This is a genomic window from Nonomuraea maheshkhaliensis (assembly GCF_039529435.1).
GTDB classification, from domain to species: Bacteria; Actinomycetota; Actinomycetes; order Streptosporangiales; family Streptosporangiaceae; genus Nonomuraea; species Nonomuraea maheshkhaliensis.
On record NZ_BAAAMU010000004.1, the window covers coordinates 56,227 to 167,865 of the forward strand.

Consider the following 111,639-nt stretch of genomic DNA (forward strand, 5'->3'; position numbering starts at 1 on the left):
GCGGCCAGCAGCACCGCCGTGCCGTACACGTTGGCCGAGGCGTAGTCGGGCAGGTCGGCCACGTCGACGCCGAGCCCGACCTTGGCCGCCTGGTGCACGACCGCGTCGGCGGCCGCCAGTGGCCGGGCGAGCGCGGCGGCGTCGCGTACGTCGTCGCCGTGCCGCAGGTCGAAGGCGGTCACCTCGTGGCCCCGCGCCTCCAGCGCCTCGACCACGTGGCTTCCGATGAACCCGGCCGCACCCGTCACCAGCACCCTCATCGCGGCACCCCCAGCCCGGCCAGCGCGGCGGCGTAGCGGGACCCGGGGACGAGCGCCGCCACCTCGACCGCGTCCGCCATGGTGTCCACGTCGGTCAGGGACTGCAGCGTGGCGACGCTCATCCCGGCCTCCTTCAGTCTGCGCGACAGGGTCTCTCCGGTGGACGGCGTCGACATCGGCACTCCGACCAGCAGTGCCGGGTCGGGATCGCGGAGCCCGAGCAGCCAGAAGCCGCCGTCGCTCGCGGGGCCGAACACCGCGTCGTGGCCGCCGAGCAACCCCAGGGCGTCGGCCAGCAGGGCGGCGGTGACCTGCGGGGTGTCCATGCCGATGAGCACCGTGGGCGCCGGCCGCAGCCGGTGAGTGTCCTCGAAGGCCGCGGCCAGCCGTTCGTCCAGACCGCCGCCTCGCTGCGCCACCACGGTGAAGCCTGGAGGAAGCCAGGGGCCGGGGGCGCCGTCGAGCGCGAGCACCCGGCCGGCGGCCGGCACCCGGGCGACGGTGCGCAGCGTGTCCTCCAGCGCGGCGCGGGCCAGCCCGGCGGCCTCTTCGGGGGTGAGCGGCGGCACGAGCCGCGTCTTCACCCTCCCTGGCAGGGGCTCCTTGGCGATCACGATGATCTGTCCGTGGACGACACCGTCTTCACGAGCCGCGTTCACGCGGTCCCGTTCTGGCGGAGCATGACGCGGCGCATGTCACCGACCGCCCGCAGCGTGCCGCGTACCGTACCGGTCACCTTGGATCGGCCCTGGCGGGGCAGGTAGTCGACGTCGGTCTCGCCGATGCGCCAGCCCGCCGCCCCGGCCCGCAGCAGCATCTCCAGCGGGTAGCCGAAGCGCCGGTCCACCAGCCCGAGCGCGAGCAGCGGCAGGCGCTCGCAGGCCCGCATCGGCCCCAGGTCGCGCAGCCGCACCCCGGTACGGCGGTGCAGCCCCCTGGCCAGTACGGCGTTGCCGAGCCGGGCGTGCACCGGCCACGACGCCCCCGGCTTCAGGACCCGGCGGCCCAGAATCAGATCGGCCTCCCCCGCCACCACGGGATCGCACACCCGGGGCAACTGCTCGGGATCGAGCGACGCGTCGGCGTCCATGAAGCACACGACGTCCGACATCGCGGCCGCGAGGCCCGCGTGGCAGGCGGCGCCGAACCCGGGCCGGGGCTCGCGCACCACCGTCGCGCCGAGCTCGGCCGCGATCCGCGCGGAGCCGTCGGTCGAGCCGTTGTCCACGACGATCGGATGGAAGCCGTCCGGCATCCGCCCGAGCACCCACGGCAGGGCGGCCGCCTCGTCGAGGCAGGGCAGCACCACGTCGATCTTCATGGCACCGACGTTATGGAGACATCCGCCCGCACACCCTGACGAACGGTGCCGTATTTCCGAGTGTTGACCTGCCCAGAAGGCATTCCTGGCCGTCGCTGAGGAGCCGGGCGGTACCCCTGGCTGTACCCCCGTTGGCCCGTACGCGGGAACGACCCGGAGTGTCCTCCGCTGATGTGCTGATCACTGTCAGTCAAGCGCTCCCCAAGGAGAGAGAGAAATGACAGTCGACAGCCGGCCGGAGGCCGAGCAGCATCCGGGGCAGGCCGGACTCGGGGGTTTCATCCGCCGGCGTCCGCTGGTCAGCTTCTTCGTCCTGGCCAACCTGCTGAGCTGGGTCGCCTGGGTGCCGTACGTCCTGTCCACGAACGGCCTCGGCGTGCTGAACTTCGGCTTCCCCGAGTTCCTCGGCACCTCGCAACTGCTCGGCGTGCTCCCCGGCGCCTACCTCGGCCCCATCTTCTCCGCCTACCTGGTGACCAGGGTCACGGAGGGCAAGGAGGGCGTGCGCCGGTGGATCGGGCGGATGACCCAGTGGCGGGTCGGCTGGGTCTGGTACCTGGTGACCGCGCTCGGCGTCCCCGCCGCCATCGTCGTCACCGGTCTCGCGCTCTCCGACGAGAAGATCAGCATGCCGTCCGTCGCCGTGCTGGTGGCGTACGTGCCTGGCCTGCTGCTCCAGATGGTCACCACAGGTCTGGCGGAGGAGCCGGGCTGGCGTGACTTCGCCCTGGCCCGCATGCAGCGCAAGTTCGGCCCGCTGGGCGCCACCGTCATCCTCGGCCCGCTGTGGGGCGTCTGGCACCTGCCGCTGTTCCTGAGCGAGTGGGGCGGATGGCCGGACGTCACCTGGCTGCGGATCGCCGAGTTCGTCGCCTTCGCCTGCGTCTTCAGCGTGGTCGTCACCTGGGTGTTCAACCGGACCGGCCAGAGCCTCCCCCTGATCATGCTGCTGCACGTCAGCGTCAACAACTTCATGTCGATCGCCTACTCGGAGGTGTTCCCGACGCTCGCCACGCCCGAGCAGGCGTCCCGCGTCACCCTGCTGGCCGGCACCGCGGCGGCGATCCTGGTGCTCGCCGCGACCCGTGGCCGCCTCGGCTACCGCCCGCCCGCGGAGCCGGCGCGTCAGAACTGAACGCGAGCGGGTGCGGGACCGAGATCGGTCCCGCACCCGCCACGCTCGTCCGGACGGTCAGGGAGAGACGACTTCCAGGTCACCCGAGTCGCTGGTCAGCTCGATCAGGCGGGGCGCCGAGTCGTCGACGGAGGCTCTGATGTTCTTGCCGCCCGAGTCGGTCGTGGCGACCACCTTGTACGGCCCCTCCGGCACGTGGACCGAGATCCGGGCCGAGTCCGTGGCGGTGGTGACCTTGTCGGGCGCACCGGTGAACTTGAGCCCGACCGCGCCGGAATCGGTCTTCGCGGCGACCTGCCTGGCGGACAGTCCTCCGGCCTCGATCGCCCCCGAGTCGGATCGGGCGTCCAGCTCGCCGGACAGGCCGGTCAGCGTCAGGGCGCCGGAGTCGGAGGTGACCTTGACCCGCAGCCCCTTGGGCACCTCGACCTTGTAGCTCACGTCGCAGGACGTGCCCGCGGCCCCCCACCCCCATGTGGAGGGGCAGTCGAAGCTCAGGGCGAGCGTGTCACCCCGCACCTGGTGGCTGGTCTCCGGCTTGTTCTTGCGCCAGCTCAGCACCTCGGTCACGTGGATGCCCTGCCGCTGCGACTCCACCACCTCGATCGAGCCGGAGTCGGTCTCCACCTGGAGAGCCGCCACCTTGTCGGCGACGTCGTACGCGACGGTGTCCCGCTCCGCCGGACCGCCGATCCCGCACCCCGTCAGCGCCACCGCCACGCCCAGCAGACCCGCGATCGTGGCCACACGCTTCATCCTCATGTCCCCCGATTCTGCGGCATCGCGGGCGGCGCGGGCGTCGGGGAGGTCCCTGAGAACGTCCCTGACCCGCCCCTGGGGGCACCGGGTCCGCATCGAACCCCCGCCCAGCACTGGACAACCCGGCGTTTACGTGATCTGACGGAAGAGGTAAAAGCACCGACGATCGCGAACAGGAGTACCGGAAATGAGTGACACACCACGACTGAACACCGCCGGTACCGCGCTGCTGGAGCGGGCCCGCGACCTGCGCGCGCTGATCGACCGGGAGGCCGGGCGGGCGGAGGCCCAGGGCAGGCTCACCGACCCCGTCGTGGACGCCCTGCACGAGGCCGGGATGTTCGGCATGTGGGTGCCGGCCCCGCTGGGCGGCGCCGAGCTCTCGCCCAGGGAACTGCTGGACGTGCTCGCGGAGCTCTCCTACGCCGACCCCTCGACCGGCTGGGTGGTCATGGCGGCCAGCCTGGCGAACGGCACGGGCGGCGCGTACCTGGGCGACGACGCCGTCGAACGGATGTACGCGGGCCCGCGGATGCCGCTCATCGCGGGCCAGGGCACCCGGCCGGGCGTCGCCGTCCGGGAGGACGGAGGCTTCCGCCTCAGCGGGCAGTGGGGCTTCGCCTCCGGCATGCTGCACGCCCAGTACTCCCACAGCCTGGGCGTCATCGAGGGCACCGACGAGGGACGGATCTTCATCACCCCCATCGACGAGGTCAAGCAGCTCGGCAACTGGGACGTCCTCGGCCTGCGCGCCACGGGCAGCATCGACTACGCCATCGACGGCGTCTTCGTACCGGAGGCGCGCAGCCACGTCTTCGACCTGAACGAGCCCCTGCGCGGCGGCGCGATCTACCGGCTCGGGCTGCTCGACCAGGCGCTGATCTGCCACTCCTCCTGGGCGCTCGGCGTCGGACGGAGGCTGCTCGACGAGCTGGCCAGGCACGTGGGGACCCGCGCGGGGCGGCCGGGCCAGATCGCGAGCAGTGACGCCTTCCACACCGACTTCGCCCGCGCGGAGGCGCGGTTCCGGGCGGCGAAGGCGCTGGTGCACGAGACGTGGGACGACGCCGAGCGCACGCTGGCCGCGGGCGGGCGGCTCGACGTGCGGCAGGAGACGATGGTGCGGCTCGCGCTCAACCACTTGACCTGGACGCTGGCCGAGGTGGCCGACTTCGTCTACGCCTCGGGCGGCACCTCGGCGCTGCGCGACGGGCTGATCCAGCGGCTGTTCAGGGACGTGCACGCGGGCACCCAGCACATCACCTCGGGCCCGCAGTCGCTGCGCGAGTGCGGGCGCGAGCTGGCAGGGCTGGCCCCGGGCGAGACGTGGCACCTCTTCGCCCTGCAAGCGTGACAGTGCCTGACGTCAGCGCCTGGGGTCAGCGCCTGAGGTCAGCGCCTGGGGTCAGCGCCTGAGGTCAGCGCCAGATCTCCGCGACGCGAGTCGCGGCGGCGCGGCCCTGGGCGTAGCCGGCTTCGGCGCTCGGCGTGCGGGACGACGGGTCCAGCGCGTCGGCGCCGAACGCGGCCAGCGCGGCCTCGTCCGGCTCGATCACCTCGACCGTGCCCGAGAGCCGCCCCCACGACGGCTCCTCCGGCTCGGGCATGGGAGCGAGCACCACGACGCGATCGAACCCGGCCGCCAGGTCGGCGTTGACCATCGTGCGGATGCCGCCGTCCATGTACCGGGCCCCGTCGATGGTGACGCACGGCCACACGCCGGGAACGGCGCAGCTTGCCGCCACCGCGTCCACCAGCTCGACCCCGGAGCCCGGGTCGAACAGCCGCGGCTCGCCGGTGACGGCGTCCACGGCCACGATCACCAGGTCCCGTTCGGGCCATTTGTGCACGGGCAGCCGCGCCTCGATCACCTCGCGCCGCGCGGACTCGGGGACCGTGGCGGCGGCCAGAGCCATCGCGCCGATCGCACGCCGCTGCTCCACGGCGTCGAGCGAGCTCTCGGAGATGCGCTCGAACGTGGCCCACAGCTCCTCCATCGGCACGCCGGCCCGGAGCTCGGCGTTCTGCAGACCGGGGTCGGTCTGGCGGGCGAGCAGCTCGGTCAGCGTCAGGCCGCTGGTGACCTGGGCGGCCACCGTGGAGCCGGCCGAGGTGCCGATGATCCGGTCGGCGTCCGTGACGTCGGCCCCGCCGTCCGCGAGCCCGGCCAGCACGCCGGTCTCCCACGCGATCCCGGCGAGTCCCCCGCCGCCCAGCACCAGTGCCCGCCTGATCCCACTCATCGGTCCTCCACACGTAACCGCTCGTCCGGGGCATCTACTCGCTCAGCGCAACACCGGCCACCCGCGATGCCATACCGCGCCGGGACCCGTCCCTCATGCGAGGCGCACGCGAACCGTCACGGAGGCGCCTTCCAGGTCGGCCAGGCGCCCGAACCTGAGCCCGCCCCCGGCCGCGACCGCGTCCCCTTCCAGCACGGCGGCGACCGGCCGGGGCAGCGTGACGGACAGTTCGCCCAGGTCGCGGCGGGGATCGGCGACGGTCACGATGGCGCTTGCGCCGGGTCGCTCGCGCAGCAGCACCGCGCACGGGGCCGAGACGGTCAGGCCGCCGGCGGTGCCCGCGTTCCAGAAGCAGGCCGCCGTCAGCCCCAGCGCTGGCACCTGCACGGCCTGCACCCGCGCGGTGTTGGCCGGCACGCGCACCCGTCCGGGGTCGGCGGCGCGTAATCGGGTCTCCCGCAGCGTCGCGCCGGGCAGCAGCGTGTAGGCGTAGCCGGCGTCGCGCGGATCGACGCCGTGATCCAGCCAGAGCGTCGTGTAGTCCCTGCTCACTCCCCCGCCCGCGCGGCGGTCCCGCAGCGTGCGCAGGACCTGCGGGCCCGGCACGAGGTAACCGCCGTGGCCCTCGACGTGCGCCCATCCCTCCCCCGTGGTGAGCGCGGCACTCGTCCTGCGGTTGTCCACGATCGTCTCGACGGCCACTCCGTCGCCGGCCGTGATGCCCGCGCCCAGGCAGACGACGGCGTCGTCGAGGAAGAACCACGACTTGAACGCCTCCATCGTGCTCTCCAGCCCGCTGAGGTGCTGGCCGACGGCCGCGTACGTGCCGTCGCTCGCCCCGCCCACCCACCGCCACGGCGTACGGGTGTCACCCCACCCCGCTCCGGCCCCGTCGGGCAGCCGCCGGGTGGAGACGGTCGTGCCCGGCAGCCGGTAGGGGTCCACGGTCGGCCAGAACGCGTCGGAGTACTGGTCGCCCGAGCCCTCGGCCCACCAGTAGAGCATCCCCGAACCGGTGTGCCAGCCGCGCGGGTTCTCGCCGTTGCCGTGCTCGTAGTGGCCGATCCGGTGCGAGGCCATGCTGAGCGCCGCGCACCAGCCCGGCGCCCTGTGCACGGCTCTGGCGCTCATGGGCAGCAGCCGGTGCCCGAGCGGCTCGGGCGCCGCGGGCACGGCGTCGTCGTCCATGATCGCCGTCAGGCGGGCGTGCAGCGCGGGGTCGGCGTGCCGCAGCATCGGCCGGTAGGTGCCGCGTACCGCCCAGCCCTTCACCATCGCCTGCCAGCGCGCCCGCACCTCGGCAGGCGCGCTCTCCCCCAGCGACAGGACCGCGGCAGCGATGGCCCGCCCGCTCTCGTGGTCGCCGAACGCCCTCCTGCCGACCGACCGACCGCGGACGAGGTCCATGCAGGCGCCGTCGCGGACGAAGGGGGCGAACGACCGCTCGACCGTGCCGAACACGTTCGTGTCGGTGAGCTCCCAGGGTGATCCGCGCAGCACCGCGTACAGCGCGGCCAGCCCCGACAGCAGCGTCACCCCGTAAGCGCCCTGGTAGGGCACGTAGGAGTGCTGGATGTAGGACCCGTCGCGGTAGAACCCGTCGCCGTCGGAGACCGTCCGGAACACCGGCGCCAGCGCGGCCACGGCCGCCCGCGCCCGCTCGTGGTCGTCGTCGAGCATGGCCCGCAGCAGCGTCACCAGGCACAGGTCCACCCGGTTGGCGGCGGTGCTGGTGCCGCTGTAGGAGGCGAGCCGGCTCAGCGGCACGAAGTGGTCGACCGCGTCCCGCAGCTCGGCGCTCGCCTGCCCCGTCAGCCCCGTCGACACGGCCGCGTCGAGCAGCGCCTTCGGCACGCCGATCTGCCAGTGCCACCAGTTGCCTGCGGGCTCGGCGCCGGCCGCGTAGACATGCCGGACATAGTGACTCATGCCCTCGGCGACCGCCCTGGCCAGTTCAGGGCGCTCGTCCAGCGCGTACGCCAGCGCCATGACCCGCAGCCGCCGCGGCGTGGCCGTGAACGAGGGGAACCGCTCGTCCGGCCAGAGCCAGGACGGCCCCGGCGCCATCGTGTCGCGGTAGCGGGCGGCGGCCCGCGCCAGTTCGCGGTACGGCCGCGCCCCGGGATCGCCCGGCGGCCCCGTCACCACCTCCCGCCAGCGGCGGGGCAGCAGCGTGAACGTGACGTCCGGCGTGTGCGCGGCCCGCGCGGGCGTCAGCGCCCCCAGCGTCCCCGCCGCGCCCACGCCGCCGAGCCGGAGGAACGATCGCCTGGATGGCAGCGGCACGCCTCGATTATCACGCGCCGCGCAGGCCGGTGAACCAGTCGAGGATCCGCGGCAGAGCGCGGAACGGCGAGGTCATGTGGTGGCTCGACTGGGCCGGCATGGCCACGTTCACGCTGGCGGCCGGCGGGCTCACGTACGGGCTGGGCGGGCTCACGTACGGGCTGATCGAGGGCGGCGAGCACGGCTGGACGGCGGCGCGGACGCTGGTGCCGCTCGGCGCGGCGGCGGCCGCGTTCGCCTGCCTGGCCTTCACCTCGCTCTGGCTGCAGCAGGACCTGCGGCTCGGCCCCGTGATGGCGGGGCTGGCGCTGTCGCCGATGGCTCTCGCCTCGCTGGTGACCTCCGTGGCCGCCTCCCGGCTGCTGCCGGCGCTGACGCCGCGCGCCGCGCTCGGCGGCGGGCTGCTGCTGATCGGCGCGGGCTCGTTCCTCCAGGGCCTGCTCGGCGCGGAGTCGGGCTGGCCGGCGCTGACGCCTGGCCTGATGACCGTGGGCGTCGGCGTCTGGCTGGCCGTGCCCCCGCTCAGCGCCGCCGCCATGGCCCACGCCCCGGCCGGACGCGCCGGCATGGCGGCCGGCACGGTGAACACGGTCAGGCAGCTCGGGTACGCGCTCGGCATCGCGGTGCTCGGCATCGTGTACCAGGGCGGCGGGCCGGCGTACGCCATGCTCGACGACGTCTACCGGGGCAGCGCGCTCACGGGTGTGCTGGCGGGCCTGCTGGTCCTGGTCACCGTCACGGGGGCGGCCACGCGCCGCGCTTGAGCCGGGCCCGCGCGGCCCTCAGACCCCGGCCCTGATCGGCACGACGTTGCCCGCCGTGCCCTGGCGGGGGAGCGCGAACCAGGTGGCCTTGCCGACGAGGTCGGGGCGGGTGACGTAACGCTGGGGGTGGCAGCCGTAGAAGCCGTCGGAGAGCCTGGCGATGATGCGCAGGCCGCGTCCGTGCTCGGCCGCGAGGTCGTGGGGGGCCTGGGCGGGCAGCAGCGGGCTGCTGTCCACGACCACGCACATGATCTCTCTGGCGTCCACGTGCAGCCCGAGTTCGTACGGTTCGGCGCCGTACATGAGGGCATTAGTGATCAATTCGCTCACCATGAGAACGGCGTCGTCCATGACCTCGGAAGAAAGGGAGAGTTGCGACAATTCCGTGCGAATGACAGCTCGTGCCCGCCCCACTGTCCTGACGTCGTCGTGCAGCGGCCACGCGTACTGCATCCGGCTCCGCCGAGTCGATCGCAGCCTGGTCATGGCATCTGTCTCCTGTGCCGATGGGCAACGGATGCGCGTTTCGCTTAACAAGAGGACCTGCCCGGGGGTTGTCGTACATCGCCGTCGAAACATGTACGTACGGGAAGCCGTTTTGGGTCGATTCTTCGGCGAGAAATCGCCATTGTTTTGCCGGTCGCTCGAAACGGCGGCGCCGGGCCGGGTACTGACTCCCGCATGAGCAGTCCTGACGAGCACAAGTCCAAGATCGACGGCAAACGCGAACACCACCGCCCCGCCGAGCCCGTGCCCGCCGGCCGCAAGGCCCTGGAGCAGGCGCTGTCGGAGTCGGGCATGGCCATCGAAGATCTCATCGGCCCTGGCGGCCCGGCATGACCCAGCACGACACGAGCCCTGAAGCGAGGTCGCCGCGCGACACGAGCCTCGCGGACGGAGAGCCGCACGGCACGAGCCCCGCGGCGAGGTCGCCGCGGCCCGGCGGTGTCAGGCTCGCAGCAGGGACCACACGACGGCCGGCGTCAGGGGGACGTCGGTGACCCGGTCGGCGATCTCCGAGAGCGCGGCGGCCACCGCGTTGGCGATGGCGGCCGGCGGCCCGATCGTGCCGGCCTCCCCGACGCCCTTCATCCCGCCAGGGGTGAGCGGCGACGGCGTCTCCAGCAGCACGACCTCGATGCCGGGCACCTCCCGCGTGGTCGGCGGCAGGTATTCGGCGATCGGCTGCCCGTCGTCGGTGTAGCCGATCTCCTCGGTCAGCGCCTGGCCGATGCCCTGGGCCACGCCGCCCGTGAGTTGCCCCTCCACCACGGTGGGGTTGACCAGCACACCGGCGTCGTTCACCACCCAGTAACGCTCCACCTCGACCGCGCCGGTCTCGGGATCGACGGCCACGGCCGCCGCGTGGGCCCCGTACGCGAACGTGTAGCCCTCCGGGTCGTAGCTGACCCGTTCCTCAAGGCCGGGCGCGAACCCCTCGGGCAAGTCCCAGCCGCGCCAGGCCGAGGTGGCCAGCTCGCGCAGCGTCAGCGACGCCCGCGGATCGCCCTGCACCCGTACCGCCCCGTCGGCGATCTCCAGGTCGCCGGCGTCGGCTTCCAGCCGGTGCGCGGCCAGAGCCAGCAGCCTGGCCCGCAACCGGCCGGCGGCCCGCGCGAGCGCGCCGCCGCCGACCACCAGCGTGCGGCTGGCGATGGCCCCGATCGACGAGTACGGCGTCGTCGCCGTGTCCCCCAGCACCACCCGCACCCGCTCGATGGGCACCCCCACCCGGTCGGCCGCGATCTGGGCCAGCGCCGTCTCGATCCCCTGCCCCATGGAGACCACCCCGGACGACACCACCACGGACCCGTCCTGCTCCATCCGCAGGATCGCCGTCTCGTAGCCGCCCGCCGCCGCGTTGATGGCCTTCATGTCCATCGACGGCCCCATGCCGGTGCTCTCCACGTGGCAGGAGTAGCCCACGCCGCGCCGGCGCCCGTCGTCCTTCCCCGCGTTCCTCTCGATGGACTTCTCGGCCGGACGGACGAGGTCGCGCAGCGTGCGCAGGGCGTGCGGGTAGTCGCCGGAGTCGTACGTCTGGAAGACGCGTGTCGTGTACGGCAACTCCTCCGGCCGCAGCATGTTGCGCAGCCGCAGCTCGACCGGGTCCAGGCCGAGCCTGCGGGCCGCCTCGTCGATCAGCCGCTCCCTGGTCAGAGCGGCTTCCGGCTGGCCGAAACCGCGGTAGGAGCCGGTCGGCGTGGTCGTGGTAACGACACCGCGCACCCGTACGGCGAAGCGGTCGAACCGGTACGGCCCCGGCAGCAGCGTGGCGGTGACCGCGAACGTCGAGCCGCCCACGTTCGACGGATGGGCGCCGAGGTCGCCGAGCACGTCCACGTCCATGGCCACGAAGCGCCCGTCGCCGTCGAGCGCGAGCCGTCCCCTGTGCACGCCCTGCCGGGCGGGCAGCGTGGCGAACAGCCGGTCGCCCGGCGGCTCCGACCAGCTCACCGGCCGGCCCAGCCGCATCGCGGCCAGGCAGGCGAGCGCCTCGTCCGGGTAGACGTGCTCCTTGCCACCGAACCCGCCGCCGGTGTCGCGGCTGATGACGCGGACCCGGTCGTGGGACAGCCCGAGCGCGTCGGCCAGGTGTTCGCGGGCGTGGTGCGGGGCCTGGGAGGACAGGTGGACGGTCAGCTCGCCGTCGGCGAAGGCGGCCACCACGCCGCGCGGCTCCAGCGGGTAGGGCGAGACCCGGCCCATCCTGAAGGTCATCTCGACGACGTGCTCGGCCCCCTCGACGGCGTCGGCGCAGTCGTCGTCGCCCATGGTGAAGTCGAAGAGCACGTTGCCACCGAGCTCGGGATGGAGCGTCGGCGCGTCGGCGGACAGCGCCCGCTCGGCGCCGACCACGGCCGGCAGCTCGTCGAGGTCGAGGTCGAGGAGGTCGCCGGCGTCCCTGGCGGCCTCCGGGGTCTCGGCGACGACGACGGCGAGCGGCTGGCCCACGTATCTGACGGCGTCGTCCAGCACCGGGTAGGACGTCATCGGCTGGCCCGGCATGACGGTCACGCAGGGCAGGCGGAGCCCGGCGGCGTCGGCGGGGAGTATGACGTCGAGCACGCCCTCGACGGCCCGCGCCGCCTTGACGTCGCAGCCGAGCAGCCGCCCGTGGGCGACGGGGCTGCGCACGACGTGCGCGTACGCCATGCCCGGCAGGCGTACGGACGCGACGTATCTGCTCTTTCCTGTCAGCAGTCTGGCGTCTTCTCTGCGTGGCGTCCGCGCGCCGACATACCCGTTGCCCATGGGTCCGATTCTGAGCGCTGCCCGGGCGGCGGTCTATACGATCCGCGAGAAAGAGCACGTCAGCGGGGGTAACGATGCAGACTTTCCTGCCATTTCCGGATTTCGCCGCCTCGGCTGCGGTGCTCGACCCGCTGCGGCTGGGCAAACAGCGCGTCGAGACGTTGCAGATCCTGCGCGCCCTCACCGTCCCCGGGTACGGCTGGCGGCACCACCCCGTCGTGAAGATGTGGGCCGGCTACGAGGAGGCGCTCGTACGCTACGGGCTGGAGATGTGCCGCCACTGGTGCTCGCTCGGCCGCGCCGACACCTGCGCGAACACCATGACGACCGAGCTCGCCCTGCTGCGCGGCACGCCCGTGGTCCGCGCGCAGGCCGAGCTGGCGGCGGCCGGGGAGCTGCCGCCCTGGCTCGGCGACGAGAAGCTGCACCTCAGCCACCGCTCGGCGCTCCTGCGCAAGGACCCCGGCTTCTACCGGCCGGTCTTCGGCGACGACGACCCCGACGACCTGGACTACGTCTGGCCCCGCTCCGACCGCCTGCCCGCCTGACCGTTCCCCGCCTATTCGCGGGCCATCACCCGGATGAGCTGGGCGACACCGCCGCCGAACAGCGCCACCCCGAGCGGCAGGTGCAGGACCGTCATGTGCGCCAGCCCCAGGAGCGCCGCCGCGACCGTGAGCACCAGCAGCGCCGCGGCCGGCCCGACGAACCTGGCGGACCCGCCGCCGGGCCGCCAGACCAGGATCGCGGCGACCAGATGAACGAGCCCGATGATGCCCAGGGCGATGCCCGAGTTCTCGTGCAGCGCCCGTCCGCCGGGCGAGGAGAGCAGCATGCCCGCCGTCACCGCCTGGAACAGCAGCGCGACGACGTGCAGGACGACCACCGCCTTGAGCGCCTGCACCGGCCAGGGGGCGGTGGCGGGCGGGGTGGCGAGGGTGTGGTGCGCGGTCATGATCGCTCTCCTTGAATGGTTTCTGCCTGTACGCCGCCCACCCCGCTCCGAACGGCCCTCTCACCCGCGCCCCCGCCACCGGCGTCCCCGGCGCCAGGGCGTCCGGCGGCTGTGATGCGGGCCTCCACGTGCGCGGTGGCCAGGATCGCGCCGAACGCGCACAGCCGTACCAGGTCCTCGTCCGTACGGGCGCCGCCGCGCCAGGCGGCCACGTCGGCGTCCGTCACCCGGTACGGCGCCAACGCCGTGAGCAGGACCAGCCGCGCCCCCGCGCGGTCATCGGCGGGCAGGCCGGCCAGCGGCTCGTCCAGCCAGGCGGTGCCCATCGGCGGATGCGCGCCGTCCCAGCCCGCGACCGCACGGGTCACGGCCGCCCGCGCCGGACCGCCGAGCAGGTCGCCACCGGCTTCCGCGACGGCCTTGAGCGTGGCGTACGCGGTCCCGGCAGGAGCCCCGTCCGCCCAACCGGGCTCGGCACGGGCGGGCAGCCCGGCGATCAGCGACAGCCCCGCCCCTGGAGCCGCCGCCCTGCGCACCGGGCCCGCCATCGCCCGCCCGCCCACACTCCTGACCAGGCGGAACCTCTGCAGATTGCCCGGCATGAGGTTCTCGGTGAGCAGCGCGGAGGCGATCCGGTTGATGAAGTGGAAGCTCAGCGCGGTCCCGACGTACTCGGGCGCGAGCGCGTTCGGATAGGGCCGCGCCGTCCCGGGCGACCTGGCCCAGGCCAGCAGCGCGGCGTGCCCGGGATCCGCGGGCACCTCGCCACGGGCGATGCTCTCGCCCAGCCGGTGGTCACCGGTGGCGTGCAGCAGCGTCGTGTGCGCGGCCACGCAGAACGTGCACTGGTTGGCCAGCGAGACGCCCAGCGCCACGACCTCCTTGCCGGTCCTGGGCGCCGCCCCGGCCAGCAGCGACTCGCGCAACGTGACCCAGGTCGCGGCCAGCACCTCCTCGGCGGGCGACAGGGTCAGGAACACCGCCATGCGCGCCATGCCGAAGTCCTCGGCGAGCTGGGCGTACACCTGCGCCGTCCGGCCGGTGGCGAGCCTGGCCGGTATGGGGGTGACGTAACGGAAGGAGCCGGCCATCATCGGCTTCCGCGCCGGATCGTGTCCATGGCCGAATCGTCCCGCGCCGGCCCGCCACCGGTCATCGCCCATGGGGAGACTTCCGCGGCTACCGCCGGCGGCCGGGAACCGGCACGCATACTTCGCCGGTAGTAGCGCGGAACCACTTCCCCGCGCCGATGAGCCCGCCCGGAACTCGTTCTACTCTGCAGGGATGAGCTCTGTGCACGCGTGGCGGCCGGTCGCCATGGACGGCGCGCTGGCCGTCGTGGTGGCCGTCCTGCAGTCGGTCACCGTGCTGGCCAACCCCGGCGCGGGCGCCCTCGACCTCGTCGCCGTGCTGGCCGCCTCGGCCGCCCTCGTCGCCTGGCGGCGGGCGCCCCTGGTTCCGCTGCTGGTCAGCACGCTCGGCATGCTCGTCTACGCGGCGCACGTGCAGCCGGGCCCGCCCGCCGCCTTCCCGGTGATGGTGGCGGTCTTCGGCGCGGTACGCGCGGGGCACCGGGTGCTGCCCGCGCTGGCCGGCACGCTCTTCCTGGGCGTCACGCTGGCGGCGAACCTGACCGGCGCGGCGTCCGGGCAGGACCCCCAGACGATCGTCCAGGGGACGGTGCTGCTGCTGGGCTGGTTCCTGGCCGCCGGGGTGGGGGGCACGGTGACCCGGCACCGGCAGGCGTACCTGGAGCAGGCCGAGCAGCGCGCCGCCGAGGCCGAGCGGACCCGCGAGGAGGTGGCGCGGCGGCGCGCGAGCGAGGAGCGGCTGCGCATCGCCAGGGAACTGCACGACACGCTCACCCACAGCATCTCCGTGATCAAGGTGCAGGCCGGGGTGGCGGTGCACCTGGCGCGCAAGCGCGGCGACGAGGTGCCCGCGGCGCTGCTCGCCATCCAGGAGGCCAGCGGCGACGCCATGCGCGAACTGCGCGCCACGCTGGAGGTGCTGCGCGACGATGACGCACGGGAGCGAGACCCGCACGACAGCCCGGACAGGGGCCCGCGTGAGGACGCGGAGTCGGTCAGACCTGAGCCGAGCGGGCTCGACCGGCTCGACGACCTGGTGGACCGGGCCCGCTCGACCGGCCTGCCCGCGACGGTGACCGTCTCGGGCGAGCGCAGACGGCTGCCCGTGGAGGTCGATCGGGCCGCGTACCGGATCGTCCAGGAGGCGCTCACCAACGTCTCCAGGCACGCGGGCGGCGCCGCCGCCTCGGTGCGCATCGACTACGGAGGGACGGAGCTGGTCGTGCAGGTGGAGGACGACGGAGCGGCCAGGAACGACGCGCCGCCCGTGCCGGGCGTGGGCCTGGTCGGCATGCGCGAGCGCGTCACTGCGCTCGGCGGCCGGCTGCGGGCCGAGCCCCGCGCCGAGGGCGGCTTCACCGTACGTGCGGAGCTGCCGCTGGGGGACCCGTCGTGATCCGTGTGCTCCTCGCGGACGACCAGGCGCTCATCCGGGGCGGTTTCCGCGCCCTGCTGGAGGCCGAGAACGACATCGAGGTGGTGGCCGAGGCCGCGAACGGCGAGCAGGCCGTCGCGCTCGCCCTCGCGCACCTGCCCGACGTGGCGCTCGTGGACGTGCAGATGCCGGTGATGGACGGCATCGAGGCGACCCGGCGCATCGCCGGCGACGAGCGGCTGAGCGGCGTGCACGTGGTGATCCTGACCAACTACGGCCTCGACGAGTACGTCTTCGACGCGCTCAGGGCGGGCGCGGGCGGCTTCCTGGTCAAGGACACCGAGCCGGTGGACCTGCTGCAGGGCGTCAGGGTGGCGGCCAGGGGCGACGCCCTGCTGTCGCCCTCGATCACCCGCCGCCTGATCGGCGAGTTCGTCGCCCGCCGCCCCGAGCCGGACCACCGGGGCCTGGACGTGCTGACCAACCGCGAGCGCGAGGTGACCGCCCTGGTGGCCCGCGGCCTGTCCAACGACGAGATCGCGGCGCACATGGTGATCAGCCCGACCACCGCCAAGACCCACGTCAGCCGGGCCATGACGAAGCTGCACGCCCGCGACCGGGCCCAGCTCGTGGTCTTCGCGTACGAGTCGGGACTGGTCGTTCCCCGGGCGGGTCGCTGAGCCCTTTGGCACGCCTCGTGGTGGAATGGGCTCAGGAGGCGACGTGGGCATCATTTCGCGCGGTTTTCAGGGCAGGCGCAGAGACGCGGGCGACCGGCTGCCACCCGGTCAATACCTGGTGGACGACTTCCCCGTGCTGTCGGCGGGGCCGACGCCACGGGTGCCGCTCGACCGGTGGGAGTTCGCCATCGACACCGAGGCGGGCGAGACCCACCGGTGGTCGTGGGAGGAGTTCCTGGCGCTGCCGCAGCAGACGCCCACGGCCGACATCCACTGCGTCACCAAATGGACGAAGCTCGACACCACCTGGCAGGGCGTCTCCCTGGACGTGCTCATGGAGGACGTGGAGAGCGCCGCCGAGTACGCGCTGATCTACTCCTACGGCGGCTACACCACGAACCTGCCGCTGGAGGACCTGCTCGACGGCCAGGCGTGGATCGTGCACCGCTTCGACGGCGAGGAGCTGGAGCCCCGCCACGGCGGCCCCGCCCGGCTGATCGTGCCGCACCTGTACTTCTGGAAGTCGGCCAAGTGGGTCCGCGGCATCCGTCTGCTGAACGAGGACTATCCGGGCTTCTGGGAGACGGCCGGCTACAACAACTACGGCGACCCGTGGCGCGAGCAGCGTTACGAGGGCGACTAGGGTGCGCCGCCTGGTCTGGCGGCCGGCCGAGCTGATCTCCGTCGTCGCCGAGACCGCGAGCGCGCGCACGCTGCGCTTCCGGGTGGCCGGCTGGCCGGGCCACCTGGCGGGCCAGCACGTGGACGTACGGCTGACCGCCGACGACGGCTACACGGCGCAGCGCAGCTACTCGGTGGCCAATCCGGCGGACGGCGACCTGGTCGAGCTGACCGTGGAGAACGTGCCCGACGGCGAGGTCTCCCCCTACCTGACCGAGGTGATGGAGCCCGGCGACCGGCTGGAGCTGCGCGGACCCGTGGGCGGCTGGTTCGTCTGGCGGCCGGAGAACACGGCGCCGGTGCTGCTGGTCGGCGGCGGTTCCGGCATCGTGCCGCTGATGGCGATGATCAGGGCCCGGCGGCTGGCGGGCGGCGGGGTGCCGTTCCGGCTGCTGTACTCGCTGCGCGACCCCGGCCGCCGCTACTACGCCGAGGAGCTGCGCCGCCCCGACCCCGGGGTCGACGTCACCTACCTCTACACCCGTTCGGCGCCGGAGGGGGTGTCCCGCCCGGCCCGCCGCCTCATGCTGGAGGACCTGGCCGAGGGCGGCTGGCCGGCCTCGTTCGAGGCCGACTGCTACGTGTGCGGGCCGACGGGCTTCGTGGAGGCGGCGGCCGACCTGCTGCTGGCGCTCGGGCACGCCCCCGAACGCATCAGAACCGAACGTTTCGGTCCCACCGGAGGCTGACGATGACCGCAGAACACCTGGACGGCAACGCCCTCGCGGGCCCGCTGGGCGAGATCTTCGCCGTGGACGTGACCTCCGCGACGGGCCGCTGCGCCCACTGCGGCCTGGCGGGCCCCGTCGCATCGCTGCTCGTCTACGGCCCGGAGCCCGGCTTCGTGGCCCGCTGCCCAGGCTGCGAGGAGGTCGTGCTGAGGGTGGTCCGCGGCCCCGGTGCGGCCTGGCTCGACCTGCGCGGCACGGTGTCCCTGCGGGTCAACCTGCCCGACTGAGGCCACGCGGGCACGCCCGACTGAGTACACTCAGGCACGTTCAACGGCCGAGATCTGTACGGCGTGGCTCTTGGCCAGGGGCGGCGGCCCTCGGCCCCGTCTCTGTGGGGAGTGACGTGAGCAGCGGGCTTGTCGACGCGCCTCCGTCCGGGCCGGACGCGCCGCCACGGCGGCGCCGCCCGTGGCTGCGCTGGGTGATCGCGGTCACGGTGACCGTGGTCCTCCTGATCGCCGGCGCCGCCGTCGGCGTCTACGCGCGGCTGACCGGAAACCTCAAGCAGCAGGACGTCACCGCCGACGACCTCGGCGCCACCCGTCCGCCCAAGGTGGCCGGCACGGCGATGAACATCCTGGTCGTCGGCTCCGACCAGCGCGACGGCAAGAACGCCAAGTACGGCAGGGTCGCGGGCGAGCGCACCGACACGATCATGCTGATGCACGTGTCGTCCAGGCGCGACAACGCGATGGTGATCAGCTTCCCGCGCGACTCGGTCGTCCAGTTGCCCGCCTGCCGCTCCACCCGCGGCCTGCCCGGCCAGCAGGCCCACGTCGGCATGATCAACGAGTCGTTCAACTCGGGCGGCATCGCCTGCACCTGGAAGACGATCGAGTCGCTCACCCACATCCGCATCGACCACTTCGTGAAGGTCGACTTCACCGGTTTCAAGGGCATCGTGAACGCGGTCGGCGGCGTCGAGGTCTGCCTGCCCGAGCCGGTCAACGACAAGAAGGCGCTGCTCCACCTGCCGGCCGGGCGGCAGACGCTCAACGGCGAGCAGGCGCTCGGCTACGTGCGCGCCCGCTACTCCCTCGGCGACGGCTCCGACATCGGGCGCATCCAGCGGCAGCAGATGTTCATCGCCTCGATGGTGAAGAAGGCGATGAGCGGCGAGACACTCACCGACCCGGCCAAGCTGCTGGCCCTGCTCGACGCCGGGACCAAGGCCATCACCACCGACAGCGGCCTGACCACCGGCGTGATGAAGGACCTCGCGACCAGCCTCCAAGGCCTCGACATCAGCAAGATCCGCTTCATCACCACCCCGTGGCACTACTCCCTCACCCAGCCGGGCCGGGTGGAGTGGGAGCGGACGCAGTCCCACCGGCTGTTCCAGATCGTGGCGAAGGACCAGAGCGTGGACGGCGTCAAGGGCGGCCAGACGAAGGTGGGCCGCTCGAAGATCCAGATCGAGCTGCGCAACGGCACCTGGCGCACCGGCCTGGCCACCGAGGCCGCGGCCTACCTGGAGCAGCGCGGCTACCACATCGCCAAGATCGGTGACACCGAGCGCAAGCCGCAGCCGAAGACCACGATCGTCTACAGCCCCAACGGCGAGACCCGGGTCCCCACGCTCACCAAGGACCTGCAGCGCGCCGCCCTGCGCCAGGTGCCCGGCGCGGTCACCAGCCGGCTGATCCTGGTGCTCGGGGACGACTGGAAGGGCCTCAAGCCGCTGCGCACGGACGACACCGAGGCCATCAAGGGCTTCGACGCCACCCACGACACCTGCGCCACCTGAGGTCCGACCACCGGATCAGCGGGCTTCTGACAGGCCGCCCGCGTCGATGGCGGTGAAGCCGGCGTCCTCGATGAGCGGCACCACGGCCTTCTTGGCCTCGTCGTCGTCCCCCCAGTAGGGCATGTCGGCCCGCGCCCCGCCCCGCTGCCCCGCGAGTCCGAGGTCCAGCAGCTCGTTCGGGTACTTGGTGTTGAACGTGCGCACCACGCGTACGCCCGCCCCCAGCACGTGCTGCTGGTACTGCGGGCTGGTCAGCCCGCAGGGGACGGCCACCATCACGGCCGCGCCGTCGCGCTCGCCGATCGGGTTGCTCGGATCGATGACGATCTTGCCCGCGAGCGCGGCGCCGAGTTCCGCCACCACCGTGGGGAACGCCTCCCAGCCGACCGCCAGGACGAGGACCTCGCCGAACGCCGCGGCCTCGACCGGCGGCCCGCTCCTGGCCCGGCCGTCGGCGCTCCCGGCGGGCACCCTGACCGCGGCACCGGCGGCGGCTTCGGCAAGAGCGAGGTCGGCGTCACTGAAGAGCACGTCGTGGCCCGCCGCGGCGAGCAGGCGGCCGAGCCGCGAGCCCAGCCTTCCGGACCCCACGATTCCTACGCGCATGTCTCGATCTCCTCGTCCTCCGTGGGTGTGCCCATCCCCACGGATGACATTCCTCCCGACCGACACCTTTTGCCGCCCGATAGCCCTTAGCCGACGGCCTTCAGGCCGGCCGTCAGCCCTCGAACGACAGCCGTCAGGCGACGAAGGCTCCCAGCGCGGCCAGGACGTCCAGGACCTGCCGGGCGTCCGGCGTGGCCTCGGGGTCGAGCAGCCACTGCAACATCAGGCCGTCGGAGATCGCGATCACGACCGACACCAGCGCCGCCGGCTCGACCGGCAGCTCCGTCTCCAGGCGCTCGGCGGCCCTGTGCAGCATGTCGGTCCCGGCGAGCCTGGCCCTGGCGTAGGCGTCGGCCAGCTTCGCCCGCAGCACGGGCTCGCGCACCGCCGCGGGGAAGCTCTCGACACAGAGCACGAGCTGCGGCCGCATCTCCCCGAACACGTCCACCAGCTGCTCCAGCGCGCGCTGGAGCAGCTCTCTGGGCGTGCCCAGCTCGCTCCCGAACAACGATCGCTCGACGCGCGCCGTCCACTGCTCGAAGAACTCCGCGATGGCCTCGTTGAGCAGCGCCTCCTTGCCGCCGAAGTGGTAGCCGATGGAGGCCAGGTTGGTGCCGGACGCGGCGACCAGGTCTCGTGCGGTCGTGCGGGCATAGCCCTTGTCCTGGAGGCAGCTCACCGCTCCAGCCAGCAGTCGTTCGCGGTATCCACCGGCCTCTGTGCTCGCCACGCGATCCATGCTACAGATATAAACAAGCGTCTATGACAGACGTACGTATACGACAAGGAGAGCGACGATGATCCCTCCAGGGCCGAGAGTGCCGTCGATCGTCCAGACCGCACGGTTCGCGACGGACACGGAGCGCATGTTCGAGAGCTACCACCGCAGGTACGGGCCGATCTTCACGCTCCGCTACGCCGGCTTCCCGCCGGAGGTCTACGTGACCACCGCCGAGCTGGCCGCGGAGGTCTACCGGACCGACCAGGGCGGCGGGCAGGCCGGCGCGGCCCGTAAGGACTTCCTTGAGCACCTGGTGGGCGCGCACTCGGTGCTGACGCTGGACGGCGAGCCGTGGTGGCGGCACCGCAAGACGCTGAACCCGCCGCTACGCGCCAAGCAGGTCGCCGGGTACCACGACGACATCGCCGCCATCGCGGCCGAGAAGATCGCGACGTGGCCGCTGGACCGGCCGTTCGCGCTGCGAAAGCGCATGCAGGACATCACGCTGGAGATCATCATCCGGCTGATCTTCGGCATCAGGGACGCCGGGCGCACCGGCCGGCTACGGGAGCTGCTGCCCGGCCTGCTCGCGACGGGCGGCTCCATGCAGGTGGCGCTGCTGCCGGAGCGGCTGCGCCCGATGGCCGCGCGGGTGCCGTTCCTGCCCTACGCGCGGTTCCTGCGGCTGCGCGCCGAGGTGGACACGATCCTGTTCGGCGAGATCCGCCGGCGCCGGGAAACCCCTGGGGGCACGGACGTGCTCGGGCGGCTGCTGGAGACCGAGCTGGACGACCAGGAGATCCGCGACGAGCTGATCACCATGCTCATCGCCGGCCACGAGACCACCGCGACCGGCCTGGCCTGGGCCTTCGAACGGTTCCTGCGCATGCCCGAGGTGCTGGAGCGGCTGCCGGACGACGAGCCCTATCTCGACGCGGCGGTCAAGGAGGTGCTGCGGGTCAGGCCGGTGGTCTACGAGGCGCCGAGACTGCTCGACGCGCCGCTGCGGCTGGGCGGGTACGAGATCCCCGCCGGATGGTACGCCGGACCGTACATCCCGCTCGTGCACCGTGACCCCGCCGCCTTCTCCGAGCCAGAACGATTCCGTCCTGAGCGATTCCTGGAGGAGCACCAGAGCAGAGCCTGGATGCCCTTCGGCGGCGGGCGGCGCTTCTGCGTAGGAGCGCAACTGGCGCTCCTGGAGATGCGCGTCATCATCCGCGAGGTGCTGCACCGCCTGGAGCTCACGGCGCCCGATCAGGCGCCGGAGGCCAGGCGGCTGCAGAATGTCACCCTGGCACCCGCGAAGCAGACCCGCGTCACCGCCCGCGCTCGGACTCCTGCTCGGACGGCGTAGGCGGGTAGTGATCCTCGCGTCGCGTGTCCGCGCCCAACTCCTCGCGGAGCCGGTCGTAGTCGATGTTGTGGTTGGTGTACTTCAGCTGGCGAGCGACCTTCGTCTGCTTCGCCTTGGCTCTTCCTCGGCCCATGGCAACTCCCTAGTCCCCGCTGTCATGCTATCCGACAACATAGCGACTTGAAGAATTATGCAACTGAACTGGATTACGCTAACCATATGCACGTGGAGGTCTACCAGGCCAAGGCCGACTTCTTCCGAACGCTCGGCCACCCCGCTCGCATCCGAGTGTTGGAGCTACTCCAGGAAGGGCCGCTCCCCGTCAGGGACCTGCTGGCCCAGATCGACATCGAGGCTTCGAGTCTGTCCCAGCAGCTCGCCGTCCTGCGACGGGCGGGCATCGTCAGCGCGATCCGCGAGGGCAGCACCGTGGTCTACACCCTGGCCACACCCGAGCTGGCCGATCTGCTCGGCGCCGCCCGGCGCATACTGACCGAGATGCTGGCCGACCAGGGGGAGCTGCTCGCGGAGCTGCGCGCCGAGGTCACCTAGCGAGCGCCCGCCGCCTCAGGTGCCCGGGGTACCACGCGGTGAAGGCGGCGGGTGCGGCGAACGAGAGCACCTTGATGGTGATCACCAGCGTGGTCGCGTGGAGCGAGACGGACAGGACGAGCGTCAGAGCGAGCGCGGCGACGGTGAAGGCGGCTGCCCAGACGCCGCTGATGATCACGTTGGCCCGGTGGAAGGCGGGGGTGCGCCACAGCTTCTCCGGCGTCGTGGCGCGGGCGATGCCCAGCGTGAACGGCCTGCGGATGGCCAGCGAGCCCCAGGCCGTGCCGGCCAGCCAGACGTCGACGAGCGCGGGCCCGTACGGCGTGAGCGGCGAGCCGGGATCGAGCAGGGACAGCGCGGTGATCAGGGCGAAGAACACCACCGCGCTGGTCTCGATCACCATCATGTCCCACGACCTGCCCGTCCTGCGGTCCACGGCCACGAGCACCAGGGCGAGGACGAGGCCCGTGATCGCGCCCCAGCGCCACTCGTCGCCGGTCGCGACGAAGCCGTAGACGATCCAGGGCAGAAAACCGAGCAGGCCGCGCATCAGGCATCCTCCGACATTCCTAGACAGACATGTCGAAGGTAGAACTTTCTCTGGAGACATGTCAACATAGGAATATGAGTCTTCGCCATGCCGTGCTCGGCCTGCTGTCAGAGGGGCCGGCGAGCGGTTACGACCTGCTGAAGCTGTTCGACGTCTCGCTCGCCAACGTGTGGCCCGCCACGCAGAGCCAGCTCTACACCGAGCTCGGCAAGCTGGCCGAGGCGGGGCTCGTGGATGTGACGGCGCAGGGCCCGCGCGGTCGCAAGGAATACACGATCACCGAGGCGGGCCTGGCCGAGCTGCGTCACTGGATCACCGACGTCGAGCCCACCCGGGTCGTGCGCAGCGACATGCTGCTGCGCGTGTTCTTCCTGGCCCAGGTCTCGCCCGAGCAGGCCAGGAGCTACCTGCGCCGCCAGGCCGAGCTGGCCGCCAAGCAGTTGGAGCACCTCGCGAGCATCCGCGCGTTCGTCGAGAGCGGCGAGGACAACCTGTCGGCGTACGGCCGGCTCGCCCTCGAATACGGCCGGCGCCTGGCCGAGAGCCAGGGCGAGTGGGCCGAGTGGGCGGAAGGGCGCATCGGTTAGGCTTCCGGCCATGGTCTCCGAACTGTTCGATCCCAAGGCGTGGCAGGCGGTCGAGGGATTCGATTTCACCGACATCACCTACCACCGTGCGGTCGACCAGGGCACCGTGCGCATCGCCTTCGACCGGCCCGAGGTCCGCAACGCCTTCAGGCCGCAGACGGTCGACGAGCTCTACCGCGCGTTCGACCACGCCCGGCAGAGCACCGACGTCGGGTGCGTGCTGCTGACTGGCAACGGCCCCTCGCCCAAGGACGGCGGGTGGGCCTTCTGCTCCGGAGGCGACCAGCGCATCAGGGGTAAAGACGGCTACCAGTACGCCGACGGCACCCCGTCCACCGGGCGGCTGCACATCCTGGAGGTGCAGCGGCTGATCCGCTTCATGCCGAAGGTCGTGATCTGCGTGGTGCCCGGCTGGGCCGCGGGCGGCGGCCACAGCCTGCACGTGGTGGCCGATCTCACCCTGGCCAGCGCCGAGCATGCCCGCTTCAAGCAGACCGACGCCGACGTGGCCAGCTTCGACGGCGGGTTCGGCTCGGCCTACCTGGCCCGGCAGGTGGGCCAGAAGTTCGCCCGCGAGATCTTCTTCCTGGGAGACACCTACAGCGCGGCCGACGCCCACCGCATGGGCATGGTCAACGCCGTGGTGCCGCACGAGGAGCTGGAGGCGACGGCCCTGGAGTGGGCGCGCAAGATCAACGGCAAGTCGCCGACCGCGCAGCGGATGCTCAAGTTCGCCTTCAACGCCGTGGACGACGGGCTGGTGGGGCAGCAGGTGTTCGCCGGTGAGGCGACGCGGCTGGCGTACATGACGGCCGAGGCGACCGAAGGCCGTGACTCGTTCCTGGAGAAGCGCGAGCCCGACTGGTCGCCCTTCCCCTGGCATTTCTGAGACCGTGCCCATCGAGATCCCCGGCGCGCTAGCCACCGCTCACCTGAAGTACGGCGGCGAGGCCGGCGCGGCGTGGACGGCCGCGCTGCCGGCCCTGGCCGGGCGCTATCTCGACGAGTGGGACCTGAGCCCGGACGGCGCGCCCCGGCACGGGATCATGGCGCTGGTCCTGCCGGTGGTGCGCGCCGACGGCACGAAGGCCGCGCTCAAGCTGCAACCCGTCACCCCCGAGACCGTCCACGAGGGCCTGGCCCTGCGCACGTGGGCGGGCGACGGCTCGGTGCGGCTGCTCGACGCCGACCCCGAGACCGGCGCCATGCTGCTCGAACGGCTCGACGGCGGCCGTTCCCTGGCCGCCGTGCCCGACGTCATGCAGGCCCTGGACGTCCTGTCCGGCCTGCTGCGCCGGCTGGTGGCCCGTCCCGCGCCCGAGGGGATGCGCCGGCTCGACGACGTCGCGCGGGCGCTGCTGGAGCGGGCGGAGAAGATCGCCGCGCGGCCGATCCCCGAGGAGGACCGGTACTGGGTCGGACTGTGCGCCTCGGCGGTCGCCGACCTGGTCTCCGACGCCGGGGAAGACACCGGGGAAGACACCGAGGCGGGCGAGCGGCTGCTGCACTGGGACCTGCACTACGACAACGTGCTGGCCGGCGAGCGGGAGCCGTGGCTGGCCATCGACCCCAAGCCGCTGGCCGGCGACCCGGCGTTCGAGCTGCTGCCCGCCCTGCACAACCGCTGGGACGAGGCGCTCGCCACCGGCCACGCGCCGCGCGAGGTGCTGCGGCGCTTCGACTTCATGGTGGACGCGCTCGGCCTCGACCGGCGGCGGGCCGCCGGGTGGACGCTCGGCCGGGTGCTGCAGAACCTGCTGTGGCGCCTGGAGGACGGCCACGGGCCGGACGGCGTCCAGGATCAGGTGGCGCTGGCCATGCGGGCTAGATGGTGAGGACGATCTTCCCCTGGCCGTGGCCGGTCTCGACCTCGCGGTGCGCGTCCGCGGCCTCCTCCAGCCGGTACGCCCTCCGTACCGGGAACGTGAATTCCCCCTGCGCGCACAGCCGGGCGTAACGCCCGAGCCGCTCGGCCGTGCGGTCGCCCCTGACCAGCCTGACCCCCAGCCCGGCCGCCTTGTCGTGCTCGACCAGGGTCACGATGCGCCCGCGGTCGGCGACCAGGTCGAGCGAGACCTCCAGCGCGTGCCCGCCGGCCCCGTCGAGAACCGCGTCGATCCCGCCCGGCGCGAGCGCGCGCACCCGGTCGGCCAGGCCCTGCCCGTACACGACGGGGACGGCCCCGAGCGCGCGCAGGTAGTCGTGGTTGACCTCGCGCGCGGTGCCGATGACGGTGGCCCCGCGCCTCCTCGCGATCTGCACGGCCGCCGTGCCCACGGCTCCCGCCGCGCCGTGCACGAGCAGCGTCTCGCCCTCGGCCAGCCCCAGCCCGTCGACGGCCAGCTCGGCCGTCTGCACGCCGGCGGTCAGCCCGCCGGCCACCTCCCACGGCACGGCCGGCGGCTTGGGCGTCACGTTGGCCGCCGGCACGACGACGTACTCGGCGTAGGCGTTCAGCGCGGTGAACCCGAGCACCTCGCCGCCCGCCGCCACCCCGGTCACGTCCTCGCCCACCTGGTCCACCACGCCGGCGAACTCGTTGCCCGGGATGCGCGGATAGCCGGGGTCCTCGATGTACGGCGGCAGCCAGCCCTGGCGTACGGCCGTGTCGAAGGGCTGCACGCCGGCCGCCCGCACGCGCACCCGCACCTGGCCTGGACCCGCCTGCGGGGCGGGCAGTTCCATCACTTTCAGCACCTCGGGGCCGCCCGGCTCGGTGAACGCCGCCGCCCGCATCAGTTCGGTCATGGCAGCGAGCCTGCATGCTCAACCATGGTTGAGGTCAAGTGCCTTCACCGTTTCGGGAACTTTCTTCTTTAGTTGCGCTTTATCTAGATATAGTCCGACAGGACGTACACAGGGGGATCAGGTATACCGAGGCGGGATGACCGACTTCTTCACCATCGCACTGGGCTTTCCGACTGTCATTTTCAGTTTTCTTCTCGTGGTCGTCGCCGCTTACTGGCTGACCGTCATCACCGGCCTGTTCGAGCTGGAGGACGACGCCACGTGGCTGGGACTCGGGGGAGTTCCCGCCGGGATCACGCTGTCGCTGCTCATCGCGTTCGCCTGGCTGCTCTGCCTGATCGGCAGCGTGGTGGTGGCGGGCGGTGGCCTGCTGATCGCCGTCCCCTTCGCCGCCGCGGCGGGCGCCTGGTTCGCCGTCCGCGGCCTCGTGGTGCCGTTACGCAGGCTGTTCCCCGAAGGGGACCGGCACTCGCGCGGCGACTTCGTCGGCCAGATGTGCGTGATCCGCACGGGCACGGCCACCCCTGACTTCGGCCAGGCCGAGGTCACCGCCGCCGACGGCTCGTCCGCGGTCGTGCAGGTGCGCACGACCGGTCAGGACCGCCTCGCCCGCGGCCAGAACGCACTCATCTTCGACTACGACAAAGACGGCGAATTCTTCTGGGTCATGCCGTACGAAAGTGAGCATTGATGGACGTCATCTCCACCGGGTTCGGCGTATTCCTCGCCGTCATCCTGATCATCGTGATCGGTCTCCTCCTCGTCGTCGGGCGATTGTTCCGCAAGGTCGAGCAGGGCAAGGCGCTCATCGTCTCGAAGGTCAACAAGGTCGACGTCACGTTCACCGGCGCCGTGGTCCTGCCCGTGGTGCATAAAGCCGAGATCATGGATATCTCGGTCAAGACCATCGAGATCGAACGGACCGGCCGCGAGGGCCTGATCTGCCGGGACAACATCAGGGCCGACATCAAGATCACGTTCTTCGTCCGCGTGAACAAGACCGCCGAGGACGTCATCAAGGTCGCCCAGGCCATCGGCACCGCCCGCGCCAGCGACGAGACGACGCTGCAGGAGTTGTTCAACGCCAAGTTCTCCGAGGCGCTCAAGACCGCGGGCAAGCACCTCGACTTCGTCGACCTCTACACCAAGCGCGACGAGTTCCGCGACGAGATCGTCCGGATCATCGGCACCGACCTCAACGGCTACAGCCTTGAGGACGCCGCCATCGACTACCTGGAGCAGACCGCGCTCGGCCAGCTCGACAAGAGCAACATCCTCGACGCGCAGGGCATCCGCAAGATCACCGAGCTGACGGCGATCGAGCACGTGCGGACGAACGAGTTCCAGCGCAACGAGGAGAAGGAGATCACCCGGCAGAACGTGGACGCCCGCGAGGCGATCCTGGAGCTGGAGCGCCGCCAGGCCGACGCCGAGCTCAAGCAGCGGCGCGAGATCGAGACGGTCAAGGCCCGCGAGGAGGCCGAGATCGCCCGCGTGCAGGCTGAGGAGCGGCTGCGCGCCCAGGCCGCGCACATGAAGACCGACGAGCAGCTCGGCGTGCAGAACGAGAACCGGGCCCGCGAGATCGCCGTCGCCGAGAAGAACCGCGAGCGCGTGATCGCCATCGAGTCCGAGCGCATCGAGAAGGACCGCCTGCTGGAGGTCATCTCCCGCGAGCGGGAGACCGAGCTGTCGCGCATCGCCAAGGACAAGGAGGTCGAGTCCGAGAAGCGCTCGATCGCCGAGGTCATCCGCGAGCGCATCGCGGTCGACAAGACCGTGGCCGAGCAGGAGGAGTCCATCAAGCGGCTGCGTGTGGTCGAGGAGGCCGAGCGCACCCGCCAGCAGGTGATCATCGCCGCCGAGGCCGAGGCCCAGGAGAACCTGGTCAAGGACATCAAGGCGGCCGAGGCCGCGGAGGCCGCCTCCAAGTTCAAGGCCCGCGAGGAACTGGTGCTGGCCGAGGCCAGGCAGCAGGCCGCCGAGCTGGACGCCAGGGCCAAGATCCGGCTCGCCGAGGGCATCCAGGCCGAGACGGCCGCCGGCGGGCTGGCGCAGGTCCAGGTCAGGGAGCGCGACGCCGAGGCCATCGAGAAGGTCGGCCGCGCCGAGGCCGTGGCGCTGAAGGAGAAGCTCGCCGCCGAGGCCGACGGCGCCAGGGCCATGGCGCTGGTCGAGGGCGACCGGCTCAAGGCGCAGGCCGAGGGCGAGCAGGCCATGGCGCTGGCCGGGGCCGCCGCGGTGGGCGAGAAGCTCAAGGCCGAGGCCGAGGGTCTCACCGAGAAGGCGGCCGCGCTGGCGGCGCTGGACGAGGCCAGCAGGGCCCACGAGGAGTACCGCCTGCGGCTGGAGGCCGACAAGGAGATCCGGCTCAAGCACATCGACGTCAGCCGCCAGGTGGCCGAGTCGCAGGCCAGTGTGCTGGCCGCCGGGCTGGCCAAGGCCAACATCGACATCGTCGGCGGCGACACGATGTTCTTCGACAAGGTGGTCGGCTCGATCACCGCGGGCAAGGTGGTCGACGGCTTCGTCGGCCACTCGGAGATCGCGGGCGCCGTCGCCGCCCCGTACGTCAACGGCACCGCCAGCCTGGCCGGCGACCTGGCGAGCGTCATCAGCGGCGTGAGCACCACGGACCTGAAGAACCTGACCGTGTCCGCCCTGCTCATGCGGCTCATCCAGGACGGCGGCCCGCAGTCGTCGGCCCTCGGTGAGCTGCTGGACACCGCCCGCAGGCTCGGCGTCGCGGACTCGCCGGTGGCGGCGCTGGCCGGGGCCAAATGAGCACGATCGAGGCGGGGCTGGAGGCGGGGACGTACGAGGTTCTCAGGAACCGCCTCCAGGCCCAGGCCAAGGCCCTCGCGGCGGCGGCCGAGGGGGTCAACCAGGAGCGGCTGCGCGTCTTCGGCGGCGCCGAGCTGCGCCTGCTGGGGACCGAGCGGATCCGGACCGAGAACAACTGCGTCCCCAGGGACATCGTCTCCCTGGGCGACGTGATGCTGTTCGGCTACAACGTCTTCATCGGGCTCAAGCCGGAGACGACCGTGGCCGACGTGTTCGCGGTGCACCGCTTCTCCAGGGACGGCGACGCCTTCAGGTTCGACGCGGACAAGCTGGAGACGCTGGCCGACCCGGCGTTCAAGAAGGACTTCGCCGAGCTGTACCGGTACTACAAGGAGACCAGGCTGCAGCAGTTGCGGCGGGTGGACGGCAAGCTGCTGGCCGTCTTCCGTACGGGTCCCGCCGACATCCGGGTGCTGCGCTGGGCAGTCAGCAATGGCGGGATCACGAAATATGTGGACAACCGGGGTGAGCGCGATCACACGTTCCCCCCGTCCCACGACTTCGAGTGGACGGTCACCACCCGCGACGACCACGTGCTCGGCCGCCATCCGCACGTCTCCATCGAGGGCGAGGTGTTCGTCGAGACCCTCGGCGGCGACCTGACCATCAAGGTCGAGAACAACACCGAGACCGGGGCCGGCATCTACGCCGAGCCGGTGGCCGAGCCGCTGCAGAGCCTGGCCGACGCCGACATCGAGTACGCCCGCGTCGGGCCGCTCATCCTCATGCGGATCAGACCGTACAAGGAGGAGGACTGGCGGCACCTGGTCTTCAACACCCGCACCAAGGCCGTGGTCCGGCTCGACGGCATCGGCCAGGCATGCCAGCGGCTGCCCGAGGACCAGGGGCTCATCTTCCCCGGCGGCTACTACCTGACCACGGGGGTCAGCAAGACGTTCGACACCGACGTCAGCGACCTGGAGTTCGAGCGGGTGGTGCGCTCGCCCAACGGCGAGGACGTCCTGTACGTCTTCCACACGCGGGGTGACGGGCGCTCGCTGCTGCTGCCGTACAACGTGATCAGGAAGGAGGTGGCCACCCCCATCGTCTGCCACGGGTACTCGCTGTTCGACGACGGCACGATGGTGGTCTTCCGCGCCACCTCCGAGGAGCCCACCCGGGTGCATCCGATGCAGGTGTGGCAGACGCCGTACGTGTCGGACACCTACGCCGCCGCCCAGCCGGCCGGGACCGGGCCGCTGGAGCGCATCGGCAACGCCGAGCTCGTCCGCGGCATCTCCGACTGCCTGTCCGTGTCGCGGATGGTCGAGGAGATGGCGCCGTCGGCCGGCACGTTCGAGGGCCTGATCGCCGCCTGCACCCGTACCTTCGACTCCTACCACTGGCTCGGCGAGCACGGCCTGCTCGGCCCGCTCACCGACGTGCGCGCCACCGCCGAGCAGGTCCTCGACGAGTACGAGAACGTCGAGCAGCTCACCCGCCACGCCGCGCAGACGCTGGCCGCGGCCACGGAGGAGACCACCCAGCTGGTCCGCCGGGCCAGGGCCGACACCCCCGCCACCGCCGACGCCTGGGTCACCCTGCTGGCCACGCTGCGCCGCGCCCAGGGCCGCCTGGTGACGCTGCGCGAGGTCCGCTACATCGACCTGGCCGCCATGGACGAGCTGTCGGCCTCCCTGGCCGAGGAACTGGACTCGGCCGGGCGGCGCGCCGTGGACTTCCTGTCCGGGCAGGACGCCTTCACCGCCTACCACGCCGCCGTCGAGACCCTGGCCGCCGACGCCGCCGCCATCGCCACGGTGGCCGAGGCCGCGCCCGTCGCCGACCGGCTGGAGGAGCAGAGCGAGGGCCTGGAGGTGGTCACGGAGGTCGTCGGGTCGCTCGACATCGCCGACGCCACCGTGCGCACCTCGATCCTGGGCCGCATCGCCGAGGTGCTCAGCGGCGTGAACCGGGCCAGGGCCGTGCTCGACGGACGCCGGCGCGACCTGCTCGGCGCGGAGGGCCGCGCCGCGTTCGCCGCCGAGTTCGCCCTGCTCGGGCAGGCCATCACCGGCGCGCTGGCGATGGCGGACACGCCGGACAAGTGCGACGAGCAGCTCGGCCGGCTGATGCTCCAGGTCGAGAACCTGGAATCCCGCTTCGGCGAGTCCGACGACTTCGCCGCGCAGCTGGCCGCCAAGCGGGAGGACGTCTACGAGGCGTTCTCGGCCCGCAAGCAGACCCAGCTCGACGACCTGGCCCGGCGCGCCGACCGCCTCTTCGCCTCAGCCGAGCGCGTCCTGGGCAGCATCACCAGGCGGCTGGCCTCGCTGTCGTCGCCGGACGAGGTCAACACGTACTTCGCGACCGACCCGATGGTGGCCAAGGTGCGCTCGGTGGCCGGGGAGCTGCGCGCGCTCGGGGACGCCGTACGGGCCGAGGAGCTGGACGGGCGGGTCAAGTCGGCCCAGCAGGAGGCGGGACGCGCGCTGCGCGACCGGCTCGACCTGTTCTCCGACGGGGGCGAGACGCTGCGGCTGGGCCGCCACCGCTTCGCCGTCAACACCCAGCCGATCGATCTGACGCTGGTGCCGCACGACGGGTCCATGCACTTCGCGATCACCGGCACCGACTACCGCGCGCCCGTGCCCGGCTCGTTCGCCGACACGCGGCCCTTCTGGGATCAGCTGCTGGTCTCGGAGACGCCCGAGGTCTATCGGGGCGAGTACCTGGCCGCCTCGCTCCTCGACTCGGCCACCCCCGCGGACGAGCTCGGCGAGCTGGTGCGGCGGGCCGCCGAGACTCGGTACGACGAGGGATATGAGCGCGGGGTGCACGACCACGACGCGGCGGCCGTGCTCGATACGTTGGTGCGGTTGCGGGAGGGGGCCGGGCTGCTGCGGTATCCGGCCGAGGTCCGGGCGGCGGCGCAGGTGTTCTGGGCGTTCGGGGTGGACGAGGTTTCACGTAAAACATTCACCACCCGGGCCGTGTCGCTGGTGCGGGCGCGGACGGTGTTCGGGCTGTCGCCGGCGCTGAGCGACCTGGGGCGCGAGCTCGGCGACCTGATCGCCGCCTTCCTCTCCGAGGCTGGGGATGAGGTGGCGGCCGGCGGGGCGGCGCGGGTCGCCGGTGAGTACCTGGTCGAGGAGCTGGGCTCCACTCCCGCCGGCTTCATCACCGCCAAACAGGCCCGCGACCTGCTCGACGGCTTCCGGCAGACGCTCGGCCCGGCGAGGACGCGCGAGTTCGAGGACGACCTCAAGGCCCTGCCCCTGCCGGAACGCCTCCAGCTCGCCCGCGCCTGGCTGACCGCCTACCACCAGGGTCCCGAGGTCGCGGAGGCCATCGCCGTCCTGCTGTGCGACCTGCCCCGCCACGATTCCAGCGCCGCGACCACGGCGACGGTGGAGGGCCTGCTCGGCGCCCACCCCCGCATCAAGGACCGCAAGCTGGAGATCCGCCTGGACGAGATCCTGACCAGAACGCGCACGTTCGCCCAGGAACGGGTCCCCGCCTACCGCGCCTACCAGCGCCGCAGGAGCGAGCTGATCGAATCGGAACGCCGCCGCCTGCGCCTGGACGAATACCGGCCCAAGGTCATGAGCGCGTTCGTCCGCAACCGTCTCCTCGACGAGGTGTACCTGCCGCTGATCGGCGACAACCTGGCCAAGCAGCTCGGCGCGGCCGGCGCCGGCAAGCGTACCGACCAGATGGGCCTGCTCCTGCTCATCTCCCCGCCCGGCTACGGCAAGACCACCCTGATGGAGTACGTGGCCAGCCGCCTCGGCCTCGTCTTCGTCAAGGTGAACGGCCCCGCCCTGGGCCACGAGGTGACCTCGCTCGACCCGGCGGACGCCCCCGACGCGACGGCCAGGCAGGAGGTGGAGAAGATCTCGTTCGCGCTGGAGACGGGCAACAACACCCTGCTCTACCTCGACGACATCCAGCACACCTCGCCGGAGCTGCTGCAGAAGTTCATCTCCCTCTGTGACGCCCAGCGCCGCATCGAGGGCGTCTGGAACGGCCGCACCAGGACCTACGACCTGCGCGGCAAACGGTTCGCGGTGTGCATGGCGGGCAACCCGTACACCGAGTCGGGCCGGCGCTTCCGCATCCCCGACATGCTGGCCAACCGGGCCGACGTGTGGAACCTGGGCGACGTGCTCTCCGGCAAGGAGGAGCTGTTCGCGCTGAGCTACGTGGACAACGCTCTCACCTCCAACCCCGTGCTCGCTCCCCTGTCCGGGGGCGACCGGGCGGACGTGGAGCTGCTGGTACGCCTGGCCAAGGGCGACCCGACGGTCCGGCCCGACCAGCTCAAGCACCCGTACACGAAGCCGGAGCTGGACCAGATGCTCAGCGTGCTGGCCAAGCTCGTCCGGGTGCAGGAGGTGGTCCTGGCCAACAACCAGGCCTACATCGCCTCGGCCGCCCAGTCCGACGCCGCCCGTACGGAGCCGCCGTACCGGCTGCAGGGCTCGTACCGGAACATGAACAAGCTGGCCGAGCGGATCGTCCCCGCCATGAACGACGCGGAGCTGGAGGCGGTGATCGACGACCACTACCTCGGCGAAGCGCAGACGCTCACCAGCGACGCGGAGGCGAACCTGCTCAAGCTGGCCGAGCTGCGCGGCCGGCTGACCCCGGCCCAGGCGCAGCGCTGGGCGGAGGTCAAGGCCGCCTACGTCAAGGCGCGGGCGCTGGGCGGGGCGGAGGACGACCCGATGGTGCGCGCGGTGGGCGCGCTCGGCCTGCTGGCCGACCGGGTGAGCGAGGTCGGCACCGCCATCAAGGACTCGACCCGCTGACCCGGCCGGGCTCGCTCAGACGCCACCACGACGGCCACCGGGCCCGCTGAGACGCCGCCACCACGGCAACCCAGCCCGCTGAGACGCCGCCACCACGACGGCCACCCAGGACCGGAGGAGCGTACCTACTCCTCCATCAACCCCTGGGTGGCCTCGCGCTGGAGGGCCGCCGAACGGTTGAGCCAGTCGAGGATCAACTCCAGCTCCTCATCGCTGTACCGCTCGTACAGCTGCGACAACGCCACCACGAACGGCTCGAACAGCTCCGAGAACCCGGCCACCCGCTCGTAGTTGATCTCGACGATGACCCGCCGCCGGTCCTTGGTGTCGCGGACGCGCCGCACCAGCCACTTGCCCTCCAGCCGGTCGATCAGCCCGCTGACCGTGGCCGGCGCCAGGCCCGTGTGCTGGGCGATCTCCCCAGCCGTCAACGGCCCCAGGCGTTGCAGCAGGTCGAGCGTCTTCTCCTCGGTCATCCCCAGGCCGAGCCGCCCGCCCATGGCGCTGTGGTACATCACGGCGGCGTTGCTGTGCTCGCGTCCCGCGACGGTGAGAGCCTCCAGCAATTTAGTTCGTCGATCCGAAATACCCCTCGACACCGCCCACCGCCTCTGCCTAATATTTCGTTCGGCCGAACGAAAGGATATCACCATGAAGGCTCTGATCATAGGCTGCGGCATCGGCGGCCCCGTCACCGCGATGGCGCTCCGCGAGGTGGGCGTCGAGGCGGAGATCTTCGAGGCGTACGAGCAGGGCGCGGACGACGTCGGCACCTTCCTGAACGTCGCCTCCAACGGCCTGGCCGCCCTGAGCGCGCTCGGCGCGCACCGCGAGGTCCTGGCCACGGCCATCCCCACCCCGCGCATGGTCATGTGGAGCGGCTCGGGCAAACGCCTCGGCGAGGTGGCCAACGGCCTGCGGCTCGACGACGGCACCGTGAGCCACACGGTCCTGCGCTCCGAGCTCTACCGGGCCGTCCGCGACGAGGCCGGGCGGCGCGGCATCCGCGTCTCCCACGGCAAGCGCGTGATCGCGTACGAGGACACGGGACAGCAGGTGACGGCCACGTTCGCGGACGGCACCCAGGCCACCGGCGACCTGCTCATCGCCTGCGACGGCGTGCACTCGCGCACCCGGACCCTGCTCGACCCGCGGGCCCCGGCGCCGCGCTACAGCGGCCTGTACAGCTTCGGCGGCATCGTCGAGGACGCCGGGGTGTCCGGCGAGCCCGGCGTGTACAACATGGTCTTCGGCAAGCGCGCGTTCTTCGGCTACACGGTGGCCGAGTCGGGCGAGACCTGGTGGTTCGCGAACCTGCCCCGGCGGCTCGGCGACGTGCCGCCCGACTGGACACCGGTGCTGGCCGAGGCGTTCGAGGACGACGCGAACTTCTCGGCCGGCCTCATCCGCCGCGGCGGCGTCGAGTCGGCGCTCCCGGTGTACGACCTGCCCCCGGTGCCCGTCTGGCACCGCGGCCGGGTGCTGCTGACCGGCGACGCCGCCCACGCCACCTCGCCCAGCTCCGGCCAGGGCGCCTCGCTCGCCATCGAGGACGCGATCGTGCTGGCCCGGTGCCTGCGCGACAGCGGCGGGCACGAGGAGGCGTTCCGGCGCTTCGAGGCCGAGCGGCGCCCGCGCGTGGAACGGGTCGTCGCCTACTCAAGGACGATCAGCAACAGCAAGGCCGCGGGCCCGGTCGCCCGGGTGTTCCGCGACCTGATGCTGCCGTTCTTCCTCAAGCGTGGCGCGAGCCAGGAGTCACTCGCCTGGATGTACCGCTACCAGGCGAGCCTGTGACACCGACTCCGCGCCGGCCGGCACGAGCGGCAGGCGCACGTCCGGGGTCGGGATCAGGCCCTGGGCGTGCAGCACACCCTTGATCACCGTCGGGTTCGGCTCGGCGAACAGCGCCGCCGACAGCCGGGCCAGCCGGTGCCCCAGCCGCCGCGCCCGTACGGCGTCCCCGTCGTGCCACGCGGCGACCAGGTCGGCGAAGCGCCTGGTCTCCAGGTGCGCGGAGGCGAGGATGCCGCCCGCCGCCCCGAGCGCGAGCAGCGGCGAGATGAACGCGTCATCCCCGCCCAGCACCTCGAACCCGTCGGGCAGGTCACCCAGCAGGCTCACCGCGTCCTGGTCGATCCCGCCGGCCGCGTACTTCACCCCCGCGATTCGCGGATGCTCACCGAGCCGGCGCAGCGTGGCGGCGCTGACGCTCTGCCCGGTCCGATAGGGAATGTGGTAGATCACCAGCGGCACCGGCGTCTCCTCCGCCAGCGCCTCGAAGTGCGCGACGACGCCGCGTTCGCCGGGACGCAGGAAGTACGGCACGATCACCAGCGCCGCCCCCACCCCAGAAGGCAGCTCGCGCAGCGCCCGCGCGGTCGAACGCGTGTCGTTGCCGGTCACCCCCACCGTCAGCAGCGCTCCCCGCTCGGCGCAGACCCGTGCGCACACCTCGATCACCCGCGCCCGCTCCCCGGGGTCGAGCGTGGCCACCTCTCCGGTGGTGCCCAGCGCCACCAGCCCCTTCGCGCCCTGGTCGAGCACCTGGTGGGCGAGCTTCTCTATCGCGTCCAGGGCCACCTCGCCCGACGTGTCGAACGGCGTGACCAGCGGTACGTGGATTCCTCTCAACATGCTTCGAGCCTCACCCCTGCCGACCCGTTAGGTCCAGCACGGATTTCTTCGTTCGAGATTAAGCTCATCTTATGCTCGACCCGCGCAAGCTCCACCTGCTCCGCGAACTCGCCCGGCGCGGCACGATCGCGGCCGTGGCCGAGGCGGTCACGTTCACGCCCTCGGCCGTCTCCCAGCAGCTCAGCGCGCTGGAGCGGGAGGCGGGCGTGCGCCTGCTCGAACGCACGGGCCGCACGGTGACGCTGACGCCCGCCGGGCACCTGCTCGTGGAGCACGCGCAGGCCGTGCTCGAACAGCTCGAACGCGCCTCGGCCGCCCTCGCCGCCGTCCGTGGCGGTCCCTCGGGCCCGCTCCGGATCGGCGCGTTCCCCACGGCCGCCCGCGTCCTCCTCCCGCCCGCCCTCGCCGGCCTGGCCGGCGCGCACCCCGGCCTGGAACCCATGGTGTCGGAGATCGACCCGGCCGACGTCTCGGCGGCGCTGCGGGCGGGCGAGCTGGATCTGGCCCTCGTCCACGAGTACGACTTCGTCCCGCCCGTCACCGACGCGTCCACCGAGACCGAGCCCCTGTTCACCGAGCCGATGTACCTCACCGACCGCCCCTCCGTGGCCGCCGCCCGCGCCGACGCCTGGATCATGAACAAGCCCGGCACGCTCTGCCACACCATGGCGATCAGAGCCTGCCAGGCGGCCGGCTTCGAACCGCTCGTCCGTCACCACATCGACGACTTCGACACCGTCCTCGCCTTCGCCGCCGCAGGTCAGGGGGTCGCGCTCGTCCCCCGTCTGGCGGCCGCCGACCCACCGCGCGGTGTACGGCTCACCCGGCTACCGCTGAGCCGGCGCACGCTGGCAGCGTTCAGAAGGGGCAACGGCGAGCACCCGGCGATCAGAGCCGCCATCACCGCCTTCCACACCGCTCTCCCCCACCTCCCCCTCTGACGCCACCAGGACGCCTGGGGGACCGCGGCCGACTCTGAGCGGTGATCACCGATCGAGGACGGCATCGAGCACCGCACCCGCACTGGCCTGAGCCTGGTCATACTCCCCGGCCGTCACCGCCACCACCAGCCCCTCCTCCGGAACCACGAGCAACCGCTGCCCGCCGTTCCCGATGCCCTCGGCCCAGCGGCGCTCGCCGGTGCTCAGGTACCACTGGTAGCCGTACTCGAACCCGTCCGCGATCACCACCCGGGGCCGCAACATCTCCTGGATCCAGCCGCCGGGCACGACGTCCCGCCCGCCGTCGAGCACGAGCTGCCCGATGGCGGCCAGGTCCACGGGCCGCAGCCGCAGCCCGGCGGCGGCCGCCGCCACGCCGTCGCTCCCCTTGGCCCAGGCGTACCGGGTGATGCCGAGCGGCTTGAACAGCCGTTCCGCCGCGTACTCCTCGACCGGCCGCCCGGTCCCCCGCGTGATGATCGCGCCGATCAGCGCCGACGCCCCGCCGCAGTAGTTCCACCGCTCACCCGCCGCCTCGACGAGCGGCCGCCCCAGCACGTAGCGGTACCGGTCGGGCGCCAGCTCCATCGCGATCTCCCCGTTGGCCGGATCGGTGTAGGGCAGGGACTCGTCCCACTCCAGCCCGAGGGTCATGGTCAGCGCATGCTCGACCGTGAGCCGCGCCCGCCTAGGATCAGCCCCCAAATCCCGATATTCCGGAAACTGCCGCATCAACGACTCCCCCGGCCCCGGCACCAGCCCCTCACCCAACGCGATCCCGTACACCAGCGCCACCACACTCTTGGACACGGACCGCAGATCGTGCAGCGTGTCCCGCTCGAACACGACCTCCCCCAGATCCTCACCGAGATGATGATCGCGCCCGGCACCGTACCGCTCGACCTCGACCCGCCCGCCGCGCATCACCACCAGCCCATGCAACTGCGGCGCCCGACCCGCCCGCACCACCTCGTCAACCCGCTCAGCCACTCCCACGACGCACTCTCCTTCGTTCGCCATCGACCCACCCAGATCTACAACCACACACGGTGTCCGCCGCAACCCGTTTCCCTGAGACCAGCGACTCTACGGAACCGCTAATTCGGATGGCTTCACTGCCGTATCCGGAGATCCATTATTCGCCTCTCTCATCTCGCTGCAGACCGACACGTGCAGGTCGCCGATCCGCGGGTACTGTGCAAATGTCGTCGAATTCGGGGGACGATTGTTCAGCATCACGGATGTGACAGGGGCGGACGAGAGGGCGGACGCCTCCATTGGAACGTTCGAAAACGAAGATGTGTCACCCCTGTCAGTCGATGAGAGCGATTCGGTACGACGGATTCACACATTGACCACTGCCCCCAAGGACGACCATGGACGACAACAAAGGTCGCATCATCACCTTTTACTCATACAAAGGCGGTACCGGCCGGACCATGGCGCTGGCCAACGTGGCCTGGATCATGGCGAGCAGGGGCATGCGGGTGCTGGCGATCGACTGGGACCTCGAAACTCCTGGGCTGCACAAGTTCTTCCGCCCGTTCCTCGGCCCGACGAACAGCCACGGGATCTCGGGCATGATTCGCGACTACGCGCATGCCGCCGTCACGTCCGGCGAGCGGCGGACAAACGACTGGCTGCAGGAATACGCGCGCATCGAACCGCATGTCTCCGCTGTCCAGTGGACCTTTCCGGACGGCGGTTCGCTGGACTTCCTGCCCGCGGGCAGCTTCAATCGCGATTTCGCGGCGTCCCCGGTCCCCGACTGGGACAATTTCTATCAGTTGCGCGGTGGCAAGTTCCTCGACGCGCTGCGCGAAGACGCGAAGCGCCAATACGGCTACACGCTGATCGACAGCCGGACCGGGCTGTGCGACATCGGCGACATCTGCACGGCCCAGATGTGCGACGTCCTGGTGGACTGCTTCACGCTGAGCGAGCAGAGCATCGAGGGAGCCGCCAACAAGGCGGCGGACGTCGTCGACCGGTACAAACGGACGGTCCTTCCCGTGCCGATGCGCATCGAGGAGGCCGAGCAGGAGGGGCTGGAGCTCGGCCGGAGAGAGGCACGCAAGCACTTCGACCGGTTCCTCGGCAGGAACGCCGAGCAGAAGGCCGCGTATTGGGGCGCGGTCGAGGTGCCCTACCGCTCGTTCTATGCCTACGAAGAGGTCCTCGCCGTCTTCGGAGACCCGCCCCACCGCCCGGGGTCGCTGCTGAGCGCGTACGAGAGACTCACCGCCGAGATCACGCACGGCGAGGTCACGGCGCTGGCTCCGATGGCGGACGAGCTCCGGCAACGGAGTCTGGCCCAGTTCCTTCGGCACCGGCCGGCGCCTCCCACGCGCATCGCGCTCGGCTACGTGCCGGAGGACCGGATGTGGGCCGAGTGGATGGACTCGGTGCTCAGCCGTGCCGGTTGTGAGGTCACGCGTCACAACGTGCTGGCCGCCACGGACCTGGCGGCCGTCGCCGACCAGGTCAAGGACGCCGACAGAGTCCTGACGGTCATGTCGCCGGCGTTCGCGGCGGCCCCGGAGGCACGCCGGTTCGTCCAGACCGCCGCCAACGGCGATCCCTCCGGCAACCGCCGCATCGTGGGCACGATCAGGATCGCCGACGTATCGCCTCCCCCGACCTGGGCCAAGTCGATCGTCGACCTGGCCCGCATGAACGAGACGGAGGCGGCAGGCGCGCTGCTGGACTCGGTGGACCGCGCCGCCGAGCACGCCGGGCTCGCCTTGAGCGAGGAGCCCGCTCGCACCCCGTTCCCCGGCAGGACGCCGGAGATCTGGTACGTCCCACCGCGCAACCCCGGCTTCACCGGCAGAGGCGACATCCTCGAAGCGCTCCGCGATCAGATGCTGCGCGGCGGGACCACCGCCGTTCTGCCCCAGGCTCTGCACGGTCTGGGCGGCGTGGGCAAGAGCGAGGTGGCCCTTGAATACGTGCACAGGTTCATGGCCGATTACGATCTTGTGCTCTGGCTGCCGGCCGCGCAACCGCAGGAGATCAACCCGAAACTCGCCAGACTCGCCCCCCGTCTCGGCGTCTACGAGGGCGACAACGTCTTCGAGGCCGCTGAGGCCGTCCTGGAATCCCTGCGTACCGGCGCCAAATACGCCCGATATCTGCTCGTCTTCGACAACGCGCACGCCCCGGAGGACATCGCGCAGTTCCTCCCGGGCGGATCGGGCCACGTTCTCGTCACCACGCGCCATCAGGCCTGGGCCGAGCACGCCCAGCCGTTGGAGGTGGATGTCTACTCACGCGAGGAGAGCGTTCTCCACCTCACTCATCGGGTGCCGGGTCTGGAGGTTCCGGAGGCGAGGACGCTGGCCGACCACCTGGGGGATCTGCCGCTGGCGATCGAGCATGCGGCGGCGATGCTGCAGACCAGCGTGATCCCCATCGGCGCCTACATCGAACGGCTGCAGACACAACCGGTGCAGGCCCTGACCATGGGTCTTCCCGAAGACTTCCCCGTCACCGTGGCATCGACGTGGAACGTCTCCTTCGAAGAGGTGACGCGGCGCTCACCCGCTGCCGCGCATTTACTCAAACTTCTCTCCTTCTTCGCGCCCGAGAGCATCTCCACGGCTCTCCTCCACAGCACCCACATGGCCCAGATCCTGTTGCCGTACGACGAAACCCTGCGCGACAGCCTGCTCATGGCCCGAGTCGTCCAGGAGCTCAGCCGGCTCGCCCTCATCAAGCCCGATGCCCGTAACCGGTCCATCGGAGTGCACCGGCTCGTCCAGGCGGTGGTACGCAACCAGATGGACGAGAAGGAACGCGACGGGATCCGGCATCAGGTGCACGACCTTCTGGTCGCCTACAAGCCGCAGCGCGGCGACGTCGACGACCCGGAAAACTGGCCCCAGTACGCGCAGATCTGGCCGCACCTCACTCCTTCCCAAGCTGTCGAGTGCAGATCCGACGACACCCGCGTCCTCTGCATCGACCGCATCCGCTACCTCTGGCGGCGCGGCGAGTACGGGTCGGCGCTGAAGCGCGGCGAAGCGCTGGCCCAGCGGTGGATGAAGGAGTTCGGTCCCGACGATCGCCTCACCATGTTGCTGCGCTTCAACGTGGCCAACATCCACCGCTCACGCGGAAGGCATCGGACGGCGCTGGAGATCGACCAGGACAACCATCAGCGGCAGACAAGGGTGCTGGGGCCTGATCATCCCCATACCTTGATGACCGCGGGCAGCAACATCGCCGATCTGTGCACGCTCGGCCGTTATCACGAGGCGCGAGAGCTGGCGACCCGCACGTACGAGAGTTTCAAGCGGATCTTCGGGGAGAATCACGGGCGCAGTCTTTCCGCGGCCAACAACCTCGCCATGACGCTGCGGCTGGTGGGTGACGTTCACGGGGCGCAGCAGCTCGACAAGGACACGTTGCGACGCAGGACGGAAGTGCTGGGGGCGGAACACCCGTACACCCTGTTCTCCACCGTCTCCCTGGCCATCGACCTGCGCGGAATGGGGCAGCTCGAAGAATCGGTCAGGATGCTGCGCGATCTGTACGCCCGCTATCTCGATGCCGGCGACGCGGACAAGCACGAGGCGCTGCTCCCGGCACGCAACCTGGCGGTGTCACTCCGGGAGTGGGGTGAGATCGAGGAAGCCCTGGAGCTGAACGAAACGACATTGAGCCGCCACACACGCCTCTACGGCTCGGAGTCGCCGGTGACACTGGCCTGTGCTCTGCATCACGCCGCCGACGTGGCCGCCAACGGCCAGCCGCACACCGCCGCCACTCTCGGCAGGGAACTGATCGGGACATTCGAGAAGGTCTTCGGTCCCGGCCATCCCAACACGGCGGCGGCCATCAACAATGTCGCCACCTACCAGCGCTACAGCGGTGGCGCGGCGTCGGCCGCCGCCACGCTGAGCACGACCGCACAGCAATTGAGCGACACCCTCGGCAGCGGACATCCGATGGTGCTCGCCTGCCGGGTCAACCTGGCCAACTGCTACACCGACCTCGGTGAACGCGACACCTTGCAGCAGTACAAGGAGCTGCTGCAACGCCTCCGCGCCGTGCGCGGAGACGACCACCTGCACACCCTCATCTGCGCCGCGAACCTCGCCATCGTCGAGAATCGGCAGCACCATGGCGAGGAGGCCGCGGAAAGGAAGCAAGCCGCGCTGCAGTCCTTCGGCACCGTGCTCTGTGCCGGACATCCGGCCCGGACGCGACTGATCGACGATCAGCTGATCGATCTGGATCTGGAGGCGGCCGTGATCTGAAGGGACTCACCACCGTCTGCCGGTGGCGGCCCAGACCATCAGCTTCGGCATCTCGGTGATCGCGGTGAAGTGGGCCGCATCCGGCATGAAGACGAGTTCGGCGCCCGGAATGCGGCTGGCCAGCCATTCGGAGTGGCTCGGCGGTGAGAACACGTCCGCCGTGCCGTGCCAGATCATGGTCGGCACCTTGATGGCCGACAGATCGAACTCCCACGGCGTGCAGAACGCATGACGATCGTCGATCCAGCCCTGGGCGGACTTGTCCAGGGCCTTGCGGTAATTGTCGAGCAGCATCCCGCGGATACCGGAATCGGCGATGACCTCCCGGTCCTGGTCGCGCAGGTCTTCCTCAAGGTCTACGAGCATTTGGCCCGGGCTGCGCCTGATGGCGTCCGCCGCCCGTTCCGTACGCAGTCGCACGATGGGGCTGGCGCCGTTATGGGTAGGCCGGCTGAAGGAATACTCCCTCCGGTTGTACTCCGTCATACCGTGGTACCAGTCGAAACCGTCGACACCGTCGTCCTCGATCGGCGCCAGGCTGACCTGTACGGCGACGCGCGTGACCCGGTCCGGCAGCAGGGCCGCGCAGGCCAGGGCGTGAGGGCCGCCTCCCGACCTGCCCAGCACTCCGAAATGTTCAATGTCGAGCTTGTCGGCGATGACCCGCACGTCGTGGGCCGCATCGGCCACCGTGCGCCCCGGCTGCGGGTCGGAGTCACCGTAACCTGGGCGATCGTAGACGATGACCCGCAGACCAAGCCGGTAGAGGACGGACGCACGCGGGCAAGGGGAGAACCTGCTGCCGGGAGTGCCGTGCAGCAGAAAAACAGGCTGCCCATCCGGCTCGCCCCAGTCCTCGAACGCCAGTTGGCGTTGCTTTTCACTTGCCACGTCCACAGTGAGCATCAGGTGTCGCCTCCCGGCAACCGCCGTGGTTCCATCATTGCGCCTTTTCCTGTGATAGCGAAGGTCACCTCGGCCCCGATGCAAGCTTGGCAAAGATATCGGTTAACCCTCGGTGATGTTGGTAGTGTCCGTTAATTCGCCTGCGAGATATTTGCGGCCGGCTATCAGCTACCTACAGCAACCTTCAGTCCCGATATGTGCGACACCGCGATAGTGAACGAACCTGGGGCGCGACATTACCCATGCCATTCGTCCTGCGCTGTCACCCGGGTGACTGCCCCGCGAATCAGGCCGCCGGTCGAATCAGGCTAGGCCGGATTCGGCGCCGTCCGCTCCGGGATTCTCCTCAGTTCGGCTGAGTGGTCGTCCCTTGTTCCCGCTGCCGAGAAGGGGCGAGACCGAGTTCCTGCACGGCTTCGTCCCAGGGGTAGGGGTCGGTGTGGCCGGGGTTCGGGACGATGCGTACGCCGTCCGCCCTCAAATCCTCCAGGCTGCGTCGGTACGGTGTGCGTGCGGCGAGGGCGCTGTTGACGAACGGCAGGACGACGACCGGGATGCCCAGGCCCGGGGCCTCCGCCAGGACGCCGAGGGCGTAGGTGTCGGTGATGCCCTGGGCGAACTTGTTGATCGTGTTGTACGTGGCCGGTGCCACGATCATGGCGTCGGCCCGGGGCGGTTTGGGTTCGTGGGGCTTGCGGTAGCGGCTGCGTACGGGGCGGCCGGTCTGCTCTTCCAGGGCGGCCACGTCGATGAAGTCCAGGGCGGACGGTGTGGCCACGATCTGCACGATCCAGCCCGCGTCCTGCGCCAGGGTGACCAGCCTGCCGACGTCGCGGGCCGCGCCGGCCGCGCAGACGACGAGGTAGAGGACCTCGCCCGATGATTCGCTCACGCGGTGCACTCACTCTCCAGGGAGGCGACAGGGTTCACTCCCTTCCAGGATCCTCCGCGGGGCGCCTGCTGAGAGGGTCCTCAGTGTGTCTCAGGTGCTCCACAGCGGCCGGGGCGCAGGCTGGGCGGCATGGAGCAACTGCTGCGCAGCCCGGGCGTCGTCGCGGGGCTGGTCAAGGTCGAGGCCAGGATCCGGCGGCTGAGCGGGTCGTCCGTGCTGCCGGACATCAACGCGGGCGCGGAGCGGGTCGTGTCCGCGGGCGGCAAGCGGCTGCGGCCGGCACTGACGCTGGCCGCCTCGATCGCGCTCGGCAAGGCGCCCGATCGCCGGGTGATCACGGCGGCGGCGTGCGTGGAACTCATCCACACGGGCTCGCTCGTGCACGACGACCTCATGGACCGGGCCGACCGGCGGCGCGGGCAGCGGACGCTCAACGCCGAGCTGGGGGACGGCAAGGCTCTGGTCATCGGGGACTTCATGCTGGCCAGGGCCGCGCTGGCGGCGATCGTGAACGTGTCGCGGCCGGTGGCCGAGGTGCTGGCGGCCACGGTGGTGGAGCTGGCGGAGGGCCAGTATCTGGAGACGGCCGATCTGTTCGACACCGGCCGTACGCGAGAAAGCGCGGTGCGGTCGATCACCGGCAAGACTGCGGCCCTGTTCCGGGCGGGCTGCCTGGCGGCGGCGTTGTGCGCGCACGCCCCGGCCGAGGACAGGGCGCGGATGGCGGCGTACGGGGAGCGGTTCGGGCTGATCTTCCAGGTGCTCGACGACCTGCTCGACCTGACCGCGTCGGACGAGCAGCTCGGCAAGCCGGCCGGGAACGACCTGCGCCAGGGCGTCTACAGCCTGCCCCTGCTCATGTCCGGGATCGACCTGGCCGGCGACGGCCTGGTGGGGCGGGACATGAGCGAGGAGCAGGTGGCTCGCGCGCTGCGGGTGCTGCGGGCGAGCCCGATGGCGGGCAACACGATCCGGTACTGCCGGGGCCTGGCCGCCGAGGCGCTGGCCGCCCTGCCGGTGCTCCAGGATGAGGAGATGGGGGTGGTGTTGCGTCGCCTGCCTTCCGCCTACATCGACGATGTCGAACGCCAGGTGCTTCTCACTTCCGTCTCCGGTCGCTAGCGAGGGTGAGTCCCTCTGCGGTTCGGGGGAGAGTTCTGGAGTCGTGGTGCCGGGCACAACGTTCTGGAGGTGGGGGTGCCGGGCACAACGTTCTGGAGGTGGGGGTGCCGGGCTTCCGTCGAAGGTGCCGGCGACAAGCGGTCACGTGGCCGGTTCGGGCTCCGCCTTCGAGAGCGGGGCCGCGATCTCCTCCAGCCCCTTCCGTTCGGCCTTCACCCCCAGGAACAGCTCCACCAGCCCACCGGTGATCATCACCACCGCCCCGATGCAGAACGCCAGCGCCGTGTCCCCCGGCACCCCGCTCTCGACCAGCGAGGCGAAGACGAGCGGGCCGGCGATGCCGCCCGCGGCCGTGCCGATCGCGAAGAAGAACGCGATGGCCATGGCCCTGGTCTCCATGGGGAAGATCTCGCTGACGGTCAGGTACGCCGAGCTCGCCCCCGCCGAGGCCATGAAGAGCACCGCGCACCAGCACGCCGTCAGCGTGACCGCCGTGAGCACCCCCTGGTTGAACAGCCAGGCCGTGCCCAGCAGGAGCACCCCGGAGCCGAGGTACGTGGCCGAGATCATCGGCACCCGGCCGACGGTGTCGAAGAGGTGGCCGAGCAGCAGCGGGCCGAGGAAGTTGCCGACGGCGATGACGGCGAAGTAGTAGCCCGTGTGCGTGTCGATGCCGTAGAAGGTGGACAGGATCTGCGCGTACCCGAAGGTGATGGCGTTGTAGAGGAACGCCTGCCCGATGAAGAGCGACAGCCCCAGCACCGTCCGCTTCGGATAGAGCGCCACCATCGTGTGCGCGATCCGGACGAACCCGATCGACTTGCGCGTGTGAATGGTCATCGACTGCTGCGGCTCCGGCAGCTTGTCCTCGCCGATGTCCTGCTCGATGTCGCCGACGACCTTCTCGGCCTCCTCGCCCCTGCCGTGGATGAACAGCCAGCGCGGGCTCTCCGGTACGTTGCGCCGTACGAGAAGAATGGCCAGGCCGAGCACCACGCCGAGGCCGAAGGCGACCCGCCAGCCGATGTTGACCGGCAGGTCGTTCAGCAGCGGCACGGTCAGCAGCGCGCCTCCGGCGGCGCCGAGCCAGTAGCTGCCGTTGATGATGATGTCGATGCGCCCGCGGTGCCGGCTCGGGATGAGCTCGTCGATGGCGGAGTTGATGGCCGCGTACTCGCCGCCGATGCCGAAGCCGGTCAGGAACCTGAACAGGAAGAACCACCACGCGCTGAAGGAGAACGCGGTCATCAGCGTGGCCAGCAGGTAGACGACCAGCGTGATGATGAACAGCTTCTTGCGGCCGAACTTGTCGGTCAGCCAGCCGAAGAACAGCGCTCCTGAGCAGGCGCCCGCCACGTAGAGCGCGGCGGCGGCGCCCGCGACCTGGGCCTGGGTGATCTCCAGGCCGCTGCCCGGTTTGGCGAGCTGCGCGGAGAGGTTGCCGACGATGGTGACTTCGAGCCCGTCGAGGATCCAAACGGTGCCGAGTCCTATGACGATCATCCAGTGCCAGCGTGACCACGGCAGCCGGTCCAGCCGTGCGGGCACTTTCGTGGTGATGGTGCCGGTTTCCACGTCGCTCATAGGATCTTCTCGATACCCGGGAAGCGGCGCGCAAACGTCGTGTCAAGCGGCCGGTTTCCTGGCCTCCACGATGCCGGTGGCGAACCACGGGCCGCCGTACCAGAACCGCCAGCCCGCGTTCCGCCTGCGTACGTCGATGACGCCCAGCTCGCGCAGGGTGTCCTCGTAGGCGGGCGTGTGCTGGAAGTCAGCGATGAGCAGCAGCCCGCCGGGCCGCAGCACGCGCAGCGCCTCACGGACGGCCTGGGCCCGTCCTTCGGCGTCGGGGACGTTGTGCACGGACTGGCTGGCGACCACCACGTCGTAGGAGTCGTCGCCGAAGGGCAGGTCGCGCAGGTCGGCGGTGACCAGTTCCACCCGGTCGGAGACGCCTTCCAGCTCGGCGTTGCGCCTGGTGACCGGCGCGCGGTTGCCCGACTGGTCCTTGGTGCGCCACCGGTCGACGCCGGTCGCGCCGCCCCGCTCCAGCCGTCCGGCCGCGAGCAGCAGCACCGCTCCCCTGCCGCAGCCCAGGTCGAGCAGCCGTTCGTCGCCGCGCAGCCGCCGCAGCTCCCTGTCCCAGACGACGAACTTGCCGCGCCTGGTCGTGTAGAGATAGCTGACCGCGCTGGCGAGCGTGTAGAGCCCGCCGAAGAGGAAGGCGACGCCAGCGGGGAGGACGTCGAGGGCGAACGAGATCCCGGCCAGGCCCAGCAGCACGACCGCTCCCAGGAGCAGCCCTGCCGGCGCCCAGGGTGCGTCGAACCCATAGCTACCGTGACGCTTGCTCATGCTCACGTTATATCTCAATGTGTACTTGACGGTGATTTGACCGAACCCTTGCCCTTAGCAACGCCTGACACGCACCGCGCATTACTAACGTGCTGGGGATGGGCGCACATTGGGGGTTTGACCAGGCATGACGGGAGAGGACCGGCGATTCGGACCGGGCGCGAGCATCGCACTGACGCTGGCCTCGACCCTGCTGTGGGGCGTGGCACATCTGGCCGCCGAGCGTCGTAAGACCGGCCTGGCCCTGATGGCGGCGTACGTGCTGATGCTGGCCGGCGTGCTGACCGTGTTCACCGCGTTCAGCGCGAACCTGCTGTCGCTGGCCGTGCAGCCCCGCTGGCTCACCTGGCTCACCGTCGCGCTGGTGGCCGTCGCGCTCGCCTGGACCGGGGTGATCATCTGGTCGTTCCTGCTGGTACGCCCCGCCCGCTCCGACACCGTCGGCCGCTTCCTGACCACCACGCTCACGGTCGCCCTGTGCGCGCTCGTGCTGGCTCCGACCGCGTACGCCACCCGGCTGGCCTACCTGTCGCGCGACGTCGTGAACACCCTGTTCCCGCGCGGCACCACCGCCACCACCCCCGTCATGGCCCAGGACCCGTGGAACGGTGCGGAACGGGTGAACTTCCTGCTGCTCGGCGGCGACTCCGCGCCCAGCAGGCCCGGGGTGCGGACCGACAGCATGACCGTGGCCAGCGTGGACGTGGCCACCGGCGCGACCGTCCTGTTCGGCCTGCCGCGCAACCTGCAGCAGGTCCAGTTGCCCGCGGGTCCCGCCAGGGACCGCTTCCCCTACGGCTTCACCGGCGCGGGCCCCGACACCCCTGGCCTGCTCAACGAGGTCTTCCAGTACGCCGAGGACCATCCCGAAGTGGTGCCGGGCGTGCAGAAGGGGCAGCGCGGCCCTGCTCTCATCAAGAAAACCATCGCCGACATCCTCGGTATCCCCGTGGACTACTACGCGATGGTGGACATGAAGGGCTTCGCCGAGATGGTCGACGCCATGGGCGGCGTCCAGGTCACGATCAAGGACCCCATCGTGTACGGCCGTTACCGCGAGGGCCTGCTGCCCGCCGGCACCCGCAAGCTGTCCGGCCAGGAGGCCCTCTGGTACGGCCGCTCCCGCACCGACAGCGACGACTACGTCCGCATGGGACGCCAGAAGTGCCTGCTCAACGCGGTCGCCAAGCAGGCCGACCCGATGACCGTGCTGAACAGCTTCGAACGCCTCGCCGCGGCCACCAAGCGGGCCATCTCCACCGATCTGCCTCAGGACCTCCTTCCCGCGGTGGTCGACCTGGCGCAGAAGGTCAAGGGCGCCAAGATCCGCAGCCTGAACTTCGTGCCGCCGCTGGTCAACACCGCCGACCCGGACTGGTACGCGATCCGGCGCGAGGTGGACGACGCCCTGGAGGAGCGCTCAGCCTCGACCAAGACCTCGGGCCCGCACTCGCCGTCCCCGACGCCGACCGACGCCCCGGTCAACCTCGACGCCACCTGCGCCTGAGCCCAGGGTCCCACCGAGGCCCAGTCCTGTCCGCGTCCCCCGCGCGTTCCGAGAATGAATCTCATTTCGGCATGCCCGCCGTTTCCCGTGTCTCCGCGCGACGCCTGTGGCATGATGGTGATCGTCCCCAACGGAAATGATTTTCATCCTCACCTGGAGTAACAGTGAGAGTGGCGTTCGTCGGAAAGGGCGGCAGCGGCAAGACGACGATGTCGGCCTTGTTCGCGAGACACGTGGCGAGCCAGGGCGGCCCGGTGGTGGCCATGGACGCCGACATCAACCAGCACCTGGCCCTCGTGCTCGGCCTCGACGAGCAGCCCGAGCCGCTCGGGGCCCACCTCACCGAGATCAAGGACCGGCTGCGCGGCGACAACCCGCGCATCCCGTCCGCCGAGGTCATGCTCAAGACCACCCCGCCCGGCCGCGGCTCCCGGCTGCTCCGCTTCGACGACCTGGCCGCCGACCCCTACGGCCTGACCACCCCCGACGGCCTGCGCCTGCTGGCCACGGGCCCGTTCAGCGAGGACGACCTCGGCGTGGCCTGCTACCACTCGAAGGTCGGCGCGGTGGAGCTGCTGCTCAACCACCTGATCGACGGCCCGGGCGAATACGTCGTGGTCGACATGACCGCGGGCGCCGACTCCTTCGCCTCCGGCCTGTTCACCCGCTTCGACCTGACATTCCTCGTCGCCGAGCCGACCAGGCAGGGCGTGAGCGTCTACCGGCAGTACCGCGAGTACGCCGCCAAGTACGACGTCGCCCTCGCCGTCGTGGGCAACAAGGTGCACGGCCCGTCCGACGTCGACTTCCTGCGCGAGCACGTGGGTGACGACCTGCTCACCTGGATGGAGCACTCCGCCGCGGTCCGCGCCATGGAGCAGGGCCGCCACTTCACCCTCGACGACCTGGAGCCGGCCAACGCCGACGCCCTCGCCGTGCTCCGCAAGACCCTCGACGAGCAGGAGAAGGACTGGGCCCGTTTCGGCCGCCAGACCGTGGAGTTCCACCTGCGCAACGCGAAGGCGTGGGGCAACGAGCGGACGGGCGCCGACCTCGCCGAACAGATCGACCCCGGCTTCGTCTACGGCCCGTGAACGTACGGCCCCGCTCCGGCGAACGCGGGCCAAGGCTTCGCTGAACGCGGGGCCGAGATCACGCGACTGTTCCCGTCGGGAATCTGGAGCCCTTCCCTTTTCCGACCTAGCGTCAGATTCAATCCCCTTCGAGAGGAGACAGCATGTCGCTGACCGTTCCGAACGATCTGCTCGACCAGGCCAAAGCCGGTGAGGTCGACGACGCGGCCTTCCTCGCCTGCGTCCGCGACTCACTGCCCTACGCGTGGTCGCTGATCAGCGAGCTGGTCAAGCAGCGTGAGCACAGCGGGGCCGAGTTCGCCGACAACGAGGTGCCGCCGCCGTCAGAGGAGGCGCGCGGCCAGCTCCTTCGCTGCCTGGCGAGCGACTCGATGCGTGGCGCGCTGGAGCGTCACTACGGCGTGCGCCTGGCCTTCCAGAACTGCCACCGGGTCGCCGTCTTCGACCCGACGGCCACGAAGGCCCTGGCCGACTTCGTCACCCCGCGCGCTCAGATCCTCAACCAGAAACCGGAGCTCGTCGACTGCTGAGCCCCTGCCCGGCGGGCCGGTCCAGGGCCGGCCCGCCGGATCAGCCGGATCAGCCGCATCAGCCGTCCTCACCGGCCTCGCCAAAGCAGTCGAATCAGCCGGATCAGCGCAGCAGCCGGATCAGCGCAGCAGCGGCAGCACCTCGGCGCCCAACCTGGCGATGTTCTCCAGCGTCCGCCGATGCTCGCCCAGCCCCTCCACAAGCAGGATGAAGTGCTCGATCCCGGTGCTCTCCGCCGTGCGCAGCAGCGTCTCGGCGCAGTGCTCGGCGGACCCCACCGGATGGATCCCGGTCAGCAGGTCCACGTAGGCACCGGCGTCCCGAGCCGTGCGCGGCCGATCGTCCACGGGCACATACCCCGCCAGACCGGGCCCCAGCCAGGACGGCATCCGCTCCTTGAGCTCACGCACCGCCTCGGCCGTGGAGTCACCTACCAAGGCCACCCCGGCCGCGACATGTCCCCCGGGCGGCCCCCCGTGCTCGCGGTACCGCCGTACCAGCGCCGCCTTGTCCGCGTCCCCGATGTGCATGCCCAGCAGCATCGGCAGCCCGCGCGAGGCCGCCAGGTCGACGGTGCCGGGTGAGGTGCAGGCGACGACCGGCCGCAGCCGCGCCCCCGGCACCATCGGCACCTCGCGAAAGCGGAAGAACTCCCCGTCGGCCGCCACCGGCGCGCCCGACAGCGCCGACACCAGCAGGTCGAGCGACTCGGCGAACCCCCGCTCGTACCGATCGAGCCCGGTCCCGAACACCTCCAGATCCACCCACGGCCCGCCCCTGCCCACCCCCAGCGTGAACCGCCCGCCCGACAGGTGGTGCAGCACGGCGGCCTGCTCGGCCAGCGCCACGGGATGCTGGGTGGACAGCACGCTGACGGCCGTGCCGAGCCCGATGCGCGTGGTCCTGCCGATCGCGACCGCGGCAAGGGTGAGCGGGGAGGGGCAGACGCCGTACGACATGAAGTGATGTTCGGCGATCCACGCGTCGTCGAACCCCGCCTCCTCGGCCGCGACGATCCACTCCACGGCGTCGGCAAGCGTCGGCCCGGCCTGCCGGCCGGGGAACAGGCCCGCGACCACGAAAATGCCGATGCGCATCCACCGAATGATGACCGATCAGCGCGGCTACGCGAAGAGGCTGGCCTGCCCCTCGCCCGCCAGCGGGTCACGATGGTGCTTCAAGTGCCGCCATCGGGGCAGCTCGTCTAGGTATGACCAGGAGAGCCGATGGTGCGGGGTGGGCCCGAGACGGGCGAGCGCTTCCTGATGCACAGGTGAGGGGTAGCCCGCGTTCTCCGCGAACCCGTACTCGTCGCAGCCGATCGTCCCCATGTACGCATCGCGCCGCACCTTGGCCAGCACCGAGGCCGCGGCGACGGAGATGCTCGCGCCGTCACCCTTGACCTCGAGCCGCACCGGCCAGGGCGCGCCGATGTAGTCGTGCTTGCCGTCGAGGATCACCGCGTCGGGACGGACCGGCAGCGACTCCAGCGCCCGGCGCGCGGCCCTGCGCAGGGCCTCCGTCATGCCGAGCGTGTCGATCTCCTCGTGCGTGGCCTCGCCGAAACCGACTCCCGCCGCCCAGACCGCCAGTTCGGCGGCCAGCGGACCGCGTTTGGCCACGGAGACCTGCTTGGAGTCGGTCAGGCCGGCCGGCGGCTCGGACAGGTCGGTGACGACCGCGCAGACCGTGACCGGCCCCGCCCACGCGCCCCGGCCCACTTCGTCCACGCCCGCGACCGTACGGACGCTGGGCTGGGAGAGCAGCAACTGCTCGATCTCGTACGTCGGCGCCATGACCGCAGACGCTATCGCCTCACAGGACCATGACCGCACAGACCGAAGAAGAAGCAGCAGCAGACCCATACCAACCGTCACTCACCGAACGACCTCCCGACGACAGAGCCCGCCGACCGCACCGCGCCGCCCTCCCACCCGCTGCCGGAGTCGGAGTCGGCGGGACGGTCCTCCCGCGACCGCTCGGCCAGCCGTACCGGCTCCAGGTCGGCCGCGATGTAACGGGCGGCGACGTGGATGGCGCGCAGCGTCACGTGCACCGACGGCCGGTGCACGCTGGACCCGCGCGCGACCGCGTGCACGTCACGCGCCACCGGATCGCCGGGGAACTGCCGCACGGCCAGCCCGCGCACACCGGCGGCCAGGGCCAGCGCGGGGACGGCGGCGATGCCGATGCCCTTGGCGACCAGCGACAGGATCGTTCCCAGCCCTTCGAACTCCCACGGCGTCGGCCGGGTGCCGCCCACATCCACGAGCAGCCGGTCCACCGCCAGCCGCGAGGGCTCGCCGTCGGGGGTGGCCATCCACGGCTCGTCGCGCAGCTCCCGCAGGTCGAGGGGCACGTCGGGGTCGGCCAGGCGGTGCTTGCGCGGGACGACCAGCACCATGGGGTCGCGCAGCAGGGGGAAGGCGCGCAGGCTCTCGCTGTCGCGGACGCGGCCGTACCAGTCGTCGACGAGCGCGATGTCCACCTCGCCCGACTGCACCTCACGCATGCCCCGCCCCGACCTGCTCTGTCCCAGCCGCAGCGTGAGCTCGGTGTGGCGGCGCAGCGAGCGCGCCAGCGCGGGCGCGAACGCCACCGCCGCCGTCGGGAAGGCGCTCACCACGACCCGCCCGGACGGTGTGCCGGCGTGCGCGGAGAGGTCGGACTCGGCCTCCTCCACCATCGACAGGATGCGCTCGGCGTGCAGGACGAGCCTTCGGCCCGCATCGGTCAGCTCGGCGCTGCGCGCCGTCCTGTCGATGAGCGCCGTGCCGGTCTCGCGTTCGAGCGCCACCAGCTGTTGAGAGACGGCCGACGGACTGTAGCCGAGCGCTTCTGCCGTCGCCGCGATACTTCCCTTCCTTGCGAACTCGCAGATCAGGACCAATCGCCGCAATTCGAGCATCAGACTTCCTTATGCCTACCCACAAAAAGCTCCGCTTGTGCTGATGCCTTCATCCAACCACTCTGGGAACGTGACAAACATGACCGTAACTCTGTCCGCCACCCTGGCGGCGAATGAGGACATCGAGCGAAGACGACGCGCCGGGGAGCGCGTGCTGCACCTGGCCTTCGGTGAGGCCGGTCTGCCCGTCCACCCGGCGCTGCGCGACAGGCTGGCCGCCGCCTCCGAACGCAACGGCTACGGGCCGGTCGCGGGGGCGCCCGGCCTGCGGGCCGCGGCGGCGGGCTACTGGACACGACGGGGGCTCACCACCGACCCCGACCTGGTCGTCTGCGGTCCCGGCAGCAAGTCACTGCTGTACGGCCTGCTGCTGGCGATCGGCGGAGACATCGTCCTGCCCATGCCCAGCTGGGTCAGCTACGCCGCGCAGGCCGACCTGGTCGGCTCACGTCCCCTCCTGGTGCCCGCACCGCCAGGAGAGGGCGGAGTGCCCGATCCCGACCTGGTGGCCGCCGAGGTGCGCCTGGCCAGGTCGCAGGGCAGGACCGTCAGCTCCGTGCTGGTGACCCTGCCCGACAACCCGACGGGACGCCTGGCCACGCCCGAGACCATCGCCCGCCTGGTCCGGGTCGCCCGCGAGTTCGACCTGACCATCATCTCCGACGAGATCTACCGCGACCTGCTGCACGACCCCGACCTGCCCTACACCTCACCGGCCGATCTGGCGCCCGAGCGCACGATCATCACCACGGGGCTGAGCAAAAGCCTGGCTCTCGGCGGCTGGCGGATCGGCGTGGCCCGGCTGCCCGAGAACGGTCACGAGCTGCGCAGGCAGCTGCTCGCGGTGGCCAGCGAGATCTGGTCGGCGCCGGCGGCTCCCGTACAGGAGGCCGCTGCCTACGCCTTCGGCGACCCCGAAGAGCTGACCGAGCGCATCGCCCGCAGCCGCCGGTTGCACGGCGTGGTCGCCCGCGCGGTCCACGACAGGTTCACCGAGATCGGCGCCTGCGTGCCCGTGCCGCAGGGCGGCTTCTACCTCTATCCCGACCTCAGCCACCTGCGGCTCGGCGGCTCCGCCGAGATCACCAAGCTGCTGCTCGAAGAGCACGGCATCGGCGTCCTGCCGGGACACGCCTTCGGCGACACGCCGACGGCCGCCCGGGTCAGGGTCGCGGTGAGCCTGCTCTACGGCGACTCCGCCGAGGAGCGCAGTGCCGCCCTGAACAGCCCCGATCCGCTCCAGTTGCCGTGGATCGCCGCCAATCTGGACTTCCTGTCGGCCGGGCTGAGCAGGCTGTCGCCGGTACGCCACGGCGTGGTGGGCGAACGGCCCGCCGCCCTCGTGCCGACGGCATGTCACGGTTAGGCGAATCTTTCCCCAAGAGCGGGTTTACCCTCCCCCAAAAGGGGGCTCTGACCTGCGGAAACACCACGTCCGCAAATCGGCGGGGAAGATGGCTGTGACTGCCTGGTGACGCGCACGCTCCGTAGCCCTCATCATGTGCTCATGCCCGCTCTTGTCACCCTGTCCGGGCGCCTCGTGCGCCTGGAACCTCTCAGCCTGGCGGCGGTCGAGGACCTCGTCGCCGCTGCGAGTGAAGACCGCTCCACCTACGCCTTCACTCGCGTCCCGCATGGCCGGGACGAGGTCGTCTCCTACGTGGAGGCGGCCATGGCTGAGCAGGCGGAGGGCCGCTCATTGCCCTTCGCCATCCGGTGGCTGAACACCGACCGCGTGGTCGGTGCCACCCGTCTCATGCACCTGGAGTACTGGCAGGGCCCCATGCCCTGGCCGCCGGGTACACGAGGTGCGGTGGGCGACACCCCGTCCGTGGCGGACATCGGTTACACCTGGCTGGGCGCCTGCGCCCAGGGCACCGGGGTCAACCGGGAGAGCAAATACCTCCTGCTCTCGCACGCCTTCGAGACGTGGCACGTCCACCGCATCACCCTGAAAGCAGATGTACGCAACACCAGATCCCGGGCCGCCATCGAGGCTCTCGGCGCACACTTCGACGGGGTGCGACGAGCGGATAGCCGAGGCGCCGACAACACGGTCCGAGATACCGCGTTCTACTCGATCCTGAACTCCGAATGGCCGCTCGTCCGCGAGCGCCTGGCCATGAGGCTCGGTCTGGTCGAGGCAGCCTGAGAACCCGTCCGCAATAACCCCGCCCGATTCGATCGGGCGGGGTCGTATTTTTTCCGGCCTGCATTCCCTCTACATGACACACGCCCCCGCGATGCGTGTCACGCCTCACAGACCACCATCGGGGGCGCCGCTCAACACCCAATCAAAGGCGGATCAACGCTTCGGTGACCGATCAACCTGGATCTAGGTGACGAGAAGGTATGGATCTATCATTTGGTAACAAATCGTTCCATTGGCTTGGAGACATACGGCATGGCTGGTCAACGCGCTGAAGACGGACTGCGCTTCGCCGTGCTCGGTCCTGTCCGCGCGTGGCGAGACGGCCGGGAACTCGACCTGGGCACGCCCTTGCAGCGTTCCATCCTCGGCATGCTGCTGCTCCGGCAGGGCCACGCGGTCACGCCCAACGAGATGATCGACGCGGTATGGGGCGAGGAGGCGCCGCCGCGCGCCCTGGGGGCGCTGCGCACGTACGTCTCCAGGCTGCGTACGGTGCTGGAGCCCGACCGCCCCGCCCGCTCGCGCCCCGAGCTGCTCACCTCCATCGGCCGCGGCTACGCGCTGCGCCTGCCGGACGACGCGCTCGACCTGGCCAGGTTCGAACGCGGGATCGGCCAGGCCGAGGCCGCGCGCAAGTTCGGCCGGCCGGCCGAGGCCGCCAGGGAGCTGCGTTCGGCGCTGGCGCTGTTCGAGGGCGAGCCGCTGGCCGGCACCGTCGGCCCCTACTCCGAGCACCAGCGCGACCGGCTCATCGAGCGGCGCATCAGCGTCACGGAGACGCTCATGGACGTGGACCTGGAGCTGGGCAACCACGCGGAGGTCGTCTCCGAGCTCATCGCCCTGACCGCCGACCACCCGCTGCGCGAGCGGCTGCGCGCCCAGCTCATGCTCGCCCTCTACCGCTGCGGCCGGCAGGGCGACGCGCTGAACGTCTTCACCGAGACCCGCGAGGCCCTGATCGACGAGCTGGGCATCGAGCCAGGCCCCGAGCTGAGCGCCCTGCACCAACGCATCCTGGCCGCCGACCCCGCTCTGGCGCTGGAGACCTCTGACATCCCGCAAGCGGACGAGCCCGCGCCCGAGCAGGAGGAGCAGCCGCCCGCTCCCGAGCTGCCCAGGCCCGCGCAACTCCCCGCCGCCGCCGGCGACTTCACCGGCCGCAAGGAGATCGTGGTACGGCTGCGCACGCTCCTGTCGGCCCACTCCCCGGCCCCGCTGTCCACCGCCAGGTCGGCGCCGGAAGGCGTGCCGGTGGCGGCCATCTCCGGCATCGGCGGCGTCGGCAAGACCGCGCTCGCCGTCCATGTCGCCCACCTGCTCGACGACGCCTTCCCCGACGGCCAGCTCTACGCCGACCTGCGCGGCTACAGCGACGAGGCCACCGCGCCCGCGTCGGCGCTCGGCGGCTTCCTGCGCGCGCTCGGCATCCCGCCCGACGTCATCCCCGACGGTGAGGCCGAACGTTCGGCGCTCTACCGCTCGCTGCTGGCAGAGCGGCGCATCCTCGTGCTGCTCGACAACGCCCGCGACGCCGAGCAGGTCAGCCCGCTGCTGCCGGGCGCTCCCGGCTGCGCCGCCATCGTCACCAGCCGCGGCAAGCTGGCCGACCTGCCCTCCGCCAAGCTCATCGACCTCGACGTGATGGAGCCGGACGAGGCGTTGCAGCTGTTCGCCGCGGTGGCCGGCGCCGAGCGGGTCTCGGCCGAGCACGGCGCGGCCATGGACGCGGTGGCCGCGTGCGGGTTCCTGCCGCTGGCGGTGCGCATCCTGGCCGCCCGGCTGGCCGCCCGCCCGTCCTGGACGGTCGCCTCGCTGGTGTCGCGCCTGGCCGACGAGCAGCGCCGCCTCGACGAGCTGCGCGTCGGCAACCTGGCCGTCGAGGCCACGTTCGCGCTCGGGTACGGGCAGCTCACCCCTGCCCAGGCCCGCGCCTTCCGGCTGCTGTCGCTGCCCAACGGCCCCGACGTCTCCACGGGCGCGGCGGCGGCCGTGCTGGCGACGAGCGTCCTGGAGGCCGAGGAGGTGCTCGAATCGCTGGTGGACGCCAGCCTGCTGGAGGCCCCCGCGCCCGGCCGCTACCGTTTCCACGATCTGCTCAAGCTCTTCGCCAGGCGGACGCTGGACAAGGCCGAGCGGCCCCAGACCCGTACGACGGCGCTGCGCCGGCTGCTCGACTTCTACCTGGCCTCGGCGCGGTCAGCGCACACGCTGGCCTACGAGGGCAGCATGATCCCGGCCAACCTCGCCGTGGCCGGCACCGGGCTCGACTTCACCTCGGTCGACGAGGCCGTGGCCTGGCTGATCGCCGAGGGCGACTCGTTGTTCGCGGCCATCTATCAGGCCGCCGCGTCGGCCCGCGCGCCCGGGCAGCTGCTGCCCGCCGGCGACCTGCTGGTGGCGATGGAGCCGCTGCTGGAGTCGGGCACCCACACCCGCGAGTTCGACCAGAGCACCCGTGCCGTGCTGGCCGCCGCGCGAAACATCGGCGACGAGGGCGGCGAGCTGCGCGCCCGCTACGTGCTGGGCCGGGTGCTGTTCGCCGGCAACCGGCTCAAGCAGGCCGAGGAGCAGTTCAGGGTGGTGGACGAGCTGTCGCGCGCCCGCGGGGAGAAGGTCGTCACCGGCGAGGTGCTCAACGCCCTGGCCGTCGTGGTCGGCAGGCAGCGGCGGCACACCGAGGCGCTGGCCCTGTTCGACGCGGCGTCGCGCTTCTACCGCGAGAACGGCGTGCCGGCCGGCGAGGCGCTGGTGCTCAGCTACTCGGCCCGCGACCACCTGGGCCTGGGCCGGCCCGAGGACGCCATCGCCGCGGCGGAGAAGGGCCTGGCCATCTTCACCGAGATCGGCAGCGGCGCCGGCACCGCCAGGGCCCGCTATCACCTCGGCATCGTGCTCAGCCGCGTCGGCCGGATCACCGAGGCCGTCCACCACCACGCCGAGTGCCTGGCCTTCTTCCGGGCCAGCAAACAGCGGGTGTGGGAGCAGCGGGTCTGCTCCCGGCTGGCCGAGACGTTCATCGCCGCAGAACGGTACGCCGAGGCGGTGCGCCATGCCGAGGAGGCCCTGGTGGTCGCCCGCGACATCGGCCATCCCTACGGCGAGGCGCTCTCGCTCACCGTGCTCGGCAAGGCGCTGCACGGCCTCGGCAGCAGGACGAGGAGCATCGACTGCCTACGGAGGGCGTTCGAGATCTTCGCCAGGCTCGGCGCGCCCGAGGCCGGCGATCTCAAGGCCCTGCTCGACGGCGCCTCCGCCGGTGAGTCCGTCAGCGGTCCCGTCGGCGGGTCCATGGGCGCCCCCGTCGGTGGGCCCGTGAATAAGCCCGCCGATTCCGTCGTCGAGTCCTGAGTACAGCTCGTCGTCCAGACGTGTCATCCACACATGGTTGATCAAGGCTGTCCTTAGGGAGTCACGAACACCTCGTGATCGGTTGTGTTCAGCCCGGCCGGCCATCTCATAGGCCACCACGCGTCGCTAGGGGGCCCGGTTGTCCGGATGCTCCGCGTAGTGACCAGCCGCCTCACTTAAGACGGCCGGCCGGACCCGACACGGCCCTCGAACCCCCCAGGTCCGTGTCCTGGCTCAGAGCCTCCACCCTGGAAGTTGACATCCAATCAACGGCGGATAAACCCTCGGATCAGAGCAGGAAGTAGCCCTCGGCGATGAGCGGCCTGATCGCGTCGGAGTTGGCGATCTCTCCGTCGCCGACCAGCTCGGCGATCACGTTGAGCAGGGGTCCGAGCGCCAGCTCGCCGTCGCACACGCCGGCCAGCGCGGCCTCCACCGTGCCGACCTCCCTGCTGCGGCGCAGCCCCTGGGTCTGGCGCAGCACGATGCGGATCGGGTCCTCGGCGCCCGGCAGCCCGACCCGCTCGTCGAGCAGCCCTTCGGCGGTACGCAGCAGCGCGCCGTCGAGGTCGTCGGCCCGGTGCGCGGCGGCGATGGAGTCGATGACGGAGTCGACGTAGTCTCCGACCGGGAGCGCGACCTGGTGGGAGAGGTGCTCCACCCGGACGACCGGGTCGAGCGTGCCGGAGTTGCGCATGGTGATCCAGCCGAACCCGACGCCCTCCACCCCGCGCTCCTCGAACCAGGCCAGCCACCGGTCGTAGTGCTCCGCGTAGCGCCTGGTGCCCTGCTCGGCCGCGTCCTTGAGCCACAGCTCGACGTATTCGGCCGGGTCCTGAACATCGCGCTCGACCACCCAGGCGTCGCACCCGCTCTCGCTCAGCCAGCCGCCGACGCGGTCGCGCCAGTCTTCTCCCTCCACGTGCAGCCAGTTGGCCAGGAAATGGGCCTGACCGCCCGGGTTGAGGTGGCGGGGCGTCTCGCGGACGAGGTCGCGGCAGAAGTCGTCGCCGTCGCCGCCCGACTCGCGGTAGGTCAGCCTGCCCTCGCGAGCCGGGGCGATGACGAACGGAGGATTGCTCACGACCAGGTCGAACAGCTCGCCCTCGACCGGCTCGAACCGCGACCCGGCCCGCGTCTCGACGCCCTCGACCCCGGACAGCTCCCAGCTCAGCCGGGCCAGCTCCAGGGCCCGCGGGTTGAGGTCGGTGGCCACGACGTGCTCGGCCCGGCCGGCCAGGTGCAGCACCTGCACGCCGCAGCCGGTGCCGAGGTCGAGCGCGCGGCCCACGGGGCGGCGGGTGACCAACTGGGCCAGGTTGGCCGAGGCCCCGCCCGCCCCCACCACGTGGTCGGGCCGCAGCGCGGGGTCGCCTGGGCGTACTTTCCTGTCGGAGACGAGGTAGCCGCCGGTCTCCCAGGGCTGCAGGTGGACGGTGGCGACGACCTGGTCACCGTCGGCCGTGACCAGGCCCGAATCCAGCACCTCCGGCGGCACGCTCTTGGCCGGCACGGGCACGCCGAGCCACCAGAGCCGGATCAGGGTGGCCAGCGGGTCGCCGGCCGCGGTCGCGCGCAGGGCCGGGGTCAGCTCCTCCCTGGCCAGGGCTGAGGCGGCCATGGCGCCCAGGCGCTCGCGTACGCCGTCGATCGAGTAGCCGGTTTCGAGGAGGTGATGGCGCAGTCGTTCCACAAGGCCATCCTTTCACCGTGAAATCTTCCGCATGATCCGATACCGACAGTGCCCATACTGTTACTTAAGGACCCAAGCGTTCTGCAAGCGGGGGACAAGCCGCGCGCGATATCACTGTCGGTGTCAGCACGTCACCCCGAGGAGCGCGCCCCATGCTGATCCCGTGCCTGGCCTGCGAGTCCCGCTTCGGTCCTGACGAATACTTCAACGCCTGCTCCGACTACAACCGGGGCATGGACCTCGTCTCCTGGACGTGCCCGCGCTGCGGCAACCGCGACGACCTTCGGGTGCTGCCCGGCGAGCTGGGCTTCGGCTATCCGCATCGGGGCAGGTTCGACGTGCACGACCGGCTCCGCGTCCCCGGCCTGCGCAGGCAGCGGGGCGATCTGCGGCTGGACATCTCCCTCGACCGGGCGAGCTGGCACGTGGCCACACGCCTGCGCCAGCCCGCCTGACCCGCCATCTCCCGGCCGCCCTTTCGCGGCGGCCCGACGCTCTGAGGGCCCTACGCGGTCGCCGGCGCGTACGCGTGCGCGGGCTCCTCCCCGCGCAGCAGCCGGGCGATGTCCTCCACCAGGGTCCCGGCCAGCTCCTCCCGGCTCTCGCCCGTGGCGTCGCCCAGCCGGGGCGTCAGCACCACGTTCGGCAGCCGGGTCAGCGGATGGGCCCGGTCGAGCCACTCCCCTTCGAAGTGGTCGAGCCCGGCACCGCCCACCCGGCCCCAGCGCAGCGCGTCGACCAGCGCCTTCAGGTCGTGCAGCGCCCCGCGTGAGGTGTTGAGGTAGACCGCGCCCTGTCGCATCGCGCCGAACTCGGGGTAGCCGAAGAAGCCCCTCGTCTCGGCCGTGAGCGGCACGTGCAGCGACACCACGTCGGCCTCCTCCAGCAGCGCCGGCAGCGAGTGGGTGGCCTCGGGCACGAACGGGTCGCAGACGATCACCCGCATGCCCAGCCCCTCACAGCGCCAGCTCAGGGCCCGGCCGACGCGGCCGAGGCCCACGATGCCGATGGTCCTGCCGCTCAGCCGGCGGCCCCTGTGGCGCTGCGCGGGCGGGACCCGGCCCTGGTAGACCCGGCCGCGCCGCACCTCCCTGTCGGCCATGACGATGTTCCTGCTGACGGCGAACAACAGGGCCAGCGTCAGCTCGGCCACCGCCTCGGGATCGCGGGCGGGCGCGTGCAGGACGGTCACGCCGCGCTCGGCGGCCAGGTCCAGATCCACGCTCGCGGGCGGCCCCATGGTGGCCACGACGTCCAGGTGCAGCCCGAGCACCGACGTGCGCACCTGGTCGCCGTCGGTGATGAGCACGGTGGCTCCGGTCTCGATGACCAGATCGGCCAGCTGCTCGTCGGTGTAACCGAGGTTCGGTCGTGCGGGAGCCTCGGTCAGGTCGGCGATCTCGCCCAGTCGGGCGAGCGCGCTCTCCGGCAAGGTGGGCAGTACCAGCGCCCGAGGTCGTCTCACATTTGGACAATAACACCACAGACGGTGCTCAGATCATTGCTCCCCGCGCTGGCGCAGGCTCTGCCAGGCGGCCTCGCCCAGGCCCTTGATCTCCTCGTCGGTGGGGGTGTGGGCGCCGGCGAACCACAGGCGGCACATCTCCTGCGAGGGGCCCAGCCACAGCACGTAGCACATGGTCGCGTGGACGGGCTGGAGATGGCCGTTCTTCATGTGCGGCCGCCACCAGTCGGAGACCTGGCGGAAGAACGCGCGCCGCGCCTCGGCCACCTCGGCGCCGCCCGGCTCCTGCTTGCGCGGCGGGCGCTCGCTGATCAGCAGCCGGGCCCGCTCGGGGTGCTCGCCCGCCCAGCGCATGTGGAAGGCGACGATGGCCTCGATGCCGGCGCGGGCGTCGTCGTGGCGGACCAGCTCGGCGAGGAACTCGCGCTGGTAGGCGTCGAGGATCTCGGCGTAGAGAACCCCGAAGACGTGCTCTTTGCTGGCGAAGTGGTGGTAGAAGCTGCCGACGCTGACGCCGCTTTCCTCACGGAGACTGGCCAGGGTGGTGGCGGAGACGCCGTCCTGACTGAAACGGCGGAGTGCGCCCTCGATGATGCGCGTACGGCCGTCGCGTCCGTTCTTGACACTCTTCACACTGTCAATGGTGTGCTACCAGAACCTTGTTCCGCAAATAGGCCCGCCTCATCGATCATAGCGGTCACTTCCACCGAACCCGAACTCACCTTCATCGTGGCCCGCGGCCACAGTCTGCGGATGAGCCTGAGCACGCGCCGGTTCTCGCCCAGCACGTCCATGCCCACGGTCTTCGCGCCCTTCACCGAGGCGCGCAGCAGCAGCGCGGCGATCAGCTCGGGGCCGAGCCCGCGCCCCTGCCACGCGTCGGTCACCACCACGGCGATCTCCACGTCGGCGCAGCCACCCTGGTAGCTCATGGCATGGCCGACGATCTCCCCCTCGCCGGTGGTCGCGACCAGCGCGTCGCGGCGGTCGTCCACCGCCAGCAGCGCCCGCACCAGCGGGGCGGCGGGGACGGCGACGCCGGTGAAGAACCGGAGCGTCTGCGTGTGCAGCGACAGCCCCGCCAGGAAGCGCCTGATCCGCTCCTCGTCGTCGGGGCGGGCCGGGCGGATCTGGGTTCCACACATAGACCCAGCCTGCCCGGCGAAGCTGAGTCTGTCAATCGAACTCAGGTATACTGCGGTGATGAACGTGCCGATCCCTATGGGTCTCCGGGCGGACAACTGCTCGATAGAGCGCACTCTGGACGTCGTCGGAGAGAAGTGGACGTTCCTGGTGCTGCGCGAGGCGTTCAACGGCGTGCGACGATTCGCCGACATGCAGTCACTCACCGGCGCCCCCCCCCAGGTGCTCAGCGCGCGCCTGGCCCGGCTGGTCGACGAGGGCCTGCTGCGCAAGGAGCCCTACCGCGAGCCCGGTCAGCGCAAGCGCGACGAATACCGGCTCACCCAGAAGGGCCGTGACCTCTATCCCCTGCTGGTCGCGCTCATGCACTGGGGTGACAAATACCTCGCGGGCGACGAGGGGCCGCCGGTGCTGCTCACCCACCGCGACTGCGGCGCGCCGATCGAGCTGCGCTTCCGCTGCGCCGACGGCCACGAGGTGAGCGGACCGCGCGAGGTGACGCCGGTGCTCGGCGAGGGTTCCGGCCGCAGGAGCGCCTGAGCAGGTCGCGTTCGGGACCACCGGTCCCGGTGCCTAACCTTGGAGGCGTGTACCGGTTCCTGCTGACGCCCAGATGGCTCGCGCTCCACGTGGTGGTGCTGCTGGTCATCCCGGCCTTCGTGTTCCTCGGGCGCTGGCAGTTCGGGCGCTTCGAGGAGCGCTCGGCCAACAGCGAGCGGGTCACCGCCAACATCGAGGCCGCGCCCGTGCCGCTGGAGCGGCTGGCGGCGCTCGGGCGGCCGGTCAAGGAGGACGACCGGTTCAGGAAGGTCACGGTCGCGGGCACGTACGACCAGGGCCACGCTCTCGTCGTCCGCCGACGCCCCCAGGAGGGCCGCAACGGCTACTACGTGCTGACCCCGCTCGTCACCGGCCCGGGCACGGCCGTGATCGTGAACCGAGGCTGGGTGCCGGCCGGCGCCACCGCCGACGCCGCGCCCGAGGTGCCGGCTCCGCCGGCCGGGCAGGTAACTGTAACCGGACGGCTACGGCCGAGCGAGACCGAGGAGTCCAGCGGCATCAGGGAGCGGCCCGGGCTGCCGCCCGGCCAGGTGCTGCTGATCAACGCCGGGAAGATCGGCCAAGGGCTCCCGTACCGGCTCGTGGACGGCTACGTCGAGCTCACCGAGCAGCAGCCCGAGGCGGGGGCGGCGCCCGCGCCGGTGCCCGCGCCCGACGTCGGGTCGGGCGGCGGGCTCAACCTCGCCTACGGCCTGCAGTGGTGGCTGTTCATCGGGATCGCGGTGGGGGGCTGGATCCTGCTCATCCGGCGCGAGGTGGCCGAACGGAAGGCGAAGGAGGGGCAGGAGGCACCTGTCGCCTCGAACGCGCCCACGGCCGCCAATTAATGTGGGGAGGGTGATCCGCCACATTGAGTTCACCAATCTCTGCAACTTCCGCGACATAGGTGGATATGCCACCCAAGACGGGCGCACCGTCAGGTGGCAGCGGCTCTACCGGGCCGACTCGCTCGGCTGGCTGGACGGAGACGACCTGACGACCTTCCGGGCGCTGCGCGTACGCAGCGTCATCGACCTGCGACACGCGTACGAGGTCGAGAAGGCCGGACGGGTCCCCGAGAGCGAGGGACAGCACTACCAGAACCTGCCGATCGAGGGCCGCCGCTGGCAGAAGGACCTGTTCGACGAGGAGCTCGGCGTCGCCCGCTACCTCGCCGACCGCTACCTGGAGATCAGCGAGGACGGCGTACAGAACCTCAGGATCGCGCTGGAGACGATCGCGCGCTCCGACAACGCCCCCGTGGTCATCCACTGCGCCGCCGGGAAGGACCGCACCGGCGTGCTGGCCGCGCTGGTGCTGTCGCTGGCGGGGGTGAGCGAGAGCGACATCGTGGCGGACTACGCGCTCACCGGGCTGGCCACCGAGCGCTTCGTGGCCGACTGGACCAGACGGCATCCGGGCGCGCCGCTGTGGCCCGGTTTCGGGCTCGCGCCGGCGGAGGCGATGCGGCATTTCCTCACCGATCTCACCGCGCGGCACGGCTCGATCGAGCGGTACGTACGCCAGGAGCTCCAGCTATCCTCCGCCACGATAGCCGAACTTCGCGCCCATCTGCTGACTGATCAGGCGAAGGAGGGGTAGTGGCCCACCGGGTCCGTCCTGCGCGATCGGGCCTTCCCACTCCCGGGATCGCCAGCCATCCCCCTCCCGGCGGTCCCGGGTCAACCCTCTCGGAGACCCAACGGATACGTCGCAGCTTGTTCGACGTTATCCGGCCGTCGTACGGTTACGTGCGTGACTACGCCGCTGCTCCCCGACCCTGACCCCAGGCGGCGCGACTATGTGATCATCTCAGCTGACGATCACCTGATCGAGCCGCCCGACCTGTTCGAAGGCCGGCTGCCCGAGAAATACGCCGAGGCCGCGCCCAAGGTCGTGGAGACGGAGGCGGGTCACCAGGTCTGGCGCTACGGCGGCGCCACCTACCCGTGCGCCGGCATCGACGTGGGCGCCGGGCTCCCCCGCGAGCAGTGGACCCTCGACCCCGTGCGGTTCGAGCACATGCGTCCCGGATGCCACGACATCGAGGCCCGCATCCAGGACATGGAGACCGCGGGCATCTGGGCCGCGCTCTGCTTCCCCGGCATGCTGGCCGGGCAGTCCGGCATGCCGTTCGCCAGGACCCGCGACCAGGAGCTCGGCCTGGCCCTGGTCAAGGCGTGGAACGACTGGCACATCGAGGTCTGGGCGGGCACCTACCCCGAACGGATCATCGGGCTGCAGCTCCCGTGGCTGCCCGACCCCGACGTGGCCGCCAAGGAGATCAGGGCCAACGCCGCCAGGGGCTTCAAGGCCGTGGTCTTCCCCGAGTTCCCCACGCGGCTGCGGCTGCCCTCGATCCACTCGGGCCACTGGGACCCGTTCTTCGCCGCCTGCGAGGAGACCGGCACCGTGGTGTGCCTGCACACCGGCGACGCGTCGTGGTCGCCCGTGCCCTCGCCCGACACGCCCATCGAGGCCATCACCACGCTGATGCCGACCAGCGCCATGTTCGCCTGCGCCGACTGGCTGTGGTCGGGGCTGCCGCTGCGCTTCCCGTCGCTGCGCATCCTCATCGTCGAGGGCGGCGTGGGCTGGCTGCCGATGCTGGCCGAGCGCGCCGACTACGCCCTCGACCACCCGGTCGCCGGCGAGGCGCAGTGGGAGGGCGGGCTCAAGCCCAGCGAGGTGCTGCGCCGCAACTTCTTCTTCGGCACGCTCGACGACCACGCGCTGTCGGGCGTCCGGCTCGCCGTCGGCCTCGACCACGTGCTGCAGGAGAGCGGCTATCCCCACTCCGACTCCACCTGGCCCGACACGCAGCAGTCGGTCGCCCGCAACCTCGGCGCGCTGCCGCCCGCCGACATCGCCAGGGTCGCCTACGGCAACGCCGCCCGCCTGTTCGGGCATCCGCTGCCGTCACGCGCCTGGCTGCGGATGGAGGAGATCTAGCTTCCCTCCACCTGTCCCTTTACCGGGGCCTGGACGACCGTGTGCTCATGGTGCACATAACGCCCGCTCTCACCGAGCAGCGAGGCCATGAGCCACAGGAACACGCCGAAGTCGTCGGCCACCCCGATCAGCATGAGGAAGTCGGGGATCACGTCGATCGGTGAGACGAGGTAGACCACGCCCATGCCCATCAGGGCGAGCTTGCCCTTGCCCATGCCGGTGTACTGGCCGCGCATCACCGCGCCGACCATCCGCGGGATGGCCCGGACCCTGGTCATCAGTTTGGGCGACCCGGGCTTGGTCACCTCGCGGTAGGTCTTCCACGCCGCCGCCGCCCGTGCTGCCTTCGCCATCATGTGCTTCCCCCTACCCCCGGCTCTTCACGACATAACGCGTCGAAAGGGCCAGGGGTTCCTGCCCCGGGAAAGTGGCGCAGGCCCGATCAGCCCGGCCTGTCCACGTACTCGAAAAGCCCGGCCTGTCTAGGGAAGGGCCGCGTGCTCGAACGGTCTGGCCTGCTCGATCTGCGCCGCCACCCGTACCAGCAGGTCCTCCCGGCCGGCGGCGGCCACGAACTGCACCCCCACCGGCAGCCCCGCGCCGGTCCTGTGCAGCGGCAGCGACACCGACGGCTGGCCCGTCGCGTTGAACGGCGAGGTGTAGGCCACCGCCCGCGTGGTCCGGCCGAAGGCGGTGCTGAGGTCGTCGCGCGGGATCCAGCCCAGCGGGAACGGCGCCACGCCCAGCGACGGCACCACCAGCAGGTCGTGCCCCTCGCTCCACCAGGCGGCCGTGCGGCGGCGGAAGCCGTCCAGCCACTGCAGCGACAGGATGTGGTCGGCGCCGGCGCGCTCGCGTCCCGCCTGCGCCATGGCGGCGTTGCGCACCTCCAGCTCCTCCGGCCGCACCGGCTTGCCGCGCAGCTCGCCCAGACCGGCCACGTGGGCGGCCAGGTTGCCGGCCACGACCGCGCCGACGTGGCGGGGGAAGGCGGGCTCACCGAGCGCCTCAGGGCCGCCGGGGGCCACGTCGTGGCCGAGCGACTCCAGCAGCGCGGCGGTCGCGGTGACGGCCTCGGTCAGCTCGGGCACCGGCGGCACGTCGCCCCTGGGGTGCGTGGTGAGGAACCCGATCCGCAGCCGTCCCGGCTCGCGGCCCACCTCGTCGGCGAGCCTTCCGGGCAGGGCGGGAGCGGCGTACGGGTCGCCCGGCTGGAAGCCGGAGATCAGGTCGAGCGCCGCCGCGGCGTCCCTGACGGTCCTGGTGACGAAGCCGGGGGTGGAGAACCCGCTCCAGCCCTCCCCCAGGGCCGGCCCCAGGCTGACGCGGCCCCGCGCCGGCTTGAGCCCCACCAGGCCGCACATGGAGGCGGGGATGCGGATCGACCCGCCGCCGTCGCTCGCCGTGGCCAGCGCGACCATCCCGGCCGCCACCGCCGCGGCCGAGCCGCCGCTGGAGCCGCCCGCCGAGTACGCCGGATCGTACGGGTTCCGCGTCGCCCCGAACGCCACGGGCTCCGTGGTGATCGTGCTGCCGAACTCCGGGGTGTTGGTCCGCCCGAGCAGCACGAAGCCGGCCTCGCGCAGCCGTACGACGCCGTGGTCGTCACCGGCGTCCTCGACGCCGTCGCGCACCGCCGAGCCCGCGCTGTACGGCTCGCCCGCCTCCCGCCAGCCCAGGTCCTTGAGCAGGATCGGCACCCCGCGGAACGGCGCCCCGGCGGGGATGGCGTCGATCTCGGCCAGCGCGCGTTCGAAGCGGCGGTGGACGACCGCGTTCAGCTCGCCGTCGGCGGCCTCGATGCGCGCGATGGCGGCCTCCGTCAGCTCACGCGCCGACACCTCGCCCCGCCTGACGGCCTCGGCCTGCCCGATCGCGTCAAGTCTGAGCAGCTCTTCCATGCTCACCTCTCTGGTGCCAGGTCGCGCACCGCCTGGTCGATGGGCACGTCGCCGCCCGGGATGGGGGCGAGCACGGGGGTGTCGAGGCCGTTCGCCATGTATTCCCTGATCCTGGCCCGGCAGGTGGCGGCGTCGCCGTGGACGACGAGGGAGTCGACCACCTCGTCGGGGATGGCCTTGAGCGCCGCCTGCCGGTCTCCCGCCGCCCACGCCTCGTGCATCGGGCGCAGCACCTCGCCCCGGCCGAGCCAGTCGTGGAAGGCGGCGTACACCGGGACGGTCAGGTAACTGGCCAGCATCCATCTGGCGGTCGCGCGCACGCGTTCGGTGTCCTCGTCCACGCAGACGAACAGGCGCGCGATCAGCTCGGTGCCGGGGCCGATCTCCGCGCGCACCTTGCGCACGTCGGCGGGCGAGAGCCAGTTCGTGATGGCGCCGTCGGCCTCCTCGGCGGCCAGGCGCAACATCCTGGGCCGCAGCGCCGCCAGCACGATCTTCGGCGGCGTCTTCGGCGCCCGTTCCAGCTTGAAGCCCCTGATCTCGAACGTCTCGTACTTCTCCGAGACCTTCTCCCCGGCCAGGGCCCGCTTGAGGAAGCGCAGCGTGTCACGGGTGCGCGCGTAGGGCTTGGCGAACGTGCCGGCGTTCCAGCGCTCGACGATCGCCGGCGAGGAGGCGCCGATGCCGAGCGTGAACCGTCCCGGCGCCAGATCGGCCAGCGTCGCCGCCGACATGGCGAGCAGGCCGGGACCGCGCGTCGAGACCGGCACGATGGCGCTGCCCAGCCGCAGGCCCGGCGCCCACTGCGCGGCCAGGGCCAGCGGCACGAAGCCGTCGACGCCGCTGACCTCGGCCGACCACGCGTCGGTGTAGCCGAGTTGCGGCAACTGGGCGATCAGATCCTGCGAATTGCTCAGCGAACGGTCGTAGAAGGGGATCGTCATGCCCCAGCTCTGCGTCATGCCCGGCCTCCAGATCGTCGGAGACCAAACCTACCAACCGACCGGTATGCACTCCAGGCGCACGACCCGCTCCAGGCGCGGCCCGCTCTAGGCGCGCAGCTCGTGAACCGCCGCGATGAAGTCCTTCGTGATCCCGCGCAGGCCCGGCAGGTGCGACAGCCCGACCAGCCGGTCCACCAGCGGCACCGTCACGTCGATCAGGCGGTAGGTGCGCTCGCACCCCGGCGAGGTGTCGTGCACCCAGAACAGCACCATGCCCATCGACAGCAGCCAGAGCAGCTCGGGCAGCTCCTCGCGCAGCTCGGCGTTCATCCGGTCGCGCGAGCCCTCGACGACCTGCCGGTAGATGGCGATGGACGCCTCACGCGCCGGCGAGGAGTGCTTGCTGAACGGGCTGAGCGGGTTGGTCGGCTCGGCCGCGTGCTTGAAGAACTTCACCGCGAACTCGTGGTACGGCTCCGAGACACGCACCCACTCGCGCAACACCCCGCTCAACCTGGCCGCGAACGCCTGCTCCGTGGCCAGGAAGTCCCGGCAGGCCGCCTCGTGCTCGGCCTGGGCGCGATCGTAGTACGCCTGGATCAACGCTTCCTTGCTGTCGAAGTAGTAGTAGGCGTTACCCACGGAAACCCCCGCCTCGGCGGCGATGGCACGCATCGTGGTCGCGTCGAAGCCGCGCTCCCTGAACAGTCGCAACGCCGTCTCGACGATGACCTCTCGGGTGCTCTCCGCTCCGCGGTTTCGGGCTTCGGACACGTCCGTCACTTTACGTCGTCGAGCGAGGTTAGGTCATGCAGCCGCACGGTGATCACCGCCACAAGGCAAAGTTGCCCTCGCGGGATGAGTTATCTCCTGTGAAAGGTGGGATTGTCGTTTCAGGCGGAAGGGCTATTTCCGCGAAAAGGCATCGACATGTGGATACGTGGAACTGTGCGGCTGATCGTGGTCGCGTTCCTGGGCATTGAGATCACCATAATCGCGCTGGCCTCGGCCGCCTCCGCCGCCACCCACCCCGAAGGGTCACCGGTCCAGGGCAGCTTGTACGAGGCCGGGCAGCACACATGGGAGGACGCCCCTGCGGTGGCCGCCGTCTTCGCCGACCCGTACGAGGTGGGGCCGCACCAGGCCGACGCCTGGGTCCTCGATCGGTTCGCACTCGGCCGGGACAAGCTCGATGCCAGGCGTGGCTGGCCCAGGCTCGGCGCCCGCCGGCCCACGGCCCGTACGCACTCTCTCCTGGAGGGATCCCGTACGGACGTGCCGCGTCTGAACAGGCATCGTACGGACTCGCCATTCATGGACTCTCGTACGGACCCGCCACTCCTGGACGGGCCCCGTACCGACCAGGCACATGTGGACCGGACGGACGACTGGACGGACGCTGACGGCGCGCACGCGGGCTGGGACGACCTGGACCTGGCCCTCCCGGACCGGTCATGGGCGGCGTTCGAGCACCGGCCGGCCGCCGACGCGCTGGTTCGCCCGCGCAAGGACGTGGCCCGCGCCGAGAAGGCCAGGACGCGGTCCTCGGCCACGAAGGCGGCCAAGCGCCACGTACGCACCGGAGTGGCCAAGATGCCCCGTACGCGGTCCCACGTCGCCCACAGGCGCGCTCAGGTCGATCTGACGCGGGTCCTGCCGCGTACGGCCGCCGTGCACATGTCGCACGCGACCGCCAAGGGCTGGCTGGACAGCGCCGGGCTGCGGACGCGGTCGACCGGCAACTGCACCAGCAAGCACAGGCACCACTGCACGTCGCTCGACCGGGTGCGGACCGGGACCATCGCCAAGGTGATCCAGCTGAAGCGCGAGAGCGGCTGCCCGATCATGGTGACCGGCGGCACCGAGCGGGGCCACGCCTCAGGCCACTTCAGCCACGGGAACGGCTACAAGCTCGACATCTCCCACAACGCCTGCATCGACCGGCACATCACGAAAAATCATGAAAAGGCCGGGGTGCGGAGCGACGGCGCCCGGATCTACAAGTCAGACTCCGGCACCACGTTCTACGACGAGAGCGACCACTGGGACATCCTCTTCCGGTGACAGAGCCCGCCGTCGTGCCCCGCACACAAGTGTGGCGCCGCACGGACCGCACGGCGCCACAGCTCGGACATTCTCTAGAACTCGGCCGCCACCAGCTCGGCGATCTCCGCCGCGTTGAGCGCCGCGCCCTTGCGCAGGTTGTCACCGCAGACGAACAGGTCGAGCGTGTTGGGGAAGTCGATCGCCTGCCGGACACGGCCCACGTAGGTCGGGTCGGTGCCGACCACGTCGATCGGCGTCGGGTAGACCCCGTTGGCCGGGTCGTCCATGAGCACCACCGTCGGCGCCGCCTCCAGCACGCGGTGCGCCTCGGCGACCGTGATCTCGCGCTCGAACCGCGCGTGCACGGCCAGCGAGTGCGTGGTGATCACCGGCACGCGGACGCAGGTCGCGGAGACCTTCAGCTCCGGGATGCCGAGGATCTTGCGGGACTCGTTGCGCAGCTTGAGCTCCTCGGAGGCCCACCCGTCGGCCTTGGCGGAACCCGCCCACGGCACCACGTTGAACGCGATGGGCGCGGGGAACGGCGACTCCTCCGGCAGCTTGTTGGCCAGCACCTTGCGTACGTCACCGACGCTCTGCCCGATCGTGCGGTCGCCCGCCAGCGCCTCGATCTCGTCGTAGAGCCGCGCGGAACCCGCCACCCCGGCCCCTGACACCGCCTGGTAGGAGGCGACGACCAGCTCGGTGAGGGTGAACTCGGCGTGCAGCGCGCCCATGGCCGCCATCATCGACAGCGTGGTGCAGTTGGGGGTCGAGATGATGTTGCGCGGCCTGTTGCGCGCGTCGAGGGGGTTGACCTCGGGCACGACCAGCGGCACGTCGGGCTCCATGCGGAACGTGCCCGACTTGTCGATGGCGATCGCGCCGCGCTCGGCCGCGATCGGCACCCAGACGGCCGACACCTCGTCGGGCACGTCGAAGATGGCCACGTCGATGCCGTCGAACACCTCGGGCGCCAGCGCCCGCACCACGACGTCCTCGCCGCGTACGCGCAGCACCTTGCCCGCCGAACGCGGCGAGGCGACGAGACGGATCTCGCCCCAGATGTCCGCCCGCGTCGACACGATGTCGCGCATGACGGTGCCCACGGCGCCGGTCGCGCCGATCAGAGCCAGACTCGGCCTCTTGCTCATCGTCCTGAACCTCCGTACACCACGGCTTCGACCTGGTCGGCGTCGAGATTGAAGGCCCGGTGGGCGGCCGCCACGGCCGCGTCGACACCGTCCTGCTCGACGACCACTGAGATGCGGATCTCCGAGGTGGAGATCATCTCGATGTTGACCCCCGCGTCGGCGAGGGCCGCGAAGAACGTCGCGGTGACGCCGGGGTGCGAGCGCATGCCCGCGCCGATCAGCGACACCTTCCCGATCTGGTCGTCGAACAGCAGCGACTCGAAACCGATCGTGGGCTGGATCTTCTTCAGCGATGTCAGGGCCGTCTGGCTGTCGGCCGTGGGCAGCGTGAAGGAGATGTCGGTGCGGCCCGTGGCCGCGGCCGAGACGTTCTGCACGATCATGTCAATGTTGATCTCGGCGTCGGCCAGCGTTTTGAAGATCGAGGCAGCCTCGCCGACCTTGTCGGGGACCCCGACAACAGTGATCTTGGCCTCGCTCCGGTCGTGCGCGACGCCGGAGATGATCGGCTGCTCCATCTCGGTTCCTTCGGTGTAAGGGTCGGAGACGACCCACGTGCCTTCCTTCATGCTGAAAGAGCTGCGTACGTGAATCGGCAGGTTGAAACGGCGAGCGTATTCGACGCAGCGCAGGTGCAGAATCTTCGCGCCGCAGGCCGCCATCTCCATCATCTCGTCGTAAGAGATCTTGGGGATCTGGCGGGCCGCGGGCACGATGCGCGGATCGGCGGTGAAGATGCCGTCGACGTCGGTGAAGATCTCGCACACATCGGCGTCGAGCGCCGCCGCCAGCGCCACGGCCGTGGTGTCGGAGCCACCCCGGCCGAGCGTGGTGATGTCTTTGGTGTCCTGCGAGACGCCCTGGAAGCCGGCCACGATCGCGATGTGGCCCTGGTCGATCGCCTCCCGGATGCGGCTCGGCGTCACGTCGATGATGCGCGCCTTGCCGTGGGTGGAGTCGGTGATCACTCCGGCCTGCGAGCCGGTGAACGAGCGCGCCTCGTGGCCGAGGTTGGCGATCGCCATCGCCAGCAGGGCCATGGAGATGCGCTCGCCCGAGGTCAGCAGCATGTCGAGCTCGCGGCCCGGAGGCAGCGGCGACACCTGCTCGGCCAGGTCGAGCAGCTCGTCCGTCGTGTCACCCATCGCGGAGACGATCACGACCACGTCGTTGCCGGCTTTTTTCGTCGCGACGATCCGCTGCGCGACCCGCTTGATGCAGGACGCGTCGGCGACGGACGAACCACCGTACTTTTGCACAACGAGTGCCACGAGAGTCTCCCGGTCTGGACTGTGAGCTGCCAGTCTACTTGGGGCCTCTCATGCGCCCGATGGCTCGTACCACTATGTGGGATCGAACGTGGGATCGGACCGGGGCGCGCGATCAGACGGTGGTCGCTTCCTCCGCCACGTCGAGCCGCGAGTGCGCGGCCAGGGCCTGCAGCGCGCGCATCGCGGCGCCCGCGTGGTTGCCCCAGGTGTTGAAGTAGGAGTACTGCCACCACCACAGCGCCTCGTGCGGCCGGCCGGCGTGGTAGTGGCGCAGCCCGTGGATGAGGTCGGCCGCGACCGCGGTCAGGTCGTCGGACAGCCGGTACGCCGTGACGCCGGTGTCCTTGTACGGGTCGAACACCTCGGCGTAGTCGTCGACCGCCTCCAGCCGCTCGGCCAGCGCCGTGCGCACCCCGTCGATGTCGGGATCCTCGCTCATCGGCGGCTCGTAGTTGCCGGCCAGGATGACGTCCTGGTTGGCGCCGAGTTTGGCCCCCGCCAGGCTCACCTGCGCGACCTCCACCAGCAGGATCGACCAGATGGCGTCGCCGCCCTCGCCGCCCGCCATGCGGGTCAGGCCGTCCACGTAGTTCTGTGCGTGCGCGGCGATCTCTTCCGCCAGCGTGCTCCACTGGTCAGACATCCAGCAGCCTCCGTCCTTCGAACGCGCGGCCCAAGGTCACCTCGTCGGCGTATTCGAGGTCACCGCCCACAGGCAGACCGCTGGCCAGTCGTGTCACTTTGATGCCCATCGGCTTGACCAGACGGGCGAGGTAGGTAGCCGTCGCCTCGCCTTCGAGATTAGGGTCTGTGGCGAGGATGAGCTCGGTGACACGGCCGTCGGCGAGGCGTGTCATGAGCTCGCGGATGCGCAGGTCATCGGGGCCGACGCCGTCGATCGGGCTGATCGCGCCGCCGAGCACGTGATAAGTGCCCCTGAACTCGCGCGTCTTCTCGATCGCGACGACGTCCTTCGACTCCTCGACCACGCAGATGACGTGGGTGTCGCGGCGGGTGTCGCGGCAGATGCGGCACTCCTCCTCGGCGGCCACGTTGCCGCAGACCCGGCAGAAGCGGACCTTCTCCTTGACCTCCAGCAACGCGTGCGCCAGCCGCTTGACGTCGGCGGGATCGGCCGCGAGGAGGTGGAACGCGATCCGCTGCGCGCTCTTGGGACCGACGCCGGGCAGCAGCCCCAGCTCGTCGATCAGGTTCTGGACGACCCCTTCGTACATGCCTAGAACCCTGGCAACTGTCCGAGGCCGCCGCCACCCAGCCCCTGGGCCAGCGGGCCGAGCTTCTCCTGCTGCAGGTCGGCGGCCGCGCGCACCGCGTCGCGGACCGCGGCGATCACCAGGTCGGCGATCGTGTCCGCGGTGTCCTGCGGGTCGCCGGAGTCGATCACGCTCGGGTCGATCTTGAGTTCGAGCAGCTCGCCGGAGCCGTTGACGACGGCCGTGACCAGGCCACCGCCCGATGAGCCCTCGATCTGCGCATCGTTGAGCTCCTGCTGGGCGCTCACAAGCTGCTGCTGCATGAGCTGGGCCTGCTCCAGCAGCTGCTGCAGGTTGACATCCCCTGGGTTCACCGTCGTGCGCTCCTCGTGGCTCCGCGTTTTTGACTGCCACGAGCCTACGGTGTTTGGGCGGCGTCATGTACTGGGGTGTCCCCCTGTTTCCTGCCCGAGCCTCGCCCGGGGTGGTCTCCCCGCCTCCGTGGGCCGTCCCGGACGGGGGATTCCCGCCGCCCGGCACGGCTTCTCGCGTCCGCGGTCCGACCCGCGTCGGCGTGTTCTTCCGGCTCGCGTCGGTGTGTGCTGGCGTGCCCCGGCGGCGCCACCGGGGCGCGGTTCTGGCCGGATCTCGGCCCCCCTCCAGCGTCCGAGACCCGGCCATCACGCCGGCGGAGCGGCCGCACCACGCCGACGCGTTGGTAAAGGACGCTAGCCGGATGAACGTTGCACACACGTTGCGCTCATTCAATCACCCTCTGCAATCCCCCTGAACGGGTTGCGCGAAGGGCGCGCAAGACGGATCCTCTAGTTGACTACTTGGAGTGACCGATGAGTTACGCCCATCTCGACGCGTACTCCCGCCTTCTGCGCGGAGCGCATGAAGCCGCGGTGACCGGTCTGCCCTGGCCGGAACCGCCACGTCACCTGATCAAGGCGTCCTGGCGCCGTTCGCTTGACGCCGGAGTCGATCCGGAGGGCCGCGGCGCCCCGCTCGTGTGCGATCCCGCCCGCATCAGGGACATGCGCGAGTCCCATCCGCTGCAGGACCTCCTGCCGCTGCTCGCCCACACCCTGTCCGGGCTGGCCGGCGAGACCGGCCACATCATGATCGTCACCGACGGCGACGGCCGCGTCCTGTGGCGCGACGGCACCCCCACCACCCTGCGCCGCGCCGACCAGGTCGGCCTGTCCGACGGGCACCAATGGACCGAGGGCGACGTCGGCACCAACGGCATGGGCACGGCCCTGGCGACAGGCGAGCCCGTTCACGTCTATTCGGAAGAGCACCTGATGCGCGTCCTGCACGTCTGGTCGTGCAGCGCTGCCCCCATCACCGACCCCGACTCCGGCCTGGTCATCGGCTGCGTCGACGTCAGCGGCACCGCCCGCAGCCTCCACCCCGCCACGCTCGCCCTCGTCGCCGCCACGGCCAAGCTCGCCGAGACACAACTCGCCCTGCGCATGCACGAACGCGACGAGCGCCTGCGCCGCCGCTTCGAGTCGCTCCACGGCCGTCCCGGCATCCTGCTCTCCCCCACCGGCCGCGTCATCTCCGGCGACCCCGCAGGCGGGCTCGGCGAACGCGTCCACCTCGGCGAGCAGGGCGCCCGCAGCCCCGGCCGGCGCATGATCCTCAGAGACGGCACCGTCGCCCAGCTCGAACCCTTCTCCGACGGCTTCCTCCTGCGCGCCACGCCGTCCGCCGCCCCGCAGCCCCTGACCCTCACCTTCCTCGGGGCCGGCGTCCCGTCGGCCGCCTTCTGCGACCGCGAACGCCCCCTGTCACTGCGCCACGCCGAGATCCTCACCCTCCTCGCCCTCCACCCCCACGGCCTGACGGCCGAACAACTCTCCTTCCACCTGTACGGCGACGCCGGCAATCCCGTCACGATCCGGGCCGAGATCCACCGGCTGCGCGCCCAGCTCGGGGAGGCCATCGCGGCGAAGCCGTACCGGCTGACCTGTCCGGTGGAGGCCGACTTCCTGACCCTGCGCCGCCTGCTGACCGCCTCCGACCCCCGCGCCCTGGCCCGTTCCTACCCCGGCCCGCTGCTGCCCCGCTCGGAGTCGCCGGAGATCCGCCGCGAACGCGACGAGCTGGAGGCGCAGGTGCGGGCTTGCCTGCTGCGGGAGGGGTCGCCTGAGGATCTGTGGGCGTACGCGCAGACGTGCAACGGGCGCGACGACTACGAGGTCCTGGAACGCCTCGCCGCCCTCCCCTCCACCGACCCCCGCTCGGCCGCCGCCCGCTCCCGCCTCCTGTCCTGACCCGCCCGGCCCCCCGCCCACGACCCCTCACCCGCTGGGGCACAGCGCCCCGGGCCGGCTTCATCCACCCGATGCTCCCCGCCACCGCTGCCCCGAACACGACACCCCGGCCATCCTCGGGCCAGGACACACCTCTGCGGCATCACCGTTCGGCGCCGTCACCCACCACCATCACGCCCACCGGCGCGTAGACCCGGCAGCCATGAGAGCACCCGCCACCACGGCCGTCAGCCGAGGGCGTCGCCCACCTCAGCTGTGATCGATTTCGCCGATCACCTGGGCACCGAGCTCCCTCTCCAGCAGGGCCATGCCCGAGACGGCGTCCACATCCGCGTCCGCGTCGTTGAGCGGGTCCACCTCGTCGGAATCGGGGCTCTTGTCACGCCCTGGGACCTTGTCGGGCCAGGCGGCGGCACTGCCACGAGCCATCGGGACGCGCGGACCCGCCTGCGCGGCGGCCTTGGCGGCCGATCGGGCGGCGGCCAAGCCGGATCCCGCGGCCACGCTCGAACCCGCTGCGGCGGGCTGGACCGCGGGGACGGTGCGGGTGGGGTCGGGGTTGGGCGGGGCGCCGGGGCCGAAGTCGTCGGGGGCGTCGGGCCAGGACTCGTCGGTGGCCAGGGGCCCTGCCGGGGCGGCAGGAGGCTGGCCGGGGTCCTGCCCGCCCTTGTCCTCGGCGGAGTCTCCGTGGGACGCCGTACGCCCCTGGGGACCCGTCGTACCCTGACCCCCCTGAGGGCCGGGCGCCGTCTGACCCCCCACCACCTGCGGGCCGCTGGGCCCTGAAGACTGACCGGGCCCGGCCGCGTTCGGCCCTCCCGGCGCGGAACCGTGACCGCCCTGGGCCGGACCGTGCGACGGGGCGTGGGACGGGGAACGGGCGGGCCCGCGCGCGGCCTGCGGAGCCGGCGAGCCGCCGACGACCGCCTCGACGCGCCACGTACCGCCCAGCACATCGCCCAGCGCGGCCGCCACCACGGCGTCCTTGCCGCCACCGGTGAAGTTCTTCATCGCGCCGACCTGGGCGAACCCCAGCGTGACCAGGTTGCCCTCAACCCCCACGACCTGGGCGTTGGTGCTCACGTTCGCCCAGACGACGATGCTGCGCTGCTTGAGTGCGGCCAGCACCGCGGCCCACTGCGCCTGCATGGCACCGGCCCCACCCGGCGTCGGCCCACTGGGGCCGCCCGGGGCAGCCTGCTGAGCCCCGCTCCCCGCCACCGACGCCGAGCCACCTGCGGAGGCCGGCCCCGCAGCGGGAGCGGACGCACCGGGACGCACCGCCTCGGGCCAGTCGTCACCACCACGAGCGGGCGCAGGGGACGACTCGGCCGCGCCCACGGGAGCCGCGGACCCACCGGCGGAAGCAGATGCGCTCGGGGCACCCTGCGCCCCCGCAGTCGTACCGCCGACAGCAGGTGGGGAAACAGCGGACGGTTGGGCAGGAGCAGCAGTGGGAGCAGCCGCCCTGGCTGCCATCTGAGCGACCGCACCCCCACGTTCGAGCCGTTCCAGCCGCGCCAGCAACGCACCCTCACCCTGCGCCGCCCCCGGAAGCAGCACCCGCGCACACATGAGTTCGAGCAGCAGGCGCGGCGAGGTGGCACCGCGCATCTCGGTGAGCCCGGCGTTGAAGATCTCGGCGGCGCGGGTCAGCTCGGCCGGCCCCATCGAGGCCGCCTGCTGAACCAGCCGTTCCAGCTCATCAGCCGGCCGGTCGAGCAGCCCGCTGGAGGCCGCCTCGGGAACGTTGGCCAGGATCACCAGGTCGCGGAAGCGTTCGAGCAGGTCGGAGGCGAAGCGGCGCGGGTCGTGACCGCCCTCGATCACCCGGTTGACCGTGTGGAAGACCTGGGCGCCGTCGCGCGCCGCGAACGCGCCGACGACCTCGTCGAGCAGGTCGCCGTCGGTGTAGCCGAGCAGGGAGACGGCCTTGGCGTAGGTGATGCCGTCCTCCTCCGCCCCGGCGAGGAGCTGGTCGAGGATCGACAGCGAGTCACGGGCCGACCCGGCGCCCGCGCGCACGACCAGAGGCAGCGCGTTGGGCTCGAACGGCACACTCTCGGAGGTGAGGATCTCCTCCAGCAGCGCCCGGAGCGTCGCGGGCGGCATCAGCCGGAACGGGTAGTGATGCGTACGCGACTTGATGGTGCCGATGACCTTTTCCGGCTCCGTCGTCGCGAAGATGAACTTCAGATGCGGCGGGGGCTCCTCGACGAGCTTGAGCAGCGCGTTGAAACCCTCGCGGGTCACCATGTGCGCCTCGTCGATGATGTAGATCTTGTAGCGCGCGGACACGGGCGCGAAGAAGGCCCGCTCACGCAGGTCGCGCGCGTCGTCCACACCACCGTGGGAGGCGGCGTCGATCTCGATGACGTCGAGGTGACCAGGCCCGGTCGGGCCCAGCGCGACACACGACTCGCACTCGCCGCACGGATCGGGGGTCGGACCCTTCTCGCAGTTGAGGGAACGCGCCAGGATGCGGGCACTGGACGTCTTGCCACATCCACGGGGGCCGCTGAACAGGTAGGCGTGGTTGATGCGGCCCGTGCGCAACGCCTGTCGCAGCGGGTCAGTGACGTGTTCCTGACCCTTGACCTCGGCGAAGGTCCCGGGTCGGTACTTGCGGTAAAGCGCAAGGCTCATACGACCATCCCGCCTGCGAGGGGGCTCCCAACGAAGAGACCCCCCGCACACCCGCCAGAGCCCGCTTATCCTTGCTGCCTTCCGGCCCTGGGGAGGTTCACAGGATGACGCCGCGCGAGGGGTCCCTGGACAGTCTAGCCGGATGCCGCAGTGCTCGCTCCACCCCGAGCCATCCCACCGAAAACGTGGTCCGCACCGCTCGCGAAGTCCGGTAAGCTCGTCGGCGGAGGATTCGCCTAGTGGCCGAGGGCGCACGCTTGGAAAGCGTGTATAGGGCAACCTATCAGGGGTTCAAATCCCCTATCCTCCGCCAGCTCAGAGGGGTCACGCCGAGATCATCGGCGTGACCCCTCTGGCGTTCCGTCTTATTTTCCGTCTCAGTTGCCCCCCTCTGTGGCTAGGCTCCCGTCTCGGATGTTGACTGATTCCCGCCCTACCTGAGGGGGTTCGAGAGGATGTCTGACACTTCCTCTGGCTCATAACGTGGAGCGCGGCACGGGTCGCGACGGCGTCGCCCTGCGCTCCTTGCACATCCGTGGTGGACGGGCATCGGTGCGCTTGCCGGCGTGCAAGACCGCCCGGCGTGGGAAATGGCCGGCACCCCTCCGTGTCCTCCGGCCGAAGGGCGAGGAGACCGTCCATCTGGATCGCTCCATCGCTGGAACGCGAGATACGTCGCTCCAAGGATTCGTCAAGCGAGCCTGTAGTTCGAGATAGGTCCGACCCGCCTCACCGTACGGTGAGAACCAGCTTGCCCGTGGTGTGACCCGTCTCCCCCAGGGCGTGGGCGCGGGCGCCTTCGGCGAGGGGGAAGGTGGCGGAGACGTGGGCGCGGAGGCTGCCCCGGTCGGCGAGGTCGGCGATGGCGCGCATCCCGGCCTGGTCGTGCTCGACGATCAGGGTGACCGCGCGGACCTGTGCCTTCTCGGCCGCCGCTGGGGTGTCCTCGGCTCCCGGCACCAGGGAGACGAGGACTCCCCCGGGGCGGAGCACGCTCACGGAACGGGTGGCGGTCTCCCCGCCGAGGGCGTCGAGGACGACGTCGTAGCGTTCCTCGATGTCGGTGAAGTCCTCGGAGCGGTGGTCGACGCAGGCGTCCGCGCCGAGTTCGCGCAGGAAGGCGTGCTTGGGGGCGCTCGCCGTCCCCGTGACGTGGGCCCCGCGTTCCTTGGCGATCTGTACGGCGAGGTGACCGACACCGCCGGCCGCGGCGTGGATCAGCACCCGCTGCCCGGCCCGCAGGCCCGCGGTCTCGACGAGGGCCTGCCAGGCGGTGAGCGCGGCCAGCGGCAGAGCGGCCGCCTGGATGTGGTCGATCCCGGTGGGTTTGGGGACGAAGGCGCGGGTGGGGCCGGTCACGTACTCGGCGTGGGAGCCGGCCCCGTGGGGGTAGGGCAGCATGCCGAACACCTCGTCGCCGGGCTGGAAGAGGGTGACGCCGGGGCCGGTCTCCGCCACGGTGCCGGAGACGTCCCAGCCGAGGGTCAGCGGCGGGGGTGGCAGGAAGATGCTCAGGGCGCGGTGCTTGTAGTCCGTGGGGTTGAGTCCGGCCGCGTGCACGGCGACGAGGATCTGCCCGGGGCCGGGCGCGGGCCGGGGAAGCTCGGTCAATCGCAGCACTTCAGGGCCGCCGAGGGTCGTCTGGTGCAGGGCGAGCATCACGGGGGCAGCGGAGTTCGGGGAGCCGAGATCGTCAGGGGTCATGCCTCGATCGTGGCCCTGCGGTCCCGCCCTGGGCGATGGCAAGAAGGTCACCCTCCGATACATTCCTGCCATGTCCATCGACCCTGCCTCCCACCGCGCGCCGGCGAGGGCCCGTGACCTCGCTGAACGCGCGGCCGCACTGGTCCAGGCCCCGCGGCCCGGCGCGCACAAGGTCGTCGTCCTCGCCCTCGACGGCGTCTACCCCTTCGAGCTCGGCATCCCCCACCGGGTCCTGGGATCCGCCGACGGCCGCTACGAGGTGCTGTCCGCGAGCGTGGACGGGCAGCCCGTACGTACCGACGCGGACCTGATCGTCACCCCCGGGCACGGTCCCGAGGTGCTGGCCGAGGCGGACACCGTGATCATTCCTCCGTACGGGATCTCGCCGGCCACGGCCGCCGACCCGGACCCGCGGGCCCTGGCCGCCCTGTCCCTCGTCCGTCCGGGCACCCGCCTGGTGTCCATCTGCACCGGCGCGTTCCTGCTGGCCGCCGCCGGTCTCCTGGACGGACGCCGGGCCACCACCCACTGGGAGCTCACCGGCATCTTCGAGGAGCTGTTCCCCCAGGTGGAGCTGGACGCCGGCGTGCTCTTCGTCGACCACGGTGACGTGCTGACCTCCGCGGGGGCGGCCAGCGGTGTCGACATCTGCCTGCACCTGGTGCGCCAGGACCACGGCAGCGAGGTGGCCAACCAGGTCGCCCGCCGCTGCGTCGTGCCGCCGTACCGGGACGGAGGGCAGGCGCAGTTCATCGAACGGCCGCTGCCGCCGGCGAGCGAAACCGGCACGGGACCGACCCGCGACTGGGCCCTGGAGCGGCTGGACCTGCCGCTGTCGCTGGAGGAGCTGGCCGCGCACGCGGCGATGAGCACCCGCACCTTCGCCCGGCGCTTCCGTCAGGAGACCGGTCTGAGCCCCGGCCGCTGGCTGACCCAGCAGCGGCTGCGGCGGGCGCGGCACCTGCTGGAGTCCAGCGACCTGCCGGTGGAACGGGTCGCGCACGAGGTCGGCTTCGCCACCGCCACCTCGCTGCGGCGGCACCTGGCGGCGGAGACGGGGGTCGCCCCGTCGGTGTACCGGCGCACCTTCCGCGTCACGGCCCCGGCCACGGGCGACGTCGGGGAAGCGTCAGGGCCCGGGCGCTGAGGGGAGCCGGCGGCGGGCGGGCAGCGTCTGCAACGTGTGGAACCCATCCATTGGATCGGCGTCGTCGTGGCCGCGGTCCTGCTTCTCGTCGCGGTCGTCCTGGTGCCCGGCACCGCCGGCGCGCCCGTGCCGGCTTCGTGTCCGCGGCGATGGGACAGCGACAGGATCGGTCGCTGGGTGCCGGCTGCCGCCGACCTCGACGGGGTCGCCGACTCGCTCGTGCCCGGCAAGCCGGCCGCCGCGTTGATCTGCGCCTATCCCGGGCACAACGCGAAACCGGCCCGGCAACTCGCCGGATCACGGACCTTGACCGACCAGGCCACGTCGATGGCCCACGACCTCGGATACCTTCCGGTCACCACCGATCCCCCGGAAATGGTGTGCACGTTGATGGGCGGGCAGGTGACCAACTACCTCATCCGGTTCGCCTACCCCGACGGCCAGGCGCTGTGGGTGGGCAGCGCCGAAGAGGTCAACTCCTGTGTCATGACCACCAACGGCACAGTCGTCAGCAACGCCTACATCGGGCCCAGCATCACCGCCGCCTACCGCACGGGGACCTGGACGCTCCTCCCGCCCAAGAACCCGTGCGACCCGGCGACCGGACGGCGGGGACAGGATGAGCAGGTGGTGCCCGATGGGGCGATCAAGGTGCTGATCTGCCGGCAGGTACCGAGGAACTCCACGCCGAGCCCGTCTCCCGGGCGGGAGTGCGGGGAACGGCAGGCAACTGGCGACGGAGCCGAACTCGCCGGACGCCGAGACGTGATCGACAGCTACGATGACGGGCCGTGGGGACGGATTGGGTGCCTGCGGTCGTGCGTGACGTCGCCCGGAGTGATCCCGGTGAGCTCGTACGGCTGACCCGCGCCCACGCTCGCCTGGCCCACGCGCTGCGTACGGACCCTCCTGAAGAGACCGGCCACGACCTCGCGCGGTGGCGGGATCTCGACGAGCGGTTGTGCTCGTTGCTGGTGCTCGATTCTGGCCGTTCGCATCGGGTCAACGTCATCGGCGCCAATCCCATCTTTCCCCCCGAATGGCGGGAGGCGGCCTGGGCGACGCTCCTTCCCGATGAGCTGGCGGAGTGGGCGGTCAGGTGGCGGCGCTGGTACGACGAGACCAGCGCCGGTGGGTTCCGCCACTACCGCGAGCGGCTGCGTACGTGGGACACGAGTCGTCTGCTCGCCGAGACCCAGGAAGATCTGCTCGCCACGGCGCGGGCCACCCTGGACCGTACGAACGCCTGGACCCGTAAACCCGCCTTCGTCGAAGCCCGCCACGGCGTGTTCGCCCTGCCGAACCCGCCCACTGCGCCCGCCCCGGGCCCGCCGCCACGGACGGTCAATGACGACAGGGTGGTGCCTGGGCAGCGGGAGCAGCATGAGGTGGTGATGCGGCACGGCGTGCTGCTGGAGCAGGCCGCCCGCGGGTTCAGCCGCGTGGTGCCGGGCGCGTTCAAACGCCATCCGCCCGCGTTCGAACGCCGTCCGCCCGCGTTGCCGGGCGAGCCCGTGCGGGATCCGTGGGTGGAGGGGTTCTTCGACTGGCTGGATCCGGTCGTACGGGCCGGTCAGGGTCTCTACCTCTGGACCTGAGTACGTCCCCCTGACCAGGACGGACGCGGTTTGTCGGCCGCGGGTGCGATCATGCCGCTCAGGCGATCAAGGAGTGACCATGACGGCGACCCCCGGAGACCTTCCCTGCTTCCCCGGTTACGAGACGTTGGGTGAGATCTACTGCGTGTCCTTCGTCCGCGACCTGTCCCCGGAGGAGGCGCTCCGCCGGTTCGGCGTGGAGGAGGAGACCATGGAAGAGGTGACATTCGAGGAACTGGACTATCTCTCGGCGGAGAGCATGAGGGACGACGCGGCCGGTTACATCGGCGCCGCCCGGGTCGGCGACTGGACCGTGGTCATCGAACCGGGGGGATGGATGATGGCCGTCGCCACCGAGATCTACAACCCGGTCTCGCGGGGAACCGAGGTCGTGGCGGTCTGCGGCCACGAGTACGCCCAGGACACCTTTGCCTACATCGTCGACGGCGCGCCGGTCGTCTGGTTCGACCCGATGTACCCGGAGGAGCGATCGGGCAGTGATCCGGACCGCCTGGTCACGAAGATGCGCGCGGTCGGGCTGGATCCCGATCACGACATCGACGGGCCGGGGATCGAGCACCCGATGGAGCGTTCGTTCGCCCTGGCGAGCGACATCACCGGGCTCCCGCTCGCCACGGACCTGCGAGAGCTGCGCTACCTCGGCGCGGAACCCCTTGGGGGGCCGAGCCCCGAGCAGAAGGGCTCTTCGCGGAGTCTTGCCGACGTGCTACGCGCGCAGGGTCTGCTGTGACGACGGAGGCGCCTCTGGTGGCCGCCGCACGCGCATTGCCGGTTGCGCATCGTCCGGAGCATCTAGGGTCGGGGCATGGACCATGAGCCGATGCGGCGGGTCGCCGAGTTTCGTGAGGTGTTCGACGGTGTGGCCGATGCGGCGCGGCCAGAGGTGGCGGAGCAGCGGCGGACGTTGCTGGTCGAGGAGGCGCGGGAGGCGGCCGAGGCTCTGACCGAGCTCGCACAGGCGCTGCGGGCCGGCGGCGATCCGCTCAGCGCGTACCAGGCGGTGGCGAAGGAGCTGGCGGATGTCCTGTATGTCACCTACGGCGCGGCGGATGCGCTGGGGATCGATCTGCCGGCCGTGTTCGTCGAGGTTCACCGGTCCAACATGAGCAAGCTCGACGCCGACGGACGGGTGCTCCGCCGGGCGGACGGCAAGGTGCTCAAGGGGTCAGAGTACCGGCCGCCGGTTCTGGACGAGCTCGTCGAGTGGCCGGTCTGAGAGCCTCCTCCGGGCGGCTTCGTCAAAACTCCAGAAACCATGTCCAGCAGGGAGAAGTCGCGTGCACAACCACGCCCCCGCCGACTACCACTGCCCGTTCTGTCACCTCACCCCGGACCGGGAGCCCGACGTGGTCCACCGGGACGAGCGCGTCTTCGCGATGATCTGCCCCCGCTGGTGGCCGCGGAACGCGGGACATCTGCTGATCATCCCGGTCGCCCATCACGAGAACCTGTACGACCTCCCCGCCGCCGACGGGCACGCGATCTTCGACGTCACCCGGCTGCTGGCCCGGGCCATGCGCACCGCGTACGACTGCGCGGGAGTCTCCACCCGCCAGCACAACGAGCCCGCGGGCAACCAGGACGTCTGGCACTTCCACCAGCACCTCTTCCCCCGCTACCCCGGCGACGACCTCTACCGCACGCCCCCGGAGCCCGAGTGGCTGCCCGCAGGTCGTCGCCGGGCCTACGCGGAGCGGCTGCGTGCCGCGCTCAACCCGTAGCGCTTTCCGAATGAGCTCAGCGCTTCGCGATGTGGAAGTCGATGGTGTATTGCCGCGCTCCGCAGCAGCCGGGGTGACTCGGGTCGGGAGTCGTGATCCAGAGCTGCCCGAGGTCTCTCCCTCTTCCTCTGGCTATTCTGTTGACCGGTACGCCAATGAGGAGCACGCGGGCCGGGGCGGCGCGGGTCAGAGCATGTTTCTGATCGGCTGAGGGGTTTCCGGCACGGCCTGGGCGAGGATGTCGCCGGCCTCCCCAGGCGTCAGCAGGCGGGCGGCGCGCAGGAGGCGGACGGAGTCCTCCCACTGCCGCCGGGCTTCGGCGTGCCGGCCGAGGCCGTGCAGCGTGGTGCCGAACCACCACCGAGACACGGCCTCCTTCAGGTGGTATCCCGCCTCGCGCAGCAGTCGTACGGCCGTCGTGTAGCTCTCCGCCGCCTCCGTGAGCCGGCCGGCGTGGCGGTAGGCGTCGCCCAGCGAGCCGTGGGCGATGCCCGCGTCGGCGAGCGGGCCCGTCGGCGGGGCCTGCTCCACGAGCAGGCGCGCTTCGGCGATGGCCTCGTCGAAGCGGCCCTGGCGGTAGTAGACGTGCACCCGGTTGTTGCGCAGGGTGGCCGTGGCCACGGGGCGTTCGGCCTCGTCGTTGAGCTCCAGCCCGGACTCCAGGTGGCCGAGCGCCTCGTCGAGGCGGCCCACGATGGCGTTGATGACGCCGAGGTTGTTGAGCACGCCGACCTTCCTGCGCGGCAGGCCGGCCCGGTCCCAGTCGGTGAGCGCCGTCCTCAGCTGCGCGATCGCGTCGTCGTAGCGGCCCTGGTCCCGGTACACCCAGCCGAGGAAGCTGCTGAGCTGGGCCTTGTCCTCCCAGGCTCCGATGCGGTGGGCCACCTCGATGGCCTGCGCGTAGACGCCGTCCAGTTGCGTGTGCCAGCCCTGGAAGCAGAAGGGCCAGTGGAGTCCGATGACGAGGCCGACGGCGGTCGCGGGGTCGGGGCCGGTCAGCGCCTGCTGCGCGGCGGCGAGCAGGTTGTCGCGTTCGTCCTGGACCCATCGTCCCGCCTCCGCCAGGTCCGCGAAGGGGCTGTCGGGCAGTTCCACGGGGGCTCGCAGGACGGCGTCGGGGTTGAGCATCGTGCTCGCCGTCCAGAGGGTGGCGACGTAGTGGTGCAGCGCCCGCCGTACGGCGGCGGCGCGTTCCTCCTCCGGCACATCCTGGTGGGCCCGTTCGCGGGCGTAGAGGCCGACCAGGTCGTGGAAGCGGTAGCGGTCGGGGCCGGGTTCGAGAAGGCGGGCGTCATGGAGACGTTCGAGAGCGGCCTCCGCGCGGTGGTACGGCCAGCCGGTCAGGGCGGCGGTGGCGGCGGGGGTGTGGGTGGGCAGGTCGAGCAGGCCGAGCCGGGGCAGCAGGTGGGCGGCGTCCCGGCCGGCGGGCTCTTCGCGCAGGTGGTGGTGGCTGACGGCGATGCTGGCGCGGATGGCCAGGTCGGCGTACTCCAGCGTGTCCAGGCGGCGGGTGGCGTCGGCCAGCCGTGCCTCCAGGCCGGACAGGGTCAGGTCGGGGCGGGCGGCCAGGCGGGCGCCGATGATCCGCAGGGCTAGGGGAAAGCCGCCGCACAGGCCGACGATCCGTTCGACCGCCTGCGGTTCCGCGCGGGTCCGGTCGGGCCCGGCCAGGCGGGACAGCAGCGCGGCGGCGTCGGCGGCGTCCAGGGCGCCCAGGTGCAGGTGGCGGGCGTTGTCGAGGGCGGCCAGCGGTTCGCGGGAGGTGATCAGGACGCGGCAGCCGGGGCCCCCGGGGATGAGCGGGCGGATCTGGCGTACGTCGCGGGCGTTGTCCAGGATGACCAGCAGGTTGGAGTGCGCGGTCAGTGAGCGGTAGCGGGCGGCGGCCTCGCCGGAGGTGGCGGGGGCGGCGGCGCCGTCCAGGCCGAGGGAGCGCAGCAGATGGCGCAGGGCCTGCTCCGGCGTCACCGGGTCGAGCCCGGGGGTGGACCCGTGCAGGTTGACGTAGATGACGCCGTCGGGGAACCCGGGTGCCACGGCGTGCGCGACGTGGACGGCCAGGGCGGACTTGCCGATGCCGCCGGGCCCGTCGATCACGGTGACGGCGGGCCCGCCGGTGGGGCCAAGCGCGGTGCGCAGGTGATCGATCTCGGCGGCGCGGGCGGTGAAGGTGTGGGTGTCGGCGGGCAGTTCGGCCGGCGGGTACGACTCCCCGACCGTGACCTGCTGCGCCGGGGTGGTCAGGTCGAGACTCGGGTCCTTGGTCAGCACGGCCTGGTGCATGCGGCGTAGTTCGGCGCCGGGTTCGAGGCCGAGCTCGGAGATCATCACCTGGCGGGTGGCCTGGTAGACGGCGAGCGCCTCCGAGGGACGACCGGCACGGTGCAGGGCGAGCATGAGCTGCGCGACCGGGCGTTCGCGCAGGGGATGAACCTGTACGTGCACCGCGAGTTCGGCGGCCACCGCGTGGTGATCGCCCGCGGCGAGGCGGAGATCGGCGTGGTCCTCCAGGACGGTGAGGTGCTCTTCCTCCAGGCGGGTGGCCTCGATCCTGGCCCAGGGGTCGGTCAGTTCGGCCAGCGGATCGCCCCGCCACAGCCCCAGGGCCTGGCGGAACAGCGCGTCCGCGCCGGCTCCCTGTGCCTGGGCGGTGCGGGCGCGTCTGGCCAGGCGCAGGAACAGATGGGCGTCGACGTCGTCCGGTTCGAGCGCGAGCCGGTAGCCGCCCGGCACGGTCTGGAGGATCTCTCCTGTGGTGTGCGGACCGAGGGTCTGGCGTAGTTTGGAGATCACGATGTGGAGCTGTTTGGCGGCGGTCGCCGTGGAGCTCTCCCCCCAGATGTCGGTGAGGATGCGCTCGGCGTGTACGACCTGCCCGGCGTTCAGCGCGAGCCTGGTCAGCACGCCGATGCGTCGGCGCCCGGCCAGCCGGACCGGCTCGTCACCGGCGAATACCTGCCACGGGCCGAGAAATCTGATCTCCAGCGTCACTAGGAGCGCTGCCCTCCTTCAACGGGGTCGACAATGAGCGGGCCGGTCCCGCAATACCGGATTCAACGCCATAAATGCGGAAATTTCTGGCGCTTGAGTGCACACGTGCATGTATAGGAGCGCGGGCTTACAGCTCCCTTACAAACGACTCGCGAGACGCCTGATCACCGGGGGACGCCCAGGCTCGAAGGACGGGATCGACCGGCCTCGCGCCTGACGCCACGAACGTTTTGTCGGGTGTTCACCTGACATCGCCATTTCGCGCCATGCGTAGGCTCGACCCCGGGGCGTGCACGAACCTATTGTGTCGTGATCTCCGCGTCCAATAGCCTGCTCCCCCTCACGTTCGTAACGCAATGGAGGTCTTGTGACAAACGCCAGCCTGCTCAAGAAGCTCGCCCTGGTGGCCGCCGCCGGGCTCATCGGGCTCGGCATCGGCGCCGCGGCCGCCTCCTCGGCATGGGCTGTCGACCCGGACACCTTGCTCGACTGGCCCACGCCCTCCGGAGAGATCTCCGACTCGACCCAGCGGTGATCAGTCCTTGATGTTCGCCTCCGCCCGGTACTTGTCCGTCATGCGGGCGACCGCGGTCAGCTGCGCCTGCGCGTAGTCCGCACGGACCTCGCTCGCGCGGGCGGCGGCGTCCAGGGTCGGCCGCGCCTGGCCCTGGAACTCGGGCATCACGTGCTGGGCGATGAGCTCGTACGAGCGGTTCGTCGCCGCCGGATCGGCCCACTCATGGGCCATCAGCAACATCGCCCCGAACCCGCCGGACTGGTCGAGCAGCCGCCGCACCTGCGCCTTGGCGTCCTCGACGGTGCCGATCACGCCGATGCCCGACCCACGCACGAAGTCGATCATCTCCTTCAGGTCCCCGCCCTGGACGCCCATCTGCGGGAACGCGGCCACCTTCTGGAAGTAGCGGAACCAGGGCTCGATGCCGTGCTCCACGTCCCGCGCGGCCTGCTCGCGGGTCTCGGCCACGTGCATGATCCCGACCAGCCGCCAGGCGGCGCGGTCGACCTCGGTGCCGTACGTGGCCGCGCGCTCCTCCATGACGTTCCAGTGGTGCGCCAGCGCGTCGAACCCGTCGGCGGTGAGCGTCGCGCCGATCGACAGCAGGCCCAGGCCGTGCCGCCCGGCCAGGCGCGGCCCCGTCGGCGAGGCCACCGCGGCGACGGCCACCTCGAACCTGGGCTCGGTGTACGGCCGCAGCTGCAGCCGCGCGTCCACCAGCGTGTGCGTACGCGTCTGGGCCGTGACGCTCTCCCCGCGCAGCAGCCGCAGCACGATGTCGAGGTTGTCGTCGAGCAGCTCCCGCGTGTCGGTGGGGTCGAGCCCGATCATGGCCGAGTCGGTGGGCAGCGAGCCTGGCCCCACACCCAGCATCACGCGCCCCCTGGTCAGGTGGTCGAGCAGCACCATGCGGTCGGCCACCCAGAGCGGGTTGTGGTAGGACAGCGAGGTCACGCCGGTCCCGAGCCTGATGTGCCGGGTACGCTGCGCCGCGGCCGCGATGAAGATCTCCGGTGCCGCGATGATCTCGGTGCCGGCGGAATGGTGCTCCCCGATCCACGCCTCGTCGTACCCGAGCCGGTCGAGATGCTCCATGAGGGCCAGATCGCGGTCGATGGCCAGGGTGGGGTTCTGTCCCGCCGTGTGGAACGGGGCCAGGAAGACACCGAAACGAAGCCTGCTCACCGCTCCTCCTCTCGACGTGGGTAGGACTTCAGTCCACTCCGCGATGCCCGAGTCGGCAATCCCTGTCACGTATGCCGGTTCGGCCTGGTTCGCGGCCATGGCCATGGGGGGCGGCCTATGCTCGGCCCGTCGATCGCCCTTCCCCGAGTCGAGAGGCTCGCCGATGTCCGAGGCTTACGCCGTCGAGGCGATGCCCCGCTCCGTGTCCGTGGCCAGGATCTGCATGGGGGTCCAGGCGGTCATGGGGATGGTGGGGCTGTTCCTGCTGTTCGTCCTGCTGGGCAGCGTGCCGCTGAGCAGGGTGGTCAGCGCGGCGGGCGGAGCCGTGCTGGTCGCGCTCGCCGTGCCGCTGCTGACGATCCTGTTGATCGGGTTCCTGGCGCTGCGGATCCCGACGCGCCGCTCGTGGGTGCGCGCGTGCGGGCTGGTCGTCGAGCTCCTGGTCACGCTGCTGGGTCTGTGGCAGCTCCTGGGCAGCGTCAGTCTGGGGAACGTGCTGGGGGTGCTGCTGGCCGGGGTCACGTTCGGGCAGTTGTGCCGGTCGTCGTCCGCGTCGTGGTTCGACCGCTGAGCCCGTACGTTCAGACTCAGGCGCTGACCAGGGCCTTGGAGCGGTCGGTCGCCATGCTGACGGCGAAGGCGCCGAGGACCGTGCCGGTGACGTAACGCTGCACCCGCACCCAGACGGGGCGCTCGGCCAGGAACGCGGCCAGGGCGCCCGCCGAGAGCACGATCAGGCCGTTGACGATCGTGCCGACGGCGACCTGCACCGAGCCGAGCGCGAGGCTCTGCAGCAGGACGTGCCCCATCGACGGGTCGATGAACTGCGGCAGCAGTGACAGGTACAGGATGGCGATCTTGGGGTTGAGCAGGCAGGTCAGCAGCCCCATGGAGAACAGCCGGCCGGGACGCTCCACCGGCAGCTCGCGCGCCTCGAAGGCGGAGATGCCGCCCGGCCGGATGGTGTTCCAGGCCATCCAGAGCAGGTACGCGGCGCCGGCCACCTTGAGTGCGGTGTAGGCGGCGGGCACGTACACGAAGACAGCGGTGAGCCCGAGGCACGTGGCGGTCAGGTAGGTGGCGAAGCCGAGGAAGACGCCCGAGAGGGAGATCAGCCCCGACCTGCGGCCCTGCGTGATCGAGCGGGAGACCAGATAGATCATGTTCGGCCCGGGGGTGAGCACCATGCCGAGGGACACCAGGGCGATCCCGATCAAACCAACCGTCATAAGCCGCACATTAGCCGATATTTCGGTAGAAATCTTGCAATGTTGACTGCGGTGCGTATTCGTCTTGTCACAGGGGAGAACTGCGTCAGGGGGAGACATGCAGTTCGACGACGACAAGTCCCTCGACCCGTCGCAGGTCGAGGACGTACGAGCTTCGGGCCCGCAGCGCGGCGGCGGAGGCGGGGGCGGGTTCGGCCGGATGCCCAGCGGTTGCATGCTGCCCATCGGCGGCCGGGGCGGCGGCTGCCTGCTGCTGATCGTGGCGGTGGCGGGGTTGTTCCTGTTCGGGCTGGTCCCGACCCCCTTCACCGGCGACGAGGGCGGGCCGCAGGGCGGTGGTCAGCAGCCGAGCGCGCCGCCACCGGCCACCGGCAACCTGGCCGAACGCTGCCGGACCGGTGCCGACGCCGACCAGTCCGAGGACTGCCGCGTCGTCGGCACGGTCAACAGCATCCAGTCCTACTGGCGGCAGGCGTTCGGGGACGAGGGGCGCAGGTCGTACACGCCCGCCAAGACCGTGCTGTTCACCCGGGCGGTCGACACCGCCTGCGGCGCGGCCGACTCCGCCGTGGGGCCGTTCTACTGTCCCGCCGACCGCCGGGTCTACCTCGACCTGACCTTCTTCGACACGCTCCAGCGCGACTTCGGGGCCGAGGGCGGGCCGTTCGCGCAGGCGTACGTGATCGCCCACGAGTACGGCCACCACGTCCAGAACCTGCTCGGCACCATGAACCGGGTCGGTCACGACAACCGCCCCGGCGCCGGCAGCCCCTCCGTGCGCCTCGAACTGCAGGCCGACTGCTACGCCGGCGTGTGGGCGCAGAACGCGGTCAAGACCGGCTTCTACGAGGAGCCGTTCAGCAAGAACGACATCGACCAGGCGCTCAGCGCCGCCGCGGCCGTCGGCGACGACAGCATCCAGCGCCGCACGCAGGGCCGCGTCACCCCCGACGGCTTCACCCACGGCACCTCGGCGCAGCGGGCGAAGTGGTTCAGCACCGGCTACGACACCGGCGACCCCGAGCGCTGCGACACCTTCTCCGGCGCGATTTAACCCGATATCCCCGCCCGTCACGGGGAAGTAGATCCTTCTGGCAGTGCCCAGAGAGGATCTCAGCATGGACTTCAGAGACCAGGCCGACCTCGACGCCTCACAGGTGGAGGACGCCGGTGGCGGCGGGGGCGGTGGCGGCCTGTCCGGATTTCCCGGCGGGATGATCGTCGGCGGGGGCGGGATCGTCAGCCTGATCGTGCTGGTGCTGGTCGTCGTCCTGAACAACGTCGGAAGTGGCGCGGAGCCCGCGCAGCGGCGGCCGCCGTCGAACCTCGCCGAGCAGTGCCAGACCGGCAAGGACGCCGACCAGTCCGAACGGTGCCGCGTGGTCGGCGTGGTCAACAGCATCCAGGACTACTGGAAGACGCAGGTCTCCGGCTACCGCCCGGCCAAGACCGTGCTGTACTCGGGCCGGGTGCGCACCGGCTGCGGCTCCGCCAGTTCGGCGGCCGGTCCCTTCTACTGCCCCGGCGACCAGCGCGTCTACCTCGACCTGAGCTTCTTCGGCACGCTCCAGCGCGACTTCGGGGCCAAGGGCGGGCCCTTCGCGCAGGCGTACGTGATCGCCCACGAGTACGGCCACCACGTCCAGAAGCTGCTCGGCGCCCTCGACGGGGGCAGCTCGGTCGCCGTCGAGCTTCAGGCCGACTGCTACGCGGGGGTGTGGGCGCGCAACGCGTACGAGACCGGCTTCTACGACCAGCCCTTCACCGCCGCGGAGATCTCCGAGGCATTGGACGCCGCGGCGGCGGTCGGCGACGACAGAATCCAGCGGCGCGGCACCGGCAGAATCGATCCTGAATCGTTCACCCACGGCAGCTCCGCGCAACGCGTCAACGCCTTCCGGCGCGGATACGAAAAGGGCGCGCCCACCGACTGTGCCGGTGCCGGCGCGGCCGGATAGCGCGAGGAATCGGAATCTCTCCTAAAATCAGGGGGGTGATCTTCAAGCTAGTCGGCGACGGACGCCCTTATCCCGACCATGGTCTGAGCCACCGAGAGTGGGCTCAGATTCCTCCACGGCAGGTCCGGCTCGACTCGTTGATCACCACGAAGGCCATGCTGGACCTGCACTCGCTGCTCGCCGCCGACTCCACCTTCTACGGGGATCTCTTCCCCCACGTGGTGCAGTGGCAGGGCGAGCTCTATCTGGAGGACGGCCTGCACCGCGCGTTGCGGGCGGCGCTGCACCAACGCTCGATCCTGCACGCCAGGGTCCTTGAGCTACCCAACTGAGAAAGGAAAAGAAACGGAGCCGCCGATTCGCCGCGGCTCCCTTTCTTTTCCGGGCGCCGGGCGACGCCGGAGGCGGGTTTTTCCGCACGATTATGATTATCAGCCGCTTTTTCGGCGAGATCACTAAGCCGCGCCGTCCGGCCTTCGAACCCGGGGCGGACAGCCGAAAGGGCCCCCGACCCGGAGGTCGGAGGCCCTTCGCTGTGGCGGTGGTGGTGGGATTTGAACCCACGGATGAGTTGCCCCATCACACGCTTTCGAGGCGTGCGCCCTCGGCCACTAGGCGACACCACCGCGAACGAGCTTACCGGATCCTGCGAGTGGCGAAGAACCGCTTTAGCACCTCGCCGCATTCCCCGGCGAGCACGCCCATGACGACCTCGGGCCTATGGTTGAGCCGGCGGTCGCGGACGACGTCCCACAGCGAGCCCACGGCCCCGCCCTTCTCGTCCACGGCGCCGTACACGATCCGGTCGACCCTGGCCAGGACCGCGGCGCCCGCGCACATCGTGCACGGCTCCAGCGTGACCACGAGCGTGCAGCCGGTCAGTCGCCACTCGCCGCGCAGCCGGGCGGCGCGGCGCAGTGCGAGCACCTCGGCGTGGGCGGTGGGGTCGGCGGAGGACTCGCGGTCGTTGCCCGCCGCGGCCAGCACCTCGCCGTCGGGGCCGAGCACCACCGCCCCGACGGGGATCTCTCCCCTGTCGCCGGCCATGACGGCCTGCTCCAGGGCCGAGCGCATGGCGTCCTCGTACGTCACCGCAACCGGTCGAGCTCGTCGGCGAACGACAGCCGCTCGGCGATGACCGACAGGATGTCGGCGGGCAGGTTGCCCTCCTCCATGCTGAGCTCGATCAGCTCCTCGCTGCTCAGGCCCAGATCGCTGAGCAGCTCGAAGTCGCCCGCCGGGCGGACGCCGAGGCCGTTGCTCTCCTTGTCGGGGGCCACCCCGGCGAACTCGGCGAACAGCTCGCCGAGGCCGTTGGAGACGATGGCGTGCGCGTCGGACAGGAACACGCGCGGCTCGTCCTCGCCCCGGTATCGGGCGATGGCGAACCATTCGTCCTCGACCTCGACACAGAGCAACGCCAGCTCGTCGCCGGTCAGCCCCAGCGACTCCATGACCGCGTCGCCGAGGTCATCGACGATCTCGGCGTCCCCGAGATCGACCTCGGCCCCGCTCCAGCCGTCGGACGTTCTGACAAAAGCCGCAGAGAAGGTGTTGGACGCCATGTCCGTCGCTCCAGGGGGTCAGCCGAAGACCGATTCGATGGCACGCTCGAACGGCTCGGAGAAGCCGAGTCGTGCGGCGATGCTGGACAGCACGTCTTCGGGCAGCAGATCGATGTCGCCGGAGAGGATGCCCAGCTCCATCTCGTCCAACCCGAGATCGGCGAAGATCGACAGGTCTCCGGCCGGAAGCGCGGTCTCCTCGTCCTGGAGGATCTCATCGAGCTCCTCCTCGTCGGGAACGGGCACGTCGAGATAGTCGAGCGCCTGGCGCGCCAGCGGGAAGTCCCACGAGGCGGCGATGTCGGAGAGGAACACCTCCACCCGCTCGCCCAGGACCCGCAGCGCCACGAAGAACTCGTCGCCCACGGCGACCAGCCCGATCGTGCCGCTCTCGCTCGGCTGCTGCTTCATGGCATGGATCAGCCCGTGCAGGTCCGACGTGAGAGTGGCCGGCAGCAGCTCGGCATCCCAGCGGTCGTCCTCGCGATAAACCACGATGGCGAAGTCGAGAGCGTCTTCGTCTGTCATCGCCATCCCCACCCGACCTCTGACACGACAGATATCATCTGGACCCAATCGTTCCAGACCCAGCCACTGGGCGTGTGCCTCTCGGGCCAAATTGTGATCAAAACCAAAGATCTGAGGTGCCGGGCGACCGTGTGCCCGATTCCGTGAGGCCCGCGCGACCCGCCGGGATCCGCTCCGTGACGCCCGCGCGGCCTGCCGGAGCCCACCCCAGGTGAGAGGGGTCGGCAGCAGCGTTCACCAGGAGATAGCGTGTGGTCCCATGGAGACCCTCGTCGTCGATCATCCGCTCGTCGCCCACAAGCTCACCACCCTGCGCGACGTCCGCACCGACTCGCCGACCTTCCGCAGGCTCGCCGACGAGCTGGTCACGCTGCTCGCGTACGAGGCCACCCGCGACGTGCGCGTCACCGAGGTCACCGTCGAGACCCCCGTCTCCCCGGCGGCGGGCGTGCGGCTGGCGAAGCCGTACCCGCTGGTCGTGCCCATCCTGCGGGCCGGGCTCGGCATGCTCGACGGCATGACCAGGCTGCTGCCCACGGCCGAGGTCGGCTTCCTCGGGATGATCCGCAACGAGTCGACGCTGAAGGCCGAGACGTACGCCACCCGCCTGCCCGACGACCTGTCGGGGCGGCAGTGCTACGTGGTCGACCCGATGCTGGCCACGGGCGGCACGCTGGCGGCGGCCGTGCAGTTCCTGTTCGACCGGGGGGCCGTCGACGTCACCGCCATCTGCCTGCTGGCCGCGCCCGAGGGGCTGGCCTACATGGACAAGGTGTTCGCCAACTCGGGCAAGCCGATCCGGGTGGTCACGGCGGCGCTCGACGAGCGGCTCAACGAGCACGGCTACATCGTGCCGGGGCTCGGCGACGCCGGCGACCGGCTCTACGGCGTCGTCTGAACCGTCGTCCGAACCCGACCCGTCCTCCGGACCCGTCGTCTGAATGGGGCGCCTCCAAGGGTCATGCCGTGACCGCCTGAAGGCGCATTTTCGTCACGCCGAGTCACCTCTTCGTTACATACTGTGGTTGAGTGGGTACGAAGAGAGAGAAGGAAGGCAACTTCCGTCATGCGCGTGGGGGAGCACGATGAGCGATCACACCGAGGCGGACCCGACTCCGTACGCGGACGTGGAGGCGGTGCTGTGCGACGAGTTCGCCGGCATCCACTCCACGACCACCGTAACGCGCTGCGTGGAGGCAGCGCACTACGGCGCGCTGGAGGTCACCGGTTACGCCCATCCGAGCCTTGTCGAGCGCATCGCGCGCAAGCATCTTCACGTCCTGGCTCTGGTGGCCAGCGAACGCGGCTAAGCAAGATCAGAACTTACCCGCCAACTTACCTTTACCCCGGCATCCAGGTGGGTAATGTATACGGCGGGTGGAGTGGGTAAGTGGCACGGAGGCGACGGTGCAGGTCAAAAAGGTCCTCACATACGGTGGTATCGCATTTGTTGCGTACTACCTGTTCGCGCGACCAGCTGACGCCGCGGACGCGGTGAGAGGAGCGTTCGACACGGTGTTCAACGCAGCCGACTCTCTGGCTCAATTTGTGAACAGCCTCTCATGAGACTTGTGACCCACGGGGACTCAGCTCCATCGTCGGTCAACCGCTACCTCCTCCCCCACGAACAACAGGTCATCATGGTGCGACGGCACCCTGCCATTCTGCTGCGTCCCGTCGCCGAAGTGCTCGGCGGTCTCATCATCGCCGGACTGCTCAGCAGGTTCTTCGGCGGCGGCGAGGCGGGCGGCACGGCGCTCGTGGTCGTCTGGTGGCTGTGGCTCCTGCTTCTCATCCGTTTCGTCTGGAAAGTCGCGGAGTGGTCGGTCGATTACTTTGTGGTGACGTCGAAGCGGATGTTGCTCACCACGGGTCTCATCACGCGCAAGGTCGCGATGATGCCCTTGGGCAAGGTCACCGACATGAGCTTCCAAAGATCTCTGCTCGGACGCATGCTCGGCTACGGTGAGTTCATCCTCGAGTCGGCCGGCCAGGATCAGGCTCTGTCAACGGTCGAGTACATTCCGTATCCGGAAACCCTGTACCTCGAGGTCTGTCAGATGCTTTTCCCCAGCAAGGACGACAGCGACGATTAATCACAGCGTGGCAAATTCTTCACGCGGGGATACCAGATTCGGCTACTTCATGCAATCATTGCGTGTTGTTGACCCTTCCCCGCCTTGAGAGATGAGATGCCGAGTCAGGGAACCATCGGTGACCGCGTCCGCGGATTGCGGCTGAACAGGCGGATGTCCCAGGCCCAGCTGGCCGGACCCGACCTGTCTGACAGTTATGTCTCGCTCATTGAGTCGGGTAAGCGCACGCCGACTCCTGTTGTGGCCAGACTCCTGGCCGAGCGGCTCGGATGCACGACGGAGTTCCTCCTTCACGGGATCGAACCTCGCCAGCGCATCGACACGGAGCTCGGATTGCGTCACGCCGAGCTGGAGCTGCAGCACGGTGACCCGTCCGTGGCCGCCGACCGCTTCACGGAGATCGTGAAGGCAGCCGACGAGGAGAACGCCATGCTGACCGCGCAGGCGCGGTTCGGCAGGGCGCGCGCACTGGAGGCGCAGGGCCGGCTCGGCCAGGCCGTGGAGGCCTTCGAGCGGCTGCGCAGGGAGGCCGCGGCTCACCCCGAGCGGCTGGCCGACCTTCCGCTGACGATCGCGCTGAGCCGCTGCTACCAGCGGGCGGGCGACCGGCTGCGGGCGCGCGACCTGGCGAGCGCCGCATTGGCGCACGCCGAGCGGCTTTCCATCACACAGGGCGAGCTCGCCACCGACCTGGCCGGTGCGCTGGTCGAGGCGCGCGGCGAGCGCGAGAGCGACTCCCCCGAGCTGACCTACGTCAAGCACGTCCTGGACATGAGCGGCTCTCCTGAAGTTGTGGACCGTTCCGGGGAGATCAAGGCGCTGTGGCACGCCAGTGCCGCCGCGGCCGCGGGCGAGGACTCCGCCCTGGCCGTGCGCCTGGCCGACGACGCGATCACGGCGGGCCGCCAGACCCGGCTCGCGCTGCAGCTGGCCCGTACGGCCATGCACTGGGCCCGGATGGCCTCGGCCCCGATCGACGAGGCCGAGCGGCTCGTCGCGGGCGCGGTCAAGGCGTTCGGCGTGTTCCCCTCGACCGCGCGCGAGCACGGCGAGAGCCTCATCGTGCACGCGCGGGTCAAGCTGCGCGCCGGCGACCCCGCGAGCGCGGCCGAGCTGGCCGTGGTGGCTCTGGGCGTCTCTCAGGACCACCCGGGCACGACTCCCGCCGAGGCCCACCTCGTGCTGGCGACCGTGGTGCTGGAGCAGGAGGGCGACGCCTCGACCCATCTGCGCAACGCGCACGAGCTGCTCGCCGGGCTCGACCGTCCGGTGTTCGGCTCCGACCGTCAGGCCGCTCGTTGCTGGCGTGAGCTGGGCGACCTCTACGGCAGGGCCGGTGACCGAGCACAGCAGACCGCCGCATATCGTAAGGCCCTCGAAGCTGCCGGAGTTCGCTCCGCCATGGCGGGGGTGACGGTTGACGCGACAGTCTCCAGCTGATCCTCCGGGAGCTCCAGATTTGGCCTTTTGAGTCTGGAATAATTAGGGTCGACCAGTCATTGACTCATAGGATGATTGGTTTCCCGGAGGAGGCGGACTGTGAGTCTGCGTACGGCGCAGCGGGCTTCGCTCGTCGACCAGGTCATCGATCAGCTCAAAGAGCAGATCACGTCAGGGTCGTGGCCGATGAACGGCAAGATTCCCACCGAGACGGTGCTCGCCGAGCAACTCGGAGTGGGACGTAACACCGTTCGTGAGGCCGTACGCGCGCTCACGCACGCCGGGCTGCTCGAGTGTCGCCAGGGCGACGGCACCTACGTCCGGGCGACCAGCGAGCTGTCCGGCGCGATGCTGCGGCGGCTGCGCCAGGCGGAGCAGCTGGAGATCCTCGAAGTGCGTCGCGCGCTCGAAGTCGAGTCCGCGCGCCTGGCCGCCACCAGGCGCACGGACGACGACATCAAGCGCATCGAGGCGGCGCTGGCCGAGCGCGACCGGGCCTGGGAGCTGGACGACCCCGACTTCTTCGTCGAGGCCGACCTGGCCTTCCACATGGCCGTCGCGCACGCCACGCACAACCTCGTGCTGATCGACCTGTTCGAGGACTTCTCGGCCGCGCTGCGGGCCAGCATCACGGCGGCCGGCACGTCGCTCAACAGCAGCTACATCCCGCACGACGCCATCGCCAGGGCCATCGCGGCCGGCGACGCGGCGGCGGCGGAGCGGGCCGGGCACGCCTGCATGGAGCACATCCTCATCGCCCTCACCGAAGCCTGACCCCCAGCCCTCTGTCCTTAAGGACCGGGGGCCGCGGCGTCACCACACCGAGATCCATCGAGGGGGTGCGTGGTGCGCAGGCAGGAGGACCCCGACCTCGGCGTGCTCTCCGGCCGGACCCTGTTCAGCCTGCAGCGCGAGCTGTTCGCCAAGCTCGCCGAGCAGGGGCATCCCGATGTCCGGCCGCGTCACGGCGCCGTGCTGGCCTATCTCGACGAAGAGGGCAGCAGGGCCACCGACCTGGCCGCGTGGTCGGGCCGGCACAAGCAGGTGATCGGCACGCTGGTGGACGAGCTGGTCGAGCTTGGTTACGTGGAACGGCGGCCCGCCCCCGGCGATCGGCGGGCCAAGCTGATCGTGCCCACCGCCAAGGGGCGCGATCACATCGCCAAGTCGGACGCCATCCTCGCCGAGCTGGAGTCCGGGCATGCCCGGGTCGTGGGCGAGGCGGCGTACGCCGAGTTCAAGCGGGTGTTCCGGCTGGTCACCGAGCTCCAGACAGGCGAACGCGCACCAGACGGCGAACCCGCCAAACGATAAGCACACCGCCCGCCACACCCCCCGCCGCGCGTCCTCAGGACTGGCGCAGCGACATGACCAGGTAGCGGAAGGCGGGCTCGGCGTCGCCCGGCACGTCCTGGATGAGGGCCGGCCGGGTGGGCGACTCCAGGTTGATCCTGGCCAGCTCGCTCTCGATCCCCGTCAGCCCGTCGAGCAGGAACTGCGACTGGAAGGCGATCTGGATGTCGTCGCCGCGCAGCTCGCACGGCACCACCTCGGCGCCGCGCCCGATGTCGCCGCCGCCGGCCTGGATCAACACCTGGCCCTGGCTGAACGACAGCCGGATCGCGGTGTTGCGCTCGGCCACCAGCGCCACCCGCTTGATCGCGCCCACGAACGGCCCCACCGCCACGTCGGCCCTGATGGACCAGTCGGAGATCAGCCTGGCCCGGTAGTCGATGAACTGCTCGTCGAGCAGCCGCACGGTCGTGCTGCGCCCCACGCTCTCGAACCCGGCCACCCCGTCGCCCATCGCGACCGAGACCTCGCCGCCCCGCAGCGACTTGGCCACCTCGACGAGCACGCGAGCGGGCACCATGGCGGAGACGGCGACGTCGGGGCCGGCCGGACGCCAGGCGAAGTCGCGGGCCGCGATGCGGTAGCGGTCGGTGGCCGCCATCGCCACCGCCTCGCCCTCGATGTCGATCCTGATGCCGGTGAGCATGGGCAGCGTGTCGTCGCGGCTGGCCGCGGGCGCCACCTGGCCGACGGCGGAGGCGAACACGCCGCCGCCGATCGCGCCGATGCTCGGCGGCATGGCGGGCAGCGTCGGGAAGTCTTCGACCGGCATCGTGATCAGCCCGAACTCGGCGGTGCCACAGGTCAGGACCGCTTCCTGGCCGTCTGTGGTGATCTCGACGTCTTCGGCGGGCAGGCTGCGGCTGATCTCGGCCAGCAGGCGGCCTGGGATCAGCACGCGGCCCTCCTCGGCCACGTCGGCCTCGATCGTGGCCCGTGCGGAGACGTCGTAGTCGAACGCGGACAGCGTCAGGTCCTCGCCCGCCTCAAGCAACAGCCCGGACAGGACGGGCACCACGGGGCGGCTGGGCAGGACTCGGGCAGCCCATGCCACCGCATCTGCCAGAACATCGCGGTTAACCCGGATTTTCACCTGATACCACCTCTTCGTCGCGCCATGCCTCTATGAAAATAGCCGGTGCCACCGACAAGTCGGTGCGCCTCGTCCCAGGGGCGATCAGCGGCTGTTGAGGTAGGCCAGGACGGCCAGGACGCGGCGGTTGTCGTCGTCGGAAGGGGCCAGGCCGAGCTTGGCGAAGATGGAGGCCGTGTGCTTGGCCACGGCGCTCTCGCTCAGGTAGAGGCGCTGGGAGATGGCGGCGTTGGAGCGGCCCTCGGCCATGGCCTCCAGCACCTCGCGCTCGCGCGGCGTGAGCGCGGCCAGCGGCTCGTGCCTGGCGTTCCTGGCCAGCAGCTTGGCGATCACCTCGGGGTCCATGGCCGTGCCGCCCGCGGCGACCCTGCGTACGGCGTCGATGAACTGCTCGGCGTTGAAGACGCGGTCCTTGAGCAGGTAGCCGATCGCGCCCGAGCCGTCGGCCAGCAGCTCGCGGGCGTAGAGCTGCTCGACGTGCTGGGACAGCACGAGGACGGGCAGCCCAGGAAGCTGCTGCCTGGCCGCGAGCGCGGCCTGCAGCCCCTCGTCGGTGAAGGTGGGCGGCAGCCGCACGTCCACGATCGAAACGTCGGGACGCAGCTCGAGCAGCCCCTTCAGCAGCTCGGGCCCGCTCTCCACGGCGGCCACGACGGTGAAGCCGTGGGCCTGGAGCAGGTGGACCAGGCCGTCTCTGAGCAGGTAGAGGTCTTCGGCGATCAGTACGCGATTCATCAGCACCAGGGCTTCAACGGGGATGCTTCTTCCATGAACCGCTCCCGGTCGTGCGTGGCGGGGATGCGGATGGCCATGACGTGCATGAGGAGGCCGATCAGGGTCATGGCGATGATAACCGGCCACTGCCACGGCTCGGGCAGGTGCAGGGCCAGGAACCAGGCCTTCTCGTCGATCCCGAACGCCTTGAAGGCGCCGGCCACGATGCCCTGCGGGAACGTGGGGCACCAGGCGGTGGCCCAGAGGACCACGAGCGTGATCGTCTTCCAGCGCGGCAGCCCGCGCAGGTTGCCCGCCCAGTGGCCGGGCAGCACGTTGGGCAGCACCATGGTCACGGTCGTGGGCCCGCCGGGCGGGCTGTTCAGGGCGAGGATGCCGTCGAAGGCGGCCAGCCGCCGTTCGATGCCGGACAGACCGCTGCCCTTGGCCGGGTCGGCGCCGCCGAGGCCGTCGTCGGTGACCGTGACGCGCAGGTCGGGGCCGTTGCCGCTGATGTCCACGGACGCCCTGCGCGCGTCGCCGTGCCGGGCGGCGTTCGACAGCAGCTCGCTGACCGCGAAGTAGACGGCCGCCTCCACCGGCGCCTCCGGCCGGTGCTCCAGCTCCACGTCCACGGTGACCTGCATGACGCTGTCCATGGCCAGGGCCCGGATGGCGTCGGCCAGCCCGCGCTCGGCCAGCACGGGAGGATGGATGCCGCGGATGACCCGGCGCAGCTCCGCGAGCGTCTCGGAGGAGGCGTCCCGCGCCTTGGCCAGCAGCGCCTTGGCCGCCTTCGGGTCGTCGTCGACGAGCTGCTCGACCGCGCCGAGCGTCATGCCGATGGCGACGAGCCTGGCCTGCGTGCCGTCGTGCAGGTCCCGCTCGATCCTGCGCATCTCGGCGGCCTGCGAGTCGGCGGCCAGGTTGCGGGTGCGCTGCAGGTGGCTCACCTGCCCGGCCAGGCGGCTGGCGGCGGTGGGGGCGAGCAGCAGCTCGCTCCACAGGCCGTACACGCGCAGGCCGCGTTCGGAGAGCAGCACGAACAGCGGCACGAGCGCGATCTTCACTGGCGGGTCGAGCAGCAGCCAGAGCTCGTCGCGCCAGGTCGCGGGATCGCTGACCAGCCACTTCCACCGGTTGTTCCACGCGGGCACGCGGGGGGTCTTGTAGAGCGTGCGCTCCGAGCGGTACATGCCGTCCGGCTGCGGGACCGGCGGGGCGGGCGCCGGCAGGTAGGGCGACGGGATGTCGATCCCCGTCCACCGCCGGACGAGCCGCCGGTTGAGCTCCGCCAGCCGCCGCACCATGATCGCCTGCGGCGGGAACAGGAACACCATGCCGAGGGCGAAGGACAGCAGCAGCATGACCACGGCCACGACCAGCACGGGCACCTGCACCAGCGTCAACGCGAGCAGCGTCGCGGTGCGACCGAGCCTCTGAAGCATGTCACCAGTCTGCGCCACCGGCACTTCGCCGTCACTGCACCTAAGTACACCCTTGCCCGGCATCCACCCAGATTCCCCGGTGAACGCCGCGTTCCTAGCGTCGAAGGCATGAAAATCATCGAAGTCGAGAACCTGCGCAAGCAGTACCCGGAGCACCTCGCGGTGGACGACGTGTCGTTCGAGGTGGCCGAGGGTGAGATCTTCGGCATTCTCGGCCCGAACGGCGCCGGCAAGACCACCACCGTGGAGTGCGTGGCCGGCGTGCGGCCCCATGACGGCGGCACCGTACGGGTGGCCGGCCTGGAGCCGCGCACGCAGCGCGCCGAGCTGCGTCACGTGCTGGGCATGCAGCTGCAGAGCGCGGCGCTGCCGGAGAAGATCAAGGTGTGGGAGGCCCTGGACCTGTACGCCTCCTTCTACCCCGACCCCGCGAACTGGCGGGACCTCATGGCCAGGGTCGGCCTGGACGCCAAGCGCGACACCGCGTTCAAGAGCCTGTCCGGCGGGCAGCGGCAGCGCCTGTCGGTGGCGCTCGCGCTGGTGGGACAGCCGCGCGTGGCCGTGCTCGACGAGCTGACCACCGGGCTCGATCCCCAGGCGCGCCGGGACACGTGGGAGCTGATCGAGCAGGTACGCGAGTCGGGCGTCACCATCGTGCTCGTCACCCACTTCATGGAGGAGGCCGAGCGCCTCTGCGACCGGATCGCGCTCATCGACGCGGGCAAGGTCGTCGCCACCGACACTCCCGCTGGGCTCATCGCGCAGGTGGGCGGCGATCAGCGGGTGCGGTTCAGGCCGTCGGCGCCCGTGGACGACGCCATGCTGCTGGCCCTGCCCGAGGTCCGTGAGGTCACCAGGAGCGGCGAGCAGATCGTGGTCAGCGGCTCGGGCAATCTCGCTCCCGCCGTCACCCTGGCCCTGGCCCACCACCAGGTCGTCCCCGCTGACCTGCGCATCGAGCAGGCCAACCTGGACGACGCGTTCCTCGCGCTCACCGGAAGGAAGCTGTCATGAAGCTGCTCCTCGTCGAGACCAAGCTGCACCTGCGCGAATGGCCGTTCCTGATGTTCACGATCGGGCTGCCGCTGGCGCTGCTGATCGTGCTGGGGACAAGCATCCCGGACTTCACCAAGGTCGGGGAGAACGGGGAACGGTTCGTGGACACGCAGTTGCCGAGCATGATGGCGCTGCTGTCGCTGCTGACGCTGGCCTGCAGCGTCCTGCCCGCGGTGATGGCCACCTACCGTGAGCAGGGTGTGCTCAGGAGGATGTCCACCACTCCCGTGCATCCAGGGCGGCTGCTGGGGGTGCAGCTGCTGATCAACCTGGTCGTCGGGGTGCTGAACGTGATCCTGCTGATGGTGGCAGGCTCGCTGTTCTTCGGCTCGTCCGCGCCGCGGCAGTGGGCGTGGTTCGTCGTGGTCTTCCTGCTCGGCACCGCGGCGCTGCTGGCCATGGGCCTGGTGATCGCCGCCCTGGCGCCGAACGGCAAGGTCGCGCCGGGGATCGGGTCGGCGGTGATGTTCCCGATGCTGTTCCTGGCGGGGATGTGGGTGCCGCGCGACATCATGCCCGACGCGCTGCGGGTGATCAGCGACTATTCGGTGGCGGGGCCGTTCGCCCAGGCGCTGAAGGACACGTGGGCGGGGCAGCCGCCGCAGCTCATGCACCTGGTCGTGGTCGCGGCGGGGCTGGCCGTGTTCGGCGGGCTGGCCGTGCGGCTGTTCCGGTGGGAGTGATCCACGCTTTCGTCACGGTCTGCCCGCCGCCGCAGGGGCGCGGCGGGCAGCGACGTGTCAGCGCCCGGCCCACACCGGGCGCGCACCTGTGACGTTGGTCATGAGGGAGTACAGCGAGGACGCGGCCGTGATGAACATGCGGTTGCGCTTGAGCCCGCCGAACACCAGGTTGGCGGTGAACTCGGGCAGCCGCAGCCGGCCGATCAGCGTGCCGTCGGGGTCGTAGCAGAGCACCGCCTTGCCGGCCGCGGCCCAGACCCGGCCGGTGTCGTCGAGCCGCAGGCCGTCGAAGTTGTCGCCCTCGACGCCCTCGGCGAACACCTTGCCGCCGCCCAGCGTGCCGTCGTCGCCCACCTCGAACACCCGCAGGTGCCTGGCCCTGGTGTCGGCGACGTAGAGCCGCCGCTCGTCCAGCGAGAAGGCCAGGCCGTTGGGCCGGACGAAGTCGTCGGCCACGATGCGCACCTCCCCGGTCACCGGGTCGACCCGGTAGACATGGCAGCCGTCGATCTCCTGCTCGGCGGCGACGCCCTCGTAGTTGCTGATGATCCCGTACGGCGGGTCGGTGAACCAGATGGAGCCGTCGGAGCGGACCACCACGTCGTTGGGGCTGTTGAGCCGTTTGCCCTGCCAGCGGTCGGCGATGACCGTGATGGAGCCGTCGTGCTCGGTGCGGGTGACGCGCCGGTTGCCCTGCTCGCAGGAGATCATCCGGCCTTCGCGGTCGAGCGTGTTGCCGTTGGTGTAGCCGGACGGCTGCCGGAACGGGCCCACGGCGCCGGTCATCTCGTCCCAGCGCAGCATCCGCTCGTTGGGGATGTCGCTCCAGACCAGGAAGCGGCCGGCCGGGAAGTAGACCGGGCCCTCCGCCCAGCGGGTGCCGGTGTGGAGGATCTCGATCTTGTCGTCTCCGCCGATGCCGGCGAACCGCTCGTCGAGCACCTCGAACTCAGTGGGGATCGTGTCCGTCATACCGAACACCATACGGCGTTCGGCTTGTCCGGTGAATCTCCGGATAGCATCCTGCTGTGGATGACATCGACAGAATGCTGATCGGTCTGCTGCAGGAGGACGCGACGCGGTCGTACGCGGTGCTCGGCAAGGCGGTGGGGCTGTCCGGCGGCGCGGCGCACGAACGGGTGCGCAAACTGCGCGAGCGCGGCGTGATCAGGCGGACCACGATCGAGGTGGACCAGGCGGCGCTGGGGCGGGCGGTGACGTCCTACGTGATGATCGAAGGGGGATCGTGGATGGGCGACAGCGCGGCGGAGCTGGCGGCGATCCCGGAGATCGAGGAGGCGCACGTCATCGCGGGTCCCGCGTCGCTGCTGCTGAAGATCCGCACGCCCGGCACCCGCGAGCTGCAGGACGTGCTGCGCCGGGTCTTCCAGGTGGACGGCGTGACCGGCACGCGGACGATCGTCGTCCTGGAGACGTTCTTCGAACGCACCCTCAAGTAACCTTCAGGTATGACCGCTACGACGAAGGTGGCCTGGAACGCCAAGGAGCTGACGGTCGGGCAGCTCGCCGAGCGCAGCGGCGTCGCCGTCTCCGCCCTGCACTTCTACGAGGCCAAGGGGCTGCTCTCCAGCCGGCGCACGGCCGGCAACCAGCGCCGTTACTCCCGCGACAGCCTGCGCAGGGTCGCCTTCATCAGGCTGGCCCAGCGCATCGGCATCCCCCTGAAGGTCATCAAGGACGCCCTCGCCGAGCTGCCCGACGAACGCACCCCGACCCGCGCCGACTGGGCCAGGCTGTCGGCGGCCTGGCGGAGCGAGCTGGACGACCGGATCGAGCAGCTGCAGCGGCTGCGCGACGACCTCACCGACTGCATCGGCTGCGGCTGCCTGTCGCTGGACCTGTGTCCGGTGGCCAACCCGCACGACCGGCTGGGCGACGAGGGGCCGGGCGCGCGGCGGCTCGACACCCGGATCTGCCCGCCGCAGCACTGCTCAGCCCCGCCCGCGTAAACCAGGTTTCACGCCTTCGCGGGAGGAACGATGAGCGTGGGCCGGTGGGCATGGTGCAGGACGTGGTTGGAGACGCTGCCGAGCAGCACCGAGCGCACTCCGGCCAGCCCGCGCGACCCCGTGACCACCAGCGAGGCGCCCACCTCGTCCGCCACGTCCACGATCGTCTTCCAGATCGTCTCGTTGTCGGCCACCGCCCGGTAGGTGACGTCGCTCAGCCCCGCCGCGATGGCCAGCTCGGCCCCCTCCTTGGCGTGCTGCTCGGCCTGGGCCTGCGCCTCCTGCTCGGTGTCCGGGTCGATCGCGCCGGTGGCGGCCAGCGGGTACTTCTTCAGCTGGACGAGCAGCGGCTCCCACACGGTGAGGATGAGCGTGGGCTCGGCGGTGAGATGCTTGGCGGCGAACTCGATGGCGGCGCGCGCGTCGGCCGAGCCGTCGTAGGCGACGAGGATGGTCATGGCTTTTCCCTTCGCTTCACTCCCTCGCTAGAGCGCCGAAGCGATCAGATGCCATACCTGAGATCAATGTCTGCTTTGTCACACCGTACGGTGCTAGCGGGCCGGCACTTCGACGGGACGTCCCGCCACCAGGGCGGCGACCGCGCAGGCCGTACGGACGAACGCGGCGACGGCCGGGGAGCGCGACTCCTGCGGCCAGGCCAGCGCGAACTCCAGCGGCGGCAGATCGCTCACGCTCCGGTAGGCGACCCCGGGACGGGGATGCAGGCGAGCGATCGACTCGGGGACGAACCACACGATGTCCCCCAGCTCGATCAGGTTGAAGATCTGGGCCAGGTCCAGGCTGCGCGCCTGGCCGCTCCTGGGCGGCGCGGACTCCTCGTGGTCGGCGGGAGCTCCGTCGGGCAGGACCCGGCCCGCGAGGTCGGCCACGCGCAGGCTGGTGTGCGCGGCCAGCGGGTCGTTCGCCGCGACGGCGAGCAGGCGTGACTCGGTCAGCAGCGGCTCGACGTCGAGGTCGCGTTCGTCGAACGGCCGGACCAGCAGCGCGAGGTCCGCGCGGCCGTCGCGCAGGGCCGGCTCCTGCTCGGCCCGCCCGCCGAGCTCTAGCCGCACCGGAAGGGCGGCCGGCTCCTGCTGGTACGCGGCCATGATCTGCGGCAGCAGCCCGCCGTCGTAGTCGGCCTTCAGCGCCAGCCGCAGCACGGGCTCAGGCCGCCCCGCGTTCCTGGCCCGCCGGGCCGCCGCCGCGACCGCGTCGAGCGCCGTCCTGGCGTCGCGCAGCAGCGTCTCGCCGGCCGGCGTGAGGGTGACCCGGCGTGTCGTCCGTTCCATCAGCGTGACGCCGAGCTGCCGTTCCAGCTCGCGGATCGCCCGCGACAGCGGAGGCTGCGCCATGCCCAGCCGCTCAGCCGCCCGCCCGAAGTGGAGCTCTTCCGCGACGGCCACGAAATAGCGGAGCTGCCTGACCTCCAGATCACTCATACCTCCACAGTATCAATGGCGCCCGAATCGGTCCTTCAGGTCCGCCGCCGCCGCGGGTTCACTGAAGAGCGTCATCAGCGGGGCACTCCCCCCGCTCACCCGCACGTCACTGAGGTGAATCATGATCGTCGTCACCGCTCCCACCGGCCAGATCGGCCGGCTGACCCTTGGACGCCTCCTGGCCGCCGGCGCGTCCGTCCGCGTGATCGTGCGCGACCCCGCACGCCTGCCGGCCGCCACCCGTGAGCGGGTCGAGGTGGTCGAGGGCACGCACGGCGACCCCGAGGTGGTGAACGCGGCCTTCGCCGGGGCGGACAGCCTCTTCTGGCTGGTCCCCGCGGATCCGCGCAGCCCCAGCGTCGATGAGGCGTTCGTCGGGTTCAGCCGCCCGGCGAGCCGGGCCGTCAAGGACCAGGGCGTCAGGCGGGTCGTCAACGTCTCGGCGCTCGGCCGGGGCACGCCCGTGGCGGACCGGGCCGGGTTCGTCACCGCCTCGCTCGCCGTGGACGACCTCCTGGCGAGCACCGGCGCCGCGTTTCGCGCGCTGGCCATGCCCTCGTTCATGGAGAACCTGCTGCGCCAGACCGAGCTGATCAGGACCGAGGGCCGGTTCACCATGCCGGTCTCCGGCAGTGTCAAGGCGCCCACCTGCGCCGTCGCGGACATCGCCGCCGTCGCCGCCGGCCTGCTGCTCGACGACACCTGGACCGGCGTCGGAGAGGTCCCCGTGCTGGGGCCGGAAGACCTCTCCTCCGAGGAGATGGCCCGGATCATGTCCGAGGTGCTGCGGCGGCCCATCCGTTTCCAGCGGGTCTCCCCTGCCGACATCAAGAACCGGATGATGGAGTTCGGCATGTCGGAGCCGATGGCGCAGGCGTACATGGACATGTGCGTGGCCAAGGACGCCGGCCTCGACCACGGCGTGACCCGCACCCCTGAGAGCAGCACGCCGACCGGCTTCCGTCAGTGGTGCGAGACCGTGCTCAAGCCGGCCGTCCTCGGCTGAGCCCTCACGACCAGGTCATGTTGATCGACCGCTCGAAGTTGACGTATCCGGCACGCAGGAAGGCGTTCGCCATGGGGACGTTGCCCACGTCCGTGGCCGCCCGGATGCGCGGGACGTCCTTGGCGGCCAAGATACGGGTGCCTTCGGCGAGGATGTCGTCGATGTACCCCTTGCCCCGGTACGCGGGCAGCACAGCGATGTAGCCGATGATGGCGTTGTAGTCGTTGCGCGCCGGCGTTACGAACCCCACCGGCTCGC

Annotated in this window: 111 protein-coding genes, 2 tRNA genes and 1 other RNA gene (2 of these 114 cut by a window edge); 59 read left to right on the plus strand and 55 right to left on the minus strand. The window is 70.9% G+C overall.

What is annotated here, in order from left to right:
• The 3 genes in view from ABFX54_RS04335 to ABFX54_RS04345 are tightly spaced (each overlapping or abutting the next) and all read right to left on the minus strand, a layout consistent with a single transcriptional unit that may run on beyond the window.
• Nucleotides 1-260 carry the 5' end (the start) of an NAD-dependent epimerase/dehydratase family protein gene (locus tag ABFX54_RS04335; protein ID WP_346101575.1) on the minus strand. Its footprint begins 727 nt before the window's first position, so only the first 260 of its 987 coding nucleotides appear in the window; it begins with the start codon at nt 258-260; its stop codon lies beyond the left edge, outside the window.
• Complete coding sequence (locus ABFX54_RS04340; RefSeq protein ID WP_346101576.1) at nt 257-919, minus strand: TIGR04282 family arsenosugar biosynthesis glycosyltransferase; 663 nt, start codon at nt 917-919, stop codon at nt 257-259. The genes ABFX54_RS04335 and ABFX54_RS04340 overlap by 4 nt, the downstream gene beginning before the upstream one ends.
• A complete protein-coding gene (locus ABFX54_RS04345; protein WP_346101577.1) occupies nt 916-1,581 on the minus strand; it encodes a glycosyltransferase family 2 protein in 666 nt (221 codons plus the stop codon). Before ABFX54_RS04345 ends, ABFX54_RS04340 begins: the two co-directional genes overlap by 4 nt.
• A 217-nt stretch (nt 1,582-1,798) precedes the next feature.
• On the opposite strand from ABFX54_RS04345, the gene ABFX54_RS04350 reads away from it, so the two are divergent.
• Nucleotides 1,799-2,716, plus strand: coding sequence for a CPBP family intramembrane glutamic endopeptidase (locus ABFX54_RS04350; protein WP_346101578.1), 918 nt, complete (start codon nt 1,799-1,801; stop codon nt 2,714-2,716).
• A gap of 57 nt (nt 2,717-2,773) precedes the next feature.
• Here ABFX54_RS04350 and ABFX54_RS04355 read toward each other — a convergent pair whose 3' ends face one another.
• Nucleotides 2,774-3,478 carry a DUF4097 family beta strand repeat-containing protein gene (locus tag ABFX54_RS04355; RefSeq protein WP_346101579.1) on the minus strand — a complete coding sequence of 235 codons (705 nt, stop codon included), beginning with the start codon at nt 3,476-3,478 and terminating at the stop codon, nt 2,774-2,776.
• A gap of 184 nt (nt 3,479-3,662) precedes the next feature.
• Here ABFX54_RS04355 and ABFX54_RS04360 point away from each other — a divergent pair, with 184 nt between their 5' ends.
• On the plus strand, nt 3,663-4,829 hold the full coding sequence (locus tag ABFX54_RS04360; RefSeq protein WP_346101580.1) for an acyl-CoA dehydrogenase family protein: 1,167 nt from the start codon (nt 3,663-3,665) through the stop codon (nt 4,827-4,829).
• A 64-nt stretch (nt 4,830-4,893) separates the two neighbouring features.
• Here ABFX54_RS04360 and ABFX54_RS04365 read toward each other — a convergent pair whose 3' ends face one another.
• Together ABFX54_RS04365 and ABFX54_RS04370 are read right to left on the minus strand one after the other, a co-directional pair.
• A complete protein-coding gene (locus ABFX54_RS04365) occupies nt 4,894-5,718 on the minus strand; it encodes a patatin-like phospholipase family protein (protein ID WP_346101581.1) in 825 nt (274 codons plus the stop codon).
• A 93-nt stretch (nt 5,719-5,811) separates the two neighbouring features.
• Nucleotides 5,812-8,004: a polysaccharide lyase 8 family protein gene (locus ABFX54_RS04370; RefSeq protein WP_346101582.1), complete on the minus strand. Its 2,193-nt coding sequence runs from the start codon at nt 8,002-8,004 to the stop codon at nt 5,812-5,814.
• Here ABFX54_RS04370 and ABFX54_RS04375 point away from each other — a divergent pair.
• Complete coding sequence (locus ABFX54_RS04375) at nt 7,992-8,768, plus strand: MFS transporter (RefSeq protein WP_346101583.1); 777 nt, start codon at nt 7,992-7,994, stop codon at nt 8,766-8,768. The two genes, ABFX54_RS04370 and ABFX54_RS04375, sit on opposite strands and share 13 nt — an antisense overlap.
• Nucleotides 8,769-8,786: 18 nt before the next feature.
• Here ABFX54_RS04375 and ABFX54_RS04380 read toward each other — a convergent pair whose 3' ends face one another.
• Nucleotides 8,787-9,347, minus strand: coding sequence for an ATP-binding protein (locus ABFX54_RS04380; protein ID WP_346101584.1), 561 nt, complete (start codon nt 9,345-9,347; stop codon nt 8,787-8,789).
• 102 nt (nt 9,348-9,449) lie between these two features.
• On the opposite strand from ABFX54_RS04380, the gene ABFX54_RS04385 reads away from it, so the two are divergent.
• Nucleotides 9,450-9,608: a hypothetical protein gene (locus ABFX54_RS04385; RefSeq protein ID WP_346101585.1), complete on the plus strand. Its 159-nt coding sequence runs from the start codon at nt 9,450-9,452 to the stop codon at nt 9,606-9,608.
• A gap of 108 nt (nt 9,609-9,716) precedes the next feature.
• Here ABFX54_RS04385 and ABFX54_RS04390 read toward each other — a convergent pair whose 3' ends face one another.
• Nucleotides 9,717-12,023: a xanthine dehydrogenase family protein molybdopterin-binding subunit gene (locus ABFX54_RS04390; RefSeq protein WP_346101586.1), complete on the minus strand. Its 2,307-nt coding sequence runs from the start codon at nt 12,021-12,023 to the stop codon at nt 9,717-9,719.
• Nucleotides 12,024-12,097: 74 nt separating this feature from the next.
• Between ABFX54_RS04390 and ABFX54_RS04395 the strand changes: the two genes are divergently transcribed.
• Nucleotides 12,098-12,571: an MSMEG_6728 family protein gene (locus tag ABFX54_RS04395; RefSeq protein WP_346101587.1), complete on the plus strand. Its 474-nt coding sequence runs from the start codon at nt 12,098-12,100 to the stop codon at nt 12,569-12,571.
• An 11-nt stretch (nt 12,572-12,582) separates the two neighbouring features.
• On the opposite strand, the gene ABFX54_RS04400 is transcribed toward ABFX54_RS04395, so the two are convergent.
• Nucleotides 12,583-12,978 (minus strand): hypothetical protein, encoded by a 396-nt coding sequence (locus tag ABFX54_RS04400; protein ID WP_346101588.1) that lies wholly within the window; start codon nt 12,976-12,978, stop codon nt 12,583-12,585.
• Nucleotides 12,975-14,141: a carboxymuconolactone decarboxylase family protein gene (locus ABFX54_RS04405; protein ID WP_346101589.1), complete on the minus strand. Its 1,167-nt coding sequence runs from the start codon at nt 14,139-14,141 to the stop codon at nt 12,975-12,977. Before ABFX54_RS04405 ends, ABFX54_RS04400 begins: the two co-directional genes overlap by 4 nt.
• A 121-nt stretch (nt 14,142-14,262) precedes the next feature.
• Between ABFX54_RS04405 and ABFX54_RS04410 the strand changes: the two genes are divergently transcribed.
• From ABFX54_RS04410 to ABFX54_RS04435, 6 genes are all read left to right on the plus strand, one after another.
• Nucleotides 14,263-15,465, plus strand: coding sequence for a sensor histidine kinase (locus tag ABFX54_RS04410; RefSeq protein WP_346101590.1), 1,203 nt, complete (start codon nt 14,263-14,265; stop codon nt 15,463-15,465).
• Complete coding sequence (locus ABFX54_RS04415; RefSeq protein WP_346101591.1) at nt 15,462-16,124, plus strand: response regulator; 663 nt, start codon at nt 15,462-15,464, stop codon at nt 16,122-16,124. Before ABFX54_RS04410 ends, ABFX54_RS04415 begins: the two co-directional genes overlap by 4 nt.
• Nucleotides 16,125-16,167: 43 nt before the next feature.
• A complete protein-coding gene (locus tag ABFX54_RS04420) occupies nt 16,168-16,767 on the plus strand; it encodes a sulfite oxidase-like oxidoreductase (protein WP_346101592.1) in 600 nt (199 codons plus the stop codon).
• Nucleotide 16,768: 1 nt separating this feature from the next.
• Nucleotides 16,769-17,494, plus strand: a complete 726-nt coding sequence (locus tag ABFX54_RS04425; RefSeq protein WP_346101593.1) for a ferredoxin reductase — start codon at nt 16,769-16,771, stop codon at nt 17,492-17,494.
• Nucleotides 17,495-17,496: 2 nt separating this feature from the next.
• The gene (locus ABFX54_RS04430; protein WP_346101594.1) at nt 17,497-17,763 is read left to right on the plus strand and encodes a DUF6510 family protein; all 267 of its coding nucleotides are present in this window, start codon (nt 17,497-17,499) and stop codon (nt 17,761-17,763) included.
• A 116-nt stretch (nt 17,764-17,879) separates the two neighbouring features.
• Nucleotides 17,880-19,283: an LCP family protein gene (locus ABFX54_RS04435; RefSeq protein ID WP_346101595.1), complete on the plus strand. Its 1,404-nt coding sequence runs from the start codon at nt 17,880-17,882 to the stop codon at nt 19,281-19,283.
• A gap of 15 nt (nt 19,284-19,298) precedes the next feature.
• On the opposite strand, the gene ABFX54_RS04440 is transcribed toward ABFX54_RS04435, so the two are convergent.
• A complete protein-coding gene (locus tag ABFX54_RS04440) occupies nt 19,299-19,889 on the minus strand; it encodes an NADPH-dependent F420 reductase (protein WP_346101596.1) in 591 nt (196 codons plus the stop codon).
• A 133-nt stretch (nt 19,890-20,022) separates the two neighbouring features.
• Complete coding sequence (locus tag ABFX54_RS04445) at nt 20,023-20,619, minus strand: TetR/AcrR family transcriptional regulator (RefSeq protein WP_346101597.1); 597 nt, start codon at nt 20,617-20,619, stop codon at nt 20,023-20,025.
• A gap of 67 nt (nt 20,620-20,686) precedes the next feature.
• Between ABFX54_RS04445 and ABFX54_RS04450 the strand changes: the two genes are divergently transcribed.
• Nucleotides 20,687-21,967 carry a cytochrome P450 gene (locus ABFX54_RS04450; protein WP_346101598.1) on the plus strand — a complete coding sequence of 427 codons (1,281 nt, stop codon included), beginning with the start codon at nt 20,687-20,689 and terminating at the stop codon, nt 21,965-21,967.
• Here the strand turns inward: ABFX54_RS04450 and ABFX54_RS04455 are convergent.
• Nucleotides 21,930-22,100 (minus strand): DUF3073 domain-containing protein, encoded by a 171-nt coding sequence (locus ABFX54_RS04455; RefSeq protein ID WP_346101599.1) that lies wholly within the window; start codon nt 22,098-22,100, stop codon nt 21,930-21,932. The genes ABFX54_RS04450 and ABFX54_RS04455 overlap by 38 nt on opposite strands.
• Nucleotides 22,101-22,186: 86 nt before the next feature.
• Between ABFX54_RS04455 and ABFX54_RS04460 the strand changes: the two genes are divergently transcribed.
• On the plus strand, nt 22,187-22,519 hold the full coding sequence (locus ABFX54_RS04460) for an ArsR/SmtB family transcription factor (RefSeq protein ID WP_106243058.1): 333 nt from the start codon (nt 22,187-22,189) through the stop codon (nt 22,517-22,519).
• Here the strand turns inward: ABFX54_RS04460 and ABFX54_RS04465 are convergent.
• Nucleotides 22,512-23,069 carry a hypothetical protein gene (locus ABFX54_RS04465; protein WP_346101600.1) on the minus strand — a complete coding sequence of 186 codons (558 nt, stop codon included), beginning with the start codon at nt 23,067-23,069 and terminating at the stop codon, nt 22,512-22,514. The genes ABFX54_RS04460 and ABFX54_RS04465 overlap by 8 nt on opposite strands.
• Before the next feature lie 74 nt (nt 23,070-23,143).
• Between ABFX54_RS04465 and ABFX54_RS04470 the strand changes: the two genes are divergently transcribed.
• Genes ABFX54_RS04470 through ABFX54_RS04480 form a run of 3 tightly spaced genes read left to right on the plus strand, consistent with a single transcriptional unit; the run spans nt 23,144 to nt 25,491 of the window.
• Nucleotides 23,144-23,656 (plus strand): PadR family transcriptional regulator, encoded by a 513-nt coding sequence (locus ABFX54_RS04470; protein ID WP_346101601.1) that lies wholly within the window; start codon nt 23,144-23,146, stop codon nt 23,654-23,656.
• 10 nt (nt 23,657-23,666) lie between these two features.
• Nucleotides 23,667-24,545 carry a 1,4-dihydroxy-2-naphthoyl-CoA synthase gene (locus ABFX54_RS04475; RefSeq protein WP_346101602.1) on the plus strand — a complete coding sequence of 293 codons (879 nt, stop codon included), beginning with the start codon at nt 23,667-23,669 and terminating at the stop codon, nt 24,543-24,545.
• Nucleotides 24,538-25,491 (plus strand): aminoglycoside phosphotransferase family protein, encoded by a 954-nt coding sequence (locus tag ABFX54_RS04480; RefSeq protein WP_428834498.1) that lies wholly within the window; start codon nt 24,538-24,540, stop codon nt 25,489-25,491. Before ABFX54_RS04475 ends, ABFX54_RS04480 begins: the two co-directional genes overlap by 8 nt.
• On the opposite strand, the gene ABFX54_RS04485 is transcribed toward ABFX54_RS04480, so the two are convergent.
• The gene (locus tag ABFX54_RS04485; protein ID WP_346101604.1) at nt 25,481-26,404 is read right to left on the minus strand and encodes an NADP-dependent oxidoreductase; all 924 of its coding nucleotides are present in this window, start codon (nt 26,402-26,404) and stop codon (nt 25,481-25,483) included. The genes ABFX54_RS04480 and ABFX54_RS04485 overlap by 11 nt on opposite strands.
• A gap of 196 nt (nt 26,405-26,600) precedes the next feature.
• Here ABFX54_RS04485 and ABFX54_RS04490 point away from each other — a divergent pair, with 196 nt between their 5' ends.
• Genes ABFX54_RS04490 through ABFX54_RS04500 form a run of 3 tightly spaced genes read left to right on the plus strand, consistent with a single transcriptional unit; the run spans nt 26,601 to nt 34,002 of the window.
• A complete protein-coding gene (locus ABFX54_RS04490; RefSeq protein ID WP_346101605.1) occupies nt 26,601-27,095 on the plus strand; it encodes a hypothetical protein in 495 nt (164 codons plus the stop codon).
• A complete protein-coding gene (locus ABFX54_RS04495) occupies nt 27,095-29,188 on the plus strand; it encodes a flotillin family protein (protein ID WP_346101606.1) in 2,094 nt (697 codons plus the stop codon). The genes ABFX54_RS04490 and ABFX54_RS04495 overlap by 1 nt, the downstream gene beginning before the upstream one ends.
• Nucleotides 29,185-34,002 (plus strand): DNA repair ATPase, encoded by a 4,818-nt coding sequence (locus ABFX54_RS04500; protein WP_346101607.1) that lies wholly within the window; start codon nt 29,185-29,187, stop codon nt 34,000-34,002. The genes ABFX54_RS04495 and ABFX54_RS04500 overlap by 4 nt, the downstream gene beginning before the upstream one ends.
• Before the next feature lie 125 nt (nt 34,003-34,127).
• Here ABFX54_RS04500 and ABFX54_RS04505 read toward each other — a convergent pair whose 3' ends face one another.
• Nucleotides 34,128-34,568, minus strand: coding sequence for a MarR family winged helix-turn-helix transcriptional regulator (locus ABFX54_RS04505; protein WP_346101608.1), 441 nt, complete (start codon nt 34,566-34,568; stop codon nt 34,128-34,130).
• Nucleotides 34,569-34,653: 85 nt separating this feature from the next.
• Here ABFX54_RS04505 and ABFX54_RS04510 point away from each other — a divergent pair, with 85 nt between their 5' ends.
• On the plus strand, nt 34,654-35,799 hold the full coding sequence (locus ABFX54_RS04510; RefSeq protein ID WP_346101609.1) for an FAD-dependent oxidoreductase: 1,146 nt from the start codon (nt 34,654-34,656) through the stop codon (nt 35,797-35,799).
• Here ABFX54_RS04510 and dapA read toward each other — a convergent pair.
• Nucleotides 35,761-36,639 (minus strand): 4-hydroxy-tetrahydrodipicolinate synthase, encoded by an 879-nt coding sequence (gene dapA / locus ABFX54_RS04515; RefSeq protein ID WP_346101610.1) that lies wholly within the window; start codon nt 36,637-36,639, stop codon nt 35,761-35,763. The genes ABFX54_RS04510 and dapA overlap by 39 nt on opposite strands.
• A gap of 71 nt (nt 36,640-36,710) precedes the next feature.
• Here dapA and ABFX54_RS04520 point away from each other — a divergent pair, with 71 nt between their 5' ends.
• Nucleotides 36,711-37,580, plus strand: a complete 870-nt coding sequence (locus ABFX54_RS04520) for a LysR family transcriptional regulator (protein WP_346101611.1) — start codon at nt 36,711-36,713, stop codon at nt 37,578-37,580.
• Nucleotides 37,581-37,625: 45 nt separating this feature from the next.
• On the opposite strand, the gene ABFX54_RS04525 is transcribed toward ABFX54_RS04520, so the two are convergent.
• Nucleotides 37,626-38,570, minus strand: coding sequence for a serine hydrolase domain-containing protein (locus ABFX54_RS04525; RefSeq protein WP_346101612.1), 945 nt, complete (start codon nt 38,568-38,570; stop codon nt 37,626-37,628).
• Between the two features lie 386 nt (nt 38,571-38,956).
• On the opposite strand from ABFX54_RS04525, the gene fxsT reads away from it, so the two are divergent.
• Nucleotides 38,957-42,844 (plus strand): FxSxx-COOH system tetratricopeptide repeat protein, encoded by a 3,888-nt coding sequence (gene fxsT, locus ABFX54_RS04530; RefSeq protein ID WP_428834495.1) that lies wholly within the window; start codon nt 38,957-38,959, stop codon nt 42,842-42,844.
• A 6-nt stretch (nt 42,845-42,850) separates the two neighbouring features.
• Here fxsT and ABFX54_RS04535 read toward each other — a convergent pair whose 3' ends face one another.
• On the minus strand, nt 42,851-43,750 hold the full coding sequence (locus ABFX54_RS04535) for an alpha/beta fold hydrolase (protein WP_346101614.1): 900 nt from the start codon (nt 43,748-43,750) through the stop codon (nt 42,851-42,853).
• Between the two features lie 346 nt (nt 43,751-44,096).
• Nucleotides 44,097-44,642, minus strand: coding sequence for a flavoprotein (locus ABFX54_RS04540; protein WP_346101615.1), 546 nt, complete (start codon nt 44,640-44,642; stop codon nt 44,097-44,099).
• Between the two features lie 129 nt (nt 44,643-44,771).
• Between ABFX54_RS04540 and ABFX54_RS04545 the strand changes: the two genes are divergently transcribed.
• Nucleotides 44,772-45,764 (plus strand): polyprenyl synthetase family protein, encoded by a 993-nt coding sequence (locus tag ABFX54_RS04545; RefSeq protein WP_346101616.1) that lies wholly within the window; start codon nt 44,772-44,774, stop codon nt 45,762-45,764.
• A gap of 141 nt (nt 45,765-45,905) precedes the next feature.
• On the opposite strand, the gene ABFX54_RS04550 is transcribed toward ABFX54_RS04545, so the two are convergent.
• Nucleotides 45,906-47,348, minus strand: a complete 1,443-nt coding sequence (locus ABFX54_RS04550; protein WP_346101617.1) for an MFS transporter — start codon at nt 47,346-47,348, stop codon at nt 45,906-45,908.
• 42 nt (nt 47,349-47,390) lie between these two features.
• Nucleotides 47,391-48,119: a class I SAM-dependent methyltransferase gene (locus ABFX54_RS04555; protein ID WP_346101618.1), complete on the minus strand. Its 729-nt coding sequence runs from the start codon at nt 48,117-48,119 to the stop codon at nt 47,391-47,393.
• A 127-nt stretch (nt 48,120-48,246) separates the two neighbouring features.
• Between ABFX54_RS04555 and ABFX54_RS04560 the strand changes: the two genes are divergently transcribed.
• From ABFX54_RS04560 to ABFX54_RS04570, 3 genes are all read left to right on the plus strand, one after another.
• Entirely contained in the window at nt 48,247-49,626 is a 1,380-nt protein-coding gene (locus ABFX54_RS04560) for an LCP family glycopolymer transferase (protein WP_346101619.1), read from the plus strand.
• Between the two features lie 164 nt (nt 49,627-49,790).
• On the plus strand, nt 49,791-50,720 hold the full coding sequence (locus ABFX54_RS04565) for an ATP-binding protein (RefSeq protein WP_346101620.1): 930 nt from the start codon (nt 49,791-49,793) through the stop codon (nt 50,718-50,720).
• A 143-nt stretch (nt 50,721-50,863) separates the two neighbouring features.
• Nucleotides 50,864-51,250 (plus strand): SCO5389 family protein, encoded by a 387-nt coding sequence (locus ABFX54_RS04570; RefSeq protein WP_326632854.1) that lies wholly within the window; start codon nt 50,864-50,866, stop codon nt 51,248-51,250.
• Nucleotides 51,251-51,370: 120 nt separating this feature from the next.
• Here the strand turns inward: ABFX54_RS04570 and ABFX54_RS04575 are convergent, their stop codons facing one another.
• The 3 genes from ABFX54_RS04575 to ABFX54_RS04585 form a co-directional block, all read right to left on the minus strand.
• Nucleotides 51,371-52,348 (minus strand): LLM class flavin-dependent oxidoreductase, encoded by a 978-nt coding sequence (locus tag ABFX54_RS04575; RefSeq protein WP_346101621.1) that lies wholly within the window; start codon nt 52,346-52,348, stop codon nt 51,371-51,373.
• A gap of 27 nt (nt 52,349-52,375) precedes the next feature.
• Entirely contained in the window at nt 52,376-53,047 is a 672-nt protein-coding gene (locus tag ABFX54_RS04580; protein WP_346101622.1) for a ribonuclease HII, read from the minus strand.
• Between the two features lie 77 nt (nt 53,048-53,124).
• Nucleotides 53,125-54,159, minus strand: coding sequence for a LysR family transcriptional regulator (locus tag ABFX54_RS04585; RefSeq protein ID WP_346101623.1), 1,035 nt, complete (start codon nt 54,157-54,159; stop codon nt 53,125-53,127).
• A 79-nt stretch (nt 54,160-54,238) separates the two neighbouring features.
• On the opposite strand from ABFX54_RS04585, the gene ABFX54_RS04590 reads away from it, so the two are divergent.
• The 3 genes from ABFX54_RS04590 (at nt 54,239) to ABFX54_RS04600 (ending at nt 59,659) form a co-directional block, all read left to right on the plus strand.
• Nucleotides 54,239-55,525 carry a pyridoxal phosphate-dependent aminotransferase gene (locus ABFX54_RS04590; RefSeq protein WP_346101624.1) on the plus strand — a complete coding sequence of 429 codons (1,287 nt, stop codon included), beginning with the start codon at nt 54,239-54,241 and terminating at the stop codon, nt 55,523-55,525.
• 141 nt (nt 55,526-55,666) lie between these two features.
• On the plus strand, nt 55,667-56,311 hold the full coding sequence (locus ABFX54_RS04595) for a GNAT family N-acetyltransferase (protein ID WP_346101625.1): 645 nt from the start codon (nt 55,667-55,669) through the stop codon (nt 56,309-56,311).
• 252 nt (nt 56,312-56,563) lie between these two features.
• Nucleotides 56,564-59,659 (plus strand): AfsR/SARP family transcriptional regulator, encoded by a 3,096-nt coding sequence (locus tag ABFX54_RS04600; protein ID WP_346101626.1) that lies wholly within the window; start codon nt 56,564-56,566, stop codon nt 59,657-59,659.
• Nucleotides 59,660-59,948: 289 nt separating this feature from the next.
• On the opposite strand, the gene ABFX54_RS04605 is transcribed toward ABFX54_RS04600, so the two are convergent.
• Complete coding sequence (locus tag ABFX54_RS04605; RefSeq protein WP_346101627.1) at nt 59,949-61,352, minus strand: DUF7059 domain-containing protein; 1,404 nt, start codon at nt 61,350-61,352, stop codon at nt 59,949-59,951.
• Between the two features lie 152 nt (nt 61,353-61,504).
• Here ABFX54_RS04605 and ABFX54_RS04610 point away from each other — a divergent pair, with 152 nt between their 5' ends.
• On the plus strand, nt 61,505-61,807 hold the full coding sequence (locus ABFX54_RS04610; RefSeq protein WP_346101628.1) for a hypothetical protein: 303 nt from the start codon (nt 61,505-61,507) through the stop codon (nt 61,805-61,807).
• Between the two features lie 50 nt (nt 61,808-61,857).
• Here ABFX54_RS04610 and ABFX54_RS04615 read toward each other — a convergent pair whose 3' ends face one another.
• Genes ABFX54_RS04615 through ABFX54_RS04625 form a run of 3 tightly spaced genes read right to left on the minus strand, consistent with a single transcriptional unit; the run spans nt 61,858 to nt 63,962 of the window.
• Nucleotides 61,858-62,817, minus strand: a complete 960-nt coding sequence (locus tag ABFX54_RS04615) for an NAD(P)-dependent oxidoreductase (protein WP_346101629.1) — start codon at nt 62,815-62,817, stop codon at nt 61,858-61,860.
• A 33-nt stretch (nt 62,818-62,850) separates the two neighbouring features.
• A complete protein-coding gene (locus tag ABFX54_RS04620) occupies nt 62,851-63,450 on the minus strand; it encodes a TetR/AcrR family transcriptional regulator (RefSeq protein WP_346101630.1) in 600 nt (199 codons plus the stop codon).
• Entirely contained in the window at nt 63,447-63,962 is a 516-nt protein-coding gene (locus tag ABFX54_RS04625) for a GNAT family N-acetyltransferase (RefSeq protein ID WP_346101631.1), read from the minus strand. Before ABFX54_RS04625 ends, ABFX54_RS04620 begins: the two co-directional genes overlap by 4 nt.
• Nucleotides 63,963-64,020: 58 nt before the next feature.
• Between ABFX54_RS04625 and ABFX54_RS04630 the strand changes: the two genes are divergently transcribed.
• The 4 genes from ABFX54_RS04630 (at nt 64,021) to ABFX54_RS04645 (ending at nt 67,452) form a co-directional block, all read left to right on the plus strand.
• Nucleotides 64,021-64,500 (plus strand): winged helix-turn-helix transcriptional regulator, encoded by a 480-nt coding sequence (locus tag ABFX54_RS04630; RefSeq protein WP_346101632.1) that lies wholly within the window; start codon nt 64,021-64,023, stop codon nt 64,498-64,500.
• Nucleotides 64,501-64,547: 47 nt separating this feature from the next.
• Complete coding sequence (locus ABFX54_RS04635; protein WP_346101633.1) at nt 64,548-65,348, plus strand: SURF1 family cytochrome oxidase biogenesis protein; 801 nt, start codon at nt 64,548-64,550, stop codon at nt 65,346-65,348.
• 10 nt (nt 65,349-65,358) lie between these two features.
• Nucleotides 65,359-66,102: a tyrosine-protein phosphatase gene (locus ABFX54_RS04640; protein WP_346101634.1), complete on the plus strand. Its 744-nt coding sequence runs from the start codon at nt 65,359-65,361 to the stop codon at nt 66,100-66,102.
• A gap of 153 nt (nt 66,103-66,255) precedes the next feature.
• Nucleotides 66,256-67,452, plus strand: a complete 1,197-nt coding sequence (locus ABFX54_RS04645; RefSeq protein ID WP_346101635.1) for an amidohydrolase family protein — start codon at nt 66,256-66,258, stop codon at nt 67,450-67,452.
• On the opposite strand, the gene ABFX54_RS04650 is transcribed toward ABFX54_RS04645, so the two are convergent.
• From ABFX54_RS04650 to ABFX54_RS04665, 4 genes are all read right to left on the minus strand, one after another.
• Complete coding sequence (locus tag ABFX54_RS04650) at nt 67,449-67,808, minus strand: YkvA family protein (RefSeq protein ID WP_346101636.1); 360 nt, start codon at nt 67,806-67,808, stop codon at nt 67,449-67,451. The genes ABFX54_RS04645 and ABFX54_RS04650 overlap by 4 nt on opposite strands.
• A gap of 126 nt (nt 67,809-67,934) precedes the next feature.
• Nucleotides 67,935-69,353: an amidase gene (locus ABFX54_RS04655; RefSeq protein ID WP_346101637.1), complete on the minus strand. Its 1,419-nt coding sequence runs from the start codon at nt 69,351-69,353 to the stop codon at nt 67,935-67,937.
• A 2-nt stretch (nt 69,354-69,355) separates the two neighbouring features.
• Entirely contained in the window at nt 69,356-70,315 is a 960-nt protein-coding gene (locus ABFX54_RS04660) for an LLM class F420-dependent oxidoreductase (RefSeq protein WP_346101638.1), read from the minus strand.
• An 87-nt stretch (nt 70,316-70,402) separates the two neighbouring features.
• A complete protein-coding gene (locus tag ABFX54_RS04665; protein ID WP_346101640.1) occupies nt 70,403-71,071 on the minus strand; it encodes a TetR/AcrR family transcriptional regulator in 669 nt (222 codons plus the stop codon).
• A 174-nt stretch (nt 71,072-71,245) separates the two neighbouring features.
• Here ABFX54_RS04665 and ABFX54_RS04670 point away from each other — a divergent pair, with 174 nt between their 5' ends.
• Entirely contained in the window at nt 71,246-72,361 is a 1,116-nt protein-coding gene (locus ABFX54_RS04670; protein ID WP_346101642.1) for a hypothetical protein, read from the plus strand.
• Nucleotides 72,362-72,435: 74 nt separating this feature from the next.
• On the opposite strand, the gene ABFX54_RS04675 is transcribed toward ABFX54_RS04670, so the two are convergent.
• From ABFX54_RS04675 to ABFX54_RS04695, 5 genes are all read right to left on the minus strand, one after another.
• Complete coding sequence (locus tag ABFX54_RS04675; RefSeq protein ID WP_346101643.1) at nt 72,436-73,497, minus strand: aspartate-semialdehyde dehydrogenase; 1,062 nt, start codon at nt 73,495-73,497, stop codon at nt 72,436-72,438.
• Nucleotides 73,494-74,768, minus strand: a complete 1,275-nt coding sequence (locus ABFX54_RS04680; RefSeq protein WP_346101645.1) for an aspartate kinase — start codon at nt 74,766-74,768, stop codon at nt 73,494-73,496. Before ABFX54_RS04680 ends, ABFX54_RS04675 begins: the two co-directional genes overlap by 4 nt.
• A 112-nt stretch (nt 74,769-74,880) precedes the next feature.
• A complete protein-coding gene (locus ABFX54_RS04685; protein ID WP_106242963.1) occupies nt 74,881-75,411 on the minus strand; it encodes a DUF5063 domain-containing protein in 531 nt (176 codons plus the stop codon).
• The gene (recR, locus tag ABFX54_RS04690) at nt 75,404-76,003 is read right to left on the minus strand and encodes a recombination mediator RecR (RefSeq protein WP_344488129.1); all 600 of its coding nucleotides are present in this window, start codon (nt 76,001-76,003) and stop codon (nt 75,404-75,406) included. Before recR ends, ABFX54_RS04685 begins: the two co-directional genes overlap by 8 nt.
• Nucleotides 76,004-76,005: 2 nt before the next feature.
• Nucleotides 76,006-76,356, minus strand: a complete 351-nt coding sequence (locus ABFX54_RS04695; RefSeq protein WP_346101648.1) for a YbaB/EbfC family nucleoid-associated protein — start codon at nt 76,354-76,356, stop codon at nt 76,006-76,008.
• A gap of 474 nt (nt 76,357-76,830) precedes the next feature.
• Here ABFX54_RS04695 and ABFX54_RS04700 point away from each other — a divergent pair, with 474 nt between their 5' ends.
• A complete protein-coding gene (locus ABFX54_RS04700; RefSeq protein ID WP_346101649.1) occupies nt 76,831-78,270 on the plus strand; it encodes a helix-turn-helix domain-containing protein in 1,440 nt (479 codons plus the stop codon).
• 249 nt (nt 78,271-78,519) lie between these two features.
• Here the strand turns inward: ABFX54_RS04700 and ABFX54_RS04705 are convergent, their stop codons facing one another.
• Both ABFX54_RS04705 and ffs read right to left on the minus strand, forming a co-directional pair.
• Nucleotides 78,520-80,916 (minus strand): DNA polymerase III subunit gamma and tau, encoded by a 2,397-nt coding sequence (locus ABFX54_RS04705; protein ID WP_346101651.1) that lies wholly within the window; start codon nt 80,914-80,916, stop codon nt 78,520-78,522.
• 31 nt (nt 80,917-80,947) lie between these two features.
• An RNA gene (gene ffs / locus ABFX54_RS04710) (signal recognition particle sRNA small type) lies at nt 80,948-81,043 on the minus strand.
• Between the two features lie 98 nt (nt 81,044-81,141).
• Between ffs and ABFX54_RS04715 the strand changes: the two genes are divergently transcribed.
• Nucleotides 81,142-81,229: transfer RNA gene (locus ABFX54_RS04715), tRNA-Ser, on the plus strand.
• A 416-nt stretch (nt 81,230-81,645) separates the two neighbouring features.
• Here the strand turns inward: ABFX54_RS04715 and ABFX54_RS04720 are convergent.
• Nucleotides 81,646-82,620 carry an NADP-dependent oxidoreductase gene (locus tag ABFX54_RS04720; protein ID WP_428834496.1) on the minus strand — a complete coding sequence of 325 codons (975 nt, stop codon included), beginning with the start codon at nt 82,618-82,620 and terminating at the stop codon, nt 81,646-81,648.
• Nucleotides 82,621-82,690: 70 nt separating this feature from the next.
• On the opposite strand from ABFX54_RS04720, the gene ABFX54_RS04725 reads away from it, so the two are divergent.
• The 6 genes from ABFX54_RS04725 to ABFX54_RS04750 all read left to right on the plus strand — a co-directional run bounded on the left by ABFX54_RS04725 (nt 82,691) and on the right by ABFX54_RS04750 (nt 87,107).
• On the plus strand, nt 82,691-83,767 hold the full coding sequence (locus ABFX54_RS04725) for a GlxA family transcriptional regulator (RefSeq protein WP_346101653.1): 1,077 nt from the start codon (nt 82,691-82,693) through the stop codon (nt 83,765-83,767).
• Between the two features lie 36 nt (nt 83,768-83,803).
• Nucleotides 83,804-84,631 (plus strand): hypothetical protein, encoded by an 828-nt coding sequence (locus tag ABFX54_RS04730; protein ID WP_346101655.1) that lies wholly within the window; start codon nt 83,804-83,806, stop codon nt 84,629-84,631.
• Nucleotides 84,586-85,365 carry a hypothetical protein gene (locus ABFX54_RS04735; protein WP_346101657.1) on the plus strand — a complete coding sequence of 260 codons (780 nt, stop codon included), beginning with the start codon at nt 84,586-84,588 and terminating at the stop codon, nt 85,363-85,365. Before ABFX54_RS04730 ends, ABFX54_RS04735 begins: the two co-directional genes overlap by 46 nt.
• A gap of 79 nt (nt 85,366-85,444) precedes the next feature.
• Nucleotides 85,445-86,116 carry a DUF6461 domain-containing protein gene (locus ABFX54_RS04740; RefSeq protein WP_346101659.1) on the plus strand — a complete coding sequence of 224 codons (672 nt, stop codon included), beginning with the start codon at nt 85,445-85,447 and terminating at the stop codon, nt 86,114-86,116.
• 90 nt (nt 86,117-86,206) lie between these two features.
• Complete coding sequence (locus ABFX54_RS04745) at nt 86,207-86,602, plus strand: pyrophosphohydrolase domain-containing protein (RefSeq protein ID WP_346101661.1); 396 nt, start codon at nt 86,207-86,209, stop codon at nt 86,600-86,602.
• 61 nt (nt 86,603-86,663) lie between these two features.
• Entirely contained in the window at nt 86,664-87,107 is a 444-nt protein-coding gene (locus ABFX54_RS04750) for an HIT family protein (protein WP_346101663.1), read from the plus strand.
• Nucleotides 87,108-87,293: 186 nt separating this feature from the next.
• Here ABFX54_RS04750 and ABFX54_RS04755 read toward each other — a convergent pair whose 3' ends face one another.
• Nucleotides 87,294-90,098 carry an AfsR/SARP family transcriptional regulator gene (locus ABFX54_RS04755; RefSeq protein WP_346101665.1) on the minus strand — a complete coding sequence of 935 codons (2,805 nt, stop codon included), beginning with the start codon at nt 90,096-90,098 and terminating at the stop codon, nt 87,294-87,296.
• Nucleotides 90,099-90,465: 367 nt separating this feature from the next.
• Between ABFX54_RS04755 and ABFX54_RS04760 the strand changes: the two genes are divergently transcribed.
• Entirely contained in the window at nt 90,466-90,633 is a 168-nt protein-coding gene (locus ABFX54_RS04760; RefSeq protein ID WP_346101666.1) for a hypothetical protein, read from the plus strand.
• Here ABFX54_RS04760 and ABFX54_RS04765 read toward each other — a convergent pair whose 3' ends face one another.
• A complete protein-coding gene (locus ABFX54_RS04765; RefSeq protein ID WP_346101667.1) occupies nt 90,634-91,800 on the minus strand; it encodes an LLM class flavin-dependent oxidoreductase in 1,167 nt (388 codons plus the stop codon).
• A gap of 163 nt (nt 91,801-91,963) precedes the next feature.
• Here ABFX54_RS04765 and ABFX54_RS04770 point away from each other — a divergent pair, with 163 nt between their 5' ends.
• Complete coding sequence (locus ABFX54_RS04770; protein WP_346101669.1) at nt 91,964-92,371, plus strand: hypothetical protein; 408 nt, start codon at nt 91,964-91,966, stop codon at nt 92,369-92,371.
• 16 nt (nt 92,372-92,387) lie between these two features.
• On the opposite strand, the gene ABFX54_RS04775 is transcribed toward ABFX54_RS04770, so the two are convergent.
• Entirely contained in the window at nt 92,388-93,029 is a 642-nt protein-coding gene (locus ABFX54_RS04775; protein ID WP_346101671.1) for a LysE family translocator, read from the minus strand.
• Between the two features lie 97 nt (nt 93,030-93,126).
• Between ABFX54_RS04775 and ypfJ (ABFX54_RS04780) the strand changes: the two genes are divergently transcribed.
• The 3 genes from ypfJ (ABFX54_RS04780) to ABFX54_RS04790 all read left to right on the plus strand — a co-directional run bounded on the left by ypfJ (ABFX54_RS04780) (nt 93,127) and on the right by ABFX54_RS04790 (nt 95,319).
• On the plus strand, nt 93,127-94,083 hold the full coding sequence (gene ypfJ, locus ABFX54_RS04780; protein WP_346101672.1) for a KPN_02809 family neutral zinc metallopeptidase: 957 nt from the start codon (nt 93,127-93,129) through the stop codon (nt 94,081-94,083).
• 64 nt (nt 94,084-94,147) lie between these two features.
• Nucleotides 94,148-94,987, plus strand: coding sequence for a KPN_02809 family neutral zinc metallopeptidase (ypfJ, locus tag ABFX54_RS04785; protein ID WP_346101674.1), 840 nt, complete (start codon nt 94,148-94,150; stop codon nt 94,985-94,987).
• A 35-nt stretch (nt 94,988-95,022) separates the two neighbouring features.
• Nucleotides 95,023-95,319: a type II toxin-antitoxin system VapB family antitoxin gene (locus tag ABFX54_RS04790; RefSeq protein ID WP_106242934.1), complete on the plus strand. Its 297-nt coding sequence runs from the start codon at nt 95,023-95,025 to the stop codon at nt 95,317-95,319.
• A gap of 204 nt (nt 95,320-95,523) precedes the next feature.
• Here the strand turns inward: ABFX54_RS04790 and ABFX54_RS04795 are convergent.
• From ABFX54_RS04795 to ABFX54_RS04810, 4 genes are all read right to left on the minus strand, one after another.
• Nucleotides 95,524-95,613, minus strand: a tRNA-Ser gene (locus ABFX54_RS04795).
• 10 nt (nt 95,614-95,623) lie between these two features.
• Nucleotides 95,624-96,061 (minus strand): tRNA adenosine(34) deaminase TadA, encoded by a 438-nt coding sequence (gene tadA, locus ABFX54_RS04800; protein WP_346101754.1) that lies wholly within the window; start codon nt 96,059-96,061, stop codon nt 95,624-95,626.
• A 14-nt stretch (nt 96,062-96,075) separates the two neighbouring features.
• Complete coding sequence (locus tag ABFX54_RS04805) at nt 96,076-96,552, minus strand: tRNA adenosine deaminase-associated protein (RefSeq protein WP_346101676.1); 477 nt, start codon at nt 96,550-96,552, stop codon at nt 96,076-96,078.
• Nucleotides 96,553-96,570: 18 nt separating this feature from the next.
• Nucleotides 96,571-97,086, minus strand: coding sequence for a tRNA adenosine deaminase-associated protein (locus ABFX54_RS04810; protein ID WP_428834497.1), 516 nt, complete (start codon nt 97,084-97,086; stop codon nt 96,571-96,573).
• Between the two features lie 253 nt (nt 97,087-97,339).
• Between ABFX54_RS04810 and upp the strand changes: the two genes are divergently transcribed.
• From upp to ABFX54_RS04840, 6 genes are all read left to right on the plus strand, one after another.
• On the plus strand, nt 97,340-97,978 hold the full coding sequence (gene upp, locus ABFX54_RS04815) for a uracil phosphoribosyltransferase (protein ID WP_346101679.1): 639 nt from the start codon (nt 97,340-97,342) through the stop codon (nt 97,976-97,978).
• Nucleotides 97,979-98,165: 187 nt separating this feature from the next.
• Complete coding sequence (locus ABFX54_RS04820) at nt 98,166-98,390, plus strand: hypothetical protein (protein ID WP_346101681.1); 225 nt, start codon at nt 98,166-98,168, stop codon at nt 98,388-98,390.
• A gap of 252 nt (nt 98,391-98,642) precedes the next feature.
• A complete protein-coding gene (locus tag ABFX54_RS04825) occupies nt 98,643-99,176 on the plus strand; it encodes a PH domain-containing protein (RefSeq protein ID WP_346101683.1) in 534 nt (177 codons plus the stop codon).
• A 96-nt stretch (nt 99,177-99,272) separates the two neighbouring features.
• Nucleotides 99,273-100,616: a helix-turn-helix domain-containing protein gene (locus ABFX54_RS04830; RefSeq protein WP_346101685.1), complete on the plus strand. Its 1,344-nt coding sequence runs from the start codon at nt 99,273-99,275 to the stop codon at nt 100,614-100,616.
• Nucleotides 100,617-100,715: 99 nt separating this feature from the next.
• Nucleotides 100,716-101,390, plus strand: coding sequence for a FadR/GntR family transcriptional regulator (locus ABFX54_RS04835; RefSeq protein ID WP_346101687.1), 675 nt, complete (start codon nt 100,716-100,718; stop codon nt 101,388-101,390).
• A 72-nt stretch (nt 101,391-101,462) separates the two neighbouring features.
• On the plus strand, nt 101,463-101,930 hold the full coding sequence (locus ABFX54_RS04840) for a MarR family winged helix-turn-helix transcriptional regulator (protein WP_346101689.1): 468 nt from the start codon (nt 101,463-101,465) through the stop codon (nt 101,928-101,930).
• 34 nt (nt 101,931-101,964) lie between these two features.
• Here the strand turns inward: ABFX54_RS04840 and dnaN are convergent, their stop codons facing one another.
• The 3 genes from dnaN to ABFX54_RS04855 form a co-directional block, all read right to left on the minus strand.
• Nucleotides 101,965-103,062, minus strand: a complete 1,098-nt coding sequence (gene dnaN, locus ABFX54_RS04845; RefSeq protein ID WP_346101691.1) for a DNA polymerase III subunit beta — start codon at nt 103,060-103,062, stop codon at nt 101,965-101,967.
• 84 nt (nt 103,063-103,146) lie between these two features.
• Nucleotides 103,147-103,797 carry a response regulator transcription factor gene (locus ABFX54_RS04850; RefSeq protein ID WP_346101693.1) on the minus strand — a complete coding sequence of 217 codons (651 nt, stop codon included), beginning with the start codon at nt 103,795-103,797 and terminating at the stop codon, nt 103,147-103,149.
• The gene (locus tag ABFX54_RS04855; protein WP_346101695.1) at nt 103,797-105,224 is read right to left on the minus strand and encodes a sensor histidine kinase; all 1,428 of its coding nucleotides are present in this window, start codon (nt 105,222-105,224) and stop codon (nt 103,797-103,799) included. Before ABFX54_RS04855 ends, ABFX54_RS04850 begins: the two co-directional genes overlap by 1 nt.
• Before the next feature lie 108 nt (nt 105,225-105,332).
• Between ABFX54_RS04855 and ABFX54_RS04860 the strand changes: the two genes are divergently transcribed.
• Complete coding sequence (locus ABFX54_RS04860; protein ID WP_346101696.1) at nt 105,333-106,238, plus strand: ABC transporter ATP-binding protein; 906 nt, start codon at nt 105,333-105,335, stop codon at nt 106,236-106,238.
• Entirely contained in the window at nt 106,235-106,963 is a 729-nt protein-coding gene (locus tag ABFX54_RS04865) for an ABC transporter permease (RefSeq protein ID WP_346101698.1), read from the plus strand. The genes ABFX54_RS04860 and ABFX54_RS04865 overlap by 4 nt, the downstream gene beginning before the upstream one ends.
• Nucleotides 106,964-107,020: 57 nt before the next feature.
• On the opposite strand, the gene ABFX54_RS04870 is transcribed toward ABFX54_RS04865, so the two are convergent.
• Nucleotides 107,021-107,935, minus strand: coding sequence for an SMP-30/gluconolactonase/LRE family protein (locus tag ABFX54_RS04870; RefSeq protein ID WP_346101700.1), 915 nt, complete (start codon nt 107,933-107,935; stop codon nt 107,021-107,023).
• A gap of 56 nt (nt 107,936-107,991) precedes the next feature.
• Between ABFX54_RS04870 and ABFX54_RS04875 the strand changes: the two genes are divergently transcribed.
• Nucleotides 107,992-108,423, plus strand: coding sequence for an Lrp/AsnC family transcriptional regulator (locus ABFX54_RS04875; protein ID WP_346101702.1), 432 nt, complete (start codon nt 107,992-107,994; stop codon nt 108,421-108,423).
• Between the two features lie 9 nt (nt 108,424-108,432).
• Nucleotides 108,433-108,933, plus strand: a complete 501-nt coding sequence (gene soxR, locus ABFX54_RS04880; RefSeq protein ID WP_346101703.1) for a redox-sensitive transcriptional activator SoxR — start codon at nt 108,433-108,435, stop codon at nt 108,931-108,933.
• A gap of 8 nt (nt 108,934-108,941) precedes the next feature.
• Here soxR and ABFX54_RS04885 read toward each other — a convergent pair whose 3' ends face one another.
• Both ABFX54_RS04885 and ABFX54_RS04890 read right to left on the minus strand, forming a co-directional pair.
• On the minus strand, nt 108,942-109,391 hold the full coding sequence (locus ABFX54_RS04885; protein WP_346101705.1) for a universal stress protein: 450 nt from the start codon (nt 109,389-109,391) through the stop codon (nt 108,942-108,944).
• 93 nt (nt 109,392-109,484) lie between these two features.
• Nucleotides 109,485-110,375, minus strand: coding sequence for a LysR family transcriptional regulator (locus ABFX54_RS04890; protein ID WP_346101707.1), 891 nt, complete (start codon nt 110,373-110,375; stop codon nt 109,485-109,487).
• 121 nt (nt 110,376-110,496) lie between these two features.
• Between ABFX54_RS04890 and ABFX54_RS04895 the strand changes: the two genes are divergently transcribed.
• Nucleotides 110,497-111,381, plus strand: coding sequence for an NAD(P)H-binding protein (locus ABFX54_RS04895; protein ID WP_346101709.1), 885 nt, complete (start codon nt 110,497-110,499; stop codon nt 111,379-111,381).
• Between the two features lie 4 nt (nt 111,382-111,385).
• On the opposite strand, the gene ABFX54_RS04900 is transcribed toward ABFX54_RS04895, so the two are convergent.
• On the minus strand, nt 111,386-111,639 hold the 3' portion of the coding sequence (locus ABFX54_RS04900; RefSeq protein WP_346101710.1) for a GNAT family N-acetyltransferase. It continues 691 nt past the right edge of the window; 254 of the gene's 945 nt are visible here — the last part of the coding sequence; the start codon falls outside the window, past its right edge; the stop codon is at nt 111,386-111,388.

Coding starts and splice junctions, on each gene's coding strand:
- ABFX54_RS04535 (WP_346101614.1), bottom strand. CDS start 43,750: ATGCTCACTGTGGACGTGGCAAGTGAAAAGCAACGCCAACTGGCGTTC.
- ABFX54_RS04830 (WP_346101685.1), top strand. CDS start 99,273: ATGCCGAGTCAGGGAACCATCGGTGACCGCGTCCGCGGATTGCGGCTG.
- fxsT (WP_428834495.1), top strand. CDS start 38,957: ATGGACGACAACAAAGGTCGCATCATCACCTTTTACTCATACAAAGGC.
- ABFX54_RS04745 (WP_346101661.1), top strand. CDS start 86,207: ATGCGGCGGGTCGCCGAGTTTCGTGAGGTGTTCGACGGTGTGGCCGAT.
- ABFX54_RS04390 (WP_346101586.1), bottom strand. CDS start 12,023: ATGGGCAACGGGTATGTCGGCGCGCGGACGCCACGCAGAGAAGACGCC.
- ABFX54_RS04740 (WP_346101659.1), top strand. CDS start 85,445: ATGACGGCGACCCCCGGAGACCTTCCCTGCTTCCCCGGTTACGAGACG.
- ABFX54_RS04395 (WP_346101587.1), top strand. CDS start 12,098: ATGCAGACTTTCCTGCCATTTCCGGATTTCGCCGCCTCGGCTGCGGTG.
- ABFX54_RS04725 (WP_346101653.1), top strand. CDS start 82,691: ATGTCCATCGACCCTGCCTCCCACCGCGCGCCGGCGAGGGCCCGTGAC.
- ABFX54_RS04860 (WP_346101696.1), top strand. CDS start 105,333: ATGAAAATCATCGAAGTCGAGAACCTGCGCAAGCAGTACCCGGAGCAC.
- ABFX54_RS04350 (WP_346101578.1), top strand. CDS start 1,799: ATGACAGTCGACAGCCGGCCGGAGGCCGAGCAGCATCCGGGGCAGGCC.
- ABFX54_RS04720 (WP_428834496.1), bottom strand. CDS start 82,620: ATGACCCCTGACGATCTCGGCTCCCCGAACTCCGCTGCCCCCGTGATG.
- soxR (WP_346101703.1), top strand. CDS start 108,433: ATGACCGCTACGACGAAGGTGGCCTGGAACGCCAAGGAGCTGACGGTC.
- tadA (WP_346101754.1), bottom strand. CDS start 96,061: ATGCGCTCGGCCCTGGAGCAGGCCGTCATGGCCGGCGACAGGGGAGAG.
- ABFX54_RS04470 (WP_346101601.1), top strand. CDS start 23,144: ATGAGTCTTCGCCATGCCGTGCTCGGCCTGCTGTCAGAGGGGCCGGCG.
- upp (WP_346101679.1), top strand. CDS start 97,340: ATGGAGACCCTCGTCGTCGATCATCCGCTCGTCGCCCACAAGCTCACC.
- ABFX54_RS04590 (WP_346101624.1), top strand. CDS start 54,239: ATGACCGTAACTCTGTCCGCCACCCTGGCGGCGAATGAGGACATCGAG.
- ABFX54_RS04465 (WP_346101600.1), bottom strand. CDS start 23,069: ATGCGCGGCCTGCTCGGTTTTCTGCCCTGGATCGTCTACGGCTTCGTC.
- ABFX54_RS04410 (WP_346101590.1), top strand. CDS start 14,263: ATGAGCTCTGTGCACGCGTGGCGGCCGGTCGCCATGGACGGCGCGCTG.
- ABFX54_RS04600 (WP_346101626.1), top strand. CDS start 56,564: ATGGCTGGTCAACGCGCTGAAGACGGACTGCGCTTCGCCGTGCTCGGT.
- ABFX54_RS04810 (WP_428834497.1), bottom strand. CDS start 97,086: ATGGCGATGACAGACGAAGACGCTCTCGACTTCGCCATCGTGGTTTAT.
- ABFX54_RS04890 (WP_346101707.1), bottom strand. CDS start 110,375: ATGAGTGATCTGGAGGTCAGGCAGCTCCGCTATTTCGTGGCCGTCGCG.
- ABFX54_RS04380 (WP_346101584.1), bottom strand. CDS start 9,347: ATGTTTCGACGGCGATGTACGACAACCCCCGGGCAGGTCCTCTTGTTA.
- dapA (WP_346101610.1), bottom strand. CDS start 36,639: ATGTTGAGAGGAATCCACGTACCGCTGGTCACGCCGTTCGACACGTCG.
- ABFX54_RS04820 (WP_346101681.1), top strand. CDS start 98,166: ATGAGCGATCACACCGAGGCGGACCCGACTCCGTACGCGGACGTGGAG.
- ABFX54_RS04650 (WP_346101636.1), bottom strand. CDS start 67,808: ATGATGGCGAAGGCAGCACGGGCGGCGGCGGCGTGGAAGACCTACCGC.
- ABFX54_RS04850 (WP_346101693.1), bottom strand. CDS start 103,797: ATGAATCGCGTACTGATCGCCGAAGACCTCTACCTGCTCAGAGACGGC.
- ABFX54_RS04885 (WP_346101705.1), bottom strand. CDS start 109,391: ATGACCATCCTCGTCGCCTACGACGGCTCGGCCGACGCGCGCGCCGCC.
- ABFX54_RS04625 (WP_346101631.1), bottom strand. CDS start 63,962: ATGTGTGGAACCCAGATCCGCCCGGCCCGCCCCGACGACGAGGAGCGG.
- ABFX54_RS04655 (WP_346101637.1), bottom strand. CDS start 69,353: ATGGAAGAGCTGCTCAGACTTGACGCGATCGGGCAGGCCGAGGCCGTC.
- ABFX54_RS04555 (WP_346101618.1), bottom strand. CDS start 48,119: ATGAGCAAGCGTCACGGTAGCTATGGGTTCGACGCACCCTGGGCGCCG.
- ABFX54_RS04500 (WP_346101607.1), top strand. CDS start 29,185: ATGAGCACGATCGAGGCGGGGCTGGAGGCGGGGACGTACGAGGTTCTC.
- ABFX54_RS04630 (WP_346101632.1), top strand. CDS start 64,021: ATGAACGTGCCGATCCCTATGGGTCTCCGGGCGGACAACTGCTCGATA.
- ABFX54_RS04585 (WP_346101623.1), bottom strand. CDS start 54,159: ATGCTCGAATTGCGGCGATTGGTCCTGATCTGCGAGTTCGCAAGGAAG.
- ABFX54_RS04375 (WP_346101583.1), top strand. CDS start 7,992: ATGGCAGCGGCACGCCTCGATTATCACGCGCCGCGCAGGCCGGTGAAC.
- ABFX54_RS04895 (WP_346101709.1), top strand. CDS start 110,497: ATGATCGTCGTCACCGCTCCCACCGGCCAGATCGGCCGGCTGACCCTT.
- ABFX54_RS04400 (WP_346101588.1), bottom strand. CDS start 12,978: ATGACCGCGCACCACACCCTCGCCACCCCGCCCGCCACCGCCCCCTGG.
- ABFX54_RS04385 (WP_346101585.1), top strand. CDS start 9,450: ATGAGCAGTCCTGACGAGCACAAGTCCAAGATCGACGGCAAACGCGAA.
- ABFX54_RS04865 (WP_346101698.1), top strand. CDS start 106,235: ATGAAGCTGCTCCTCGTCGAGACCAAGCTGCACCTGCGCGAATGGCCG.
- ABFX54_RS04455 (WP_346101599.1), bottom strand. CDS start 22,100: ATGGGCCGAGGAAGAGCCAAGGCGAAGCAGACGAAGGTCGCTCGCCAG.
- ABFX54_RS04345 (WP_346101577.1), bottom strand. CDS start 1,581: ATGAAGATCGACGTGGTGCTGCCCTGCCTCGACGAGGCGGCCGCCCTG.
- ABFX54_RS04595 (WP_346101625.1), top strand. CDS start 55,667: ATGCCCGCTCTTGTCACCCTGTCCGGGCGCCTCGTGCGCCTGGAACCT.
- ABFX54_RS04675 (WP_346101643.1), bottom strand. CDS start 73,497: ATGAGCAAGAGGCCGAGTCTGGCTCTGATCGGCGCGACCGGCGCCGTG.
- ABFX54_RS04510 (WP_346101609.1), top strand. CDS start 34,654: ATGAAGGCTCTGATCATAGGCTGCGGCATCGGCGGCCCCGTCACCGCG.
- ABFX54_RS04355 (WP_346101579.1), bottom strand. CDS start 3,478: ATGAGGATGAAGCGTGTGGCCACGATCGCGGGTCTGCTGGGCGTGGCG.
- ABFX54_RS04495 (WP_346101606.1), top strand. CDS start 27,095: ATGGACGTCATCTCCACCGGGTTCGGCGTATTCCTCGCCGTCATCCTG.
- recR (WP_344488129.1), bottom strand. CDS start 76,003: ATGTACGAAGGGGTCGTCCAGAACCTGATCGACGAGCTGGGGCTGCTG.
- ABFX54_RS04560 (WP_346101619.1), top strand. CDS start 48,247: ATGACGGGAGAGGACCGGCGATTCGGACCGGGCGCGAGCATCGCACTG.
- ABFX54_RS04775 (WP_346101671.1), bottom strand. CDS start 93,029: ATGACGGTTGGTTTGATCGGGATCGCCCTGGTGTCCCTCGGCATGGTG.
- ABFX54_RS04545 (WP_346101616.1), top strand. CDS start 44,772: ATGGAGCAACTGCTGCGCAGCCCGGGCGTCGTCGCGGGGCTGGTCAAG.
- ABFX54_RS04685 (WP_106242963.1), bottom strand. CDS start 75,411: ATGTCTGACCAGTGGAGCACGCTGGCGGAAGAGATCGCCGCGCACGCA.
- ABFX54_RS04405 (WP_346101589.1), bottom strand. CDS start 14,141: ATGGGCGATGACCGGTGGCGGGCCGGCGCGGGACGATTCGGCCATGGA.
- ABFX54_RS04610 (WP_346101628.1), top strand. CDS start 61,505: ATGCTGATCCCGTGCCTGGCCTGCGAGTCCCGCTTCGGTCCTGACGAA.
- ABFX54_RS04700 (WP_346101649.1), top strand. CDS start 76,831: ATGAGTTACGCCCATCTCGACGCGTACTCCCGCCTTCTGCGCGGAGCG.
- ABFX54_RS04365 (WP_346101581.1), bottom strand. CDS start 5,718: ATGAGTGGGATCAGGCGGGCACTGGTGCTGGGCGGCGGGGGACTCGCC.
- ABFX54_RS04550 (WP_346101617.1), bottom strand. CDS start 47,348: ATGAGCGACGTGGAAACCGGCACCATCACCACGAAAGTGCCCGCACGG.
- ABFX54_RS04475 (WP_346101602.1), top strand. CDS start 23,667: ATGGTCTCCGAACTGTTCGATCCCAAGGCGTGGCAGGCGGTCGAGGGA.
- ABFX54_RS04825 (WP_346101683.1), top strand. CDS start 98,643: ATGAGACTTGTGACCCACGGGGACTCAGCTCCATCGTCGGTCAACCGC.
- ABFX54_RS04430 (WP_346101594.1), top strand. CDS start 17,497: ATGACCGCAGAACACCTGGACGGCAACGCCCTCGCGGGCCCGCTGGGC.
- ABFX54_RS04520 (WP_346101611.1), top strand. CDS start 36,711: ATGCTCGACCCGCGCAAGCTCCACCTGCTCCGCGAACTCGCCCGGCGC.
- ABFX54_RS04440 (WP_346101596.1), bottom strand. CDS start 19,889: ATGCGCGTAGGAATCGTGGGGTCCGGAAGGCTGGGCTCGCGGCTCGGC.
- ABFX54_RS04460 (WP_106243058.1), top strand. CDS start 22,187: ATGCACGTGGAGGTCTACCAGGCCAAGGCCGACTTCTTCCGAACGCTC.
- ypfJ (WP_346101674.1), top strand. CDS start 94,148: ATGGACTTCAGAGACCAGGCCGACCTCGACGCCTCACAGGTGGAGGAC.
- ABFX54_RS04485 (WP_346101604.1), bottom strand. CDS start 26,404: ATGACCGAACTGATGCGGGCGGCGGCGTTCACCGAGCCGGGCGGCCCC.
- ABFX54_RS04855 (WP_346101695.1), bottom strand. CDS start 105,224: ATGCTTCAGAGGCTCGGTCGCACCGCGACGCTGCTCGCGTTGACGCTG.
- ABFX54_RS04770 (WP_346101669.1), top strand. CDS start 91,964: ATGTCCGAGGCTTACGCCGTCGAGGCGATGCCCCGCTCCGTGTCCGTG.
- ABFX54_RS04450 (WP_346101598.1), top strand. CDS start 20,687: ATGATCCCTCCAGGGCCGAGAGTGCCGTCGATCGTCCAGACCGCACGG.
- ABFX54_RS04580 (WP_346101622.1), bottom strand. CDS start 53,047: ATGGCGCCGACGTACGAGATCGAGCAGTTGCTGCTCTCCCAGCCCAGC.
- ABFX54_RS04360 (WP_346101580.1), top strand. CDS start 3,663: ATGAGTGACACACCACGACTGAACACCGCCGGTACCGCGCTGCTGGAG.
- ABFX54_RS04660 (WP_346101638.1), bottom strand. CDS start 70,315: ATGACGCAGAGCTGGGGCATGACGATCCCCTTCTACGACCGTTCGCTG.
- ypfJ (WP_346101672.1), top strand. CDS start 93,127: ATGCAGTTCGACGACGACAAGTCCCTCGACCCGTCGCAGGTCGAGGAC.
- ABFX54_RS04705 (WP_346101651.1), bottom strand. CDS start 80,916: ATGAGCCTTGCGCTTTACCGCAAGTACCGACCCGGGACCTTCGCCGAG.
- ABFX54_RS04805 (WP_346101676.1), bottom strand. CDS start 96,552: ATGGCGTCCAACACCTTCTCTGCGGCTTTTGTCAGAACGTCCGACGGC.
- ABFX54_RS04570 (WP_326632854.1), top strand. CDS start 50,864: ATGTCGCTGACCGTTCCGAACGATCTGCTCGACCAGGCCAAAGCCGGT.
- ABFX54_RS04575 (WP_346101621.1), bottom strand. CDS start 52,348: ATGCGCATCGGCATTTTCGTGGTCGCGGGCCTGTTCCCCGGCCGGCAG.
- ABFX54_RS04870 (WP_346101700.1), bottom strand. CDS start 107,935: ATGACGGACACGATCCCCACTGAGTTCGAGGTGCTCGACGAGCGGTTC.